Genomic DNA, 112,562 nt, shown 5'->3' with positions numbered 1-112,562 from the left:
CCGCCTGCACGCGGCCTATTTCCGCCCCGGAGGTGTCCATCAGGACCTGCCGCCCGAACTGCTGGATGATATCGAGGCGTGGAGTCACGAATTCCCCGCCGTTCTGGACGACATCGACGGCCTGTTGACCGAAAACCGCATCTTTAAACAGCGCAACGCCGATATTGGCGTTGTGACTGAGGATGACATTCAGAAATACGGCTTCTCGGGCGTGATGGTGCGCGGATCGGGTCTGGCCTGGGATTTGCGCCGCGCGCAGCCCTATGAATGCTATGACGAGTTCGATTTTCAGATCCCCGTCGGCAAGAACGGCGACTGCTATGACCGCTATCTGGTGCGAATGGAAGAGATGCGTCAGTCACTGCTGATCATCCGCCAAGCCATCGCCAAAATCCGCGAATGCCCGGGTGACGTTTTGGCGCGCGGCAAGATCACCCCGCCGAAACGCTCGGACATGAAGACCTCGATGGAAAGCCTGATCCATCACTTCAAACTGTATACCGAAGGCTTCCACGTCCCTGCGGGCGAGGTTTACGCCGCCGTCGAAGCCCCCAAGGGTGAGTTCGGCGTCTATCTGGTCGCCGACGGCACCAACAAACCCTACCGCGCCAAACTGCGCGCGCCGGGCTTCCTGCACCTGCAAGCCATGGATCACGTCGCCGGAGGACACCAACTGGCCGACGTCGCCGCCATCATCGGCACCATGGATGTCGTATTTGGAGAGATTGACCGCTAATGCTCCGCCGTCTTCACCCCGAACAACCCGATGCTTTCGCCTTCACGGCTGCCAACCAGCAATGGGCCGAAGCACAGATCACCAAATACCCCGAAGGTCGTCAGGCCAGCGCGGTTATCCCGTTGCTATGGCGCGCGCAAGAGCAGGAGGGGTGGCTGTCCCGTCCGGCGATCGAATCCGTCGCCGACATGCTGGGCATGGCGTATATTCGCGTTCTTGAGGTCGCCTCGTTCTACTTCATGTTTCAGCTGCAACCTGTTGGATCGGTGGCACATATTCAGGTATGCGGCACAACCTCTTGCATGATCTGCGGGGCCGAGGACTTGATCGCTGTCTGCAAGGACAAGATCGCCGCCAAGCCGCACGTTTTGTCCGCAGATGGTAAGCTGAGTTGGGAAGAGGTGGAATGCCTCGGCTCTTGCACCAACGCGCCGATGGCGCAGATCGGCAAGGACTATTATGAAGACCTGACCGCCGAGAACTTTGGCAAGATCATCGATGATCTGGTGGCGGGCAAGGTTCCGACTCCGGGCCCGCAGAACGGGCGTTATGCGGCGGAACCGTTGAGCGGTTTAAGCAGCTTGACCGAGTATGAGGCGGGCAAGCCTAAATACAATGCGAGTGTCGAACTGGCTTCTGATCTGGGGGACACTGTCAAACGCATCGACGGAACCGAAGTGCCCATCCTGACCCCTTGGCTGGGTAAGGATGGCAAGGCGGCGGCAACCAAAACGGCCCCGAAACCTCCGAAGGAGCGTGCGACGCCGAAACCTGCCGTGAAGCAGGCTGAAGAGGCGAAGGCCAAGGCAGAGACAGTTGGCGAGGAACAACCCGAGACATTGACCGACCCGCGCGGTGGCAAGGCAGATGACCTCAAGCTGCTCAAAGGGGTCGGACCGAAGTTAGAAGAAACGCTGAACGGGCTGGGCTTCTATCACTACGACCAGATCGCAGGCTGGACACCCGAACATGTGGCCTGGGTCGATGCTCGGCTGAAGTTCAAAGGCCGGATCGAACGCGACGGCTGGATTGAACAGGCGAAAAGTCTGGCCTCGGGCCAAGAGACAGAATTTGCCAAACGTGCCAAGGAAGATGGCACATACGAAGACTAAATGACGGTGCCCAGTCGGGCATCAGGGTAAGATGGATAAGGACAAGGAACTGGCCATAGCCCGAAAGGGCCGACATATCGGCATTGTCATTGCGGTGACGATGGTGATTTGGCTTGCCATGAACCTTTTCATCGGTCCCGCGCTGGGTTTGACCGCTCGGTATGCGCTGCTGTTTGATTTCGCCGCACTGGCGGGTTTCATCTATGCGGGCGTCAACATATTTCAACTCTGGCGTATGCGTCAGGACAGCTGAAGGTAACACGCGATGCTGAAGGATCAGGACCGGATCTTTACCAACATCTACGGGATGCATGAGCGCACATTGCGGGGCGCACAGGCGCGCGGGCATTGGGACGGCACGGCTGGCCTGATCGAAAAGGGCCGCGACTGGATCATCCAGACGATGAAGGACTCGGGCCTGCGAGGTCGCGGCGGGGCGGGCTTTCCGACCGGTTTGAAATGGTCGTTCATGCCCAAGGAAAGCGACGGTCGCCCGGCTTACCTGGTTGTGAACGCCGACGAATCCGAACCCGGTACTTGCAAAGACCGAGAGATCATGCGCCATGATCCGCACACGCTGATCGAGGGTTGCCTGATCGCGTCTTTCGCGATGAATGCGCATACTTGCTACATCTATCTGCGCGGCGAATACATTCGTGAGCGTGAGGCCCTGCAGGCAGCGATTGACGAAGCATATGATGCGGGCCTGTTGGGCAAGAACGCGGCAGGCTCGGGCTGGGATTTCGACCTGTTCCTGCATCACGGTGCCGGGGCCTATATCTGCGGCGAGGAAACCGCCCTGATCGAGAGCCTTGAGGGCAAGAAGGGCATGCCCCGGATGAAGCCTCCGTTCCCGGCGGGCGCTGGCCTCTATGGCTGCCCGACGACCGTGAATAATGTGGAATCGATCGCCGTTGTGCCGACGATCCTGCGCCGGGGCGCAGATTGGTTTGCGGGCTTTGGTCGCCAGAACAATGCAGGCACCAAGCTGTTTGCGATCTCGGGCCATGTGAACAACCCCTGCGTCGTCGAAGAGGCGATGTCGATCTCGTTCGAAGAGCTGATCGAGACCCATTGCGGCGGTATTCGCGGCGGCTGGGACAATTTGCTGGCGGTGATTCCGGGCGGCTCGTCAGTTCCGTGTGTGCGCGGCGAGAATATGCGCGACGCAATCATGGATTTTGATTACCTGCGCAACGATCTGGGCTCGGGGCTTGGGACGGCTGCGGTGATCGTGATGGACAAGTCCACTGATATCATCAAGGCGATTTGGCGGCTGTCGAAGTTCTACAAGCACGAAAGCTGTGGCCAGTGTACGCCTTGCCGCGAAGGTACTGGCTGGATGATGCGCGTCATGGACCGTCTGGTGCGCGGCGAGGCCGAGCTGGAAGAGATCGACATGCTGTTCGATGTGACCAAACAGGTCGAAGGTCACACAATCTGCGCCTTGGGCGACGCGGCCGCTTGGCCGATTCAAGGCCTGATCCGCAACTTCCGCGAAGAGATCGAGGATCGCATAAAGGCGCAGAAATCCGGTCGCACCGGCGCGATGGCGGCGGAGTAACTTTTGATGGAGACCTTTGCAGAATACGGTCATGCTGTTGCATCGGTGGTGATTTTCACCCTAGTCGTGCTGTTTATGGCTCCGTTCACAGCCCTGGCAAAGCAGGGCAAAGGACTTGCGCCCGGTGCAACGCCTGAACAGGACTACTCGGATAAGGCGTATCGTCTGAACCGTGCCTATCTGAATGGGACCGAAACACTGCCAGCCTATGTCGCCGTAACGTTTGCCGCTATTCTGATGGGTGCCAATCCATTCTGGGTAAACCTGCTGGCTTCGCTTGCCTTGGTTGCGCGGCTGGTAATGCTGTTTGTCCATATTCGTGGACTTGGTCGCCCAAACAGTGGCTTAAGGTCCGTTCTCTACGTGATTGGCTGGGCTTGCATGGTCGTAATGGGCATCATTGCACTGGTGGCGGCATTCTGATGGTTGCAAGTCGGATGCTTCGGAACAAGACCTTTGGGGCAGGCGTAGTCCGGTCGGTCGCCCTTGGCGCGTTATTTGCGGTCTCGGCCTGTGGACTGATAACCCCATCTTCGGATCAGGTTAGGTTTGATGGCCAGTATTTCCGCACCAAGGTGAAGCCGGTCGACAAGAAAAGGTCACCTACAGAATTCACAGTGGTGGTCAACGGCGTCTCTGCTTCCTTGGACGGGGCCCGTGAGGCAGGGCGCTTTGAAGGAACAAAGTTCTGTATCACCAGTTTTGGGTCATCTCGCATCGACTGGGCTGTTGGTCCGGACACCGAGCCTGAAAAGTTGCGCGTGGTAGACGATAAATTGACCTTTGCAGGGCGGTGTCGCCGTCCATGATGCAGATGCAGACATATCATGCTGGGTTGCGGCAGGCGTTATTGCATAACGTCCAGCCCGCAGGTCGTCTTGGTGGAACCAAGACGAAAGGATATGTCATGCAAGTACTAAAAGCTCTGACGGTTTTCGCAGTATTGGGCATTCCTGCCCTGGCTGAGGCGAAACCGCCTTTGCGCGAAGTCAAAGAGATTGACGACGAACTCTATTACATCGCGATCGCAAACGAGATTTCGGAACTCTGCCCGTCGATCAGCGGGCGCCGTCTGAAGGCGATTGGTGTGATGTGGGACCTTAGGTCCAAAGCGAATAAACTGGGGTATTCGGACACGGAAATCCGGGCCTATGTGGACTCGGACGCCGAAAAGGACCGTATGCGCGCCAAAGGCGAAGCGTATCTGGCCGCCAATGGCGTATCTTACGACAACCCCACTTCCTTTTGCTCGTTGGGCAAGAAGGAAATCGATAGAAACAGCGCCATTGGCGTGTATTTGAGGGCGAACTGAAAGCCATGTCTGACCTCCGCAAAGTGAATATCGATGGGCAGGAAATCGAAGTTGATGGCTCGATGACCCTGATCCAAGCTTGTGAAGAGGCCGGGGTCGAGGTCCCGCGTTTCTGCTACCACGAGCGTCTTTCTATTGCCGGAAACTGCCGGATGTGTCTGGTCGAAGTCGTCGGGGGACCGCCGAAACCGGCGGCGTCCTGCGCGATGCAGGTGCGCGACCTGCGTCCTGGGCCGGAAGGTCAGGCGCCGGTGGTCAAGACGAACTCGCCCATGGTTAAGAAGGCCCGCGAAGGGGTGATGGAGTTCCTGCTGATCAATCACCCGCTGGATTGCCCCATCTGCGATCAGGGTGGCGAATGTGATCTGCAGGATCAGGCGATGGCCTACGGTGTTTCGGGCTCGCGCTTCAAGGAAGCCAAACGCGCGGTTGATGATCTGGATTTGGGGCCATTGGTCGGCACCGCGATGACGCGCTGCATCAGCTGCACGCGCTGTGTGCGCTTCACTACCGAGGTCGCCGGGATCACCCAGATGGGCCAGACCGGGCGCGGTGAAGATGCCGAGATCACCTCGTATCTAAACGAGACTCTGCAATCGAATCTGCAGGGGAACATCATCGATTTGTGCCCGGTTGGGGCGCTGACCTCGAAGCCTTACGCCTTTACCGCCCGTCCGTGGGAATTGACCAAGACCGAAAGCGTCGATGTCATGGATGCTCTGGGCTCGAACATTCGCGTAGACACCAAGGGACGCGAAGTGATGCGGTTCCTTCCGCGCAACCATGATGGCGTGAACGAGGAATGGATCAGCGACAAGACGCGGTTTGTCTGGGATGGGCTGCGTCGCCAGCGTCTTGACAAGCCTTACGTGCGCGAGAATGGCAAATTGCGCCCGGCGACCTGGCCCGAGGCTTTGACCAAAGCTGCCGAAGCGCTGAAAGGAGCCGAGAAACCCGCCGGTATCGTGGGAGATCTGGCCCCGGTTGAGGCTGCGTTTGCCCTGAAACAGATGATCGAGGGGCAGGGCGGTGTTGTCGAATGCCGTACCGACGGTGCTAAGTTGCCTGCGGGCAATCGTGGGGCTTATGCCGGCACCGCCGCGATCGAAGATATCGACTCGGCGGAACGCATTTTGCTGATCGGCACCAACCCGCGCGACGAAGCGCCGGTTCTGAACGCGCGTATTCGCAAAGCGTGGGCGCATGGGGCCGAAGTGGCCCTGGTCGGGCCCGCTGCGGAACTGACGTATCCCTACCATCATATGGGTGACGACCGCGCCGCCCTGCAGGCTGCCGTGGATATGGGCGGTGATGATGAGATCAAGGGCAAGCCGTCACTGGTGATCGTTGGTCAGGGTGCGCTGCAAGAGGCTGACGGGGCCGCCGTTCTGGCCGCAGCGCAAGCCATTGCCGCCAACACCGAAAGCGGCCTGATCGTTCTGCACACCGCAGCATCGCGTGTCGGCGCAATGGACGTGGACGCGACGAACGACAGCGGCATGGACGCAGTCAGCGCTGCAGACGTGATCTACAATCTGGGCGCGGATGAGGTCGAGATTGGTGAGGGTGCCTTTGTCATCTATCAGGGCAGCCACGGAGATCGGGGTGCACACCGTGCCGACGTGATCCTGCCTGGCGCGGCCTACACCGAGGAAAACGGCCTGTTCGTCAACACCGAAGGTCGCCCGCAACTGGCCATGCGTGCTGGCTTTGCGCCCGGTGAGGCCAAGGAAAACTGGGCGATCCTGCGTGCGCTCTCGGCCGAGCTGGGTGCCACATTGCCTTTCGACTCGCTGGCGCAATTGCGCACCACTCTGATCGAGGCGGTTCCACATCTGGCTCGCGTTGATGAGGTGATCGAGAACGAAGCTCAGGTGTTGGATGCAGGTCCACTAGGCAAGGCAACCTTCCGCTATGCCGTCAAGGATTTCTATCTGACCAACCCGATTGCCCGGGCGTCGCAGTTGATGGCCGAGCTCTCGGCGCAGGCGCTGGCTCTTAAAGCCGAGAAGATTGCAGCGGAATGAACCAGAACTGTTTCATATCGCAAGGTAAGGCGACTGCCGGGTGGCAGTACGCCGCGCCTGATTTGTGTGTGAAACTCAAGATTAAGGGTGGCGCAATGGCGACAGATGCTGTTTACACCAACGCGCCGACCCAGCCGCTAAATGCGCAGGCATCTGGCCTTCGTATCGCGCGCGTAAAACGGAATACCCACGGTGTGAGGACCAATGGCTGAATTCTTTAACACCCCAGGCGGAATAGCCATCATCATTCTGGCGCAAGTGCTTGCAGTCGTTGCCTTTGTGATGATCTCTCTGTTGTTCCTCGTCTATGGCGACCGCAAGATTTGGGCGGCGGTCCAGATGCGCCGGGGGCCCAACGTGGTGGGTGTCTATGGCTTGCTGCAATCGGTGGCGGATGCGCTGAAATACGTGGTGAAAGAGGTTGTCATTCCGGCAGGTGCCGACCGCACGGTCTTTATGCTGGCGCCGCTGACATCCTTCGTGCTTGCGATGATCGCCTGGGCGGTGATCCCGTTCAACGATGGCTGGGTTCTGTCCGACCTGAACGTGGCGATCCTTTATGTCTTTGCTGTATCGTCGTTGGAAGTTTATGGCGTGATTATGGGCGGTTGGGCGTCGAACTCAAAGTACCCATTCCTTGGGTCACTGCGGTCTGCCGCGCAGATGATTTCGTACGAGGTCTCGTTGGGCCTGATCATCATCGGCGTGATCATCTCGACCGGGTCGATGAATTTTGGAAACATCGTCGAGGCACAGGACGGTCGGTTTGGCTTCTTTAGCTGGTACTGGCTGCCGCATTTCCCGATGGTGTTCCTGTTCTTCATCTCGGCGTTGGCCGAAACCAACCGACCACCCTTTGACCTGCCCGAGGCGGAATCGGAACTGGTCGCAGGCTATCAGGTCGAGTACTCGGCCACGCCCTTCCTGCTGTTCATGGCAGGGGAATACATCGCCATCTTCCTGATGTGCGCGTTGATCTCTCTGCTGTTCTTTGGTGGCTGGCTGTCGCCAATCCCCGGCCTGCCGGATGGCGTTTTGTGGATGGTCGCCAAGATGGCGTTCTTCTTCTTCCTCTTCGCGATGGTCAAGGCGATCACGCCCCGCTACCGCTACGACCAGCTGATGCGTCTGGGGTGGAAGGTGTTCCTGCCATTCTCGCTGGTATGGGTGGTTTTCGTGGCCTTTGCGGCGAAATTCGACTGGTTCTGGGGTGCGTTCGCCCGTTGGAGCGTAGGAGGCTGATATGACCCAAATCGACTATACCCGCGCCGCTAAGTACTTTCTGCTGCAGGACTTCTGGGTCGGGATGAAACTGGGTCTGAAGTACTTCTTTGCCCCGAAGGCCACCGTGAATTACCCGCATGAAAAGGGACCGCTGTCCCCTCGTTTTCGTGGCGAACACGCCCTGCGCCGTTATCCAAACGGCGAGGAACGCTGCATCGCCTGTAAACTGTGCGAGGCGATCTGCCCGGCCCAGGCCATCACCATCGACGCCGAACCGCGCGAAGACGGCAGCCGCCGCACCACGCGGTATGATATCGACATGACCAAGTGTATCTATTGCGGCTTCTGCCAGGAGGCCTGCCCGGTCGATGCCATCGTCGAAGGTCCGAATTTCGAATTCGCCACGGAAACCCGCGAAGAGCTGTTCTACGACAAGGAAAAACTGCTCGACAACGGTGAACGCTGGGAAGCCGAGATCGCCCGCAATCTGGAAATGGATGCGCCGTACCGATGAATGACACGCCGACAAATCCGTTCGAGCTGATGATGCGTCAGGCTCAGGACATGGCCAAGGCGATGAACCCGGCGATGGAGAACTTCTCGCCCAAAGGGTTCGAGGCGCTTTGGCCGACCATGCCAAAAGAGATCATGGAGATGATGTTCGGCAACACCGTCAACAAGGACGGACTGGACGCCAAAACCCGCCTGTTGCTGACGCTGGCCGGGCTGACCTGTCAGGGCGCGCAGGCCGATACCGCGGTGCGTCAAACCGTGCGTCACGCTCTGGAAGCCGGGGCCAGAAAACAAGAGATCGTGGAAACGATCGGTCAGATGTCGGTGTTTGCTGGCATCCCGGCCATGACCCGTGCGCTGGATCTGGCGCAAGAGGTCATGGACGACAACAAGGATGAGGATCAATGACCGTCTTTGCCTTTTATCTGTTTGCCATTAGCGCCATCACCGGCGGCCTGTTCACGGTGATCAGCCGCCAGCCGGTGCACTCAGTGCTTTGGCTGATACTGTCCTTCCTGTCCTCGGCGGGGCTGTTCGTGCTGCTGGGGGCTGAGTTCGTGGCGATGCTGCTGATCATCGTCTATGTGGGCGCGGTCGCGGTGTTGTTCCTGTTCGTGGTGATGATGCTGGACGTCGACTTTGCCGAGCTTAAGGCCGAGATGGCGCGTTATATGCCGCTGGCATTGCTGATCGGTCTGGTCATCCTGATGCAGTTCGTCATGGCGTTCGGTGCATGGGACAGCGCGCAAGGCGTTGAGGCCAATCTGGCCCAACCGGTTCCGACCGACCGCCACAACACCGAGGCGCTGGGTGTCATCCTTTACGACCAATACTTCCTTCTGTTCCAACTGGCGGGTCTGATCCTGCTGGTGGCTATGATTGGCGCCATCGTACTGACCCTTCGCCACCGTCAGGACATCAAACGTCAGGACATCATCGGCCAAATGATGCGCGACCCGGCCAAGGCGATGGAGCTGAAGGACGTGAAACCGGGGCAGGGGTTGTGACATTGCCGCTGGTACTTCCAATGGAGTACCGGCTGCTAAAAATACTAATTGCGGTGCCTGTTGTACTTGGTTGGATCGGGTATAGGGCCGCGAAAAACAGGAAACGAATGGGACCGAAAGAAAATGATCGGACTTGAACATTACCTGACTGTGGCGGCGACGCTGTTCGTCATCGGCATCTTCGGTCTCTTCCTGAACCGCAAGAACGTCATCATCCTGCTGATGAGCATCGAGTTGATGCTTTTGGCGGTGAATATCAACCTCGTGGCGTTTTCCAGTTTCCTGGGCGATCTGGTCGGACAGGTGTTTACGCTGTTTGTCCTGACAGTTGCGGCCGCCGAGGCGGCGATTGGTCTGGCCATTCTGGTCTGCTTCTTCCGCAACCGTGGCACCATCTCGGTTGAAGACGTCAATATGATGAAGGGCTAAGAGAACTATGGAAACCACCATCCTCTTTGCCCCGCTGGTGGGCGCGTTGATCTGCGGTTTCGGCTGGCGGTTCATTGGTGAGAAAGCCGCCATGTGGACCGCAACGGGCCTGCTGTTTCTGGCCTGTCTGCTGTCGTGGATCGTGTTCTTTGCCTTCGACGGGGTGACGCAACAGATCGAGATTATGCGCTGGATCGAGAGCGGATCGTTGTCGACAAGCTGGGCCATCCGTTTGGACCGTCTGACCGCGATCATGCTGATCGTGGTGACGACGGTTTCGGCGCTCGTGCACCTCTATTCCTTCGGCTACATGGATCACGACCCGCAATGGCGCGAGGGCGAGAGCTATAAGCCGCGTTTCTTCGCCTATCTGTCCTTCTTTACCTTCGCGATGCTGATGCTGGTGACGGCGGACAATCTGGTGCAGATGTTCTTTGGCTGGGAAGGCGTGGGCGTAGCATCCTACTTGCTGATCGGGTTTTATTATCGCAAACCATCGGCCAATGCGGCGGCGATGAAAGCGTTTATCGTGAACCGTGTCGGCGACTTTGGCTTTGCGCTGGGGATTTTCGCGCTGTTCTTGCTGACCGACAGCATCAACTTCTCGGACATTTTCGCCTCGGCGCCCGCCTTGGCCGAAGAGAAGCTGCACTTCCTGTGGGGCGAATGGACCGCTGTTGAGGTCATCTGCGTGCTGCTGTTTATCGGCGCGATGGGGAAATCGGCGCAGTTGATCCTGCACACATGGTTGCCCGACGCGATGGAAGGCCCGACGCCTGTGTCGGCCCTGATCCACGCCGCGACCATGGTGACGGCGGGTGTGTTCCTTGTATGCCGTATGTCGCCGCTCATGGAGTTCGCGCCGGGTGCGACCGGATTCATCACCGTGCTGGGAGCTTCGACCGCGTTTTTTGCGGCGACCGTGGGTCTGGTTCAGACCGACATCAAGCGCGTCATCGCCTATTCGACCTGTTCGCAGCTGGGCTACATGTTTGTGGCCGCAGGTGTCGGCATGTATTCGGCGGCGATGTTCCACCTGTTCACACACGCGTTCTTCAAGGCGCTGTTGTTCCTTGGCGCGGGGTCCGTGATCCACGCCATGCACCACGAACAAGAGATGACTGAATATGGCGGGCTGCGCAAAAAGATCCCCTATACGTTTTGGGCGATGATGATTGGCACACTGGCCATCACAGGTGTGGGCATTCCGCTGACGACCTTCGGTTTCGCTGGCTTCCTGTCGAAGGATGCGATCATCGAGAGCGCCTATGCCGGTGGGTCTTCCTATGGCTTCTGGCTGTTGGTCGTAGCGGCGGCGTTTACGTCCTTCTACAGCTGGCGTCTGATCTTCCTGACCTTCTACGGCACGCCGCGCGGCGACAAACATACGCATGACCATGCGCATGAAAGCCCGATGGTCATGCTGGTGCCGCTGGGCGTTCTCTCGCTGGGCGCGGTCTTTGCGGGCATGATTTGGTACGGCAATTTCTTCGGCCACGCGGACAAGGTCGGCAAGTTCTATGGCATCCCGGTGGCTGAGGCGTCGGAACATGCCGAGGCCGGTGATCACGGCAAAGCCGACGCGCATGGCGATGATAGCCACGCAGATGAAAGCCACGGCGATGACCACGCGGATGACGGTCATGGTGAAAAGGATGCTCATGGCGATCATCACTATGTTTTCGCAGGTGAGCCGGGCGAGGGCGCGCTGTATATGGCGCCGGACAACCATGTGCTGGACGATGCGCATGCGGCGCCTAAGTGGGTCAAGTTTTCACCCTTTGTTGCGATGCTGCTGGGCTTTGCGATGGCCTATTGGTTCTACATCGTGAACCCGTCTCTGCCAGGACGTCTGGCAGCGAACCAGCGGCCGCTGTACCTGTTCCTGCTGAACAAGTGGTACTTTGACGAAATCTACAATGTGATCTTCGTCAAACCCACCGTTGCGCTTGGACGGTTCCTGTGGAAACGCGGCGATGGCAACACCATTGACGGCTTCCTGAACGGGATCGCCATGGGCGTTGTTCCCTTCTTAACCCGCCTCGCAGGCAAGGCGCAGACGGGCTACATCTTTACTTATGCCTTCTGGATGGTCTTGGGGATTGCAGCCCTTGTCACCTGGATGTCGATCGGCGGAGGCGCACACTAATGGATAATATCCTCTCGATCGTTACTTTCATCCCCGCAGTGGCAGCGGCCATTCTGGCCCTGTTCCTGCACGGAGATGACGACGCCGCGCAGCGCAACGCGAAATGGGTCGCGCTGGTGGCGACCACGGTGACGTTCCTTGTCTCGATTGGCATCTATACAGGCTTTGACCCCTCGAACACCGGATTTCAGATGGTGGAAGAGGGTGAGTGGCTGCTGGGCCTGAAATACAAGATGGGCGTGGACGGCATCAGCGTGTTGTTCGTGCTGCTGACCACTTTCATCATGCCGCTGACCATTCTGGCCAGCTGGAATGTGACCGACCGGGTCAAGGAATACATGATCGCCTTCCTGCTGCTGGAAACGCTGATGCTGGGCGTGTTCATGGCACTGGATCTGGTGCTGTTCTACCTGTTCTTCGAGGCTGGTCTGATCCCGATGTTCCTGATCATCGGCATCTGGGGCGGGGCGAACCGCATCTATGCCAGCTTCAAATTCTTCCTCTATACCTTCCTCGGCTCGGTGCTGATGCTGGTGGCGATGGTTGCCATGTACGCGGATGCAGGCACCACGGATATCGAAGCACTGATGAGCCATCAGTTCTCGTCTGAAAGCTTCAGCGTGATGGGTGTCTATATTGTCGGCGGAATGCAGACGCTGATGTTCCTGGCGTTCTTTGCATCTTTCGCGGTGAAAATGCCAATGTGGCCGGTGCATACCTGGTTGCCAGACGCGCACGTGCAGGCCCCGACGGCGGGCTCGGTCGTTCTGGCGGCGATTCTGCTGAAGATGGGCGGCTATGGCTTCCTACGGTTCAGCTTGCCGATGTTCCCAGTGGGCTCGGCGGTGATGACCGATCTGGTGCTGTGGATGTCGGCGATTGCGGTTGTCTACACCTCGCTGGTGGCGCTGGTGCAGGAGGATATGAAAAAGCTGATCGCCTATTCTTCGGTCGCGCATATGGGTTTTGTGACCATGGGGATTTTTGCGGCGAACCAGCAGGGGATTGATGGCGCGATCTTCCAGATGATCAGCCACGGGTTCATCTCGGCGGCGTTGTTCCTGTGTGTCGGCGTGATCTATGACCGGATGCACACCCGTGACATTGACGCATATGGCGGCTTGGTGATCCGGATGCCCGCTTATGCGCTGGTCTTCATGCTGTTCACCATGGCGAATGTCGGTCTGCCTGGCACCTCGGGCTTTATCGGCGAATTCCTGACCTTGATGGGAGCCTTCCAGGTCAACACATGGGTAACGGCGGTGGCTGCGACCGGGGTGATCTTCTCGGCCGGGTATGCGCTGTGGCTATACCGTCGAGTGGTCTTTGGCGATCTGATCAAGGAAAGCCTCAAGGCGATGACGGACATGAGCTCGCGCGAGCGGCTGATCTTTGCACCGCTGATCGTGATGACCATCCTGCTGGGTGTCTATCCGTCGCTGGTAACCGATGTGATCGGCGACTCGACCGCCGCACTGATTTCGAACTATGACACGGCTCTGGCCGCGGCTGAGGCCGTGATCCAGACAGCCGCTTCGCATTAAGGGAGCTTCGGAGATGATCCAAGCTGATCTGACAATCATCCTGCCAGAGATCGTTCTGGCCGTATATGCGATGGCGGCGCTGATCGGGGCTGTCTACACCACAAAAGACGGGCTGGCCCCGGTTCTGGTCTGGGCGACCTCGGGCCTGATGGCGCTGCTGGCGATTTGGATCGCCACCAATGGCGACGGCACCAACGTGGCCTTCAATGGCATGTTCGTCGATGACGGGTTCTCGCGCTTTGCCAAGGTAGCGATCCTGCTATCTGCGGCAGCCGTTCTGTTGATGAGCCAGGATTACATGTCGCGTCGCGGGCTGTTGCGGTTCGAATACCCCTTGCTGGTGGCACTTGCCGCCGTGGGTATGATGATGATGGTCAGCGCCGGTGATCTGATGTCCCTGTATATGGGGTTGGAGCTGCAATCGCTGGCGCTGTACGTCGTGGCCGCTCTGCGCCGCGACAGTGCAAAATCCACCGAGGCTGGTCTGAAGTATTTCGTTCTGGGCGCGCTAAGCTCGGGCTTGTTGCTGTACGGTGCGTCGCTTGTATATGGCTTCACGGGCACCACGCTGTTCTCGGGCATCATCCAGACGGTCCATCACGGAGACGTCTCGGTCGGACTGCTGTTTGGCCTGATCTTCCTGATCTCGGGGCTGGCCTTCAAAGTGTCAGCCGTGCCGTTCCACATGTGGACGCCGGACGTATACGAAGGCTCACCGACACCAATCACCGCTTTCTTCGCTACCGCGCCGAAAGTGGCGGCGATGGCGCTATTTGCGCGGCTGCTGCATGACGCGTTCGGCGGCGTGATCAAGGACTGGCAGCAGGTGATCGTTCTGCTCTCGGTCTTGTCGATGCTGTTGGGTGCAGTGGCTGCGATCGGGCAGCGTGACATCAAGCGACTGATGGCGTTTTCGTCGATTGCGCATATGGGCTATGCGCTGATCGGTCTGGCGGCGGGTACGGAAATGGGCGTCAAGGCGATGCTGATGTATCTGGCGATCTATGTGACCATGAATATCGGCACCTTTGCGTTCATCCTGATGATGGAGCGGGACGGTAAGCCCGTCACGGATATTGACGCGCTGCGGCAGTATTCCAAACGTGACCCGGGCAAGGCGCTTGCGGTTCTGATTCTGATGTTCAGCCTTGCGGGCGTACCGCCGATGCTGGGTTTCTTCGCCAAGTTCGGCGTTTGGCAGGCCGGTGTCAGCGCGGGCCTGACGGGTCTGGTGATCGTGTCGGCCATCGCATCGGTCATCGGTGCGTTCTATTACCTGCGGATCGTGTTCTACATGTATTTCGGCGAAGAAAACGAAGACCCGATTGAAACGCGCTCGACGCCTGTTCTGTGGGTCGCCCTGATGGGGTCGGCTGCTTTGATGCTGGTGGGAATTTTCTACCAATTTGGTGTTGAAGGCGCGGCAGCTGCTGCGGCGGCGACGCTTGTCAATTAACCCTGAAATCACACAAATCAGAGGGGCTCGGTCGTTGGACCGGGCCTTTTTACCATGACGGATTGGCCACAAGGTTACGGTTTGCATGTGTTGCAAACGGTTGACAGTACGTTGAACGAAGCTTCGCGCATCGCACCAACGGCGGCGGGGCCAGTGTGGATCATGGCCTATAACCAAACTGCGGCGCGTGGACGTCGGGGACGTGCATGGGCCAATCCCGTTGGAAACCTGGCTGCCACTTTATTGATGCGACCAAGTGGTAATCCCGAACAAGCAGCGTTGCGGAGCTTTGTTGCAGCCCTCGCTCTGTTTGATGCCTGTGTTGCTGCCTCGGGGCGGTCCGATGGGCTGTCTTTGAAATGGCCAAATGATGTGCTGCTGAACGGCGGAAAACTTGCGGGGATATTGCTGGAGAGTACGGGCCAAGGGCGCGACCTGTCTCACTTGGCGATTGGGATCGGGGTCAATCTGTCTCAGTCCCCACCAACCGACGCGCTGGAGGAGGGTGCGGTCCGACCCGTTTCGCTTTTGTCCGAGACCGGCGCAGACGTCATGCCCGAGGATTTCCTAACAGAGTTGGCCGCCGCGTTTGCTCGCTATGAGACGCAGTTCGTGACCTATGGGTTCGAGCCGATCCGTACGGCATGGTTGGATCGGGCCGCGCGTTTGGGCGAAGTGATTACAGCCAAAACAGCGACGTCCGAAACGATGGGCACTTTTGAAACGGTGGACGCCAGCGGTAACCTTGTTCTAAACACCGCCAAAGGCCGGGTCGCGATCCCAGCCGCCGACGTGTATTTCTGAGAGGAACGCAAATGCTTTTGGCTATTGATTGCGGCAACACAAACACTGTTTTTTCGATCTGGGATGGTAAGCAGTTTCTGTGCACGTTGCGAACCTCGACCCATCATTCCCGCACGGCAGATGCCTATTTCACATGGTATTCGACATTAGTGAAACACTACGGGATCGAGGCGGACATCACCGATGTGGTGATCGCCTCGACCGTGCCGCGCGTGGTGTTCAACCTTCGTATTTTCGCGGACCGGTTCTTTGGTTGCCGCCCGTTGGTCGTTGGCAAACCTGAATGCCTTTTGCCGGTGGCCCCGCGCATTGATGAGGGCACTATTCCTGGACCGGACAGGCTGGCCAATGCGGTTGGGGCCTTCGACAGGCATGGCGGAGACGTTGTGGTGGTCGACTTCGGGACTGCCACCAATTTCGATGTTGTGGCCTCGGATGGTGCCTACGTTGGGGGTATTATTGCGCCGGGTGTGAACCTCAGCCTTGAGGCGCTTCACCAAGGTGCTGCGGCTCTACCGCATATTGATATCACGCGCCCCGACAAAGTCATTGGTACGAATACAGTTGGCTGCATTCAATCCGGCGTGTACTGGGGGTATTCCGGCTTGATCGAGGGACTGATTGCGCGGATCAAGGCCGAGTACGGCCATCCGATGAAGGTTGTCGGAACCGGGGGGCTTGCCCCGCTTTTTGATCAGGCGGATGTAGGGTTTGACGCGATCGAAGATGATCTGACGATGCACGGACTGACCGTGATCCATCGCTATAACAAGGAAAATGGCTCAACATGAGCAGTGAACGACTGATCTATCTGCCGCTGGGCGGTGCAGGTGAAATCGGCATGAACGCCTATGTCTACGGCTATGGAAAGCACGGGCAGGAAAGGTTGATCCTCGTCGATCTTGGCGTGACCTTTCCGGATATGGATACGACGCCGGGTGTCGATCTAATCCATGCCGATATCTCTTGGCTGCAAGAGCGGGCCGACCGGCTGGAAGCGGTTTTTGTGACCCACGCGCATGAGGATCACGTCGGTGCTGTGGCCCATTGCTACGAGGTTTTGGGCGCCCCGGTTTATGCGCGCGCTTTCACCGCTAATATTGCACGCCGGAAAATGGAAGAGCAAGGCCATCCCGAAGATGCGGTTGAAACGGTTTCGCCCTGGCCCGAGCAGGTTCAGGTGGGGCCGTTCTCGGTAGGTTTCCTGCCGGTCTCGCATTCGATCCCGGAAAGTGCGGCGTTGGTAATAGATACGCCAGCGGGACGGATTGTACATTCGGGTGACTTCAAGCTGGACACCAACCCGGTGGTGGGCGAGCCTTTCGACGCCGAGTTGTGGGCCGAGATTGCCAAACCGGGCGTCAAGGCGCTGGTTTGTGACAGCACCAATGTATTCTCGCCCCATGACGGACGATCGGAATCCGAGGTTGGCCCCGAGATCACCAAGCTGGTTGAAAGCGCCGAGGGGATGGTTGTTGCAACCACCTTCGCGTCCAACGTTGCGCGGGTGAAAACCTTGGCTGAGGCTGGGCAGCGGGCCGGACGCTCGGTCGTGTTGCTGGGCCGCGCGATGCGCCGCATGATTGAGGCTGCGACCGAAACGGGTATCCTGTCGGATTTCCCCAAAGTCATCAGTGCAGAAGAGGCGGTGGACGTTCCACGCCAAAACCTGATGTTGATCGTGACTGGCAGCCAAGGCGAACGCCGTGCCGCCAGCGCGCAGCTTGCACGTGGCAAGTATCGCGGTCTGGAACTGAAAGAGGGCGATCTGTTCCTGTTTTCGTCGAAAACCATTCCGGGCAACGAGCGGGGCGTGATCTTCATCATCAACCAGCTTAGCGAAAAAGGTGTGGATGTTGTCGATGACAGCTCGGGTCTGTATCACGTGTCGGGTCATGCCAACCGTCCCGATCTTGAGAGGGTACATGCACTGATCAACCCGCAGATCGTGATCCCAATGCATGGTGAGCATCGCCACCTGCGCGAGCATGCTAAGCTGGCCGAGGCTGGAGGGCGCACCGGAATTCTGGCTGTTAATGGCACGATGTTGGATCTGACCGGCGACGCACCGAAAGTGGTGGACTATGTCGAGACGGGTCGGACTTATCTGGACGGCACTGTCAAGGTCGGCGCGCTGGACGGTGTTGTTCGTGACCGTATCCGCATGGCGCTGAATGGCCACGTGACGGTAACGGTTATTCTGGACGAAGAAGACGAGCCGCTGGGCGAGCCGTGGTGCGACACGATGGGCTTGCCCGAAATGGGATCGTCTCGTGCCGGGTTGGTTGAAGTTCTGGAAGAAGATCTGAACCAATTCCTGATGCGCGCGGATACCAAGACTCTGCGTGATGATGACAAGCTGGAAGAAGCCATGCGCCGCATCGTGCGTCAGACCGCAAAAGCTGAGATTGGTAAAAAACCCGAAGTCACGACTGTTATCAGCCGGATGAAATAAGCCCGACCTCAGTCGGTCAGAGGTATCGGATAGCCTTTGAGTTTCAAGAACAGACTTTCCTCTTCCTGATTCAACAGGAAGGGGACCGAGCTGGGCGGCGCCGGATCCAAAACCCGTGCCGCGATTTCAGCCAGGACGACTTCGGTGATAAAGGGAAGGTCGAACTCGCGCGCGCGGTCGAGTGGGATCCATTGCAGATGCGACAACTCATCCGAGGCGCGGCTGAAATCGTCCAAGTCCCCGCATATCGCCGACGCATCAACAAGAAAGAAACGGGCATCAAACCTGCGCGGGCGACCGGGTGGGGTCACCGCGCGAAAGACGAACTGCAAAGCCTCAGCCGAAGGTCGAAACCCCAGCTCGGCAAATCCGCGCCAATCCGATGGCGCGGGTTCAGGCCAATTACCCGGCTGGCCCAAGACCAGACCTGTTTCTTCCCAAAGCTCGCGAATTGCCGCCGCCGCAAGGGCACCTTGCAACCCAAGTTCCGAGCGTTCACCTAGCCGATCAAAACACACAGGTGGCAACTCGCTTGCCAGCGGTATGTCGGCATCCTCGGGGTCAACAGCTCCGCCGGGAAAGACAAATTTGTTGGGCATAAAAGCGGCCTTGGCCCCCCGTTGACCCATCAGGATCGACGGGGCGGTCTTGCGGTCGCGCAGAACAATAACCGTGGCCGCGTTGCGGATTGCGGTCTTGTCCTGAATCATATGCGGGTCAATTCGTTGGAAACAAGCATTACGCGTTCTCGAACCCGTGCATCCGACGTGCCCACTGATAGGCCACAACGGCCCCTTTTAAGCGAGGTAAAAGGAACAAGGACAACGCGGTGCACCCGATTGCGAAGATCAGAAACATGGTCAGCGGTTCTGGGCGGAATTCGACATACGTTACGTGCAGGGCGGGGGCCAGAAGGTGACCCACAAGTAGGATTGTCAGGTATGCTGGCCCGTCATCGGCGCGATGATGAAACAGTTCTTGCCCGCAATTCGAGCAGCTGTCGTTTACCGTCAGATACCCTTTCAACAGTTTGCCTTCGCCGCATTTTGGGCAACGACCGCGAAAACCTTTGAGCAACGCTGGCTTGGTGGCACGTTCCGCTTCGGGCAGAGTGTTTATCGTTTGATCTGTCATTTCGATACTCGCGGGTTTGAATAAAGCGGATATTGCGCATCTTTTGTGCAACTTAAAAGGGGGGTGCGTCGCTTTGCATCGCTGTTTTTTTCTGGGAATTTTAAAAGTTTCGCGACGGAACCCGGGCGCCGCATCGTTTGAACCCATGTAAGCAGCGGCAAAAGGGCCGCGAAAACAAAGGAAAACGATATGAAAAGCGCCAAATTCATCCCGGTAGTCCTGATCGCGGCTGTGGCCGTCACCGGCACCTCTGTACTGGCCGCAGGGCCGCGTGATCGCGAACCTGTGACTTTCCAGGAACTGGATGCCAACAGCGATGGCCAGGTGACGAAAGAAGAAATGCTGGCCCATCGCAGCAAACGCTTTACTGATGCGGATACGAACGGAGATGGGCAGTTGACCATTGAAGAGATGCAGGCCGCTGGCCAGAAAAGGGTCAATGACCGTGTGACCAAGATGTTCGAGAAGCATGACGCCAATCAGGACGGTTCTCTGAGCCAGGACGAGTTGCCGAAACCGCGCCGCGCTGACAAGATGTTTGATCGTATAGACGCGGATAGTGATGGGTCGATCTCGGAACAGGAATTTGCCGATGCGAAGGACAAGATGGGCCGGCATAACAAAAAGCGGGCAAAGTCGGACACTGACGACAGCTGATGCAGGATGGAGGCTCTGACGTCCTCATCCACTTCCATCCGCAGTCAGTCGCGTGCTGCGGATATGCCCAGCGACGATACGTTGCTGGGCCTTTTCGCACAGGGTGATGCCGCCGCTGCTCGTATTTTGACGGACCGTTTGGGGCCGCGGTGTTTGTCGGTCGCCATGCGCATGCTGGGCAATCGGGCCGAGGCCGAAGATGTTACCCAAGATGCAATGATGCGTCTGTGGAAAGTTGCGCCGGATTGGGTTTCGGGGCAGGCGAAAGTGTCGACGTGGTTGTATCGCGTGACGATGAACCTGTGCGTTGATCACTTGCGCAAGAACAAACCTGACCGGCTTGCTGACGTGCCCGAGCCAGAAGATGGCAGTCCGAGTGTAGCGGACCGTATGCAGGACGAAGCCCGCAAGGATGCGCTTCAGCTGGCACTGGAGCAGCTGCCCGAACGGCAACGTCAGGCAGTTATTTTGCGGCACATAGAAGAGCTGCCAAACCCCGAGATCGCCGGTGTCATGGGGATTTCGGTAGAAGCGGTTGAAAGCCTGACCGCACGTGGCAAGCGGGCCTTGGCCGGGATTCTGGCAGGGCGTCGCGAGGAATTGGGGTATGACGATGACCGAAGATGAAAAAAATCTGGACGAGATGTTTGCGACGGCCCGTGAGAACCGGCCTTTGCTTTCTGATGATCTGACGGTTCGTATCCTGACAGATGCAGAGCAGGTACGTCTAAATCAGATCAAAGCTGCTTACAGGCCCCGACGTTCTTATTGGGCTAGGGTGTTAGATGGTATCGGCGGCTGGCACAGCTTTGGTGGTTTGGTGGCGGCCAGCGCGGCCGGCGTTTGGATCGGCTTTGCTGCGCCCGACTTTTTGCCGGACCCTGCGACCTATATCTACCAGCAAGAAGCCGGGCTTGCTCTGGCCGATTTGGACACTTCATTTCTGGAGGGCGCGGAATGAGCGACAATCCTAAACCAAAACGCAGATGGGTGAAGGTTTTGTTGGCCGTATCTTTGGGGTTCAACCTTCTCGTGGTTGGTGTCGCCGTAGGAACTGTGCTGCGGGTCAAGGGCGGAGATCATGCCAAGGCGCCTCCGGGATTTGGATCGGCGCTGTACCGGGCCTTGCCGAAAGAGGACCGAAAGGCACTGCGTGGGCAACTTTCAGCGCGCCATAAAGCCGGATCGAAGGATCGGGTCCGGAATTTCGAGATCCTCAGTGCTGCTTTGAGGGAAGTCCCTTTTGACCCCGAGACGGTGCAAGATATCTTGTTGCAGCAGTCACAGTCTTTGGCGGAGTTGCAGTCAAACTTGCAAGGTCAATGGCTAGAGCAGGTCACCGACATGACTGACGCGGAACGCGCGCTTTACGCCGACCGCCTTGACGAGGTTGTGCGTCATGGTCCTCATGGCAAGAAGAGGAAGAATTAGTGCCTCAGGCCGCGCATTGCCTGACCCTGACTTGGTTGCGCCCTGCCTTTTTGGCAGCATAAAGCGCCGTATCGGCGGACTTGATCAGGTCATCTAGTGGCTCAGTTTGAAATGGAGTGGGCTGGGTTGTGATTAGACCGATACTGATAGTGACTGGAACGGGTTCTGTATTGTCCGGTAGCGAGAACGGTTTTTGTCTGATGCAATTACACAGTGATCGCGCAACATTGACCGCCCTCGTTTCAGTGGCATGAGGTAGCCCGATCATGAATTCTTCGCCACCAATCCGCGCGACAAAACCATCGGATCCGATTGCACGTTCCATCCGGGTTCCCGCCTCGGTCAGAACGATATCCCCGCCAGCGTGGCCATACTGGTCATTAATGGATTTGAAATGGTCTAGATCAGCCAGCATAACGGCAAAACCCTGACCTAGCTGTAACGACTTGCGCGCGATCTGATCCATAGCCCGCATGGCGTATCGGCGGTTGTGCAGACCGGTCAGAGGATCAATCCAAGATTCCGCAATTCCCCTGTGAAGCGATGCGCGCATCTGATCCATCTGGGTTTTGCGGGCAAGCCTGTTGGTCAGTCGCTGCCTAACCTCCTCAACACAGAAGCCTCCCATGCAAACCGCGTCAGCCCCCCGGTCGAGTGCTTCGGCGGCGAGCGTCGCGTTATTGCGGTCAAGTACCGCGATCAATACTGTGCGACGTGTGGCCGCTCGGGACTTCAGATCCGCCAGAACATTGAGCCCCGCCAGTGTTGTGCCGACTTCTATTACAATTGCGTCTGGGACCGGCCCTGATAAAACGCCCTGCAGGTTCGAAGAAGTGTGCGCAGAGACGTTATGTCTTGTCTGATCCGCAAGCAAATTTCGCCACGCGGCACCCGATCGCGCGGTTCTGGCCAAAACGGCCACGCGCGAAGGTTTGGGTGGCGCGATCAGACTTACTGCGGGCTCGGCGAAACCCAATGGTTGAACGTTTGTAGTTAGCTTCAGATCCTGTGTTTCAGCACGAGCGCGCAACAGGCTGCGGACCTGCGCCAGCAAAAGCGAATCCTTAAAAGGATGCACCAGCACGTCGTCCAGCCCCTCCGAAAGGGCTTTAAGCCGGGCGGCTTTGTCGTTTTGCGCCGCTATCGCAACAACAGGGACATCGGCTAAGTCCGGATCAGCCGCGAGAAGCTGTTTGACATCAGTTGCTGTTCCATCCGGCAGAGTCTGGGCCGTGAGAACCAGATCAGGCCGTGTTCGCCGTAAAAGCCCAGCCAGCCCTTCCAGTTTTTCACCTTGCACGACGTGGTACCATGCTGCGGTCAACTGAACCTTCAGCATGATGCGATTGGTCGAGGTCCCGTCGAGGACAAGGATAGTTCCCTGCACGGACATATCTGTCACCGTTGATTGCATGCGTTGTCAAAGTGTTTATGAGTCTGGTTAACAAACCCTTTCCAAGATCAATTCCGGGGTCTCTTTATGCCAATCTCTGCTCAATCTGCCGAAACGCTGGCGCTGAATGTTCTGGCTTGGCTTGCGGGAAATGAGGAATTGTTGCCTGTTTTTCTTGGGTCAACTGGCGCTTCAGCTCAGGATCTGCGTGATAGAGCTGCAGAGCCGGAGTTCCTTGGCTCGATTCTTGAATTCCTCATGCTTGACGATTCGTGGGTTGTGGAATTCTGTGACGCCAATTCTGTGCCTTATGATCTTCCCGGACAGGCGCGTGCGGTTTTGTCCGGGGCGGCAGACATGCATTGGACTTGATGAAAACACTTCTGGAGCTTGAGATGCCGATAGACGCGCTTCTGTTCGACAAGGACGGAACTCTTTTCGACTTTGCCGATACCTGGGGTGCTTTCGGGCGCAATATGTTGCTGCGCCTGACCGATGGGGATCATGACAGGGCAAGGGTGCTGGGTCGTGTGATTGGCTTCGATCTGGATCGAGTCACATACTCGGAAGACAGCATCGTGATTGCGGGAACAGTCGAAGAAGTGGCCGAGACGTTGGCACCACACTTGGCGGAGATGCCAGGAGACGCCCTGATCGACCTGTTGAACGCAGAATCCGCCTCGGCCCCACAGGCGCAAGCTGTGCCGTTGACCCCATTTCTTGACGGGTTGCGGGAGGCGGGACTTAAGCTGGGTGTTGCAACAAATGACGGCGAAGCGCCAGCGCTGGAGCATTTGGCATCAGCCGGTATTCGGGATCATTTCGATTTTGTTGCTGGTTATGACAGCGGCCATGGGTTCAAGCCGGGTCCGGGCCAGTTGCTGGCCTTTGCCGCGCATGTGAATCTTCCGCCTGAACGCGTCGCTATGGTTGGTGACAGCCTCCATGATCTTCAGGCGGGCCGGGCAGCGGGTATGACGACGATCGGTGTGCTGACGGGCTTGGCTCCGGCTGAAGTTCTGCAGCCAATGGCGGATGTCGTCTTACCAAATATCGGCCACATACCGGAATGGTTGACACGAAACTGATCGCCTAAGCTCCAGAATCGGCGCATCGGACCTCAAAACCGACAAGAGGTGTCGCAGACAGAGCGGCCACATGCCTTGCTTCGAGGCTTGCTTGACAAAAGACAAGCTCGCGGAGGATTCAATGGCAGAGGCGAAAACACGCAAACGTCGCAGTGGCGGGCGGGCAGGAGCAGCCGAACGCAGGGGCAGCGCGGTTATTGACCAGATGCCGTGGAGCCCACCGATCAATATCGACAAGCCGACCGAGCCTCTGGACGAGGCGGGAATTCAAGCGATCCACGAGGGCGCAATGCGCATTCTCGAAGAGATCGGTGTCGAATTCTACAATGAAGAAGCTATCGATATCCTGCGTAAGGCCGGTTGCACCATCGAAGGGGATAACGTCCGTATGGGGCGGGGTTTTGTTATGGAGATGGTGGGCAAGGCACCATCATCTTTCACGATCACGCCGCGCAATCCGGATCGCCGGATCGAAATCGGTGGTCGCAACCTGTTGTTTGGTAATGTGTCATCGCCTCCGAATTATTGGGATATGGAGATCGGTACCAAGGTTCCGGGGAACCGTGAAATGTGCCGTAATCTGCTGAAACTGACTCAGTATTTCAACTGTATTCATTTCGCAGGCGGATACCCGGTCGAGCCCGTTGATATCCACGCAAGTGTCCGGCATCTAGATGTACTCTATGACAAGTTGACCCTCACTGACAAAGCGATGCACGCGTATTCGCTGGGTAAGGAACGTGTCGAAGACGTCATGGAAATGGTGCGGATCGCTGGTGGGCACAGCCACGAAGAATTCGAGGCAGAACCCCGGATGTACACCAACATCAACTCGACCTCGCCGCTAAAACATGACCACCCGATGATCGACGGGTGTTTGAGGCTGGCGCGACGTGGGCAAGCGATTGTTGTAACTCCCTTCACGCTGGCCGGAGCGATGGCCCCGGTAACAATGGCGGGTGCGGTGGCGCAATCGCTGGCCGAGGCTCTGTGTGCGATTGCTCTGTTCCAGTACGTCCGGCCGGGCATACCCTGCGTGATCGGAACGTTCACATCGAATGTAGACATGAAATCCGGTGCGCCCGCGTTTGGAACGCCCGAGTACATGCGTTCGACGCAGATGACCGGGCAAATGGCGCGGTTTTATGGCCTACCCATGCGGTCATCTGGGGTCTGCGCGGCCAACGTACCCGACGGTCAGTCGGTTTGGGAAACCTCGAACTCGCTTTGGGCGGCTGTGCAGTCGGGGACGAATATGGTTTATCACGCGGCCGGGTGGCTGGAAGGGGGGCTGATCGCCAGCCCCGAAAAGTTTATCATGGATTGCGAAATTTTACAGCAAATCCAACGCTATATGCAGCCCGAGATCACGGCGACGGGACCGGATGAGATTGCTTTGGACGCGATCCGTGCGGTCGGGAATGACGGTCATTTCTTTGGCATTCAGCACACTCAGGATCGCTATACCACAGCGTTCTACCAACCGTTTCTGAGTGACTGGAAGAATTATGAAGGCTGGGACGTTGCGGGCGGAATCTGGACCGCCGAACGGGCCCATCACATGTTCAAGGAAATCATTACCAGTTTTGGGCCCCCGGAAATAGATGAGGGCATTCGTGAAGAACTTGCAGACTTTGTCGAGCGTCGTAAAGCCGAAGGGGGCGCTCCGACTGATTTTTAGTGCAAAGCCAATGGCTTCCACTTTGAGACTTGTGCGTGTTTTGCATCTCGGAACTTGCATTTTCGCGTTTTGTTAAGGATTTCTGAGTCACAGTGCATCGGAAACCAAACCGAGGCTTCCCATGCATGGTCTGATAAACCGGGCAGTACAGTCCTTTGTGAGCGCGACATACGGGCAATCTTGCTGGATGCGGGTGACCGATGCCGCGGATCTTGGTTTTACCGAGTTCGAGGCAATGCTGGTTTACGATGACGCGATGACCACGCGGGTTCTGGATGCGCTTTGTGCCGAACTAAAGCGCCCACGAGCAGAGATTCTGGAAGATCTGGGAACCTATTTGGTTTCGCACCCCAATATGGAGGATTTGCGCCGTCTACTCCGATTTGGCGGCGAAACGTATGTAGAGTTCCTGCATTCTTTGGATGATCTTTCGGATCGGGTTAGATTGGCGGTGTCCGATTTGCGGTTGCCTCTTCTGGAGCTGCGAGAGGTCTCTTCGTCAGAGTATCACTTGCACTGCTATTCGGGTTTGCCAGGGTATGCCAGTGTCATGGTTGGGGTATTGCGCGCTGTGGCCGACGACTACGGGGCGCTTGCCTTCCTAACCCATGAAGGACAGCAAGGTGAGGTCGAGGTCATCACGATTGCACTCGTCGAAAGCGCATTTTCCGCCGGGCGGAATTTCGATCTGGGGGCCAGGAAGCCATGATCGAAATCGATGATCTTGCAGGTATGCTTGGGACTTTGTGTCCGATGTTTGTTCTTGTGGATGGTGGGGGTAGAATCGCTCAGGTCGGTCCGACCTTGCAGAAATTGCGTCCAGAGCAGCCAATGCCTGGAAAAGACTTTTTGGAAGTATTCGAGCTTGTTAGACCTCGCAAAGTGTCGACGCTCGCAGCGCTCTTGTCCTTGGCCGGAGCGGAGTTGCACCTGAGAATAAAGGGTGAGCCACACACAGCGCTCAAGGGGTTGATCGCTCCTTTGCCAAACGGGCAGGGGGCGGTGATAAACCTGTCCTTCGGAATTTCTATTTTGGATGCGGTTCGTGACTATGCGCTGACCAGTGCGGATTTCTCAGGAACGGATCTCGCGATCGAGCTACTTTATCTGGTCGAGGCTAAGTCTGCCGCGATGGAGGCGTCGCGATCTTTGAACCTGCGCCTGCAGGGCGCGATGCTGGCGGCCGAGGAACAGGCATACACGGATATGCTGACCGGGTTGAAAAACCGCCGGGCCATGGATGTGTTACTTGGGCATTTGGCTTCTGGTGACGCGCCATTTGCCTTGATGCATCTGGATCTGGATTTCTTCAAGTCAGTGAACGACAGATATGGTCACGCGGCGGGCGATTATGTCCTGCAACAGGCGGCTTGTATTATGGTCGAAGAAACCCGAAACGACCATACTGTCGCAAGGGTTGGTGGCGATGAATTTGTCATCATCTTCAAACACCTGATCGACGAATCTGTTCTGTCCGCAATTGCGTCCCGCCTGATTGACAGGTTGCGACAACCCATGATCTTTGAGGGGGCCGTCTGTCAGATATCAGCTAGTATTGGCACTGCGTTGTCGACGCAGTTTCAGGCGCCGAAAGCAGCCGAGATTTTGAATGCGGCAGATCAGGCCCTCTATGAGGCCAAGCGAATGGGGCGATCTAGGCATTGCCTGTATTCGTCATTTTTGGGTCAGCGCGTACAAACTGCGCAGTCGCAAGCCTCGCCGCACTAAGCTTTCACGACTTAAACTTTTTCGAAAGCCTGTGCCAGAACAGCCGATATGTGGCGTTTTACTCCGGGCAGTTCGCCTATTACAGACATGACCTTCCCTTGAAATCCAGCTTGCTCCAATTCCTGAGGTACATCTTCCAACACATGACCGCCGCGGCACGCGAAGAAAGGCAGGCAAAGCGCGATTTGCCCAGAGTTTGCTGCCGCCTCAGAAATCGAAGGGGCCTCTTCAACGAATCCTACCCGGATGGACTTCAGCGTGATCCTCTCACTCACGAGTTCCGCGAACTGATTGGCGACAGCCGAAGGATTGCGGCTGCGACCCGATCCATGTGCAGCGAGGATCAAGTTGCACTGGTCTGTTGACCATGTGTTTGATTGAATGGTCGATCCAATCGCCTCGGCAGCGATGGCTGGAAGGGCTTTATCAACGCCAAGAGGATCGAGGATGCGCAATTCTCTTCCCCCCAGCCGTTTTGGCAAAGCGCTCGTCACAAACCAACCTTTGGCCATGAACAATGGGTAAATCACCGTGTCGTCAGGTAAGTCGTCCAGGCAATGTTCTAGCCTGCTTGGCGCAGCGAGCGTTGCAGAAGTGACATTCACCCCACCGCACATTTCATTCACCTCGGCCGCATAAGCCGCCAGGGCCGCTTCGGCTGGCTCGGGGTCAGACGGTTGACCGTGGGCGACAATTACAGCGTTTGGCATAGGTGCGATCCTGCTTGGTTCTGCCAAAGGTGGCGTCTGTTTTGGCGAAGTCAATGCGCCTTGCGAACGTATTAACCCAACAACGTAAGCCACAGCCAGACCGTCAGGATCGAGGCCCCGGTGCCGACTAAAACGGAGGAGGCCGCGACCCGTTTGGCGCGGCCATACATGTTCGCGAATATATAGGCGTTAAAGCCGGGTGCCATGGCAGCGTTCAGCACTCCTGAGCGGAACAAGTCTTGCGGCAATCCCACAGTCGAGCCGAACAACCACACAAGGCTGGGGTGCAGCATAAGCGAAACGCCGCAGACATAGGCAATGGTGCGTAAATCACCCTCGGGTCGATATTTGACCAGTACGCCGCCCAAGGCAAACAACGCGCCGGGCAGGGCCGCACGGGTGATCAAGCCAAGAGCGTCATCGACCACTCCGGGCACACCGATCCCGGATAGGTTTACGATAAACCCCAACGCTATCCCCAGGATCAGTGCATTGCGGAACATAGCTGACAAGACCGAGCGCACCATCCGCGTGCCACCGTGGCCGCGACTACGAATGACCTCCATCACTGTGATGCCGATGCCATAGCAAAATGGCGCATGGAAGGCGATGATCGCGTAGTTCCCGGCCAGGTTTTCCGGACCATAAGCGCGCTCGGTAATTGGCAACCCCAGCAGGACCGAGTTCGAGAACAGGCAGCAGAAGCCGATGGCGACGCAATCTTCCCACTCGCGCCGGAAAATCAGGCGCGCACCGAACAGACCTGCGCAGAAACATAGACCCGCAGCGGTGTAGAAACTGAACAGTAGGCGTGGGTCGAAACTGGCGCTGAGGTCCAGATTGGCGATGGCCAGAAATAGCAGGCAGGGGATGGCGAAGCCCTGGGTGAACTTCATCAGCCCGTCGATATGGGCCTCTTTGAAGTAGCCCAACGCGGTGGCTGTGTACCCGGCACCGATCACCAGAAATACTGGCAGGATAACGTCGATCAGGCTTTGCAGCATGGTGCCATCCTGTGGAGTATTACGGCAGGCACCATGGGCTATTTAAAGAGCCTGATGGATCACCATGCCATCATAGGCAGGGGTGATGTGGTCGGCGGTTTCAGCCTCGACCGTGGCGTAGTCCAAATCGATGTGCATATTGGTCAACACCGCGCGCTTGGGCTGGAGCTGTTCGATCCAACCGAGCGTCTTTTCCAGATGCGCGTGAGTTGGATGCGGCGTGCGGCGCAGCGCGTCGATGACCAAACAGTCCAGCCCATGCAGTGCAGGCCATGCGTCGTCATAGATCTCGGCCACGTCAGGCAGATAGACCAGTCCGCCAATCCGAAAGCCCAACGCGTCGATCGAGCCGTGATTAACCTTGAACGGCTGCAACGGGATCGGGCCGCCGGGGCCGTCGATCTCGAACGGGCCACTGATGGTTTTCAGATCAAGGATCGGCGGGTAGGGCGAGCTGTCAGGCTGGATGAACGCATATCCGAACCGCCCGAGCAGGTCGTTCTGAGTGTCGCCATCGGCCCAGACGGGCACACGGGTGCGCATGTTGAACACGATCATACGCAGGTCGTCGATGCCGTGGACGTGGTCGGCATGGCTGTGGGTGTAGACCACCCCGTCCAGCCGCCCAGTACCCGTATCCAGTAACTGACTGCGCATATCCGGTGTAGTGTCGATCAGGACCGAAGTTGTGCCCTCGGGCCCGTCCCGTTCTACCAGCATCGAGCAGCGACGGCGGATGTTCTTTGGGTTCTCGGGATCACACTCGCCCCAGTGCCCGCCCAGCCGAGGCACGCCGCCGGAAGATCCGCAGCCCAAAATGGTGCAGCGCAGCTGGGTCATGCAGCCGCCTTGTAGGTCGCGGCTTTGGTAAACAGCCGCTCGAAGTTCAACTGGGTCTGCGCGGCGAAATCGGCATAGTCCATGCCGAAAACCTCGGCCCCCTTTCGGGCGGTGTGGGCGGTATAGGCGGGCTCGTTGCGTTTGCCGCGAAACGGGGGCGGGGCCAAATAGGGCGCATCGGTTTCAACCAGAACGCGGTCGACCGGGGCGGTGGCGAAGATATCGCGCAGCTCCTGGCTTTTGGGGAAGGCCGCGATGCCGGACATGGACAGGTAAAAACCCAGATCCAGCGCGGCTTTGGCCAGTTCCGCCGACGACGAAAAGCAGTGCATCACACAGGAATAAGGCGCGTTGCGATGTTCCTCGGCCAGAATGCGGGCCATGTCCTCGTCCGCTGCACGGGCGTGGATAATCAGGGGTAGGCCGGTGCGCTGGGCCGCCTCGATATGGACACGCAGAGATTGTTTTTGCACTTCGGCGCTGTCGGCGGTGTAGTGGTAATCCAGCCCGGTTTCACCAATACCAACGAATTTTGGATGCTGCGCCAGAGCGACCAGTTCGCCTACGGTGGCCATCGGCTCATCCGCAGCGCTCATGGGGTGTGTGCCCGCGGCGTAGAAGACGGAGGCGTGGGCGTCGGCTATCGCGCGGACGCTTGGTTCGTTGCGCAGTTTGGTGCAGATCGTGACCATTCGGGTCACGCCCGCGTCAATCGCATTGGCAACGATCTGGTCCAACTGGCCTTCGAAATCGGGGAAGTCCAGATGGCAATGGCTGTCGGTGATTTGGGGGGTGTCGCTCATCTGCTCTGACCGGCGGTTTCCTGTATCTTGAACACCGTATCTAGGACCAGAGCGGCAGGGTCAAGGTTCACCGCCTGACCATGTCGTGCGCGGGCGGTGATTGTTGCAGCCACCTCAGCCCATTTGCGGGCCTGATGGGGGGATTGGGACAGGCGCGACAGGATTTCGGCCTCATGTGGAGCGGCTTCGGGCAGGGGTGCTGCTCCAGTCGCGCCGGTCAGGGCAAGACGGGACAAGGCCACGTCGATCAGGGTCAGCAGCAACTCGAACCGCTCAGCTGCGCCGCGCTGGGCGGCGACCTCGGCCAGTTTCAGGGCGCGTTGACGGTCCATGCGGGGCAAGGTGCCGAGGATGGCGATGAATTCGGCGTAGATTTCGAGCCCGCCGAGGTTGATCAGGCGCACCGCGTCCCCGACAGAGCCAGCGGCGAGGGCGGCCAGATGATCCGGCTGCGCGGGCAATTCGGCCCCGGTCTGCGCCAGTGCGGACTGCATGTCTTCGGCCCTTAACGGGGATAGGCGCAGGGTTCGGCAGCGCGACCGGATTGTTGGTAGAAGGCGTGAGGGCTGGTGCGAGATCAACAGCAGAGTCGTGCGCGCGGGCGGTTCTTCCAGCATTTTCAAAAGGGCGTTGGCTGCACTAACATTCATCTCATCGGCTGAATCCACGATCACCACGCGCCGCCCGCCATCGGCCGAAGACAGGCCGAAGAATTTGCCCAGCTTGCGGATGTCATCCACTACGATTTCGGTCCGCAACCGTCCCTGATCGTTCAATGACCGGGTGATTGCGGCAAGGCCGGGCTCGGCCCCGGCCTGAATGCGGTGGGTGACGGGGTGGTCGGGGTCGATCGCGAGCGTCTCAGGGGGCGGGGGGGCACCGAACAGCCCGTCATCCTCGGCCGGAGGGGTCGCCAGCAGGAACCTTGCGATCTGCCAAGCCAGGGTCGCTTTACCCACCCCGCGGGGTCCGGTCAGCAGCCAACCATGATGCAAGCGGTCCGAGTTATAAGCGTTCAGAAACGCCTGTTCAGCCTCGGACTGCCCGAACAAGGTCGCAGTTTCGCGCGGGTGCGGGGCACCGGGGGCCTGATCCGGGGTGGGGGTGTCGTCGCTCATGGGTCGTCCGTCACAAGGATTGCAGGACGATATCTGTCACATCGCGGGCTACACTGTCCATGTCTCGGTTGCCATCAATCACGCGAAAGCGGTCCGAGAACTCATCGGCCAGCGCCAGAAACCCGGAGCGCATTTTCTGTTGTAATTCCAGTCCGAAATCCTCGAACCGTTCTTCTGTGCCTTGCCGCCCTTTGGCGCGGGACAGGCCGATTTCCGGGTCCATGTCGATCAGGACGGTCAGGTCGGGTTCGCGCCCGATCATCAGCTTGTGCAACTGATCGACCAGAGGGCGCAGATTGCCGCGCGACATGCCCTGATACATGCGGGTGCTGTCGGCGAAGCGGTCGCAAATTACGACCTTTCCAGCCGCCAGCGCTGGTTCAATAGTGCGTTCCATATGGTCGCGGCGGGCGGCGGTGAAGAGCAGCAGCTCGGTCTCGGCTGACCAACGGTCCGGATCACCTTCCAGTACCAGCCGGCGAATTTCCTCGGCCCCGGCTGAACCGCCGGGTTCGCGGGTCAGAACGACGTCGCGACCCAATCCGCGCAAGTGATCGGCCAGCATACGCGCCTGCGAGGACTTGCCCGACCCATCAATGCCTTCAAATGTCAGAAACACGCGGTGCCCTTGTCAAAAAGCGTCCAGAGGGTTGCCGATCACATCGGTCAGAACGATCCCTCCAACGGTCATCATCCGAACCAGAAAACCACCCGCGGCCACATCCTGTACCGCGACCAGAGGGCGCCGAATTTCGGGCAGACCTTCAGGCTTGATGACCAGTTCGGCCAGTTTCTGACCCTTGGCAATCGGAGCGTTGATCGGGCCGTCATAGACGACCTCGGCAGCTACGTTTTCGTCGCCCAGAACCGGCAGCAGGATGTTCAGATCGTCTTCGGGTACAAGGCCAACCGTCTTTTGCGCCCCCATCCAAACCTCTGCCTCGGCTATCGGCGCGTCTTTGTTGGCAATTGTCCTCTCGACAAAATTTCGAAACGACCAGTTAACCACGGCCTCGGCCTCCTCTGCCCGGGCGCCGGTACTGTCCAGGCCGGTGAGCACAAAGATCACCCTGCGATCACCCTGCTTGGCCGAGCCCACAAGTCCATAGCCGGCCTCTTGCGTGTGGCCGGTTTTCAAACCATCCGCACCGATCCCCAGCTTCAACAACGGGTTGCGGTTGCGCTTGTTCGAAGGCGCGCGGCCATCGAATTCAAACTCTTCCTCGGCGAACAGGGGATAATATTCTGAGAAATCTGTGATCAACCGATCGGCCAGTATGGCAAGATCGTGAACCGACATCATGTGCCCGGCTGCAGGCCAGCCGTTCGAGTTGGCAAAAGTGGAATTGTCCATGCCCAACTGTTCCGCGCGCTGTGTCATATACCGAGCGAAACCCGCCTCGGTTCCGTCGGGGCTGAGCGCCTCGGCGATGACAACACAGGCGTCATTGCCGGACAGAACGATGATGCCGCGCAGCAAGTCCTCGACTGACACGCGGTCTTGTGTGTTCAGGAACATCGTCGAGCCGCCATAGCTCATGGCGTGTTCAGACACGGGTAGGGTTTCGTTCAGGGTAAGACGTCCATCCCGCAACGCCTCGAACGCGACATATAGGGTCATGAGCTTCGACATTGAGGCCGGGGGCAAGGGTTGTTCGGCGTCTTTCGACAAAAGCACAGTGCCTGTTGTCTGGTCCATCACATAGGCTGCGCGGGCGGATGTATCAAAGGCGAAGGCGGGCAAAGCGGTCAGCGCCAACCCTATTGCCAGAACGGATGATCGCAAAGTGGACAGCACAGTAACCTCCTGCTTTTCAGTTCTTGACGACGAAAGCGTCGGTAAAGCCCAGATCCTTGACGTCGCGCTGCAAAGCGGTGCGTTCGCCCCGGGTTTTGGCAGGGCCGACAAGAACTCTCCAGACTGATTTCTCGCCGGTTTTTAACTCGCGTACTTCGGTTGTCAGGCCATTGCGGCGAATTTTCCGGGCAGCGCTTTCAGCATTTTCTTCGACGCTGAATGTGCCAACCTGAACATATGGTTTGGATACCGAAGCAGTATCGGATTCTGCCGATGCCGCAGCGGTGGGCGGGGTTGGTTCAGACGCCTCAATCGCCGCCGCAGCCCCTTCAATCGGGTCGAGCGATGTCTGGGTGATTTCGTCAGAAGATTTCTTTTGCCACCATTTCTTCTTGGTGGACGCGTCCGCAGGCGGGGTGACTTCGGGATCAGACAGAGTGGAAGTCGCCACCTCAGGCGCAGCTTCCACGGCAGTCTCGGCAACTTCGGTCGTGGTCTCGGCGGCGGCATCCGCTGCCACAGCGGCAGTGCCCGCAGCAGCAGCGGCGGTTTCCTTTTTCTGCCACCACTTCCGCTTGGGTTTATCTTCGGCCTCGGCGGTTTGATCTTCGGTCGGAGCGTCGCCTGTAACCGGTTCTGCGACCTCGGGTTCCGGAGAGGTTTCGGGTTCTGCTTTTGGCGCAGGCTCGACGGGTTTACGCCGCAGGGCGACGACCTCGACCCGTGTTGGAGAACCGGCGAGAATGCCAAGCTTTACTGCTGCGTCAGACGACAGCTGCAATGCAGGGCCCGGTAAGTTGCGTTCCCGCCGGAACAAAGCGCCTGTGACTGTCTTGTTGTTTGCGGTGTTCTTGATGCGGACGCGCTCTGGCTGGGTGACATCAGGATGTGCGATCCAGATTCCACCAAGAGACGGACGGCCATCCCACAACCCTGCCTCGGTCAATGCAAACACCTCGGGTGCCTCGACATCGTCACGGGGGTTTCCGGTCGCTTCGGGGAAAATCTCTCTTTTTGCTGAGTTCTGCGTGCTGTCCGAAGACGCCTCGGTCGCTTCGTTGCCGGTTTCAAGTGCTTCTTCGCATCCGGCCAGAACCAAAGACATCACGGCCAGAACCGCCAACGCCAGCGGCTTTGCGCGTGTTTCGGTCGCTCGATCCATCGTTTTATCCCTTGCCTGTAAGGGGTCGGTTTCCTGAACCCCACCGCGTTTCGCCGGTTCTGCAACGCCGGTCTGGTACGGTTTGTGGCCCGATCATAGCGTGAGCAAGGTATCAAGGAAAGACCGCTGCGACAGCTTCGGCAAGAATTCCCTATTTGGTCTTGCCACCGGTTTGCGTTCGCCTTAGACCCAGCATCACGCGGGGAGGTGGCAGAGTGGTCGAATGCGGCGGTCTTGAAAACCGTTGAACGTGAGAGCGTTCCCAGGGTTCGAATCCCTGTCTCCCCGCCACTTGCGCACATAGGTTGAAGCGTTGGTCAAACGCGCGCCTAATCGCAATCTGCACACCTTGTAATTAAACCACTCGGATTTCTGATTAACCGCAACATCCAATGCGGCCCGATTTCGCGTGATTATAACTCCGTTGGAAGTTGTGTGGCGATGTAAGGTGTTGGACCAACCGGTCATTCTTCGGTCTTTTCCAGACAGCACAGAGCGGTCGCCTGCATCGGTTATGCTCAGCTTGTCTATGAAAACACTGGACGAACCATTCTTGGTGACCAATGATAGCGCTTACAGTCCATCGGCAGAGATCAGGGTGACGATGTCATTTTTGCTTTGAAGCGCCCGCCGTTCAGAAGCGGGGCCTGATGGATCAAAGTCTGGTTGAATTGACCGCATAGGGCCAGTCAGACGCGGGAGGGACAGCGAACATGACTTGTTCGTTTTGTCTTCGAGGTGAGTTGGGCGATCCTTCGTCCCGGCTATGTCTGGGACAGTTGGGTAATGCAACACGCAAGACAAAGGGCCTGCAAAGGGTCCATGAAACGATATCGCATTTAGGGAGGAAACAAGAATGCGTAATCTGCTTAAGACGAAGTCTCTGATTGTGGCAGGGCTACTGGCTACGACCAGCCTGGCGCAAGCTGAAGAGGTCGAGGTTCTGCATTGGTGGACCTCGGGTGGTGAAGCTGCCGCGCTGAACGTACTTAAGGACGACCTGTCTGGGCAGGGTATCGGATGGACCGATATGCCGGTTGCCGGTGGCGGCGGTGAGCAGGCTATGACCGTTTTGCGCGCCCGTGTCACGGCCGGCAATGCACCGACTGCCGTTCAGGCCCTGGGCTTTGATATTCTGGATTGGGCCAATCAGGGTGCCTTGGCAGACCTGAACGAAGTCGCCGCGAAAGAAGGGTGGGACGATGTGGTCCCGGATGCGCTGAAAGCCTTCGCCAAGAGCGACGGCAAATGGGTTGCGGCCCCGGTGAACGTGCACTCGACCAACTGGGTCTGGGCGAACAAGGCGGTTCTGGATGCAAACGGTATCGCGCAACCCACCAACTGGGATGAGTTCGTTTCGGCGGTCGAGACCCTGAAAGCGGCCGGGGTCACTCCGATCGCGCATGGCGGTCAGGCGTGGCAGGATGCAACCGTGTTTGACGCCATTGCGATGTCCACTTTGGGGCCGGACGGCTATAAGGCCGCCTTTATCGATCTGGACGAGGATACGCTGGGCGGTGACGCCATGAAAGAAGCCTTCGACCGTATGGCCTTTGTCCGCGACAACGTGGATGAGAACTTCTCGGGACGTGACTGGAACCTGGCCACCGCCATGGTCATCAACGGAGAGGCTGGTTTCCAGATGATGGGTGACTGGGCCAAAGGTGAATTCTTAAACGCCGGTAAGGTTCCGGGGCAGGACTTCTTGTGTTTCCGTTTCCCAGGTACGCAAGATCAAGTCACTTTCAATGCCGACCAGTTCATGATGTTCGACCAAGGCGGTTCGGTTTCGGCCGAACAGGCCGCGTTGGCCAGCGCCATTCTGTCGCCGAGCTTCCAGATTGCATTCAACAAGGTGAAGGGTTCCGTCCCGGCCCGGACCGACGTGGATGGCAGCGATCTGGACGCTTGTGGTCAGCAAGGCATGAAAGATCTGGCTGCCGCAGCGTCTTCTGGCAACCTGTTCGGTTCGATGGCGCACGGCCATGCAGCACCTGCATCGGTGAAAAACGCGATCTATGACGTGGTGACCGCGCATTTTAACGGCGAATATGACAGCGAAACCGCTGTGACCGAGCTGGTCGACGCTGTCTCGATCGCCAAGTGATCCACCTGTGATCCTTTCGATAGGGCGGCCTGAAAATCGCCCTGTCGTACCGTGGGTGACAAGCCCCCGGTTCCCCAATACGCCAAGCAGGAGGGCGCGCCATGGCTTCATCGGCCGACGCGGATTTCAAAACTCGTCTGCAGAACTGGATACCCAAGCTGGTCTTGTCGCCGTCGCTGGCGATGATGCTGGTCTTTGTCTACGGGTTCATTCTGTTCTCGGTCTACCTGTCCTTTACCGATAGCCGTATTCTGCCGACATATGGCTGGGTTGGTTGGGAAAACTACGACAAACTGTGGCGGCTAAGTCATTGGGAAATCTCGTTGAAGAACATGGGGATTTTCGCGGGGCTTTATATCGTGATCTGCACCTGTATAGGGCTTGGGCTGGCGATTTTCCTTGATCAGAAAATCCGTGGCGAAGGGTTGCTGCGCCCGATCTACCTGTACCCCATGGCGCTGAGTTTCATTGTCACCGGCACCGCGTGGAAGTGGTTTCTGGACCCCGGTATCGGGCTGGAAAATGTCATGCAAACATGGGGCTGGACCAGTTTCGAGTTTGACTGGATAAAGAACCGCGACTTTGCGATCTATACTGTTGTGCTCGCCGCTGTTTGGCAAACCAGTGGATTTGTTATGGCGATGTTTCTGGCCGGTCTTCGAGGCATCGACAATGAAATCCTGCGCGCGGCGCAGATGGACGGGGCCTCGAACTGGAACCTCTATCGCCGGATCATCATCCCGCAATTGCGCCCAGCATTCCTGTCGGCCTTCGTGATCCTCAGCCACCTTGCGATCAAGACCTTTGATCTTGTGATTGCCCTAACCGGTGGTGGGCCGGGCCGGGCGACCGAACTGCCCGCGACGTTTATGTATTCCTACACTTTCACGCGGAACCAGATGGGCATCGGCGCGGCTTCGGCCACGATCATGCTGATGACAATTGCGGCGATCATGATCCCCTATCTCTATGCCGAATTGCGGGAGAAACGCTGATGTCTCAAGCCTCGCAAGATACCGCAATTCGCACGGGCCGCGTCACCCGCACGCTGATCTATCTGGTGTTGCTGCTGTTTGGTCTGTTCTACCTGCTGCCGCTTTATGTGATGCTGGTGAACTCGGTCAAACCGCTGGAAGAGATCACTGGCGGCGGCATGATGAACCTGCCGCAGGTCTTCACGCTTGAGCCTTGGCTCAAGGCGTGGTCTTCGGCCCAGATCGGGGTCGATCCGACCGGGCTGAAGCCCTATTTCTGGAATTCGATCAAAATGGTGGTACCGGCGGTGATCGTCTCGACCATTTTGGGAGCGCTGAACGGTTATGTGCTGACCAAATGGCGGTTCAAGTACGACACCATCCTGTTCGGACTGATGCTGTTTGCCTGTTTCATCCCGTTTCAGATCGTACTGATACCCATGGCACGGATGCTGGGCCTGATGGGTCTGGCGGGCACCACATGGGGCCTTGCTCTGGTGCATGTGGTTTATGGTATCGGATTTACCACGCTGTATTTCCGCAACTATTACGCCGTTTTCCCGACCGAGCTGATCCGGGCGGCACAAATCGATGGCGCAGGGTTCTTTCAGATCTTCTGGCGCATCCTGCTGCCCAGTTCAGGACCGATCGCCGTGGTGTCGATCATCTGGCAGTTCACAAATATCTGGAATGACTTCCTGTTCGGGGCCTCATTCGCGGATGCCAACAGCCAACCCATGACCGTGGCGCTGAACAATCTGGTGCAGTCATCCACGGGGGTAAAGGAATACAACGTTCATTTCGCAGGGGCCATTTTGGCGGCCCTGCCAACTCTGCTCGTCTATATCGTGGCCGGTCGGTATTTCGTCCGCGGCCTGATGGCGGGTTCGGTGAAAGGATAAGACCTCATGGGTTTTCTAGACATAGACAACGCGACCAAATCCTATGGCGCGGTCGAGGTTTTGCACAAGGTCGATATCTCGGTGCAAGAGGGCGAGTTTCTGGTGCTGGTTGGCCCTTCGGGTTGCGGCAAGTCGACCCTGCTGAACATGATCGCGGGGTTGGAAGAAATCACCAGCGGTGAAATCCGCATTAAGGATCAGGTGATGAACGGCGTCCACCCGTCGAACCGCAACATCGCCATGGTGTTCCAAAGCTATGCTTTGTACCCAAACATGACCGTTGGGCAGAACATCACCTTTGGGCTTGAGATGCACGGCGTGCCCAAGCCCGAACGTGAAAAGGCCATGGCCGAGGTTGCCAAGCTGTTGCAGATTGAGCAGTTGCTGGACCGCAAGCCCGGCCAGTTGTCGGGCGGTCAGCGGCAGCGCGTTGCAATGGGGCGGGCCTTGGTGCGCAACCCTGATGTGTTTCTGTTTGACGAGCCGCTCTCGAACCTCGATGCCAAGCTACGCGTGGACATGCGGACGGAAATCAAGAAGCTGCACCAGAATCTTGGCACGACCATTGTCTACGTGACCCATGACCAGATCGAGGCAATGACGCTGTCCAGCCGCATCGCGGTGATGAACGGCGGCTACGTTCAACAATTGGGTACGCCGCAAGAGATCTACGACACACCCGCCAATATCTTTGTAGCAACCTTTATGGGGTCGCCCGCGATGAACGTGGTACCGGCCAAAGTGGTGGTGCTGAACGGGCGACCCCATGCCGAGGTGGCCGTCCATGACGGGTCCATGACACAGCTACCGTTCAGTCAAGATAACCTGGCCGCGTGGGACGGGCGCGAAATCCTGCTGGGCATTCGCCCTGAAACGATCACTGATATGGATGGCGCGGATCGCAAGTCCTCGAACATTGCTCAGATGGGCAATCGGATTGTTGTGACCGAACCGGCGGGCTCGGACACGTTCGTATCGATGCAGTTGGGAGGGCGGGACGTAATCGCTCGCATGCGGTCGGACGCCGAGGTCGCGCCGGGGCAGGATTTCACTTTTGCAGTGAACATGGAAAAGGCTGTGGCGTTCGATCCCGAAAGTGAGATGCGGATCACGCCGTGATGCCCGAAGGGTATGATTTCATAGTGGTCGGCGGGGGCTCGGCCGGGTCGGTGATAGCGGCGCGTTTGTCCGAAGAAACCTCGGCCACGGTCCTATTGCTTGAAGCTGGATCGTCGGATCGGCACCCGCTTTTTCATCTGCCTGCCGGGTTTGCCAAGATGACCAAGGGCATAGGCAGTTGGGGATGGACCACCGTGCCGCAGAGGCACATGCAGAACAAAGTGTTTCCTTACACCCAAGCCAAGGTGATCGGGGGCGGCTCCTCCATTAACGCGCAGATATACACCCGCGGCGCGGCGCAGGACTATGATGATTGGCGACAAATGGGCTGCGTCGGATGGAGTTACAACGACGTTTTGCCGTATTTCCGCAAGTCCGAAGACAATGACAGTTTCGAGGATGAGTTCCACGGCAAAGGCGGGCCGTTGGGGGTCTCCAGGCCTGTCGCGCCCTTGCCGATCTGTGATGCCTTCATCGAGGCCGCCGGGCAGGTTGGTATTCCCAAAACGTTCGATGTTAATGGTGATCAGCAGGATGGGGCAGGCTATTACCAACTGACCCAGAGGAATGCACGTCGGTCTTCGGCGGCGATGGCGTTTCTTGCTCCGAACCGCAACCGTCAAAACCTAACCATTCGTACTGGCGCGCAAGTTCATCGACTGGTGGTCGAAAATGGACGGGTGGCCGGGATAGAGATGATGGATGGCTCGGTCCTGACCGCGGCGCGCGAGGTGATCCTTTGCTGCGGGGCCATTGGATCACCGCGTCTTCTGCAACTGTCCGGTATAGGCCCCGCCGATCATTTGGAGTCTTTGGGGCTGAAGGTCACACACGATCAACCACAGGTTGGTGCGAACCTGCAGGATCATCTGGATCTATACGCAATCTGCGAGGTCACTGGTCCGCATACGTATGATCGATTTGCCAAGCTGCCCTTTTCGGCTCTGGCTGCGTTGAAATACGTGTTCACGCGAAATGGCCCTGTTGCGTCGAGTCTGTTCGAGACCGGAGGGTTTTGGTATGCCGATTCACAGGCTCGTTCGCCTGACATACAGATGCATCTGGGCCTGGGGACAGGGATTGAGGCCGGGGTTCAGGCGATGCCGAACGGGGGCGTCACGCTCAACGCATGTTTCTTGCGTCCACGATCACGCGGGACAGTGCGTTTGCAAAGTTCGGACCCTATGGCGATGCCCTTGATCGACCCGAACTATCTGGCGGATCCTTATGATCGAGAAATGTCGATCCGTGGGTTAAAGCTGGTGCAACGCATTCTCGCCCAAGACGCTTTGAAGCCCTTTATTCTGGCCGAGCGACTGCCAGGGCCGGATATTCGAACAGATCAGGATTATTTCGACTTTATTTGCGTGCACTCAAAAACATCGCACCATTGTGCCGGGACGTGCCGCATGGGGGTGGATGCCGGTGCGGTTTTGGACCCACGTCTGCGCTTCAATGGGATCGATGGATTGCGGGTTGCGGATGCGTCAATCATGCCCACGGTGAACTCATCGAACACCAATGCCCCTTCAATCATGATCGGTGAGAAAGCTGCCGACATGATCAAACTGGATCACGGTATGTCCCTTTAACCGCTCGCGCAGCTGCGAACACGCGAACTTTTAGTGCATTTTGGAAATGGCTTTCCCGGGCTCGGCTTGGATTAGCCGAACCGGGCAACCGGAGTATTTGGAATGTCTGCCAGTTCAACGGCCTTGTCGATCAGGAACAAAGCTTCCATCTTTGACGAGGCGCGCAATGCGACCACTTCGCCAACATAATACGAGAAATCTCGACCCGAAACACTGCCATGCGAGCCTTTTACGAAGCGATTGGCAAGTTTGTGCTGCAACTCGGCAGCGGAAACACCCGGCTTGCTTTCATGTATCAGTAGGAAAACGCCATTGCCCCAATAGGTGGCAAAATTCCGACCTTCCTGCGAGACAGTCAGTAGTTCATTGCCAGCGGTCGCCATGGCTTCGCGGAATTCCACCGAAGTTGCGGTTCGGAAGATGTCTTCGACCTCAGCCACTTTGACGGCCATCATCTTGGACGCGCGTGAGTGCATTGTCGACAACTGTACGACATAGTTCTCAAACTCGGCCAAGCCGATACAACCGGGCAGGTCACCGAAATAGAGCGGATCGCTAAGGCGGAAATTGGTGTTAATCTCGGAATCGTTGACGGCATACACATCCGCTTCGATCACTTCGATGGCTGCGCGTCGTTCAGCTGCCAGCCTGTAGGCGTCGGAAAGCCGTTGTTTCAGATCGGCAAACTCGAACGGTTTCGTCACGTAGTCTGTGGCGCCGACCTCAAACGCTTCGTCGATGTACTGCTTTTGCACCATAGCAGTGATCATGATGATCGGCGTAAACTGATAGTCAGGAAGATTGCGCGCATGCTCGCAAAGTGTGATGCCGTTCATTTCGGGCATTTGGACGTCAAGCAAAAGACAATCGAAAATCTCGGTCGTTTCCGCAAGGATGTCGAGCGCCTCTTGACCGCTGCGAGCAGTCACTACGTCTTCGTACCCAAAAGCCCCCAGAACGCAAGTCAGAAGCTCCAGGATGCTGGGGTCGTCATCTACGGCAAGTATACGCATAAACAGTCACCAATCTTTGCCACCATACTGACCTTGAGGACTCAAAAAGTGCCGCACAAAGGCCGGAGGGGCGTTGAATATCGCTTACACGCAGGCTGTCCGAGAAAAACGGCAAAAGGATGACGTATGCTGGGCGCGGAAGTGACCGAATATTTTTTTTCGGGTTCAGTCATACTAGCCGCAGAAACTGACATGTTTGGCTCGTTAGGGCCGGTCGCGGCAATCACAGGTTGGGCGGCGAAGTGATGCAGAATGACAGTTTCACAACCACCAGCCCGCGAGAGGTTAAATTTTACGATGGTGTAAGCTCTAAAACTGGCGAATTAAGGAATACAATGATGATTCAAGACGTTGTCTAATCAGGTTGAAACCACGATGAAGTGCATTTTTCGCAAAACCGCATGCTAAATGTGCCAAAAACTCGCCCTGAATGCTCAATGTTTTGTATGGGATGTGAATTCGCCACACAATGACGCGATTACCGGAAAAAACATCATTTAGTTGTAGACGCAGCGATTCATATCTTGTCATAAGTGTGTCTAAAATAAGAGCAAAATATGGACCGACCACTCAGGTATGAACAGGCATACTCAGCGTCCAAGGTATTTCCGGACCTGGAGCCAGCCAATACGGCCCAACCCGTGCCCCAACCGTCGGCACGGCGTAAGCTATTTGCGTTCAAGCGCGACACGCCTGATCGCAAGCGCGAGCTAGGGAATGTCCGTGCGACCGCAATGAGCTTTCGCAACATGCACGAGCACGGCACATTGTTGGCAAAATATCTCGAGACTCGAAAAACGATCTTCATCGATCGCCTGCACTGGAATGTAGGTGAGGCGGATGGGATGGAGTTTGACCAATATGACACACCGGCCTGCCGCTGGGTCGTTCTGCATGAATTCGGCGAGGTTTTGGCAGGCGTTCGCCTTTTGCCGACGAACGCGCGGTGTGGGGCCTACACCTATATGCTGCGGGATGCACAGAAAGGGTTGTTGCGCGATCTTCCGACGGACATTCTGTTTTTCGAGGCACCGGCAAACCCCAAGATCTGGGAAGCCTCCCGGTTTTTTGTCACCGAGAGCGTACCGGCTTCTCGCAGGTTGGCCGTGCAGCAAGAGCTGTTTTTCAGGATGACCGCTACGGCAGAAGAAAACGGCGCGACCCGCATCCTGGGCATCGTTCCTTCAGTTTGGGCACGTTGGTCGCGCAGATTGGGTGTTGGGGCTGCTCCGGTCGGGGCAAAGTTCTCGATAGACGGTACAGTAAGCCAGTCGGTTTTGTTCAATATCCACAGCACGTCTTGACACTGATCCGAGCCCTCGATCGTAGGACCGGTAAAACAACTTGAGCGATTTGTCCGCGACTGGTAGATTATGTCAGGGTTTGATTTGACCCCAAGCTGGGTGATATGCTGCTAAATCGTTAAGATTAAACATAAAAAACTTTTAAGTCTCGGTGCTCGGCGACATTAGATCTGAGAGTTTTCGCCAAAATAACGCCAAGAAAAAACCCAATTTATCCAAGGTTTTTGCGATTTTTGCCGCTGTTTCGTCCTAGTCGTTTTCTATTCTGAGCCTGTTTAACAGGTTGAAAGCGGTTGACTAGTCATGAAGCATACGACTCCGACAAGTGATGAATTCCAGCGCAAATTGGACATGCGCGCGTTGAAGCGGACGCCTCTGAAAGTGCTGGCCGTTGACGACGAACCCGGAATTCTTGAGCTGTTGCAAACAGCTTTGGCCGAGTTTGAAAGCTGTCAGGTCTCTGTTGCCAGTTCCGCCAGCCAAGCGCTGCAGGTTATCAAAGAGGCGGAAACACCGTTCGATTGCCTTCTATTGGACATTCAGATGCCCGGTACCAACGGGATCGAATTGCTGCGGCAGATACGGAACACACCCGGAAACTCGGAAACGCCTGCCATAATGCTGACCGCCATGAGCGACCGAAAACATGTCGAAGACGCTTTTGCTGAAGGTGCGTTTGACTACGTTACCAAACCGTTTGATTTCTTCGAGTTGCGCAGTCGTATGAATGCGGCCCATCTGTTGATGCAGGAAAGGGTCCGCAGCCGGATTTCATCGGTTTCGGTCAAGAACCTGCAAAACGTTCTCGACTACAACCAGCAGTTTAGCTTTGAGGACCCTCTGTCTGTCGACGGTCTGAAACGGTGTCTGCGTTATGTCGAATTCGACAACTATATCGAACAACTGGGCCGCAGTCGTTTGTTTGACTCGTGGGTGACCGCCATCAGGTTGCAAGATGCAGCCTTTCGCTTTGATCTGAACGACTTCGGAGAGTTTCGTCGCATCATCGCAGATCTTGGAAAAAGCATTCAAGCGGGGACAGCCGAGGCCGAAGCTATTTTCTCATACCGTGGCAGCGGCATCTATTTGGTCGTGACGCACGGGCGGTATTGCGCAGCGAAACTGCCAAGTGAAGATCAACTTAATCAGAACTTCGCTCAGATTTTAGCGCAGCGGAACGTATCAGGCGATATCCGCACGGTCATGAGTACACCAATCTCAATGAGGGCGTTGTCTAAATCGGGTGCTCTTGCTGCGTTCGACAAGGCCGTCGCGAAGCTGGAAATGCGCGAAAAGGGCGCTCTGGCCGGGCAGCAGGCGACGCAAGAACAGACGCCACATTCGTCCAACAAGACCAAGCCACGAGGCAGCTTGTTCGAAACGGTGTTGCGAGAGATGTACGGTAGCCAGACTTACCTGAACCGGGGTTGATCCAACAATGTCCTACCTAGACAGGTGAGGCATTCAAAATAAGCGGGCCGCTTGTGCGCATCGTGAAAGTTAAAACCGGTTCTGGCAACGGTTCGTCTGACAGCGAAAACGCGACTTTGCGCAGCACTGAGGCCATGAGAACCATGATTTCCGTCTCGGCGTATTGAGCGCCAATACATATGCGCGGTCCGGCACCAAAAGGTATATATTGCCCTCGGGGTATGGTCCCGCCAAGAAAACGTTCAGGACGATATTGATCAGGTTCGTCCCACAGTTTCTCATTCCGATGTAACGAGTATACGGGGAAGAACAACGCGTCACCGTCTTCGATCTTAACACCGTTTATGTCCAGTTCAGCGCCTGCGTCCCTGGCGAAAAAGGCGGCTGATGGATACAGCCTAAGCGTTTCTTTGATGTGGGCCCTCAGCAGCGGCATGTTTTCCAAATCGGAATACTCCACAGGGCCATCCGGTCGAACCGACATGATCTCGTGTCGGACGCGGTTTTGCATTTCTGGGTGCAGCGCCAGCAGGTAATACCCCCATGCAAGCGCATTGGCCGAAGTTTCGTGTCCCGCGACCACGAAGGTCAGAAGGTTGTCCACTGTCGTCTCAGCATCTTCAAAATCCGACTTTAAAGCCTCAATCATCAGATCCAAAAAGTCTTCAGGCTCATCGCGGCTTTCAGCACGACGCAGGTCGATCACCTGGCGGGCCAGATCGCGCATAGTAGTAACTGGCGCCTTGCTGCTGAGCCATTTCTTGCGCGGTAACCATTTCGGAAGGCCCATTAAGTCAAACAGGGAAAGGTCTGAAATATAATTAAAATATGCGATCAGCCCAACGCGGATCTGCTCGGCGCTGACTTCTTCATTGCCCGAAAAAATGACGCGAGAGATATTGGTCAGTGTTGAGGCAGGCGCAACCTGGGCCACATCGACTGGCCCGGGATGCTCGGCCAATGAATCCGCTACTTCGATCCCTGTTGCGGCAAAATGGCGTGCCAGAACCGGCAAGTTGCGTGCCGCAAATAAGGGCGAGTAGCGATGCCGCTGCTTCCGCCATTTCTCTCCCTCGGACAGGATGAGACCGTTCCCGACAGCTGATCCGATGATGTCCTTGGTGAATTTCGCTTTGGGGAAAGCGCGCCCCTGACCGACCAGCAACTCGGTGATCATTTCGGGTTCGCAGATATAGTGGATATTCAGCGGACCCCGGACGTAAGTTTCGCGCAGCGTTTCTGCGGGAATGACCTCAAGCATGTTGCGCCCTGCCGAGCGGGCGAATTGAAGCAATGTGACCGGCTCTTCGGCAAGCCGTGCCGAAACGGGTGTCACACCCTCGTGATTGGCTTCTATCTTTCCAATAGCGACCACAACCCCACCTCTTTGTTTGTCTCGCTAGCCTGTTCTTGCATTAAGGGGTAAGGGGGTCAAAAAGGCAATAAAATCGTTAATTTATAACGCACAGTGTTGTGTCTTTACCGGCATAGGCCAGCGAAGGTATTCGACAATAATTCGGCCCGATGAAGACTATTGCCAAACTGTGAACGAAATTCCGACCAACTACGTCCTCATTGTGTCGATAAATCTCCTCTAACTGATCAGCAAAAAAGACTTTACGATGACCGCCATCGAAGCACCCCAACTAGACGGGGCACCCCAAGACAGCGACAGCAGGCTGCTACAGAATATCAAAGATTACACTGCCATGAGCTTTGCGCTGCTTTGGCAGCGGCAGGCCATTTTCCTTGCAACTACGATCCTGACAGCGTTTTTCTTCGATCCGCTGAACGCACTGTTTTTCTACGGGACAATATTGATCTGCGAGGCGCAAGACCTTTACCTGGCTAAGCGGGTAGCACGCCTCACGCCTAAGGAACGCCGGTCGATCGCGATGATGGTGGCGTGGATTTTGTTCAATACGATCCTCAGTTCTACCGCTATCTGCCTTTACGCGGTGTCTGTTGCGCTGAAACAACCAACAGGCGGTCACTTCACCCCGCTTTTTTTCTTGTTCGCCGCCGCCCTATTTGCGGCCATGAACAACCATCAATTCGTTTGGGCCATGATTGTGCGCCTCGCCATGTACGGCATCTCGTTCATGGTGATCGTGGTCAAAGACATCTGGATCGAACAGCCCGACCTTTCATCGGACTTGTGGCTGCATTTCTTTACCGTCGTTTTCGTGATGTACTTTCTGATCGATTGCTCGCTGGTGTTTCTCAAACTGTACCAGACCAACTTAGAGCAGCTGGAAAAGCTCAGGGAAGAGCATGAGCGGACCAAAGCGGCTTATATTGCGAAGACTCAGTTTATCTCGACGGTCAGCCATGAGTTGCGTACGCCGTTGACGTCAATCAAGGGTTCTTTGGACCTAATCAAGTCAGGCGCCATGGGTGAGGTGCCAGACAAGATGCAAAACCTTGTAGAGCTGGCGAGTAAGAACAGTGAGCGTTTGGCCTCGTTGATAAACGATGTTTTGGACATCCAGAAAATGGAAGCCGGCGAGATGGTCATCAAAGAGACGCGGATCAACGTGAACTCGCTTGTGGATGAGGCAATCGCTTGCAACCTAGGATTTGCCAGCGCCCATAATGTCGAACTGGTCGAAGAACGTTCGTCCGAACAAGATTTGTTCATCAAAGGTGACGCCTCGCGGTTGATCCAGGTTCTGACCAACATGATCTCGAACGCGGCGAAGTTTTCGTTTGAACGTGGCGTCGTCACTGTAGGGTGCGAGGTCGTCGGATCGCGGGTGCGGGTATACGTGAAAGATCAAGGGATCGGCATCCCCGAGGGTAGTCGCGACAAAGTGTTTGATCGTTTTTCGCAGATTGATTCATCAGATGAACGGCACGCCGGAGGAACCGGCTTGGGGATGAGTATTTCGAAGGAGATTGTTGAGCATTTCGGCGGGACAATTGACTACGAAAGCAAACTAGGTGTCGGCACCGTATTCTTTGTGGAATTCCCGTTGCTGGAGGCCAGCAAGAAAAAGGCACTGTCTGAACAGCGCCTTTCACTGGGAAAGAATGCGCTGGCCGGAGAGTAGGGACAGTTTTCTAAACTCGCCCGGCCATACTCGGATATCACCAGTCCACACGCTCGTAGGCATCGCTTTGAATGCTGGTGATCTCAGCTTCGGGTGAGGTCTGGACGGTCTCTGCCATGACATCGGTTTCGGCGCCATCGTCTGCAGGAGAAGAGTGTGCATCCCACGCCAATACCTCGTCGGTTTCGCTTTGCAGCAGGTTAGACAGATCTTGCCCCTGCTGCATCGTCGCGCCTTCTGTATCGTCAGCGTGCCCGACAACAAGATCAATCTGAGTTTCAGAGGAAATATTTGCGCCATTGAAACCTTTGTCTGAGACAGTGATCTCGGCTTTTATCGTGCCCTCAAACCCTGGCGGAGGCGAAATCTCAAGCATGTCTACGTTCCACCCCTGAAGCTCCACCGAGCCACCATCTGACAGGGCTGCGTCTTCGCCACTAAGTATCATGGTGTTTGGCGGCAAACCTTCCAGCGAAACGGATGCTGTCGGACTCGCGTGGCTAAGGTCTATCCCAAGTTCGAAACTGCCATCTTTCTCTATGGTCGTCCCGGCATCGGCTTGAACGAATTCCCGTCCGTTGGTGTCGGGACCTTCCCATTCCAGTTTCAGACCAGCTCGGCCACGGTTCTCGAAATACCGGACTTCGATGTCATACGTTCCGGTCTCGAGTTCGATCTCACCAGAACGGGTCCGAAACCCATGGCGACCGTCGTTGTCAACTACCTCGACGCCATTGATATATACAGCGACACCGTCGTCCCCTCCGGCAAAAAAGGTGTAGGACCCGCCTTCTTCGATCGAAATTTGTCCTTCAAACTGGGCGCCAAAAGTGTCTTTTGACCCATCTGGCCAGAATGAGCCTTTGGTGGTTTCGAAATTTATTTCTGATATCAGCTCTTGATGGCTGGGGTCTGCGGACCAGTCCACGTCGTCCAAGTTTTTCAGTTTATGGTCGACGTCAAAAAAGCGCGCAGTGAAACCGCCGAATACTTGGGCCGATGGAAGGGTTTGTTGTGCTGCATTAACGTCGAAAGCAAGCGTTTCCACGCCATCATAGCTGGTGTCGCCACCTGTTGGGGTGGAGTGGTGCAATGTTGCCTGCACTGGTCCCGTAAACTCTGCAGGAGGCGTGATCGTAAGAGCTTGCACATTCCAGCCGCTCAGTTCGACGGTGCCGTCAGGGCCTGCAATTACTGATCCGGACTCTGTTTCGATCTGTGTGCCCTCTGGCAAATCACTCAGCGCGAAGTGGGACTCTTCCGTAAAGCCGACGGTGCCGGCGCTGATTTCAAAGGTAATAGGCATTCCCGATACAGTCTGTGCATCCACTAGGTCCGGCGCCGTGACTGGCTGTCGCCCAACAAGACCGGGGCCTTCCCATTCCAGGGTTGGCCCTGCTGCACCGGGTGTGCCGGCATTTCGCACTTCAATTACATGCGTGCCGGGCGCAAGGTCGATTTCGCCTGTTTGCGCAGAGCCATTCGGAATGACAGTCACGCCGTCGACCACCAGTGTCGCTGAATTGTGGTCATCCAGATGGAATGTAAAGAGTCCGCCTTCTTCAACGTCAATATTGCCAGAAACTTCGATGCCGAATGCATCGTTTGACCTGCTGTCCTGGTGAGGGACCTGTCCAAAGTCGGTGGTCGAAACAACTTCTGTACGGAAAGGAGTAGCGTTCCAGTCGACGTCCCCCAGACCGTCTTGGGAGGTGGTTCCAAAAAATTTAACGCTGAAACCGCTGGATATCGAGACGTCGGGCATATCGGCGACGTTCACTTGATAGTTGACGGTTTGGCTCAGCCCTCCTTCGTCAATCACTGTCACATTGACACTGACAGAGGCGGCTTCCTCGAAATCCAACGAAACACCCGGTTTTAGGCGCAGAAGGTTGTCGACGACTTCAAACCGGTCATCCGATACTTCGAACCGGTGAGTGTCCCCCTGATCGGGGTCGTCAAAACTGATTTTCCCGACAATGGCGCCGGTGACATTTTCGGCAACCGTTTGCATGGCCGCCGTCAGGGTGATGTTGTCGATCAAGGCCCCGTAGCTGTCATTCTGACTCTCGGGTTCGCGGAGCTCCAACGTATCCTGCCCTGTCCCGACGACCTGTAGTTGAAACGTCTCCCAATCCGATGACTGGGGATCCAACTCGGCAACGAGGTTTCCGTTCCAATAGACTTCGACCGTATCGGTGCCGCCGGCAAGCCGCTCGCGAAGGTCCAGCCCCAGATCATAAAGCTGGCCGTCCACTGTTTGGATCACTTGCGAAATACTGTCTACGCCGTGACCGTGGTCCAATTCCATCAATTGGTCGCCATCCGAGGCTTTGGTGCCGCCGAACTGGTCCCAGATTTCGATGCCGTGTGAATCCGTCCAAGACCCCGACGGGTCATTGTTAAATCCACGCCACCTTCCTTGATCGAGGTCGAATTCTTCAAAGCTGCCGTTGGAAACCAGATTGTCTGTGTTGATGCTGAGGGTCAGGTTTTCAGGACCTTCATTCACGTTCTCAAAGGAGATGACGAAGTCTTTCGTAGTACTCAGGCCACCAGAATCTGTAGTTGTGATTTGCAGCTCGATCTGGTCAGTCTCCTCGTGGTCGAATTGTACGTCTGGTTTTAGCCGAAGCTCACCATCAACCACCTCAAACCGGTCGTCCGAGACGTGATAAGCATGGTCGTCTTTGATGTCGGGATCCAGCGTCGATAGATTTCCAATCACAGCCCCAGCGGCGTTTTCTGCGACCGAGTGGTTGTCCAGGGTCACATCTTGGGGTGCTTCGTTAATGTCTTGAACGTCGATTGTGAAACTCTCGGTCAGGCTTAGCCCGCCGGTGTCCGTCGCCGTCACGTTGACTTCGACCTGGGCGGCGTCTTCGTAGTCCAATGAAACGCCGGGCTTCAACTGCATATATCCGTCGACCACTTCGAATCTGTCATCGGAAACACTGATGTTGTAGTTATCATCCGCATCGGGGTCGGTAACCGTAAGAGCTCCAATAATTGCGCCTGCCGCGTTTTCCGCGACAGCAACGCCGTCTAACTTGATAGTGTCGGGCGCTTCGTTGACATCCAATACTTCGACGGTGAATCGTTCTGTGAGTGTCAGGCCGCCTAAATCCGTAACGGTGACGTCGACCTCGATCTGGGCTGCCTCTTCGTGATCCAAGGTCACTTCGGGTTTCAGTTGTAGCTGTCCGCCCACAACCTCGAACCGGTCGTCGGACACATGAATTGAATGTTTGTCTGATGTATCAGGATCTACGACCGTCAGTGTTCCCACCACATTTCCGGCGGCGTTCTCACTGACTTCTAGGGCATCCAACAGGATTTCTTCGGGGGCGTTATTTTCATCCTCAGTGGAAGTGACGAAGTTATCAATCGGAGTGCCTGGATCTAAGGGGGCAGGCACGAAGGGAGTTGGTCCTGAATCATACTGGACCGTTTGTTGTGTTTCGTGCGTATTGCTTTGAATTTCGAACCGCGCGGTGTGATCCCCGGTATCAGGCCCAAGTTGCGCTTCGGCCTTTGGTTTCGTATCGGCCGTTGGCCCGGTCGCCAAAGTTTGATCCATGGTTTGTTCTGTTTCGGGTGCGGCATTGCTTTTGTAAGACGCCTGCTTTTGCTCGGAATGAACCCGCCCAGGCTGGTCGCCCGGTGCGCCATCTGGTCTGAGCCGCGTCTCAAGGGAACCTGCCCGGTCTTCACCCGTGTGCAGTGCGGCTCGGGTGGGATCATTCGAAACCTGAGGTGTCCCATGGGAAAACTGCGCCGCGAATTCCTCTTTTTCTTCCGTCTCTGACAGCTGGGATTGCGCGAAACTTGAAATTTCGTGGGGGGATTTGTTCATTGCGCTACCTCGATTCATCTGTCGGTCCGACCGATAGATATCATGAAGGGTGCTACAGAAATGCTTCATAAATATCTGCAATTTAAAGGAAATTATTCACGACGGCATCTGGGTTCTTTACCATTCCTAAAGCGGCGGTCGCGCAACCTTCTGGGACAGGAAAGGGTGATAGTGCATCATGGAACCGCAACCGCTTGCTGGAAATTTGTCCCGATCTGGATTTGGATTGCCAATCTGGGCTGCATCGTTTTCGTTGAATGTTTTGGCGCTTCTGATGCCCTTGTCCATTCTGATGATCTTCGATCGGATTATTCCGTTTCAATCCACCGATACGTTGCGGGTACTAACCGTCGTATTGATCATCAGCGCCGCGGCAGAACTTGTTTTGCGCCAGTGCAGAACAATTATGCTGACCAGCACCGCCGAAGGCGCGGCGATAGGCAACCGTCGGCGTTTTTTGAAACAGGTTCTAAATGCGAACACCCGGTCATTTTCGCAAAATCCTGACAGCACTTATTTTGAACGGTTTGCCGCCATTGATCAGTTGAGGGATTATCAATCAGGGCAAAGCCAGACGCTTTCTATTGATTTACCCTTTACTGTGTTGTTCGCGGTGTTGATCGGGTTGATCGGAGGCTGGCTGTTTCTTGTTCCTCTCGGCGCGTTTTGCATCGTGCTTGGTTTTGCCTTTGTGATGAAGCGCGCTCAGTGGGTGTTGTTCGAACGGCGCAAATCTCTGGACGCCCGAAGATACGCCTTTTTGTTAGAAACTCTGTCCAACGTGCAGACTGTAAAAGCTAACCGGATGGAACCGCAGATGGCGCGCCGGTTTGAAATGCTCGAAGAGCAAACCGTAAATATTAGTAACAAATTAATCCAATTTGCGGGGATTGCACAGAGTTTCGGAGCGATTTTTTCACAAATGATGGTCGCGGCAATGGGGCTTTGGGGGGCCTGCCTCGTCATCCAGAACCATATAGGCATTGCCGAGCTTGCAGCCTGTATGTTGTTGAATGGTCGTATCATCCAGCCTTTGACCAAGTTGATGACATTGTGGGTTCAATCCGAAAATGTCTCGGTTGCACGAGGGCGGTTGAATGACATGGAGGAGTTGGAGGTCAACGAAATACCTTCTGGCCAAGTACCTGAAATACTGGGGCAAATTTCGGTGCGCGAGATGGCTGTCGAGCGCACGGATAGTACAGGCGCATTCATGGCTCCGGTAAGTTTTTTAGTACCACCCTCTGGTTGCGTTTTGTTGGAAGCCGAACAGAGTTGGATGGTTGACTACGTTTTTGATGCGATCTCTGGTCAACGGCTTCCCTCGAACGGAGAGGTCTTGATCGATGGTTTTTCCGGGGCCAAACGTGTCAATCAAAAAGGGCAGGGCGCGACGATCGTGCTTGAGGCGGACCCTGCAATGTTTTCAGGCACTTTACTTGAAAACCTGAGCGCATTTGGGGACGCGCAAGTCGTTGAGAAGGCGAAAAAGTTTGCTGCTGCGTTGGGATTGGAAAAACGCATTCACCGGCTCCCCGCAGGGTACAACACCGTCATGACTGCGCGAACAAGTTTCGAGAAAGATCCAGTCAACCGTCACTTGGTTTCTTTGACACGGGCATTGGCGTTGCAACCCAAAATTTTGCTCATGAATGAGCCGTCTGCGGCTCTGGACACACCAGAACGCCAGGCTTTGGCGGATTGTTTAAGAACCCTTGCGCCGCGGCCGACTATTGTTTTGTCCAGTCCGGACCCGCGCTTACGACAAATGGCAGATCAGGTCGTTCATCTAAAGGCAAAGCTGTCTGACGAGATCACGTCTTGGAGGGATGATGCAGAGCTGGATCGCCAGGACGCGCTGCTTAAACAACGGGGGGCGGCATGACAAGTCTAAGCACGCAAAGCGCAAGGGGACTTCTCCAACGACTTCTGTTGGCGGAAGGGTGGAAAAATGGAAAGGACACTATTGCCGAAGCGTTCCCTCATTTGTCGTCCGAACTGCACCGCGACGACATAATAGAAGCGCTTGGCAACCTGAATATTCCCTTCTCGAGTGTCAGGTGCAGGGAAAGCGAGATAACTGATCAAGAATGTCCCGCGCTTGTCTTTCCCAAGTCCGGCGGGTGTTACATTGCCCTTGGGCGTTCCGCGCGGACGATCAGGGTCAGTGACAGTCAAAACCCCGACCTGCGTCACTATCTTCCAGGTTCAGGCCTTTGCACCGTAATCAAGTTGCAAACCGCGACACCAGGGATATCGGAGAAGAAATTTACATCTGTACGTTCGGCTTTCGCGGGTATGCGCGCGATGCTGCCTTGGTTGTTGGTTACGTCGCTGCTTACAAACGTTTTGGGCCTGCTGACTCCATTGTTGATCATGGCGATCTATGATCGTGTCATTCCGTCGGGATCCATTGATATGTTGGTTTCATTGGCAGTCGGTGTCGCCATAATCGGAATATCGGATTTCGCCTTCCGTCGTGCGCGATCTCGCGCGCTTGCTTACGTCGGATGGCACGGTGAGCATCAGTTGATGATCGCCCTGTTTCAAAAACTGATGTCCCTTCCGCTGAGCCAGCTGCAAAAGTCAGATGTGACGCAGCAATTGGCTCGATTTCGCCAATTCGAATCTTTGAGAGAAGTTTTCACAGGTCAGGTGATGGCAACCGTTCTGGATTTGCCATTTGTGTTGATTTTTCTGACCCTTCTGTTCTCTCTCGCACCCGAAGCCGGATTGTTGTGTCTCGGCATGGTTGTCGTGTTCATTTTGGTCGGTTGTCTTACCATTCCGCGTCAGCGCAACTTGGACCGCGCCGCTGCCGAGGCCGCAGAAGTCGGCCAGTCGTTGGTTCATAATGCGATCGTGCATCAAAAAGTAATTGCAAACCTGGGCTTGCAGGAAAGATGGATGCGACGTTCGACGCCAATGATCGAACTCGCCGAAGCCGCAGCCCGTCGCGCGCGCCAATTTCAGGCGTTTACCCAGTCACTTGCGCAAACTTTGACCGCTTTGACGGTCGTCGGCTCAATCATCCTGAGCGCCCACGGGGCGGTAACTGCCGATCTGAGTTTTGGCGCTTTGATTGCGGCCATAGCCCTGGTTTCCAAGGTGCTGACTCCGGTGCAGACTTTGTATGCCAGCTTCCCTCAGATGTTAAATTCAGTTTCCAGCCGAGCGCAGGCGGACCGGGTCTTGGGATTGCAGGAAGAATTGGAACTGCGTTTGGCCCAATCGCATCGAAAAACACTTCGTGGAGCGATTTCACTGTCCTCGGTTACGTATCGGCCGGACCCGCTGAATGGCCCGATTTTGTCGCAGGCCAGTTTGAATTGCGAACCGGGTGAAATTGTTTTGCTCATGAGTAGTGATGCTACCAGCCGGACTGCGGTTTTGGATCTGATCGACGGGCTGCACACGCCATTGGCCGGTACGATCGAACATGATGGCATCGACATTCGTCAGATAGCGCGGGATGAGCTGCGTAAGTCAGTCACCTACGCCCCTTATGAGAAGTCTCTGTTTTACGGTACGGTCGCGCAGAATTTCCGTCTTGCATGTTCGTCGCTTTCGGATGCCGAAATCGTTGCCGCCCTGGATCATATGGACTTGTTGAATGACAATGGGTTGTTGGCAAAGGGGCTGGAAACGCGCCTGACGGACGTGACACTGGCGCAATTGTCAGATGAAACCGTCAAAGCGCTGACCTTAGCGCGCAGTATCGCGCGCCCGTCTACTGTCTATCTGTTCTCCGAGCCTACAAACGGTCTTTCGGACATGCGCCGTGACGGGTTCAAAAGATGGGTTTGGGAGCAAAGAGGGCGAAAAACGATACTCATTTCCAGCGCGGACCGCTCGTTCCTCAACATTGCAGACCGTTTCGTTTTTCTGAACGGCGATAGGGTCGTTGTAAATGCAACAGGGGATGCAGGGTTAAAGAAAATCCAAGCTGCTCTGAAAACTGCTGAGGGTCGATCATGACACGTAAGGAATACACCAATACCAAGCCGGGACCGATGGCCAGGGCGGTGGAAAGAAGGCGCAAGAAACCTCCTCGTTTTGCGGCTTTTTTGACTTTGGTCTTTTTTTTGATGATCTGTGGCCTCGTGACGGTAGCCGGGCGAACAATGACGCCACAGATCACGCGCGCCCCGGGTACGATCATGCCAATTGGGGACTACCCGCAGATCGAAACTCTACATGGTGGAATCGTAAAGGAGGTCCACGTCCGAAACGGTCAAAGAGTTGAGGCAGGCGATGTACTGGTAGAGTTGGAGCATCCGGATCTGACGCAGGAAGGGGATCTGGCCGCAGAACAGATCGAGGCAATCCAGCGAGATCTGGCAAATGCGATGACCGTACTTGCGATGCTCAACAGGGCTGTTCCTCCAAGCGTGTCCGAGATCAAAGCGCTCGAAGCTCAGGGGCTTGTGACGGCGTCATCCAGATTGCAACTGTTCTTTGAACGTCAGAGAATCCAACAAACATCATTGGAGCAGCAAAAGGAAACGCTGGATATTTTGCGGCAGGCGGCGGACCTTGCCAATAGGCGTGTGGTCAAGAAAGAGGAGCTTCTGGCGAAGTATGCTCAGCTTCAGGCTCAAGGTCTCAAGTCGCTTAGCGATTATCTCGAAGAGGAGGACGAAGTCGACGCGGTACGCTCAGCCGCATCTGCAGCTTCGGTGCGTCTTGCCGAGGCGCAAAGCGCGCTCATCTTGGCAAGTTCGACATTGCAAGAAGAGACACTGTCTTTGCGTGATGACGTTCTCACCCGGATTTCCGAATTAGAGAAGGAACGAGATCGTCTGCGTGTGTCCCAACAGATCGTAGCGGGTAAACTCGCCGGGCTCCGCATCGTTGCGCCAGCGCGTGGAGTTATTCAATCGGTCGCATTTCCCAACCCAGGAGAAGTGATCGCGCCCGGAGAAACCATCTTTGAGATCCTACCAACCAGACAGGCGCTGATAGTCGAGGCACGTATTCCGAATGCCGAGGTCGGGCATGTCAACGCCGACGATCCGGTGTCGATCAGCGTGGACACATTCGACGTGCGCCGTTTTGGCAAAGTCGAGGGGCAATTGAACTCGATTTACCCCTTGCCATTGACGGATGAAAAAACGGGCGAAACCTATTTCCGCGCATCTTTGGCGTTGGCGCAGGCGTCGGTCGGAACTGGGTCTTTCGCTCGACCACTGCAGGCCGGGATGACCGTGGTTGCCGAAATGAAAACCGGAGAACAGACGTTGCTGGCCTATCTTCTTAAGCCGGTCCAGACGACATTGGATCGCGCATTCAAGGAAAGATAGCCGGCTGACGTCGAAATGGGGCCGTAAGACTGCCGCGATCCATCTCTGCGGCGGGCGAGGCGCAGCGGTCTTGCACTGCGGTCACAAAACCCATCATGTTCGAATTTAGGGAATATGAGGCGGGAGCTCCTGAATGGCTGATACCATGCTGCAAGAAACGCGGGTTTTGGTCGTCGTCGCGCCCAGTTTCAACATCGCGACAACAATGGGTTTTATCGATCCGCTGAGGGCTGCGAATTACCTCGACGGCGCGGGTCATTTCAAATGGGAATTTGCGTCCGAAGCCGGAGGATCCTGCACGTCCAGCAACGGGGCCTCAATCTGGACACGCGCCTTGAGCGAGGTCGCTGCGTCCGAAGTGGACATCGTTGTCGTATCGGCCAGCTGGGCCCCGGAAAAGCATGCGACGGATCGCACCGAAAAGGCGCTTAGGAATTGGGCGCGACGAGGCGCGAGTATGATCGCGCTGGATACTGGAGCATTCATTCTTGCCCAGGCAGGGTTGCTACGGGGGCGTAAGGCGACAGTGCATTACGAACATATCGACGCGTTCCAAGAGCTTTTCCCCGACGTGGAAGTTGTCGAGAACTTGTTTGTTTTGGACGGCAACCGGATCACATGCTGTGGTGGCGGGGCTTCGGTCGATCTGGGGTTGCAAGTGTTACAGGGTCTGCATGGAAGCGCGCTTGCCAATGCGGCGGCCCGGTACGTGTTCCACGACACACTACGCGGCCCGGCCAACAGGCAGCAACCTGACGGCGCCGAGCCGCTGGGGGCAACGGTTCCAGCGAAACTGCGTCTAGCAATTCAGGCTATGGAGGCCAATTTGGAAGACCCATTGCCTGTGCCCGAAATATGCAAAGTCGTCGGTGTCTCGCATCGGCAACTCGATCGCTTGTTCGCGGTTCATGTCGGAAAGACACCAGCCTTGTATTACCGGGATATCCGTCTTGATCGGGCGCGGGGCCTTGTGACGCAGACGCGCCTTCCCTTGGCCGAGATTGCCATTGCATCAGGCTTTGCCAGCCAGGTGCATTTCAGCAGGTCATACAAAGACAGGTTTGGCTTGCCACCCAGCGTGGATAGGGTCGAAGGCAGGGTGCCATTTGAATTTCGTGCTTGGCCAATGCACAGAAATCCCAAGGACCGAGATGGCTAAAAAAATAAAAAATATGGCAAAAAAAGTTAAGGAAAAAGTGTTTTTTCCACGGATCATGAGCCTGATGACCCAATTGGCGGGCCAATTTACGGTCCGATTTCGCGGAGAGAACGATGAGCGAGCTACCCTCAAAAGCGCAATTTGATACGATTTGTGAAGGCTTTAGCCCCGATCCGTTCAACTCAAGCTCGCTCAAAGCTGACGCCTATGTGGATCCTCGTTGGTACCAGGCAGATGTGGCAGCGATTCTTGCGAAGACATGGCAATGGGTGTGTCATGTCGAAAAGCTGCGTCGACCGGGATCTTATTTGACGACTGAGATTGCAGGCCGACCGATTGCGGTGGTTCGGGATCGTCAGGGGGTATTGCGTGCGTTTTATAACGTCTGCAAACACCGGGCGCATCACTTGTTAACCGGCGAAGGCGAAACGACGCGCATCATGTGCCCATATCATGCATGGGTCTATAAACTGGACGGTCAGCTTGTTCGGGCGCCCGAGACCGAAAGCCTGACAGGTTTCGATACTGCGGATATCTGCCTGGACCAAGTTGGAGTGGAAGAGTTCGCCGGTTTTATCTTTGTGAACCTCGACCCCGGGGCGCGCCCGTTATCCGAGGTCTCTGGCGATCTGCAGACTGAAATCCGCCATTGGGCGCCCGATATCGATAATCTGACTTTTGGTCATCGACTGACCTATGACATCAAGTCGAACTGGAAGAATGTCGTCGACAACTTTCTTGAGTGTTATCATTGTCCGACTGCACACAAAGATTTCTGTGACCTGGTCGACATGGACACCTACAAGGTCACGACCTACGGGATCTATTCCAGCCATATGGCAGAGGCGGGCAAGGGCGCAAACTCGGCCTATGACGTGTCCAACGCGACCGTTCGTACGCATGCGGTCTGGTGGTTGTGGCCCACGACCTGCCTGATGCGCTATCCAGGAAGATCGTCGATGATTGTCTTGAACGTTATCCCGGTAGGCCCTGATCGCACGCTGGAAACCTATGACTTCTTTTTGGAAACTCCTGAGCCTGACGATATGGAGCTTGAAGCGATCCGCTATCTTGACGAAGTACTGCAGCGCGAAGACATAGATATTGTTGAAAGTGTGCAGCGCGGCATGAATACCCCGGCTTTCTCGCAGGGGCGGATCGTTCACGACCCTAGCGGATCGGGCAAGTCCGAGCATGCGGTTCACCATTTTCATGGTCTTGTGCTGGACGCCTATGAAAAGGTTGCGCCGTGAGGCGGCCCAATATCGTCGTCATCATGGCCGATCAGCTAGCACCGCATTTTTGCGGCGCTTATGGCCATCCGACGGTGAAGACACCTCATATTGATGCGTTGGCGGCTCGGGGGATGCGGTTCGATGCGGCGTATTGCAATTCTCCGCTGTGCGCGCCGTCGCGGTTCGCATTTATGTCGGGACAACTGATCAGCCGGATTGCAGCCTATGACAATGCCAGCGAGTTCAAAGCTTCGGTCCCCACCTTTGCGCATTACCTAAAGGCGCTGGGATATCGGACTTGCCTGTCCGGTAAAATGCACTTTGTCGGCCCCGACCAGAAACACGGGTTCGAGGATCGGGTGACGACCGATATCTATCCGGCTGATTTCGCCTGGACCCCGGATTGGGAGGCTCCGGATGAACGGATCGACAAATGGTACCACAACATGCAAACCGTCAAAGAAAGCGGCGTGGCCATCGCAACCTTCCAGACAGACTATGATGACGAGGTCGAATTTGCAGCTCGTCGATGGCTGATTGATCGGGGCAGGGATCGGGCCGCGGGGAATGCCGCGCCGTTTTGCATGGTCGCAAGTTTCATCCACCCGCACGATCCCTATGTGGCAAAACCCGAATGGTGGAACTTGTACTCGGACCGGGACGTTCCGATGCCGGATTACACGCTGACACCAGAGGAGCAGGATCCGTACTCACGCCGCGTGATGGACGGGATCGAAGCAAGCTATGTGCCGTTGAGTGATGAGGAAGTTCGTCGTGCACGCCGCGCGTATCTGGCAAATGTCAGCTATTTCGACAGTAAAGTCGGTGCCATCATCAAGGCGCTGGAAGATATCGGAGAACGCGGCAACACAATCGTCATCGTGACCGCAGACCACGGTGACATGCTGGGCGAGCGCGGGCTTTGGTACAAGATGAACTTCTTTGAACACTCGGCACGGGTGCCGCTGATCATGGCTGGGCCAGAGATCGCTTGCGGGGCGGCCGCGAGAGCGTGCTCGCTGGTGGATCTGTTGCCGACCTTCATTGATATTGCCGGTGGAACAGATGCCATTCTGGGCGAACCGATTGATGGCCGATCGTTGATGCCTCTGGCGCAGGGGCAGGTCGACACGGTGGATGAGGCCATCGGCGAATACTGCGCCGAGATGACGCCCTATCCTGTATTCATGATCCGTCGGGGGGTGCTCAAGTACATTCATTGTGACCCCGATCCGCCGCAGTTGTATGATTTGGAACAGGATCCTGGTGAACGGACGAACGTCTCGAATGACCCTGCCTACATCAAACTAGCCAGGGCTTTTGCGGCCGAGGTCGCCCATCGCTGGGACAGCGAGGCGTTGCGTAAGGATGTGATCGCGACCCAGAAATCGCGACGTGCCCTACACGCCGCAATGGAGGCCGGTGCCGGCGAAGCGTGGGACTATACGCCTCGGCGCGACGCGACGCAGGAATACGTCCGTAATCATATGGATTGGACTGCGGCCGCCGCAAGATATCGGTACCCGCCCCGAAAGGAGAACAGTGAATGATGCTGAAAGGCAAAACCGCTTTGGTTACCGGTGGACGCGGGGGAATCGGACGCGCCATCGTTTCGCGTTTCCTGCGCGAAGGGGCCCACGTTTACGCTGCGGATCTTTCACCCGAGGGGTCGCTGGCGGAACATAATGAAGATGGCAGCATCTTCGTAAAACTCGACGTCACGCAAGAGGCTGACGCGGTCGCGGCGATGCACAAGGTCGGGGCAGAATCTGGACAGTTGGACATTCTGGTCAACGCGGCAGGGATTGAGATTGAAAAGACGATCGAGGAAACGACACTGGAAGAATGGAACCTGTCGTTTGCGGTTAATGTCACCGGGACATTTTTGACATCGAAACACGCGCTGCCACTGATGCGTAAGGCAGCACAGGGAACCACGGCGTCTATCATCAACTTCGGCAGCTATGACGGCTTTATCGCCGACCCCGGTCTGGCTGCTTATTGTGCGACCAAAGGAGCGGTTCATGCGTTGACTAGGGCCATGGCCTGTGATCACGGCCCTGAAGGCATTCGCGTGAACGCGATTTGCCCGGGCTATGTCGACACTCCGATGTTGCAGAGTTTTTTCTCGGGTGACGGTTCAGGCGGAGGTGGCAAGTCGATCGACCAGTTGCAGCAGGCGGTTCGCGACGTCCACCCGATGCGGACCTACGGCACACCTGATGATATCGCAAACCTCGTGAATTGGCTGGCCTCGGACGAGGCGCGTTACGCCAGCGGACAGCTTTGGGTCTTGGACGGGGGCTTGAGCGCTCAGGTCCAGCAGATGAAGCTATGACAGCCCCTGATCTTAGGGACGAACAGGGCATGCCGTCGACAAGCGGGGTTGCGGCAGGGATAGACGCCGCCTCGCAAAACAGTTCAGGAGAATAGTGATGCGTTTGGCTGGTAAAAGAGCGCTGGTGACAGGCGGTAGGCAGGGTATCGGGCGAGGAATCGTCGAGGCGTTTGTACGCGAAGGCGCAGCTGTCACCACGTGTGGTCGCGGTTCCCGTCCGACAGATCTTGGCAAGAACGTGATTTGGTACACGCTGGACGTAACCGATGCTGCTGCGGTTGCGGAACTGGCCTTCACAACCGACGGTACGGATATTCTGGTCAATAACGCCGGTGTGCAGGTGGAAAAGACCGTAGCGGACAGTACGGACGCGGATTGGGAGGCGGTCATAGGGACAAATTGCCGGGGCGTGTTCAATCTCTGCCGCGCTTACATCCCTCGCATGCCCGAGGGCGGTTCGATTATCAATATTGGTTCTATTTCTGGCCATGTCGCTGATCCGTCTATGGCGCTGTACAATGCGTCCAAGGCATTTGTGCATGGGTTGACACGGTCCATTGCTGTGGATCACGGCCCGCGCATTCGCTGTAACGCGATTTGCCCGGGATGGATCGAGACAGGAATGCTCGACGCCGGTTTCGACTTGGCTAGCGACCCGGATGCCGCGCGAATAGATGCGCTGGCCCGGCACGCGATGCGCCGTTTTGGCAAACCCGAAGATATCGCATCCATGGCCCTTTGGCTGGCCTCGGACGAGGCCGGGTTCGCAACAGGGCAATTGTTCACAGTGGACGGCGGCATGACCGCTGCCTCCCCACTCAATCCGGGGCTGTTTTGATGGATGTTAAACAGACGGCTTGTCTTGGCGGTGGCGTCATCGGTGCCAGTTGGGCGGCGCTTTTTCTGGCCTCTGGCCGCTCGGTCGCGATGTATGATCCCGCCCCGGATGTCGAAAGCAAGGTACGCGCCTATATCGAAGAGGCGTGGCCGACGCTGGCCGCGCTTGGCTTGACCGAAACCGGCGGGCCTGACGCGATCACCTTTTGCACAGACCCGGCAGCAGCCGTTGAAGGCGCAGATTTTATTCAGGAAAACGTCCCCGAAAGGCTAGAGGTCAAACACGCGACCTTTGCCAGTATTGAACCTTCGCTTTCAGCGCATGCAATCGTTGCCAGCTCTGCGTCCGGTTTGACGTTAAGCCAGATGCAATCTGGCTGGAGAGATCCCTCTCGGTTTGTTTTGGGGCATCCGTTCAATCCTCCGCACTTGATCCCCTTGGTCGAGGTACTGGGAAATGACAGGACGACATCGGGAGTGGTCGAAACCGCCCAGCGGTTTTACGAGAGTTTGGGTAAGACCACCATTCGCCTGAACAAGGAAGTCCCGGGTCACGTCGCCAATCGCCTGCAGGCGGCTTTGTGGCGCGAGGCTATCCATCTTGTGATATCGGGCGTCGCGTCGGTCGAGGATGTGGACAAAGCTGTTTGGGCCGGGCCGGGCCTGCGATGGGCGGCGATGGGGCCGACAATGCTGTTCAACCTTGGCGCAGGCGATGGTGGGTTGGACGCGTTTTGCGATCATTTTTCCCAGACCTTCAACGGGTGGTGGGATGATCTGGGTCAGGTCTATTTGACAGATGATGTAAGGCACCAGCTGACCGCAGGGATCAAAGCGCAAACACAGGGAATGCCGCCTGCGGCCCTGTCGCGAGAACGCGATGCACTGATCGTGGCGCTGCAAAAGTCGGTTTCGGATGTGCGCCGAAATCAGGCTTAACGGCAGGCACGCCCACCGGCTTTTTGCCTACGTAAGAACAGATTTCCCAGATATGCGCGCCCTCCGGAACATCGCCCAATCCGGTGTAGTATTGAAATATTTGAAATTCTGGTGTGTTCCGCCTAGCATTGATGACATGTGGCCCTCGGGTGTTTGCTTTACCCGTGTCAGGTCTTCGTAGTGTGAATGAGTTTTCTAGTTTGCGGTGACTGAAATGAATCTATTTTCCAGCCGTCGGCGGGTCCTTGCGATGCTTCTTTCTGCGGTTGCGGTGGTGCCAGTCGCGCGGATCGGCTTGATGAAACTTAAAGACAATCCCCTTCCACAGGTGCCAGAGCCGCGACTGACTCTGGTCGACGGATGGCTGCTGGATGAAAGTGACCCCGGCGCAGGAGAAGCGTCGTGATCCTTGATGCGCGTTCCGAAATTCCAAACCTCGACGGGACGTATGATTGCTGTGTCATAGGTTCGGGGCCGGCGGGTTTGTCGCTGGCATTAAAAATGGCCGAGGCGGGCAAACGGGTGCTTGTACTAGAGGCCGGTGACAGGGACATCGAGTCAGAGTCGCAAGACCTTTACGAAGGTCAGGATCTGGGCGTTGAGTACGGATCTCTTTCTGCCACGCGCATGCGGGCCTTGGGTGGGTCGACGTCTGCATGGTATGGCCGTTGCCCTATGCTTGATCCCTTTGACTTTTTGCCTCGTGAAGATGTGCCACTGAGTGGTTGGCCTATCGGCTTTGATGACCTGCAGCCTTATCAGGCGGGCGCAGAACGTATGTTGGGCACGGGTAAATTCGGCCCTCGACTTCGCAAACCAGCAGACGAAACCGGACAAATCGACATCGTCGAGCAAAGGTTCAGTTCGGATCGCGAGTTTTATGACGTGCGTGATGACGAAGCAGCCCGCTTTGGAACCAAATACTTGTCGGATCTGGAGACTTCGGAGAACATTGATCTGGTCCTGAATGCCAACGTCGTGGGCTTCACAGTTGATGGCGACAGCGGCAACGTCACTCAAGCACATGTTCGAAACTATGCTGAAGGTGAAGGAAAAGTTCAGGCAGACACCTTCGTGCTGGCGATGGGTGGCGTTGAAAACAGCCGTATGTTGCTGCATTTGAATGCGCAGGAAAACAACCGGTTTGGCAATCAGAATGACATGGTCGGTCGCTGTTTCATGGAGCACCCGATTGTCGTGTTTGGTGCCTACTTTATCACCAAGCGCCTATACTCTCATTCAGCGTCATGGGAGTTCGAACGCCTTCTGCGTCGCTCGGTTCCGGAACTGATGTTAAGTCCCAGCCAAGAGACAATGATGGCAAATGGCTGGTTGAATTCCAGCGTCAGGCTGGAGCGTCTGAAACAGCGTCCGATTGCCAAAGCGCTGGTAGGGGATTCTGAATTCATCAAGGGGCTGACCTACGATCAGGACTATTTCTTTACGGGTGATTGTTTCGTGACGGGCGAACAACAGCCCAATATGGACAGCCGTATCGTTTTGACCGAACAACGTGATCGCTTTGGGCTGAATGTTGTTGGGCTTGATCTGCAATTCACTGACAAAGACATCGAAACTATGCGCGGTTCGGCAGGTGAGGCGGCTAAGTTCCTGATCCGCAATGGACTGGGGCGGATGCGGATGGTGCCTGAGCTTTGGGACTTAGCGCCAGTTGAAGAGATCGGGCTGGGCTATTCAAACCATCACATGGGCGGGGCGCGGATGTCTGCGACGGCTGAAACCGGAGTAGTGGACTCTGATTGCAAAGTGCATGGAGCCACTAATCTCTACGTCGCGGGTTCTGGTGTATTTCCGACATGTGGACAGGCGAACCCCACTTTCACCATTGTGCAATTATCGCTGCGTCTGGCCGACCATTTGATCGCACGGAGTTAACGGGCACTGTTTTCAGCGGTGCAACGGCCATTTTCGGGTTGCTCAGATCGGTTGTGCGTTGTCTCTGTATGACAACAAATGGGGGCGGGAAATCCAATGGCAAATCAAGCGTCCGGTCGGGCGGTCTTTTTGACAGGCAGCCTCATGCGGCATGTGACACGCATGTCCTTGACCACAAGTATTGGCTTGATGGCCATTTTCGCGGTCGATTTTGTGGATATGGTTTTCATCGCGATGCTCGGGAATGATGCTTTGGCTGCGGCGGTGGGATATGCGGGAACGCTGTTGTTCTTCACCAATTCCGTAAACGTGGGCCTGTCCATCGCGGCCGGGGCGCTTGTCGCTCGCGAACTTGGTGGCGGGCGGGGCGATCGTGCCCGCCATTACGCCACCAGCGTCGCCATGCTGGGGGTCGTGTTCGGGATTCTGGTATCCGGAATTGTCCTGTTCAATCTCAGCTTTTTCCTCTCACTGCTGGGGGCAGAGGGCGAGGTCCTACGGCTGGCTGCACGCTATGTTTCGATAATTCTGCCAACGATGTGGGTCATGGCTTTGGCAATGGCGGGTATGGCTGTTCTGCGTGCCCATGGAGATGCGCGTCGTTCCATGATGGCGACGATTTATGGCGGAGTAGCAAATGCCGTGCTGGATCCGATTCTGATCTTTGCTGTCGGGTTGGGACTGGACGGTGCGGCTATTGCGTCGGTGATCGCCCGTCTCTGTATGTTGGTTTTTGCGCTTGGGCCGGCGATCAGGGTACACCGCGCTTTTGCGCGGCCTTCGATGCGGCAAGTCGCCCAGGATTTCCAGGCGGTGCGTGGTATCGCCGTTCCTGCGGTGCTGACCAATATCGCAACACCGGTGGGCAACGCCATTGTCATACGCGAAGTCGCTCAATTCGGAACAGATGCCGTGGCGGGCATGGCAATCATCGCGCGGCTGATGCCGGTTGCGTTTTCAGTCGTGTTTGCGTTGTCGGGGGCCATTGGTCCAATCGTCGGTCAGAATTTTGGGGCCGGGCAGTACGATCGCGTCAAGGAAACTTTTCTGGCAGGGGTGAAATTTACCGGCGTCTACGTCCTGTTGATGGCCGCAGTTTTGTTCGTGCTGCGCGCGCCCATCGCCGATCTGTTTCAAGCGCAAGAAGAGACGCGGTCTTTGATCTACTTGTTTTGTGGGCCGTTGGCGCTGGCGTCGTTTTTCAACGGCGTGATCTTTGTCTCCAATGCCAGCTTTAACAATCTGGGGCACCCCATTTATTCCACTTGGGTGAATTGGGGACGGCATACACTGGGGACGTGGCCGTTTGCAGTCGCGGGCGCATATGTTGCCGGAGCACCGGGAGTGTTGTTGGGCCAAGCCTTTGGTGGGGTCATATTCGCTTTGGTCTGTTGGGTGCTTGTGCGCCGCGTTGTGTCCGGCCTGAAAGCGCCACAGCGGGTTGATCCTTTTGCAGGGCAGAACCGCCTGCAGGCCCTGTTTGGCCGCCGGGGGTGGTAGCCCCCGGATCAGTTGCCAGCGTTGCGGGCCTCAAGACGCTCCAGATTGACGACCGTGGACAGCATAAGCCGGTCGTGGCTCCAGTCTTCGGTCTGCTGGACAGAAGCAGCGCCCAAGCCCAGAACGGCAGCGAATGTCAGCGTTAGGACAAGGAAAACGACCGGTGCCGTCGATTGCACCGACGGGGCCTCGGTCAAGGCCAATACACGTTGGCGCAGGACTCGCTTGGCTTTTCCACCGGTCACAAGCGCGACGTTCAGAACACGCGGGCTGCCGCGGCTGATCGTTTTGGCGCAGTAGTCCAGCAGGCAGTTCGTATAGTCGCGCGCGTCGATACCCCTGCGGGAGACCACCGACTGGTCACAAGCCAGTTCGCGCAAGCGGTCGAATTGATATTTCAGCGCAATATAGGCTGGATTCCAGAACAGCAGGGGGCGAAGCAGTTCAAAACCCAATTCCCATTCCACATCGCCGGCGCGCACGTGCTGCAGCTCATGCGCAAGGGCAAATCGCAGCTCGCGCGGGGTGTCCAGCAGGTGGCTGGGCAAAACGACATGACGGCGGAACAGGCCGCGAACCGCAAAGGGCACGGTAATCCGGTCCGACAGACGAATGTCTACTTTGGCCGAGCGACGCCAAAGAAAGCTGTTTTGAATAGTTTGGCGGATTGCTATCCCATCGCGGACGGCCCGCAATAGATAGACAACCGCCATAACCGCCAAAAGGGACAGAGCAGCAGACGCCAAGGGATGGGTGCCCGAGAGCAATATTTCGACCCAGCGTTCACGCGTGTTCAGAAGCGCTTCGAACTGGGTTGCAGGCATTGCGATTTCTCCGCGCAAGTAGGCCGCTACGGCGATGTCGCCTATTGCGACTGTCCCGTTAGACGACGTTTGCGCCGCAAGCGCGCCTATACCCACAGCCAACACTGGGCTGATCAAAACGCACAGGCACAACGCTTTGAGCGCCCTCAACTGCGCAACAAATCCATATTGCATCGGAGTTTTGGTCAGAGCCACCCGGGCGGCCATCCAAATCAGGGCAGCAAGACCCAGCACGATGTTTAACTCCAGATATACGTCGAGAACCGGTTTAACCGCTGTCATTTTGCAGTCTCCTCTCTACCAGTGCCCGAATATCCTCCAGATCGGCTTCGCTCAGGCCCGCATCGTCAACCAGACGCGCCACCAGCGAGGCAGGCGTGTCATCGAACAATGTACGCGAAAGGTTCTGCAACGACCGTGCCTGATACTTGTCCTTCTCCAGCAGCGGCGTATAGATCAGCGTCTTGCCGTCCTTGCGGCTTTCGACAAAGCCTTTCTCGTCGAGAATCCGCAGGATGGTTGCGCCAGAGGTATAGGCCAGATTGCGTTCTGGTGGCAGACGATCAAGCACGTCGCGGACCGAGCCCTGACCAAGTGCCCAGAGCTCATTCATGAACTCCAGCTCTACCTCGGTCAGAAGGTTTGTTGTCTTTTTCTTTCGCATCGGTCTTTCGTGTCGCATTTTTTAGTATGCCTGACAGACAAGCATCCTTTCGCTGTTTCGCAAAGCTCAAACTTTCCAGAAGACGAAAATACCCCAGCCGATGGACAGGAATAGCGGTGTCCAGACGGGTTGCCCAACGATCCCAAGCCAGGCGAGGAAGATATAGGCCGATCCCAGCAGGGTGATGAACAGCCGGTCGCCTAGGGTGGTCGTCAGGCCCAGCACGCCGCGCCGTTCGATCCCGTCGCGGAACTTGAACCCTTCGAGCACGCCAATCAGGGCGATGGCCGAAAATATGCCGACGAACAGCGCCAGCGTTGCGGGCGTCCAGGCCATCCAGAAATCGGGCCACAAGGGATCGGTCCAGGAAAACCCTTTTTCCTCTTGCTGGCCGACACTGCCCCAGCCCGCCTGTTGGGCCGCCGCCATCGACGGCAGGAAGGGGAGGGTGAGAAGTAGTTTACGCATATCGAACCTCACACACGGCCCATCGCGAACCCACGCGCGATGTAGTTGCGGACAAACCAGATGACGATGGCACCGGGTATGATGGTGAGCGTACCGGCCGCAGCCAGAAGGCCCAATTCGTACCCTGCGCTGGAGGCGGTACGGGTCATCACGGCGGCGATGGGTTTCGCCTCGACCGCTGTGAGCGTTTTAGCCAGCAGCATTTCCACCCACGAGAACATGAAGCAGAAGAACGCCGCGACACCCACGCCCGCTTTGATGTTGGGCAGGAAGATCGTCACGAAGAAGCGCGGGAAGGAATAGCCGTCGACATAGGCCGTCTCGTCCAGTTCCTTTGGGATGCCGCGCATGAAGCCTTCCAGAATCCACACCGCCAGCGGGACGTTGAACAGCGTATGCGCCAGCGCCACGGCCAGATGGGTGTCAAACAGCCCGATCGACGAATAAAGCTGGAAAAACGGCAGAGCGAACACCGCCGCCGGGGCCATCCGGTTGGTCAGCAGCCAAAAGAAAAGCTGCTTGTCGCCGAGAAACCGATAACGCGAGAACGCATAGGCCGCAGGCAGGGCCACACAGACCGACAGCACCGTGTTCAGCGTCACATAGAAGATCGAGTTGATATAGCCCCAATACCACGTCGGATCGGTGAAGATGGTAATGTAATTCTCCAGCGTAAAAGTCTGGGGAAAAAGGGAAAAGCCCGACAGGATCTCGTTCGTGGTCTTGAAGGACATCGCGACCAGCCAATAGATCGGCAGCATCAGGAACGCGACATAGAGAATCGGGATGATGGAGCGCTTTTTCATTCTGCGTCATCCTTTGTCATCAGAGTGTAGAAGACCCACGACACAAGCAGCGTGATGGCGAAATAGATCAGGCTCATTGCCGCCGCAGGGCCAAGGTCGAACTGTCCCAGCGCGATCTTCACAAGGTCGATCGACAGCAAGGTGGTTGAGTTGCCGGGGCCACCGCCGGTCAGAACGAAGGGCTCGGTATAGATGTTGAAACTGTCCATGAACCGCAGCAGAACGGCGATGGTCAGGACGGTTTTCATCTTCGGCAGCTGGATGTAGCGGAACACCGACCACGGGCTGGCTCCGTCGATCTTGGCCGCTTGATAATAGGCATCTGGGATCGACACGAGGCCGGCATAGCACAGCAGGACGACCAGCGAGGTCCAGTGCCAGACATCCATGACAATGACCGTGATCCAGGCCGACAGGGGCTGTTGCGTCATGTCATAGTTGATGCCCAGAACGTCATTCAGGAAGTACCCCATCAGACCGATTTTCGGCAGGGTGAAGATGTTCCACATCGAGCCCACCACGTTCCATGGGATCAGCATAGGCAGGGCCATCAGCACCAGACAGACTGGCACCCAGAACCCTTTGCGGGGCATCGAAAGGGCCACGATAATGCCCAGAGGCACCTCGATCAGCAGGATCAGGAAGGTAAAGAGGAACTGCCGACCGAGGGCCGCTTGGAACCGATCTGAGCGCAGGATTTGTTCGAACCAGCCCAGTCCTTCCCAGAAGAACTGGTTGTTGCCAAAGGTTTCCTGCACCGAGTAGTTGACCACCGTCATCATCGGCACCAGCGCGTTGAACGCGACCAGCGCCAGCACCGGCAGGACAAAGAACCACGCTTTTTGGTTTTCCGTTCTCATCAGCTGCGCTCCTCGGTTGCGATCCAGCCGTCACGGTAGACGCGGGATTGTTCAGGTTTGAATTGTAGGAAGACCTGTGATCCGGGCTCGGGCACACTGTGTTCGGTCACGGCTTTCAGGGCGGTATTTCCGACCATGGCGCTGACCACGTAATGGCGACCAATATCCGAGACCTTGGTCACATGCGCCGGGATGCCAGTATCTCCAAAGCCCACATATTCCGGGCGGATGCCAAGATCGGTGCGACCTCCGTCGCCGTGGGTGGGGCCTTCCAGCATCACCTCATGACCCTCGAACACTGCGCGGTCGCCTTTGGCTTCGCAGGGCAGGACATTCATGCCGGGTGAGCCGATGAAGTGGCCCACAAATGTGTGCTGAGGCCGCTCGAACAATTCGACTGGCGTACCGATCTGCACCACTTCACCTTCTTGCATGACAACGACTTCGTCGGCGAAGGTCAGGGCCTCGGTCTGGTCGTGGGTCACGTAGATCATCGTGGCTTTGACCCGCTGGTGCAGCTCTTTCAGCTTGGACCGCAGTTTCCATTTCAGATGGGGGTCGATCACGGTCAGGGGTTCATCAAACATCACCGCGTTCACGTCGTCGCGCACCAGCCCGCGCCCCATTGATATTTTCTGCTTGTTGTCCGGGCTGAGGCCGCTGGCGCGGGTGCTCAGCATATCCGTGACGTCCAACATCTCGGCGATCTCATCGACGCGGCGTTTGATCGTTGCCGGGTCAACCCCCCGGTTTTTCAGCGGAAAAGCCAGGTTTTCGCCCACAGTCATCGTGTCGTAGATCACCGGGAACTGGAACACCTGCGCAATGTTGCGCTGATCGGGGGGCAAGGCGGTCACGTCCCGATCATCGAACAGGATTTGTCCTTCGGACGGGGTCAGAAGGCCCGAGATGATGTTCAGCAAGGTGGACTTGCCGCAGCCCGACGGCCCCAGCAGCGCATAGGCTCCGCCATCGCGCCATGTGACGTCGATTTCCTTCAGCGCATAATCTTCGGGGCCTTTCGGCGAGGGCATATAGCTGTGTCGCAGGTTCGAAAGTTTGATCTGTGCCATGTCAGGCCACCCTTTTGCCGTCTTGGCCGAAATACCGGCAATGGGCCGGGTTCATGTAGAAACTGTGATCTTCGCCAACTTGGTAGGGATGCACCCCCGCCGCCAGCGAAACCCAATCATCCGATCCATGGCGGAAATGCGCGCTGGAATCTGATCCCGACAGCTCGGTCACAATGACCCGGCCCGTCAGTTCAACATCCGCATCCGATGTGCGGAACGGCGTCACCCGGTGCGGGCGCACGGCGACCATGTAGTCTCCATCGGCCATGTCCGAGACGGCCCAGCCTCCGCCACCTGCCAGTTGCGCTTGAGCGCCGGACACGGTGATGTGGGCCACGTTGATCGGCGGGTCCGAGAACACACGCGCGGCGGCGATGTTTTCAGGATTGCGATAGATATCTGCTGTGGGGCCGAACTGCGTCACGCGGCCATCCTCCATCAGGGCGGTGTAGCCACCCAGCAGCAGCGCCTCTTCTGGTTCCGAGGTCGCATAAACCACCACGGCCCCGCGCCCCGCGAACAAATCGGGCAGTTGCTCGCGCAGTTCTTCGCGCAGTTTGTAGTCGAGGTTTGCCAGCGGCTCGTCCAGAAACACCGCGCGGCTTTCCTTGGCAATCGCGCGGGCGAGAGCTGTACGCTGTTGCTGACCACCCGACAGCTCATGCGGGCGGCGGTGCAGCATGGGGCGCAACTGCAGCAGGTCGGCGGCCTCTTCCACGCGGCCTTCGATCTCAGATTGCGCCATGCCCGCCACGCGCAGGGGCGAGGCGATATTGTCAAAAACAGTCATATGCGGGTAGTTCACAAAGAACTGGTGCACCAGGCTGATCTGTCGCTTTTGCGTGTTCAGCCGGGTCACGTCCTGCCCATCCATCAGCACTTTGCCCGAGGCCATCGGATCCAGCCCGGCCATCATCTTGATCAGAGAGGTCTTGCCCGATCCCGTAGCGCCCAGCAGCACATTGAAATGGCCTGTCTGCAGCTTCAGGTTGGTAGGCTTGATATGAATAACGTTGCCAACCCGCTTGGTGGCGTCTTGAAGTTCGATCATGTCCGTGGGTTCCGGTCCTTCAGTGCGGCGCACTGGTCGTGGGGTGGGGATGCCGCGCACGGCACCCCCGGTTGCATTGGCTTAGTTGGCCTGCCAGCGCGCAACCAGCTCGTCATAGTTGACGGTCTGGCCCTGCGGCTTTTCGTTGTCCAACTTGGCCTTGGGCGAACCGGCTTTTTCCAGCCAGAAGGCAGGATCCTGGGGATCGTTCAGGCGGGGGCCACAGCCGCCATAGACGTTGGCTGCCTCATCCGCGGCCTGCATCCGGGCCATGGTGATGTCCATTTCCTCGGCCAGGCGATCCATCGCCTCTTGCGGGGTGAAGGCGCCCGAGTTCACGTCACCTATCTGCTGCCACCAGATCTGGGCCAGCTTCGGATAGTCCGGAACATTGATGCCGGTCGGCGACCATGCCACACGATCGGGCGAGCGGTAGAACTCGACCAGACCACCCAGCTTGGGTGCGCGTTCGGTGAAGGACTCGTGGTTGACCGAGCTGTCGCGGATGAAGGTCAGACCCACGTGGGACTTCTTCACATCGACAGTCTTGGACGTCACGAACTGGGCATAAAGCCACGCGGCCTGGGCACGATCTGAGGGGGTCGATTTGAGGAACGTCCACGAGCCCACGTCTTGGTAACCAACCTTCTGACCTTCTTCCCAGTAGGGGCCATGCGGGCTGGGCGCCATCCGCCACAGCGGAGTGCCTTCGTCATCCACGGTGTTGTTGCCTTCGGACTTCGGCTTGACCATGTCCGCAGTAAAGGCGGTGTACCAGAAGATCTGCTGGGCCACGTTGCCTTGGCTGAGCGCCGGCAGCGACTGGTAGAAGTCATAAGACGCCGAACCCGGGGGCGCATAGTTCCGCAGCCACTCATCCCATTTGCGGATCGCATAGACCGCAGCCGGACCGTTTGCAGCACCACCGCGCGACACAGACGCGCCAACGGGGTTACAGGTGCCCGCTTCCATGCGGATGCCCCATTCGTCGACAGGAACACCGTTCGGCTCGCCCACGTCACCGGCACCGGCCATCGACAGCCAAGCGTCGGTCATACGCCAGCCCAGGTCCGGCGCGCGCTTGCCGTAATCCATGTGGCCATAGATTGCGACACCGTCGATTTCTTTCACGTCATTGGTGAAGAACTCGGCGATGTCCTCATAGGCTGACCAGTTGACAGGAACACCAAGGTCATAGCCATACTTCTCTTTAAATGCGGCCTTGTTGGCCTCATCATCGAACCAGTCCTTGCGGAACCAATAGAGGTTCGCGAACTGCTGGTCGGGCAACTGATACAGGTTTCCGTCCGGGCCAGTGGTGAACTGAATGCCCATGAAGTCATCCAGATCCAGCGTCGGCGATGTGGTCGCCGCCCAGTCACCTGCCATCTGTTCGGTCAGGTTATAGGCCAGTTGAAGGCGCGAGTGCGTACCGATCAGGTCACTGTCGTTGACATAGCCGTCATACAGGTTCCGGCCCGTCTGCATCTGGGTCTGAACAGCTTGAACCACTTCGCCTTCGCCCAGGATCTGGTGGTTGACCTTGATGCCGGTGATTTCCTCGAATGCCTTGGTCAGAACCTCGGATTCATACGAATGCGTGGGGATGCCTTCGGACAGAACGTTGATTTCCATCCCGGCATAGGGTTGTGCAGCTTCGATGAACCACTTCATCTCGCCCATCTGTTCGTCTTTCGACAGGGTCGATGGCTGGAATTCGTCGTCGATCCAACGTGTTGCTGCGGCTTCGTCGGCCCAAGCAGAGCCGTGGCCCGCAATGACGGCCGCCGCCGCCACTGCGCAAAGTAGATGTCTCCGCATCTGTCTCCTCCCAAAGATTATGTGATCCGGTGCGGACCGGATAGCGCTCAGCATCAGCGATTTTTTGCATATGTGTCAAACTAAATTTTTAGTAAATGAGATTGGTCACCTTACAGCCTTAAAAACATGCGCTTTTTGATGATGAGGGCCTTTGACGGACGGATTCGCGCGTCTTGTCGGGTAACTCATTCGTTGATCGGCATCTATCCTTGCCAAGTTGTTGATTCTTAGTAAGCTGCTTCCACGTACAAGCCCCGAAGCGGTGCGCGCCCGGGCGACAAATTTTATTTTTATGACTGAGGATGTTTCATGTCCCAAAGTCTTTTGAAGTACACACGCGTTCTGGAAATTGTCGGCGACACGATCAAGGTTCGGGTGCCGCTGGACGGGTCGGCTGACGCCGCTGTGCGGTTCAACGATCTGGCGGTGATCGAAACCATCGACGGACACAAAACGCTGGCGCAGGCGATTTTCATCGACCGGGATGTGGTGACGCTGCAGGTGTTCTCGGGCACCAAGGGTATCTCGACCGAGGCGACAGCCACTTTTCTGGGTCATCCGATGCAGACGCCGTACTCGGCGAATATTCTGGGCCGTGTTTTTGACGGGGCAGGGGTGGCAATCGACGGTGGGCCGGACCTTTCGTCCGAGCCGCGGATCGAGATTGGCGGGCCGACGGTGAATCCCTCGGAACGTGCAGTGCCCAACAAGATGATCCGCACCGATGTCCCGATGATCGACGTGTTCAACACGTTGGTGGAAAGCCAGAAAATCCCGATCTTTTCGGTCTCGGGCGAGCCGTTCAATGCCTTTCTCAGCCGGATCGGCATTCAGGCGGATGCTGATATCGTTGTCTTTGGTGGGCTAGGGCTGATCTTTGACGACTATCACACGTTCCGGACGTCGTTCGAGGATGCGGGCGTGTTCTCGCGCACGGTGATGTTCGTCAATCAAGCGATGGACCCGCTGGTGGAACGGCTACTGGTGCCGGATATGGCGCTGGCGGTGGCCGAGAAATTCGCGGTCGAGGAAGGCAAGCGGGTGCTGGTTCTGCTGACCGACATGACCGCCTATGCCGATGCGATGAAAGAGGTGGGCATCAGCCAGGAACGCGTGCCTTCGCAGCGGGGATATATGGGTGATCTCTATTCCCAGCTGGCGCGGCGGTATGAGAAGGCGTGCGATTACGCCAAGGGCGGTTCGGTCACGGTGCTGACCGTGACGACAATGCCGGGCAATGATGTGACCCACCCGGTGCCGGACAACACGGGCTATATCACCGAGGGGCAGTTTTACCTGCATTCGGGGGTGATTGACCCGTTCGGCAGTCTCTCGCGCCTCAAGCAGAACGTGATCGGAAAAACCACGCGTGAAGATCACGGGCAGATCATGAACACGATGATCCGGTTTTACTCCGAAAGCCGCGATGCAGCGCAGAAACAGGCGATGGCCTTTGATCTGTCGGATTACGATCATCAGTTGCTGAAATTCGGCGCGCTGTTCCGGGCGCGGTTCATGGATATCAACGTTTCGATCCCGCTTGAGGACGCGCTGGATCTGGGGTGGCAGACGCTGGCCGAGTGTTTCCAACCCGAGCAGTTGCTGATGAAGCAGGCCTTGGTCGACAAGTATTTCCCAAAGGATACCGATGGCGCGGTTGCAGCTGAATAAATCGTCGCTGGCCCGCCAGCAGACCCAGCTGAAAAGCTATGAGCGGTTCCTGCCGTCGCTGGACCTCAAACGCCAGCAATTGATGGCGGAACGTGCCAAAGCCCGCGAAGATGTCCAACGCCTTCAGCAAGAGGTGCATGATCTGGCGCAGCAGGTCGGGGAAAAGCTGCCGATGCTTGCGCAGCAGGGGGTTGATCTGGACGGGCTGGTCGAGTTGAAGGACTACCAGTTGAAAGAGGTCAACGTGGTCGGCGTCAAGATGCCCGATCTGGACCGGATCGAGGTTGCGGTGCGGCCCTATTCGTTGCTGGCGAAACCCCATTGGGTCGATGCCGCCGCCAGCCTGTTGCACGACATGATCGAGGCACGGCTGCGTGTGAAGGTCGCCGAGGAACGGGTGCGCATCTTCGATAAGGCCGTGGCCACGATTACGCAGCGGGTGAACCTGTTCGAAAAGGTTCTGATCCCGCGCGCTAAGGCCAATATCAAGAAGATCCGCATCTATCTGAGCGATGAACAGATGCAATCGGTTGTGCGTTCGAAAATCTCCAAGCGCAAACATGCGCAGGAGGCGCTGACATGAGCGTTGCACGGCTGAAGAAACTGTCCCTCGTCGGACCTGCCGCGCAAAAGGGCGACACGCTGGAGGCGCTGCAAGAGCTGGGTTGTATGCATGTACTGCCGCTGGCGCCTCCGCCCGCCGAGCCTGAAAAGATCAGCGAACGAGGCGCGCATGACGCCTATAAGGCGCTGCGCTTTTTGACCGACGTGGCCGACCCGCGCCGCCAGATACAGCGCGATCCGGCCTTCGACATGGACCAGTTCGTGCGCGACGTGCTTGACCTGATGCAGCGCACCCGAGAGGCAACAGATCGGCGGGATTTTCTGGCGCACCGGATCGCGCAGGTGCGACCATGGGGTGATCTGGATTTTCCACCCAATGATGTGCTGGCGGGCAATCGGCTGTGGTTCTACCAACTGCCGGTGAAACACCGCGAGGCGTTGTCCGAGGTCAAACTGCCCTGGGCCATTCTGGAACAGGATCACCGCTATATCTATGCCGTGCTGATCGCGCCCGAGGATCCGGGTGATGATATTCTGCCGGTGCCGCGCACTCATACCGGGTCGCTGCCGATCCATGAGCTTGAGGCGCAGCTGGAAGAGGCCGAGATTGCGATCGAGGCGCTGGAGGCCGAACGCATCGCCCAAACCCGGTACCTGACGCTGATGCGCCGCAACCTGTCGGCGGCGGAAAGCGCGGCGGAACTGGCCCACGCCACGCAGAAGGTCCGCGACGAGGGCACGATGTTCGCCCTGCAGGGCTGGGTGCCCGAAGATCGTGTGGATGCGGTGCTGGAGATGGCGCAGGCCAAAGACGCCGCTGTTCTGATCGAGGAACCGGGGCCGGATGATGCCCCTCCGACGTTACTGGAGCAGCCCGAAAACCGCAGCGCGGCTGTCGATCTGGCGCTGTTTTACCAGATACCGGGCTACAAGGATTGGGATCCAAGCATCATTGTTGCGGCCTCATTTGCGATCTTCTTTGCAATGATCGTGGCGGATGCGGGTTATGGCGCGGTGATCCTGCTGGGTCTGCTGGCCTTTTGGAAAAAGATGGACAAGACCCCGGCGCAGCGGTCGTGGCGGCTCTATGGTGTGATCATCGCGGGTGCGACGGTGATTTATGGGGTCATGGTCGGCAGCTATTTTGGTGCGTCCCCTGCGGAGGGGTCGATCTGGGCGCGGCTCAAGATATTGGATCTGAACAACTTCAACGCGATGATGATGATCTCGATCGTGGTGGGGGTGTTCCATCTGGTGCTGGCCAACGCACTGGCCGCGCGCGCGGCGTGGGGACGGCGCAGGGCGATTGCCAATCTGGGCTGGATCGGGGTGCTGATCGGCGGGTTTGTTCTGTGGTTGGCCTACATGAACGACGGCGCGACCCTGCCCGGAACCGTCCTGATGGTTGCCGGTTTTCTGACCATTCTGCTGTTCACCAGCGAGCGACAGATCACCACACCCACCGACTGGCTGTGGCGTCTGATCGAAGGGCTGCAGGGGCTGGCGGGTGCGATGGGAGCCTTTGGCGATGTGCTCAGCTATATGCGCCTGTTCGCGCTTGGTCTGGCCTCGGCCTCGCTGGCGATCACGTTCAACGATCTGGCGGTTTCGGTGATGCAGGCGCTGAAAGGGCCGGGCATCCTGTTCGGCCTGCTGATCCTGATCGCCGGGCATCTCCTCAATTTCGCCCTCGCGATGATGAGTGGCGTCGTCCACGGGTTACGTCTGAATTACATCGAATTCTTTAAATGGGGTCTGCCGGATGAAGGCATCGTCTTTCGCCCGTTCGCCCGCAAGGAGGTTCAGGAATGAATGAGCTTGTATTGACATTGGGTTGGCTGGGAATCTACGCGCCCATGGCTTTGGGTGCGGCGTCCAGCGCCATTGGTTGTGCCATTGCGGGGCAGGCCAGTATCGGCGCGATGACCGAGACCGAGGGCGGCTATGGCCGGTTCATCGGCGTTTCGGCTTTTCCGTCGACCATGGTGATTTATGGCATTGTGATCATGTTTACGCTGAACCGCGATGTGACACCGGAAAACGCGGGCGGGCTGTTCGGCATCGGTATCCTGTCGGGGATTGCGCTGATGTATTGCGGCATCTGGCAGGGCCGGGCCTGTGCGGCGGCGATCAATGCCACCAAGGAGAAACCGGAAATCTTCGGCCTGTCGCTGGCTCCGGCGGCGATCATCGAAGGCTTTGGCGTCTTCGCCTTTGTCTTTGCGTTGGTCATTAGCGCGGGGATCAGCTGATGGCACAGGACGGGATGATCTCGCACGGGGTCGATGCGCTGATCGACAAGCTGCGCAGCGATGGTGTGGCGGCGGGGCAGGCGGATGCGGAAAAGCTGCGCAACGATGCCAAGGCCGAGGCGGCCAAGATACTCGCCGATGCCAAGCGCGAAGCGGATGAGTATCAGAAAAAGGCCCGTACCGAATCCGACAATTACCGCGCCGCCGGGGAAGAGGCGCTGAACACCGCCATGCGTGATGCGGTGTTGACCATGAAGGCGGGTCTGACCGATCGGTTCCGCGAAGATGTCGAACGCCTTGTCACCAAGGAAATGGCCGACCCCGAGATGCTGAAACAGATGATCCTCGAAGTCGTCGGGCGCGCGGCGGAGGGGGCCAAGCTGGACGGTAAGGTGCAGGTGATCCTGCCTGCTAAAGTGGCCACGCAAGAGGATATCAAACAAAACGCTGACGATATCCAGTCGGGCAAGCTGACGAAATATGTGCTGGGCCTGACCGCCGACATGCTGCGCGAACAGGTGGAATTGCACGCTGCAGACAGCACGCAGGACGGTATCCGGGTGCGCGCCGAGGATCAGGGCGTGGTGCTGGACCTGACTGACAAGGCCGTGGCCTCGTTGTTGATGGAGCATCTGCAGCCCCGGTTCCGTGCCGTGCTGGAAGGGGTGATCCGCTAACATGTCGGACCCCGACGCCTATATCGCGCTAATCAGCAGCCTTCCCGGCTCAGAGCGGTTGTTTATCGCCAAACAGCCCCCAATCTCGCGCTTACGGCTAAACCGGCGGCTGCGCGCGTTGACGCCTGAGGATGCGCAGGTGCTGCGGGTGTTGGAGCACGCCCTGAACTGGGGCGATTACGATATGGACGTGACAGACGTGCAGGCCATCGAGCGGTGCAAGGCCGCGCTGGGCGATATCCCGCAGCCGACGCTGCAGAAGCTGTTTCTGGAGCGGATGGATTTGCGCACCGCCGTAGCCGCATTGCGCCTTCGCAAACAGGGTGGCAGCTCGCCCGCCGGAACCTTCGGCATGGGCCGCTGGGCCCGCCACATCCCGGCAAACTGGAGTGATCCGACCTTTAAGCTTGAGAGCTCGATGCCGTGGCTCAAGGAAGCGCAGCAACTGCTGGAGGCCGAGGACCCGCTGGGTCTGGAGAGGCTTCTGCTTTCGGTTAGCCATAAGCAGCTGAAACGCCACGCCGCCCGCCATCTGTTCGATTTCGAGGCCGTAGCGATTTACGTTCTGATCTGGAATATTTTCGACCGCTGGGCGCAAAGCAATGCGCAGGATGCGGCAACGCGATTTGAAAAACTGGCACAACAGGCAATGGCCGACGTCGCCGATATCGACTTTGAGGGAGCCTACGCATGACCGCCCCAACCCCCGTCACCCAAACCGCCACTGCCCGCGTCGTCTCGGTGCAAGAGGGGCTGGTGCAAATTCAGGCCAACGCAGATGCCTCGGGCGCGCCGGGGCAATTGGTCAAGAACGAGGTGGTCTTCATCCTGCCCACGCGCCCCGGCCCCGGTGGCCGTCAGGAGCGTTTGAAAGCCGAAGTGCTGCGCGTGCGGAGCGACACGGCGGATGTGCAGGTCTATGAAAGCACCGATGGCGTGGCTGTCGGTGACCCGGTGGAACAATCGGGCCAGTTGTTGTCGGTTGAACTGGGGCCGGGTCTGCTGGGTCAGGTGTTTGACGGGCTGCAATCGCCGCTGCCGAAACTGGCGGCGGATTTTGGCACTTTCCTGCCACGCGGCGCAGATGTGGCCCCGCTGGATACGCTGGCGAAATGGTCGTTTACGCCCTCGGTCAAGGTGGGCGACACGGTGACGGCGGGCGACAGTATCGGCACTGTGCCCGAGGGGCGGTTCGAGCATAAGATCATGCTGCCGTTCAACTGGGTGGGCGACTATAAGGTCGTCTGGGTCCAGAAAGGCGCGGCCACGATCCACGACATCGTGGCCCGGCTTGAGGATGAGCAGGGCGGCGAACACACGCTGACCCTGTCGCAGAAATGGCCTGTCCGGCGGGCGCTACCGGAAGGCATCCTGAAACGCGCCTTGTCGGAACGTCTGTACCCGACCGAACCGGTTCTGACCTCGCAACGCCTGATCGACACGTTCTTTCCCATCGCGCGCGGAGGGACGGCCTGTATTCCCGGCCCGTTCGGTGCAGGTAAGACGGTCTTGCAGAACCTGATCGCGCGGAACTCAAAGGTCGATATCGTGATCGTCGTGGCCTGCGGCGAGCGCGCGGGCGAGGTGGTGGAAACCATCGCGGAATTCCCCAAGATGACCGACCCGACCTCGGGCGGCAGCCTGATGGACCGGACGATCATCATCTGCAACACTTCGTCCATGCCGGTTGCTGCGCGCGAGGCATCGATCTTCACCGGCATCACGTTGGGCGAATATTATCGCCAGATGGGCTATGACGTGCTGCTGATTGCCGATAGCACCAGCCGCTGGGCGCAGGCCATGCGCGAGACCTCGGGCAAGCTTGAGGAAATTCCGGGTGAGGAGGGCTTCCCCGCCTACCTGGAAAGCTCGATCAAGGGGCTGTACGAGCGCGCGGGTGCGATGAAGACCAATGACGGCGCGTTGGGCAGCCTGACGCTGATTGGCACTGTGTCCCCCGCCGGCGGCAATTTTGACGAGCCAGTCACGCAGTCGACCTTGTCCACGGTCAAGTGTTTCCTCGGCCTGTCATCCGAGCGTGCCTACAAGCGATTCTACCCGGCGGTGGACCCTATGCTCAGCTGGTCGCGCTATCTGGATCAGCTATCGGACTGGTATGACAAGAACGCCGAAGCCGGTTGGACCGGCAAGGTCCGCGATCTGCTGGCGCTTATCGAAAAGGGCGAACAGGTCGACCAGATGATGCAGGTGACGGGCGAAGAGGGCGTCACGATCGAAGACTTCGTCACCCAGCAAAAGGGGCTGTTCGTGGATATGGTCTATCTGCAGCAGGACGCATTCGATCAGGTGGACGCGACCGTCCCGCTGGAGCGACAGAAGATGACCTTCAAGCTTGTCTATGGCGTGACCCAGTCCACCGCAGAATTCAAAGATAAGGCCGAGGTGCGGCAGGTTTTCACGCAGCTGACAGGGTTGATGAAAAACTTCCACTATGCAGCGGAAAACACGCCAGAATTCAAATCCACGTGGGGGCAGATCGAAGACCTGTGCCGCGAGAAATTCGGAGTGTAAGGAAATGGTAGCCCGTAGGGGAATCGAACCCCTCTTTCCAGGTTGAAAACCTGGCGTCCTAACCGATAGACGAACGGGCCATTTAGGCAAAACAAGCACAAGTGGTAGCCCGTAGGGGAATCGAACCCCTCTTTCCAGGTTGAAAACCTGGCGTCCTAACCGATAGACGAACGGGCCACGCTGGCTTGTGGAGGGCCTTTTACGGTTTACCTACCACCCCCGCAAGCCGAAAAATGCAGGGAGGGACAAGTTTTTTGCTGGGGCCGGGGACGGGCTCAATTTGCATCGGCGGCATCTTCCAGCCGAAGCTGCACGGATTGCCGTCCGCCCCATGTATTGACCTCGAGCCGACCGGCGAAATGGAACCGCGCGCCGCCGTGATTGGACAGCTTTTCGCCCATTGGTCCATCGAACGCACCGAAGGCTATGGCGTCCAGACCGCCGCCCACGCCATCGGACAAGGACAGTTTCAAATGAGATTCGCCCACGCGTTTGGCAAAACGCACCTGTAGATCGGGCAGGGCATAGCGTGGGGCAGGGGCGCTGGCCCCGAACGGTCCTGCTTTTTCGATCTGTTCGATCAGGTCCACTGTGGCCGCACCCGGCATCAATGTGCCGTCGAGTTTCAGATCCGCCGGGCCGCCTTCGCCCGCGCCTTGTTTGGCCAGCAGTTCCGAAAGCCGGGTCATGGCCGGTTCCAGCTGATCGCGCATCACTGTCAGCCCGGCGGCCATCTTGTGCCCGCCACCTTTGATCAGCAGCCCCTCAGCCGCCAGCCGTTGAATCGAGGCCCCCAGATCAACACCGCTCACAGACCGGCCCGAGCCTTTACCCTCATCTCCATCAAAACCGATGACGATGGCGGGGCGGTTCGCAGCCTCCTTCAGGCGCGAGGCAACGATGCCCACGACGCCGGGATGCCAGCCCTCACCGGCGGCCCAGACCAAAGGCGCGTCCAGCCCGCGCTCCTCGGCCTGTTCGATCGCGGCCGCGCGCACGGCGTTTTCGATATCGCGGCGCTCGGTGTTCAACTCATCCAGCCGTTGCGACAGGGCCTCGGCCTCGTGCATGGAATCGGTGCTGAGCAATCGCGCACCTAGATCGGCCTGACCGATCCGCCCCCCGGCATTCACGCGGGGGCCCAGCAGGAACCCTAGATGATAACTGTTCGGCGCCGAATCCATCCGCGCCACGTCCGACAGGGCCACCAGACCGGGCCGCTGCCGCTGGGCCATCACCTTCAACCCCTGACGCACCAGTGCGCGGTTCGCCCCGATCAGAGGAGCGACATCTGCCACGGTCGCCAGCGCCACCAAATCCAGCAGCGAGATCAAGTCCGGTCCCTTAACCCCGGCCTCACGCAGTTGCCGCCCGGCCTCGACCAGCATCAAGAACACCACGCCAGCCGCACACAGATAGCCCAGATCGCCGCTTTCATCCTGCCGGTTCGGGTTCACCACGGCCACGCATTCGGGCAGGGTCTCACCCCCCAAATGGTGATCCAAAACGATCACATCCGCATCCTTGGCTGCCGCGATCGGTTCATGGCTCAGCGTGCCGCAATCGACACAGATAATCAGATCGTGCTGCGCCGCCAACTCCTGCATTGCGGGCACATTGGGGCCATAGCCCTCATCAATTCGGTCGGGCACGTACAGCGTCGCCTGCAACCCCATCTGACGCAACCAGACCAACAGCAACGCAGCTGAGCTTCCGCCGTCCACATCATAGTCCGCAAAAACAGCAATTCTCTGTTTGGCGCGCACCGCCGTCAGAAACCGGGTTGCTGCAACCTCCATATCCTTCATGTCTCGCGGATCGGGCAGCAGCTCCTTAAGCTTGGGGTCCAGGAAACCGGGGGCCTCCATCGCGGGAACGCCACGGCGCGCCAGTACCTGACAGACCGCGCGCGGCAGGCCTGCCTGTTGCACCAGCATCTCGGTCGCTCGTTCCACATCCGCCGAGGGGCCGACCCACCGCCGCCCGGACAAAGACTGTTCAACCCCAAGAAAGCTCATGACCCGCCCCTGATATGCCAAGGCCGGATACCTTTCGGACCCGGCCCTTCTTCTCGTTCAAAATACGACCGCCGGAGGCCGCGGCGCAAGCCGCTAGTTGTCGTGAGACCACAGCGGGGTGCGGTAGGACATGCGCCGAACCGATCCGGTCTTAGACCGCATCAGCAGGGTGGTGGTTTCCAGCCAACCCGGCTCGCGCTTGATGCGCGGCAACAGCGACCCACCGGTCACGCCGGTTGCGGCGAAGATCACGTCGGCTGTCACCATCTCATCGCGTTCGTAGATACGGTCCAGATCGGTGATGCCCGCCTTGGCCGCGCGGCCGCGTTCGTCATCGTTGCGGAACAGCAGGCGGCCAAAGATCTGACCACCCATACATTTCAACGCGGCCGCCGCCAGCACACCTTCAGGTGCGCCGCCTTGGCCCATATACATGTCGATGCCGGTCTCTTCACTTTCGGCGCAATGCATCACACCGGCCACATCCCCATCGGTAATCAGGCGGATCGAGGCGCCGGTCTCGCGTACTTCGGCGATCATCGCCTCGTGCCGGGGGCGTTCCAGAATGCAAACTGTAATGTCGGCAGGCGCGCAGCCCTTGGCCTTGGCCAGAGCCTCGACCCGTTCGCGCGGGCTCATGTCCAGATTGACGACGCCTTCGGGATAGCCCGGACCAACGGCCAGCTTGTCCATGTAAACGTCGGGCGCATGCAGCATCGAGCCGCGCGGACCCATGGCGATCACGGTCAGGGCGTTGGGCATGTCCTTGGCGGTCAGGGTGGTGCCTTCCAGCGGGTCCAGCGCAATGTCCACGCCGGGGCCATTACCGGTACCGACCTCTTCGCCGATATAAAGCATCGGCGCTTCGTCCCGCTCGCCTTCACCGATGACCACGACGCCTGCGATATCCAACAGGTTCAACTGTTCGCGCATAGCATTGACCGCCGCCTGATCGGCCGCCTTCTCGTCACCGCGTCCAACCAGCGAGGCAGAGGCCAGAGCAGCCTGTTCCGCAACCCGCGCCAGGCCCAGCGACAGCAGTCGGTCGTTGAAATCAATCTTGGCAGCACTCATTTTCACTATCCTCAGGTCAGTATAGGCGTTTTCTTGGGCATAGCCTGCGGCCTAGGCAGGCCGCAAGGGTCAAACCTCTTCTATGCGCAGCGCGACCGGTTCGCCCGAGACCACATCGGTGTCGCGGAACCCGTCCAATGCCACGTCTAAAGTGGCCCGTGTTGTTTTATGCGTGACGATCAGGACCGGGGCTGTGCTGTCCGAGTGGCCATATTGGCGCATTCGGTCGATCGACACACCGGCATCGCCCAGAATGGCAGCCACTTTCGCCAGCGCGCCGGGTTTATCGAACAGCGCAAGACGCAGGTAATAAGGGGCAGGCAGGCCGGTGATCGCCGGTGCCGCATCCTGCAACGAGCTCGCGGGCCGGCCAAAGGTCGGGATTTGCAACCCGCGCGCCAGATCGCAGACATCGCCCATCACGGCACTGGCCGTGGGGCCTTCGCCCGCGCCGGGGCCGCGCAGAACGACTTGATCAACTGCGTCGCCCTCGATCACCACCATGTTGGTGCCGCCTTCCAGTTGCCCCAGCGCCGAGCCGCTGGGCACAAGGCAGGGCTGCATCCGCTGCACCAGCCCACGCGCGGTTTTCTGTGCGACGCCCAGCAGTTTGATGCGATAGCCCATGTCGTTGGCCTGGTGGATGTCATCGAGGCTGATTTGCTGAATGCCCTCAATCTCGATTCCGTCGAAATTGGGTTTGGTGCCGAAGGCAATTGACGATAGCAGCGCCAGTTTATGCGCTGCATCGATGCCGCCCACATCCAGATTGGGATCAGCTTCGAGATACCCCAACTCAGCGCATTCTTCGAATAGGGCGTTATAGCCCAGCTCCTGCGATTGCATCCGGGTCAGAATATAGTTGCAGGTGCCGTTCATCACGCCCATGACGCGGGTGATTTCATTGCCCGCAAGACCTTCGGTCAGGGATTTGATCACCGGGATACCGCCTGCAACGGCGGCCTCGAACCGGATCACGCGGCCTGCGGCCTCGGCCGTTTCAGCCAGCTCTTGCCCGTGGATCGCCAGCAGGGCCTTGTTTGCGGTTACGACATCTTTGCCACTGGCCAGCGCCACCTCGACCGAGGCTTTGGCGGGACCGTTTTCACCGCCCATAAGCTCGACATAGACGTCGATATCGTCCCGTTGTGCCAAGGCTACAGGGTCGGTTTCCCAAGCATAGCCCGACAGGTTCACGCCGCGATCCTTGGACGCGTCGCGCGCTGACACGGCGATGATTTCGATTGGGCGACCAGTGCGCGCTTGCAGCAAATCCGCATGTTGCCGGACGATCTTGACGACACCCACGCCGACCGTTCCCAAGCCCGCAATTCCAAGCCGCAGCGCCTGTGTCATCCCGTGGGTTCCTTTCGCTCGAATTTATCGCCTTTTGGGCCTTGCCCATTCCCGGGTGCCTTACCGGGTTCGGCGCATGGGCGCAATGCGTTGCAGGCCGGCCTGAACCGGGAAATGCAGGCGGTCAGTTAATTTCTTCGCTTTGTAGCTTGTCTGCCTTTTTCTGCAGCGCTTCTCGTCGGGCAGACAGGTCTTCTTCGACCTCAGCGGCCTCGCTCACTGGGTCGATCGGGGGGCCAAGATTCTCTTTCAGAGGGATCAGTTTTGGATACCGTGTGGTTTTCAGGCTTTCAGGCTCGCTGCCTTCAAGTTCAGGAAAGTCGACGCAGCTGGCGCAAAGACTCAAAACAATCAGCAATGGCAGGGGTTTCATGCCGAACCCTTTCGATGGCGGTTCTGCCTGTGATGCACCTTTTGAATAGTGCATTCAAGCGGGGTTCTATCTGAACGGACGTTCAGATACATTTGCAATATGGCACGGACACAAGGTTCTCATTCCGATATCACTGGCCCCCGTATTCGCAAGGCGGCCCTATCGTTGTTCGCGCGCCACGGCTACGCGGCGGTTTCCATGCGCCAGATCGCTGCCGAGGTCGGGGTGCAGGCTGGCGCGCTTTACAACTACACGCCGGACAAGCAGAGCTTGCTGTATCGCCTGATGAACGATCACATGCAGGAGCTGCTTTCTACATACGCCAAATTGACACCTGCGGACTCGCCAGTCGAAGCCTTGCGGCAGTTCGTGGGCTTTCACATTCGATTTCACATGGAGCGCCCGGACGAAGTCTTTATCGCCTATATGGAACTGCGCAACCTAAGCCCCGAAAACTTCACGGAAATTGAAGCGGTGCGGCGCAAATATGAAGACTCGTTAGAGGCCATTTTGAAAGCCGGACAACAGCAAGGGCTGTTTACTGTTGCCGATACCAAAATTGCCACACTTGCGGTTATCGCCATGTTGAATGGCGTGATGACTTGGTATCGCGCGGGGGGGCGTTTGTCGCTGGACGCCGTCGAGCAAATCTACTGGGACATGGTTCAGAGATCGGTGACAGCTTGATCAATGCGTTGGGCGGATAAATGTGCCGTTCCGCAATTCTCGAAACGCCTGTTCCAGTTCAGCGCGGGTGTTCATCACAATAGGGCCGTGCCACGCGACGGGTTCATCAATCGGCGCGCCCGAGATCAACAGGAACCTGACGCCACCGGGACCGGCCTGAACCGTGACCTCATCGCCCGTTCCGAACCGAACCAGAGTTCGATCCCCCGACATGTCACGAATGTTGACCTCTTGCCCTGCAACCTCTTTCTCTAGCAGTACCCCCGTCGGTTGCGAGGCGTCTGCGAAGGCGGCCTGGCCTTGAAAAACATAGGCAAAGGCACGGCGATACGTGTCAATGCGGAATGTCTTTTTCACGCCGGCCGGGATCGAGATATCCAGATATTGCGGATCTGCAGCGATGCCGTCGACTGGGCCGGTCTTGCCCCAGAACTCGCCGACGATGACTCGGACAGTTGTGCCGTCGTCATCGGTTATTTCCGGAATGTCCCTGCCTTGAACATCCTGATATCGCGGTGCTGTCATCTTTTGACTGGACGGCAGGTTACCCCAAAGCTGGAACCCGTGCATTTGACCGGTCGCGTTTCCTTTTGGCATCTCTTGATGCAAGATGCCGGACCCGGCCGTCATCCATTGAACGTCTCCGGCACCCAACGTGCCAGTATTGCCTAGCGAATCTGCATGTTCGACCGTGCCGGACAGCACATAAGTTATCGTCTCGATGCCTCGATGAGGGTGCCAAGGGAACCCCGCCATATAGTCTTGCGGGCGTTCGTTTCGGAAATCGTCAAACAGCAGGAACGGGTCCAGCTCGGACGGATCCTGAAATCCGAATGCACGATGCAGCTTGACCCCTGCGCCTTCCATTGTCGGGACAGCATTCCTGGTTTCCAAAGTGGGTCTAAGGGACATGAGGGCCTCCTGCTTGCTTGGGCCATACTTAGCCGTTGGATGACATGCGTCAATTTGCGGAAAGGCACCGACTATGTGCAAAAAATTGCAGGTCGCGCCCCTCTGTCTTTCAGCGGGGAAAGGCGCTAAACCCTGACCACATCGAACGGGGAGAGAAGATGCAGGAAGAAGTACTGGCTCGGATCAAGGCTTCGACACCACGGCGGTGGCTGGGTGTCGGAATGTTGACGGTTGTAGGAGCGATGGTTCTGTATGTGGCCATGGCAACGCCGCCCGAGCCTGCGTGGTTTGTGTTTTTGCTGGTCGTTGGCGCTGCAGCATTCTGGCTGGCGCATCGAATGTGGTATGCCACGAGCGACAGCATCGAATTGACCGATACAGTGGTTCGAACCGGGGCAGGGCGTGTGATCGCCCGGGTTCAGGATATCGAAGCCGTAGATCGCGGAGTGTTTGCGTTCAAACCGTCAAACGGTTTCTTGATCCGCACGCGGACCAAGGATGCAAATGCCTGGGCCCCGGGGCTATGGTGGCGCCTCGGTTATCGGGTGGGCATCGGCGGCATGACAGCCGCCGCTGAGACCAAGTTTATGTCGGAAATGCTGTCGGTTAAGCTTGCGAACAGGACTGAGGACCAAGGTTCTGAGCAATCTCATTCGTAAATCGTGGGCGAGTAAACACGAAATTGCGGAAAGTGTGATCTTCGGAAACCCACGATCCGACCACCCAGTTCGACCCGAAAATAGGCTGATACCTATTGGAGGTCTCGACAATGATCAGCGTGTCCTGATCGGGCATCGGGGGCAGGTTATCCCGCATGTTACCGATGTTGTCGTTAGTCCAGGCCTCACAATAGCCGCGGATGGCTGACCATCTCACGTAGTGCCGATCATCTTCGGCATCGTAGACAATCAGCGAAATACGCAGTTGAATATCGTTTCGGCTGTTGACCATTCGATCCAAAAGCTCATGCATGGAGTCGACGTAGGTGTCGGTCACAGTCCCGGTTTCACGCGAGATGAGGTCGCCGACCGTGTAAGCAGCCTTTAGGTTAGCCGCGCTTTGCCGGAAACCATCGAAGAAGGCAAAGGCGCCCGTGATTGTCCAAACCAGCATTGGGAAAATCAGGATTGCTTCGACAGTTAGTATACCGCTTTCATCCCGTTTGACCGAGCGAAAGAGATTTCTGAGTCTATGGATAATAGTCATAGTCTTACGAAGGCTCCTGAACGAAGGCTGTGGTCGCCGTTAGTGCGATCTGTCCGGTGTCATCTACCAGCGCCCGCCCCATGGCCGAAGTCGGAAACAGAGGATCAACCCTGGCGCACGCGCGCAGAATCATAAGCTCATTCGACAAACCGTTTTGGAAGGTACGAACAGGGCGTACTTCTTCAGTGTTGTCGGTGCAGTCTACGGTTTCGGGCAGATTGACACCGGCGAACGCGCTCTGCTGGATCATTTCCAGTCGCAAATTTCGCGAGCAGTTACGGACTAGCAGCGTGTTCTCACAGATCGAGTCCTTGATTGTATCGTGGTCCGGGTTTGTTCCGGTTCCCAGTCGAATCTCGCGAACTGTTATGTCCACCGCGCGTTCCAGCATTGATTGCTGGACCGTAACCACCGCGTATTCCATTGCGCTGAGGATAAAGAACATGAAAACCGGGAAAATGAGGACAAATTCCACAACGACGTTGCCGTCCTCAGATGCCTTGAGTTTTCCTAGATATGTTCGAAGATTTTGGATCATTGGGTCAGCCTCAGCTTCTTGATCGACGATGCGATTGACGCAAATGCGTCTTGCAACGAGATACCTTCGGGGTCATCGAACTCGTCCACTTCGTAGACGTGGCTGTCCGAACTTGCACAGTTCTTGATGGTCGTCAGGCCCGCATTGGGTGCTTCGAACGCAATTCCATAGATGATCACGCCATTATTCTTTGCAGCGCCGCAAATGCTGGTTGTGCGTGAATTCTTGGTTGTTGGTCCGACACTTATTCGAGGGTTCTGGAACCAGTTGAACACGTGATTGCTCTGCCAGAAGTAGTTGTTGGTCGCGTTCCAGTACAACGAGGCCTGATTGAACAGCTGAGGGAAAGTCATGCGCGTCGCTGTTCCCGTCTCATTGTTAAAAGAGTTCTCGTTCGGAGGGTTGCCGTAAGGATAGTCGGCAGTAATGAATCCTCCGCCGAACTGCGCGCCGTTTTCGATGCTTTGTTGCATCCACACGTAGCGGTCCGGGTTGCGCCTGAACCGAATGCTATATTCCCCTGTGGACCCATCGTCGCGGACGTATTCCGGGTTGAACCAAATGTCCGACAAGCCTGAGCGGTACTGGTCTTTCAGCATATATTGAGTGGTGTTTTGTCCGTCGGTCATGACGATCGCGACCTTTAGCACCTCGGAGTCATAGGCTTCAGGCCGTTCTTTAAACTTATCCGGAACGATGTTCTCTCTGGCCAGTTCTCCGACAACGTTCTGGAATTTGGGGTCCAGCATGCCGACACCCCATTTCATGCCCACGTCGATCGAAGTGTTGCCGTTGGCCGTAAGCGCATCGATGCGGTTGTGCAGAACATCGATATCGTCGGTCACAGCGGTAATGTCACTGCCTGCGCGGACAGGACAAACAGGGAAGCGGGGGAATTGCTCTGCGTTGTTGGTGTATTGGAAGGGGTCGAACGGAGCGGTTCGGTCATAGGAAATCGTGGGATCCAATGCCGAACTACCAAACTGGGCCGAAGTAAAGTTGATACAGTGAGAAAAATCATGCTCGGACGATACATTGCTGAAATGCTTCAGTATGTCGTCACCCGCGCTGACCTGGGTTGCGTAAGGAATGATGGACATCGAAATTTGGCTTTCGCCGGGCTTGTCCAGCATCAGGGTCACGAACTCTTTGGCGGCAGAGCGCAAGACCTCGATTTTCGTTCTTCCCGCTTCCGCAGACGCGCGGTTCATCGATCCGGACATGTCGAGTACGAGCGAGATTTCGACTGATCCAATCGATTCCTCCGCTGTACTTGCCGCTTGTGCAGTCAAGGTCTTGTGACCCGAAAAGCGCATGAAGTTGGTGTTCACGATCGTTTCTGCAGTTGCAGACACGGTCCGGGATCCAAATCCTTCCTGCACGTTGACCGATTTCAGTTTGTCACTGAGGCCGGCTTTGTCCAAGTATGACTCGACCACCTGTCGCGGCGGGAGCGTTTGGTCAAGGTCGGCGGCGGCAAGAACAGCGCGATCCAAGGTAGATTGCAACGTCGCACGGTCGCGTTCAAAATTCATGACGTCGACCCCAATACCTGTGGTCGCAAAAATCACCAGCACGCCAAGCAGTACGAAAATGGTGAACGACCCGTCTTCTTCGCGCTGGAAGGCCTCGGGCGTTGGTAGTTTTTTAAAGCGTTTAGTAATGCCGCTTTTGAAACCGCGGTTAATCATATTGCCGTCCTCACTGAACAGTCATCCACTACTGCTAAGGAAAAGTTAACGTTGAGAAATTAACGCTCAAACGTGGCGGGAATTGGGCGAAACCGCCTTGGATCAGGCCCATTTCTTGTCAAACCGGGAATAATATGATCCGCGCTCAGGTTCTGTTGTCTTCTGGTCGACAATGCACGCGCGCGTGATCGCATTCAGCGACTCAGTTTTTCGAAATTTATTTTTGCTTAAATATTGATCGTTTATCCAATGGGTGCGACAAAACGACAGAACGCAAGTCGTTCGTTGGCACGGAGGTATAGATGACGGCCACAAAAGAACCCAGCTTTCGCGAAAGTGTTGACCTGATGTTCAACAGGGCGGCGTCCCTGATGGATCTGCCTCCGGGGCTGGAAGAGAAGATCAGGGTTTGCAACGCCACTTACACGGTGCGGTTCGGTGTTCGCCTGCGCGGTGATATTCATACGTTCACCGGCTACCGGTCTGTTCATTCCGAACACATGGAGCCCGTTAAAGGTGGCATCCGCTACGCTTTGGCCGTCAATCAGGATGAAGTTGAGGCGCTGGCAGCGCTGATGACCTACAAATGTGCGCTGGTTGAAACACCTTTTGGCGGCTCGAAAGGCGGGCTGTGTATCGACCCGCGACAGTATGAGGATCATGAGCTGGAGCAGATCACGCGCCGGTTTGCGTACGAACTGGCCAAGCGGGATCTGATCAACCCGTCCCAGAACGTTCCAGCCCCCGACATGGGGACCGGCGAGCGTGAGATGGCGTGGATGGCCGACCAATATGCCCGGATGAACACGACGGACATCAATGCGCGGGCCTGTGTGACCGGCAAGCCGTTGAATGCGGGTGGTATCGCCGGGCGGGTCGAGGCGACGGGGCGCGGCGTGCAATACGCGTTACGAGAGTTCTTTCGCCATCCTGAAGACATTCAGAAAGCCGGGCTTACTGGGAAGTTGGACGGCAAACGCGTGATCGTCCAGGGCTTGGGCAATGTGGGCTATCATGCCGCAAAATTCCTCAGCGAAGAGGATGGCGCGATTGTCACCGGCATCATCGAATGGGATGGCGCGCTGTATAATCCGGAAGGGATCGACGTTGAATCCGTTCGGCAGTGGATCGTCAAACATGGTGGCGTCAAGGATTACCCGGACGCGACACATTCCGCCGAGGGGGCGGTGGTGTTGGAAGAGGACTGCGATATCCTCATCCCGGCGGCGCTGGAAGGCGTGATCAATCTGTCAAATGCCGAACGCATAAAGGCCCCGCTGATCATCGAGGCTGCGAACGGTCCTGTGACGGCGGGTGCGGATGAAATATTGCGCAAAAAGGGTACGGTGATCATTCCTGACATGTATGCTAATGCCGGCGGTGTGACGGTGTCGTATTTCGAGTGGGTCAAAAACCTGAGCCATATCCGCTTTGGCCGGATGCAGCGCCGTCAGGAAGAAGCCCGGCATGAGCTGATCGTCAGCGAGTTGGAGCGTCTGGATCGGTATCTGGGCGATGCGTGGTCGATGTCACCGGATTTCAAGGCCAAGTACTTGAAAGGTGCGGATGAGCTTGAGCTGGTGCGTTCGGGCCTCGACGACACGATGCGGATTGCGTATCAGTCCATGCGTGAGGTTTGGCATAGCCGCGATGATGTCGAAGACCTGCGCACAGCCGCTTATATCGTGGCGATCGACCGGGTCTCGAAAAGCTATCGGGCCAAAGGACTTTGAGGAAAATGCAAGGGCGGAAATTGGTCGCCCCTGCGCAACACGAAGGCGCGAGGTTCAAAACGGCAATGGCCGGTTGGCTTTGCGGCGGATAAGCTGCTGCGACAGAAACGAATCCCGGAGACCCTCATGTTGCGTATCGCCATAGCGGCCATTGTTCTGGCTACTCCTCTGGCCGCTCAAGAAACCAAGGAACAGAGCTGCAAATTCCAGTCAGACGTCGTGGCTGCCGTCCAGCAGGCAAGGCTGGACCGGGTAAAGGAACGGGACGTGGCACAGGCGGTGGCAGAGTCAGGGCCGACATGGCCCGAGAACTACAACGCGGCGATTCCCCTGATCACTCCGTGGGTCTATGAGCAAAAGATGCGCGATGTGAGAAAAAAAGACCTCGGCGCTGCTTGGCTGGAGCTGTGCCTGCAGCAGTAATCCACATCCATTGCATTTCGCTGTGGATAAGCGCGGGCCATCCCCTTGGCCTGCGTTTTCATTTCTGGCAGGTTTGTCCCCATGTCTTTGCCCCCCGGATTTCTTGACGAATTGCGCACGCGCCTCAGCCTGTCTCAGGTCGTCGGTCGCAAGGTCATGTGGGATCCGCGCAAGTCCAATCAGGGCAAAGGTGACATGTGGGCACCGTGCCCATTTCACCATGAAAAGACCGCCTCGTTCCATGTGGATGACCAAAAGGGGTTCTATTATTGCTTCGGCTGCCACGCCAAAGGCGACGCGATCAGTTTCGTGAAAGAGACCGAGAATGTCTCGTTTATCGAAGCGGTCGAGATTCTGGCGCGCGAAGCAGGGATGCCGATGCCGCAGCGCGATCCCAAGGCGCAGGAAAAGCAGGACCGCCGCGCGCAACTGGCCGAGGTGATGGAGCAGGCAGTGCAGTTCTTCCGCCTGCAGCTCAAAACCGGGGCAGGGAGTGCCGCACGCGATTACCTGACCCGTCGAGGATTGGACGCGCAGGCGCTGGACCGGTGGGAGATCGGATTTGCCCCCGATGGGTGGCAGGCCCTATGGGATCATTTAACTGGTAAGAATGTGGCGGAAGATCTGATCCTCGGGGCGGGTCTAGCCAAGCCGTCGAACAAGGGTAAAAAGCCCTATGACACGTTCCGCAACCGGATCATGTTCCCGATCCGCGACCCGCGCGGGCGCTGTATTGCGTTTGGCGGCCGGGCGATGGGCCCGAATGACAATGCGAAATACCTGAACTCACCCGAGACCGAGTTGTTCGATAAGGGCCGCAGCCTCTATAACCACGGCCCCGCGCGGCAAGCGGCAGGGAAGGGGCAGCCGCTGATCGTGGCCGAAGGCTATATGGATGTGATCGCGCTGGCCGAGGCCGGTTTTGGCGCTTCGGTGGCGCCGCTGGGTACCGCGATTACCGAGCACCAGTTGCAACTGCTTTGGCGGATTTCCAATGAGCCGATCATCGCGTTGGACGGCGACACGGCGGGCTTGCGCGCCGCGATGCGCGCGGTTGACTTGGCCTTGCCACTGCTTGAGGCCGGGAAATCCTTACGGTTTGCGTTGATGCCCGAGGGCAAAGACCCCGATGACCTGTTACGCGCCGAGGGGCCGGGGGCCGTGCAAACGGTCTTGGAAGGCGCGATCCCCATGGTCAAACTGCTGTGGCAGCGCGAGACCGAAGGCAAAGTCTTCGACAGTCCCGAGCGCAAAGCGGCGCTGGACAAGGCGCTGCGCGACAAGATCAAGCTGATCCGTGACCCTTCGATCCGCTCGCATTATGGGCAAGAGATTAAGGATCTGCGCTGGCAACTGTTCCGCCCGCAGCGTCAGCCTCAGAACCGATCGTGGCAGCTGCGCGGTAAATGGCAACCTAAGCCGACGGCGACACCAGGCGCGCGAGCGTCATTCTTGGCGTCGTCCGAAGGTGCGGAAATCCAACTGCGCGAGGCAGCGATTTTGGCAATTGCGGCGTTGAACCCGCAAGTGGTTGTGCAGTTTGAAATTCAGTTGGAAGAGATGGAGTGCCGTGACCCTGACCACGCCGCCCTGCGTCACGCCATTCTGCGCCATGCGATTGACGACCCCGAGAACCTGAAAGACCACATAGCCGAAACTTTGGGGCCCGAAGCCCTTGAAAACCTGCTGGCCCTTCGCCATGTCGCAGTGATCCCTTGCGTGCATAAACCGGGCGATGTCGAAAAGGCCGAAATGACGCTGGCCGAGGAACTCGCAAAGATCAAAGCTCTCAGGGGGTTGGACGCAGAGATTGCCGAAGCGGAGGAGGAGCTGTCGGATCTGGCAGATGAGGCGTTGACATATCGGCTGGCTCAGGCGGCCGAAGAGCGTAACCGCACAAGCCGTAGCCAGAATGAAGACAGGGCGATTTTCGACGTGGCCGACAATGGCGCGCGAATCAATCGTGACGAGAAAGACGCGTTTGAGGCAATCATGTCCGGGATCAATTTTGAGCGGAAACGCCGGTAAACTGGTGTTTTCGTAAGGCACTGGAAAAGAAAAACGGGTAAACGGGTAGCCGAATCACTTCTACGCGCTAATGATTCGGTTCAATCGAATCACCCATCCCTGCAGGAGCATTGAATGGCCGCCAAAGACACGACCGAAGATCGCAAATCCGACGAGCAGGAACAGGAAATCTCGCTGGACATGAGCCAGGCACAGGTCAAGAAGATGATCGCTGAGGCCCGCGAGAAAGGGTACATCACCTACGACCAGCTTAATCAGGTTCTGCCGCCGGATCAGGTCAGCTCGGAACAGATCGAAGACGTGATGTCGATGCTTTCCGAGATGGGCATCAACATCATCGAAGATGAAGAAGCCGAAGAAGAAGAAAACAAAGGCTCGACCGAACTGACCACGACAGAAAGCAACCGCGAGGTTGCGCTGGCCGGGGCGGGGACCGAAAAGCTGGATCGCACCGACGACCCTGTGCGCATGTACCTGCGCGAGATGGGCAGCGTCGAACTGCTGAGCCGCGAGGGCGAGATTGCCATCGCCAAGCGGATCGAGGCTGGTCGGAACACCATGATTGCCGGGCTGTGCGAAAGCCCGCTGACGTTCCAGGCGATCACCATCTGGCATGACGAATTGCTGTCCGAAGACATTCTGCTGCGCGACGTCATTGATCTGGAGGCCACCTTTGGCAACCAGATGGACGAAGACGGAGATGTCGAGGAACCGGTAGTCGATACCTCGAACGTGCAGGCCGCCAAGCCTGAGAAAGAGGATAAAGGCCCCGAGCTGGATGCTGACGGCAACCCGTTGAACAACGACGACGATGATGACGACGATGATCAGGCCAATATGTCTCTCGCCGCGATGGAAGCCGCGCTGAAGGATCAGGTTCTGACCACGCTAGAACGCATCTCGACCGACTTCTCGATGCTGTCGGAAATGCAGGACAGCCGGATTTCGGCCACACTGAACGAAGACGGCTCCTTCAGCGAGCAGGACGAGGCAACATACCAAAAGTTGCGCGCCGAGATTGTTGAACTGGTGAACGGGCTGCACCTGCATAACAACCGGATCGAAGCGCTGATCGACCAGCTTTACGGTATCAATCGCCGTGTGATGTCGCTGGACAGCTCAATGGTGAAGCTGGCGGATCAGGCACGCATCAACCGTCGGGAATTCATTGACGCCTATCGCGGGCGCGAGCTGGACCCGAACTGGTTGTCGGATATGGCGGAAAAGCCGGGCCGGGGCTGGCAGATGTTCATCGAACGCTCGACCGCAAAGGTCGAGGAACTGCGCAATGATATGGCTCAGGTCGGTCAGTATGTCGGCTTGGACATCCCCGAATTCCGCCGCATCGTGCAGCAGGTTCAGAAGGGCGAGAAAGAGGCGCGGCAGGCCAAGAAGGAAATGGTCGAAGCCAACCTGCGTCTGGTGATCTCGATCGCCAAAAAATATACGAACCGTGGCCTGCAATTCCTTGATCTTATTCAGGAAGGCAACATCGGCCTGATGAAAGCGGTGGACAAATTTGAATACCGCCGCGGCTACAAATTCTCGACCTATGCGACATGGTGGATTCGTCAGGCGATCACGCGAAGCATCGCGGATCAGGCGCGCACGATCCGTATTCCGGTCCATATGATCGAAACGATCAACAAGCTGGTGCGGACCGGCCGCCAGATGCTGCACGAAATCGGCCGCGAGCCGACACCGGAAGAACTGGCCGAAAAGCTGCAAATGCCGCTGGAGAAGGTTCGCAAGGTGATGAAAATCGCCAAAGAACCGATCTCTTTGGAAACGCCAATTGGCGACGAGGAAGACAGCCAGCTGGGCGATTTCATCGAGGACAAGAATGCCGTGCTGCCGCTGGACAGCGCCATTCAAGAAAACCTCAAGGAAACGACCACACGGGTTCTGGCCTCGCTCACCCCGCGCGAGGAACGGGTTCTGCGGATGCGGTTTGGCATCGGCATGAACACCGACCACACGTTGGAGGAGGTTGGCCAGCAGTTCAGCGTGACCCGCGAACGTATTCGCCAGATTGAGGCGAAGGCGCTAAGGAAGCTGAAACACCCAAGCCGGTCGCGCAAGTTGCGGTCATTCTTGGATCAATAGACAAATAGGCGCCTCATCTGAGGCGCTTATTTTTTGCGCGGGTGGTGAAAGTGGCCGGCCCAAAATTCAAATTGGCAGAAAGTCACAAGTGTCATCTGGCTTGGTCGCCTATTTCCGTTTTGTCCACTCATGGGACAGGCCGGGGAGAGGCGACGGTGCCGATGACCCCCGGTCTCAGGCCCCGGAAGTAAAGTCCAGCCTGCTGCGGAATGTGCTGGGTGCCTGACCTGTCCAACGTTTGAACGCTGTCGAGAACGCTGGTTGATCAGCGTATCCAAGTGAAAATGCGATCTCTGACAAGGGCATGCCGTTTGTGATAAATGTTTGCGCCAGATCGCAACGCAGGTCATCGACAATCTCGCGATAACTGGTTCCTTCGTATTTAAGACGACGTGCAAAGGTGCGCGCGCTGAGGCCAAGGTTGGCGGCAGCGTCATCCGCCTGAATGATCGCTCCGGGCAGAGAGCGGGTGATCAAGCCTTCAACCCGAGCACGTAGTTTTTGCTTGGGCTGTCGGTGTTCTGCGATGACTCGGTCTCCGTATTCCAACAAATGCGCGCGCAGCTTGGGGTCATAAGTTGGGACAGGTAGATCAAGCGATGATAGTGCCAGCACGATTTCAATTCGTTCCGCCCCAAAGATGACTGGAAAACCCGCAAGCTTTTGGTACGCGGTCCGATTGCCTCCTGTTTCATGTTGAAAACGTATTTCCATTGGGAAGAAATCAATCTGAGTCAGGTTTCGCATCCGTGCCAGACCTGCAAATACTAAAAACTCTGTGCGTCTGTGGTATCGAGCAAAGCTGGCATCTTTCCATTCAGCCTCGATCGACGCGAAATTCCCTGCGACGCGCAAACTGAACATCAGAGCCGGGTCAATGATCCCGTGAAAACGCGAGGTATTTTCTAGAACTTGTTTCAAATCTCGCGAGTATTTGCTGATGTATGCGGTAAGGCTTGAGGAAGATCGGTATTCTAGCCCGGCCGCTGCGGCAAAAGTCGGGTCCTCAAGAATATCGCAGGCATATCTGGCAAAGAGGGCTTCTGTGTGGGCGCTACAAGTGCCCGCAGAAACCGTGATGTCATCGCGCTGTATGTTACATTTTTCCAATACTCGATCTGTGACAGCAGGATTCTGTGTCTTGTGATCAAGCATGCGCGTCAAAAGCTGAATACGTGAGATATCGACGTCCATGCTGTATCTTATCGCGATATCTGTTTGTTTGCACCCTTGCTGAGAGGTGTGGGACGCATCCGCCGTGACATAAATCCGTAAAACGTTGGCAAAAAGTCACATGCGCTTTGGGCGGCAAACCCGTATTTCTGTCACGTTGCCGGGTCAGCGCCTTTTTGGGGATGGGGCCAGAGCCCAGACGATAATTCGAGCAGGCATACTGTGGCTCCCCGGCACGCCCATTCCTGCTGTTGCCTGTGTCGCATTGTGGCGTCGTGTTTGCGGTGTCACTTTGGGGGAAATTACGGCAAAGGCGATTTTAAGATGCACGACATTGCATTGGACGAATTGGTTAAGAGCCAAGATTTTATTGTGTTTGATGGCGAATGCGTGCTGTGCACGGGCTTTTTTCGTTTCATGCTGAAACGGGATAGGGCGCAAAGGTTCAAGTTTGTAACTGCGCAATCCGAGTTGGGGCGAAATCTCTATTCAGATCTTAAATTACCGACACAGGATTTTGAAACGAACCTCGTCGTGTTGAACGGTCAAGTTTATCAACGGTTGGATGCATTTGCTGCAGCCATGCAGGCTCTGCCGGGGATGTGGTCCGTCGTGTCCCTGTGCAAATATCTGCCTGGGGTGGTTAAGGACCCGATATACCACGTTTTGGCGCGCAACAGATATGCCGTGTTTGGTCGGGCTGATACCTGCTTGGTTCCGGACAAAGATCTAATGTCGCGCTTTCTTCCCAAAGGGTACTAGATGCAACCTGATCCGTTTTGGCAAGCGTTGCCGGCGCAGTCAGTTTTGCCCGACGCCTTGCGGCACCTGCACGGCAGTCAGGGATTCTATTCGGGTTTCTGTGATATTGAGCGTGGCCGCGGCCTGTTAGTGCGTATGGCTTTGTGGCTTGGAAGCTTCCCCACTGGTGGCCGCAATGTTCCTGTCTCTTTATCGGTAACAAAACGGGACAGGGCATGGATATGGGTCAGGAATTTCAACGGCCAGACGACCTGGTCGCGGATCGGCTACAGGTCAGGCTACGTACTCGAGCGGATGGGCCCATTGACCTTGTGGCTGAAACCCGTGCTTTTCGATGGGCAGTTGTCCATTCGTCTTCACCGGTTACGCTTGTGGGGAATCCCGTGCCCAAAGCTCATATTACCCAGGTCTAATACGTTTGAGTGGCAGGATGACGAAGGGCGCTTTCGGTTTGATGTGTCCGCTCGGATGCCTGTTTTGGGGTTGCTGATCCGATATCACGGAAGGCTAACGGCTGATCACGCAAAACAGGACGTGGGCTGAATTGATCGTGAACCCGCTTTGCCGTTGAGCGGGTTATACTATTTCCAGTCTTACCTCGTAACAGGAAAGAGTATGATTATGAAACAGGTTATGACTTACGCTGCGCTTGCCGCAGTTGTTCTGACTACACCGCTTTCGGCCGCTGGCTTTGCGCGATTTGGGTTTCAGACGGTCTCGGTCAATGCCAACGTCTACGAAGTGATCCCGCGTGGGCGCAACGATGTTGATGGGTATTGGTGTGCCGCTGCCGATTATGCCCGGAGGACTTTGGGCGCAGGTTGGAAACAGCCGATCTACGTAGTGCGCGGTTATGGACCCAGCGAAGCAACTGGACGCCGGACCGCTGTACAGTTTTCCGTCAGTCCTCCGCCTGGTGTTGATTTGAACGTCAAGTCAATCAACGTCGGCTTTGTTGCTGGTCAAAGCAGATCGGTTCAGAGTGCGAACGCACTGTGCTATCGTCGGCAAATCTTTGACGACTAAGCGAGAATGAGCACCTGTTGCAGACCGAGTTTATTATTTCGACACGCGGACCGGGGTTATATGAATTCACCCCGGACGTAGGTAACTGGCTAAACTCGGTCGAACGCGACGGGCTGCTGACGTTGTTTGTGCGCCATACGTCCTGTTCTCTGGTGATACAAGAGAACGCAGATCCCGAGGTGCAAACTGACCTGAGTGCTTTCTTTGAGAGGCTGGTTCCGCCCTCGGATCATCCATCGATGTCCTATTTACGGCACACTTATGAAGGCCCAGATGACATGCCAGCACACATAAAGGCTGCCTTACTGCCGGTATCATTGACGATCCCAGTGGCAAGTGGCCGTCCGGCTCTGGGCACTTGGCAAGGGATCTATTTGTTTGAACATCGTTCAGCGCCCCACTATCGAAAGGTCGCTGCGCATTTCGCGTGACCCCTTTATCTTGCGGTGAAAAATTCCGACTACCCAAATCCTAGAGGCTGCCCTATAGTTGTGGATAAGTAAGCCATAGTGCTTACAATTAGAGGCGGAATTAGGGACGAGGAGACGGCGGATGCGCTGCCCGTTTTGCGGAAATATTGACACTCAGGTGAAAGATTCACGCCCCGCAGAGGATCACGTCGCGATCCGCAGGCGCCGGTTCTGTCCTGCGTGTGGCGGACGTTTCACAACCTATGAACGGGTGCAACTGCGCGATCTGGTTGTGATCAAAACCAATGGCAAACGGGAAGACTTTGACCGCGACAAACTGGAACGGTCTATCCGTATCTCAATGCAGAAACGTCCAATCGACCCCGAACGTATTGATCAGATGATCTCGGGGATTGTGCGCCGCCTGGAAAGCATGGGTGAGACCGATATCCCGTCGAACAAAATTGGCGAGATCGTCATGGAAGCGTTGGCGCGCATTGACACGGTTGCTTATGTGCGCTTTGCAAGCGTGTACAAGAATTTCCAGGCGGCCGATGATTTCGAGGAGTTTGTCCACGAACTGCGCCCGCCGCAGCCTTCGTCTGACGAGTGAACGACACAGATAAACGATACATGGCGTTGGCCCTGTCTTTGGGGCAACGCGGTCAAGGCACGTGCTGGCCAAACCCCTCGGTGGGTTGTGTTATCGTGCGCGATGGTCGGATTATTGGGCGAGGTTGGACCCAACCCGGCGGACGACCGCATGCGGAAACCGTTGCGTTGGCACAGGCTGGTGAAACGGCCAAAGGCGCGACGGCCTATGTCTCGCTGGAGCCTTGCGCACATCATGGGAAAACTCCTCCTTGCACGGATGCGCTGATCGCAGCGGGGATTGCGCGCGTGGTTTCGCCGGTCGAGGACAGTGATCCGCGTGTTGCAGGGCAGGGCTTCGCCAAATTGCGCGAAGCTGGCATCGAAGTCACGACAGGTGTTTTGGCCTCGCAGGCCGAACGTGACCACGCAGGTTTTTTCTTGCGGATGGAGCAGGGGCGCCCGTTCATAACCCTTAAATTGGCGAGCAGTTTCGATGGCCGGATCGCGACGGCCAGTGGTCACAGCCAGTGGATCACCGGTCCGCAGGCGCGGCGAGAAGTCCACGCGATGCGCGCGCGTCACGACGCGGTTATGGTTGGCGCAGGTACTGCGCGGGCCGATGACCCTGCACTGACCGTCCGTGATCTTGGTGTGGCGCAGCAACCTGTCCGTATCGTTGTCTCGCGCCATCTTGATATCCCATTGATGAGCCAACTCGCCCGATCCGCTAAGCAAGTCCCGGTTTGGCTGTGCCACGGCCATGCCCCCGATGCCGAGCGGGCCCGGGCATGGGAGGGGCTAGGGGCCACATTGATCCCTTGCGTATTGCAAGATCACCAGATTGATGCTGCGGATATGTTGCAACAACTGGGGCAGGCGGGGCTGACACGTGTTTTCTGCGAAGGCGGCTCGGCGTTGGCGGCGTCTTTGTTGGCGCAGGATCTGGTTGACGAACTGGTCGGATTTAGCGCGGGTCTGACCATCGGTGCAGAAGGTTTGCCAGGGATCGGAGCATTGGGACTGGAGACGCTGGAAGCAGCCCCCCGGTTTGAATTGATGGAAACGCGCGCCGTTGGCCCCGACGTCATGCATCGCTGGCGGCGGTCACTGCGCTAGCGTCGCCATAGATGAGCATGTGTCGCAAAGGCGCCCTGCAGCTTAGATAGCAATCGTAACATCGGCGGACCTTTGATTCCTTCACGGTCGGTCAGGCGCTGCAGCGCGACCTCGACTGGGCAGGGGTTGCCTGTGATCGGGTCCAGATACCGCGGGTAGTCGATCAACGCGGCATGGACCAAACCCAACACCGTGGGATGTGCGCCACGCCGAGCCGGGACGGTGCCGAGGTCCTGCGTCAACCCCCAACCCGCATAGAAGGGGGCGCCGACAGTGGTCACAGGCAGGTTGCGGATCAGCGCCTCGAACCCCAGTAAAGACGTCATTGTCCAGACTTCATTGACCTGCGGCAATAGCTGGGCCGGATCCGTATCGCGTATGGTGACATCAGCGAGGCCGTCGGCATCTATCGCACCGTCTCGTAGACTGGCCTCGACATCTGGGTGGGGCTTATAGATCAAAACAGCGTCCGGGTTCTTGTCCCGTACCATCTGTAACAGTTCAAGGTTGGTACGGATCGTTCCGGTCCCTAACAGGATCGAGGCGTCGTCCTCTACTTGTCCGGGTACAAGAATGCGATGCCCCTTGGGCAAGTCCGGTACTTGGCCGCCGATATTGTATTTGCTGATCTGCCCCGAGGTGATTTTCTCAACCAGCCTGTCTGCGCGCAGTTCCTGATCCGGGCGCAGAATTTCCCGTCGGGCGATAAGCTGTTCAAGCCGATTAGATCGCGTCGGGTCGTAATATATACCCAGATCATCGGTGACCAGCGAAACGGGCGGAACCAAGGCAGCGCCCAAACCACGGGACCGCAGGAAACCATCCTCGATCCTAACAACACTCTCTTGCCCTTCGGCTCGGCTGGCCCAAACCATATGTGGTTTTTCGGAAGACGGAGGAGGGCTTTTGGTAAAGCGAATTTTGGTCTCGCGCCCGAACATCCTTTGAAGATGACCACGTTTCCACAAACGCATCCCCGAGGCGGTCCAGCCTGCGTGGTCCTGACGCCATGCGCGTGTCTGCGCCTCTAACGTATCCAGAACCATTTCCAATTCGCAAAGTTGATCCCGATAGGGGTCATACCAAGTAGGATAAAGGATCATGGCGGCCGCAAAAAGCTGGGCTGGTGTCAGGCTGCGCTGACGGCGGGGCAGGTATTCTTCGTCCTGCGTTAGGCCCCAGCCAGCATAGAAGGGTTGACCAAAGACGCGGGGCTTGTGGCCTGCCAAAATGGCCTCGAACCCGAATTGCGAAGACAGGGTGTAGACGCCCACTGCACCTTCAAGCAAGTCCCACGGGCTGATCGGGTTTTCAAACAAAGCGACACGACCTGATTGGTCCAGGTCAGAGAAATACCCACTGCGATGGCCACTAATGGTTTCGGGGTGGGTTTTGATCAACACGCGCGCGCCTGGGTGCTCTTCTTGCGCCATGACCAACATTTCGCGGAACCGGGCCGCGTCGCCTTTGCTGGCAGTAACCGATGCATCGTCTTGGGCCTGATCGACAACCAACACATACCCCGGCGCCGGCAGAGACTTAGTGACTTCAAACCCCGAATACTTGCTGAGATGCAGTTCCTTCATCCGCGCAATCGCACCGCGCGCCCGGTTCAGCAGGGCCGTATCATCCAAAGGGTGCGTCGCCATCAAAGTCTCAAGATCGGATGGGCGCGTAGGATCGAAGTGTAGACCGGACCGGTCCAGCAATAGGCCTAGCGGCGGTTCGCCATCCCGACCAGGGTGCAAAGATCGCAGAAAAGCATCTTCGACACGCAAGACAGGGGATTTGTGTTTTTCTGCGATATTCAAGCCGCGGTGGGCGGTTGGACTGTTGCCCCATATGGCAACGGTGTCTCCGTCTTTGGGTAGACCCAGCCGAATGTCGTAGCCCGCAAGCTTGAGAATGTGACGAATACGGCGATTGGTCAGGAAACCGCCATTGTAGACACGCAGGCGGGTACGCTGTTCCTCGGCCATCGCCGCAGCCGACATCACCCGCCTGTCAGGGTCGTGACGTTGGCCAGCGGTGTAAGCCCGCCCGCGATCAGCGATATCGACTTGCTCCACTGCGCATAGGGCGCTTCGGTGACGTAGATCGTGTCGTCGTCGCGGATGACGAAATCACGGGCTACGAACAGGCCGTTTGGTGCAGTAAGGTTAAGCAGGTAAATCACCCGCTGTTCGCCCTGTAAGTCCGAGCGTCCCATGACCGAACGGGCAATGTCCTGTCGTTCGTTCCGCAGCACGAAGATGCCGGTAGGGTCCGAGGACAGGGACTGTAGCCCTCCGACTTGGGCCAAAGCTTCGAGTGCAGTCAAATCTTGACTGTCGAACGCAACACGTGACTGTCCGGTAGCCCCTAGGGCGACGTAAGACCGACTGTCGGCCTCGACCAATATGCGGTCACCGGCGCGTAGTGCGATATCCAGCTTTGGATTGGTGAACAGGTCATTGTACCAGACCGTTCCCCGTTGATTGCCCCGAATAACGGTAACAAGCGCGATGTCAGACCCGACTGAAACGCCTCCGGCTTGGGACAGCATGCCAGCCAGAGTGCGGGTCGGACTTTCGATAGGATATATACCTGGCGAGCCAATCTCGCCGTTCAGCGTAACGGTTGAACCGTTTCCGGCTGTCCGCCGGACCTCGACCTGTGGATCTGGTGTTTGGTCTTGCAGTTTGCTTGTGATCAGTTGGCGCAGCTGTTCGGGGGTATTCCCAGAGGCCCTGACACGACCGGCATAAGGAACAAAGATAAACCCTTCACTGTCCACTTGAATTTGATCCAGCGTCGTCGCGCCGCCGATATCTGAAGAAAGCAGCCCGTCATCGACGTTCTCCCAAACCGACAGGCTCAGGGAGTCACCGGGGCGCACTGTATCGGCGGCCAGGTTTGGCGCGCTGAGGAAAGACTGCGAAAACCCGAATTGGGGAACAGCGGACGTGACCTCGGTAATACGATCATCCACTTCGACTATGAATGCATTGCCACCATTCTGAACTGAGCCAGCCAAAATTTCATTCTTGCTCGGGCCAGATTTGGGAAGCTGACACCCGGCCAAAAAGCCAAAAACGGCAACAAGGAAAAGTCCCCGTGCCCATTGGAGCGGAAAGCACTGCACTGCCGAATATCCTCAGTCTTCTTTTGTTTGTCTTAAGTTAGCTTGTCATTGCGTTGACTTCCAGCATCAAGCCGTTTGTTTCCTTCAACGATCTTCAACTGTGGCGTCTGCGCCGCGTTACCCGACAGCAGTGTCTCATAGGGGTCGCATTGGGCAAGCAACATATCCGTTACACGCCGCAGCAACTGCCGCCGACCGCGTCTGGAGTAAAACCCTCCGGGCACCTGGCAGGTTTTAAGCAGGAACTGGCGATAAGCCTGATACGCGGCCGTGTCAGGAGGGGTGGGGTTGCCAAAAAACTGGGCAAATGTCTGTCCCGAGATGAACTCGGGCTTGTTGTAGACGGACCGCCCGAAACTGCGCAGCGGAATTCCGCGCCACAAAACTTGCTGTCCGGCGGTCGAGTTGATGGTGACAGCGGAATTCGCCTCGTTCAACAGCCGCGCAAGCTTTCCACCCGGCACATAGTGGACACGGTCGCCGACACCATGGGCGTTGGCGATTTGACGGGTTCTGCGGTTCAGGGGTTCTCGGTGGTTTTCAAGCGGATGTTCTTTGATGACAAGCTGGTGGTGACGCGGTGCCCCATCAGCAAAGCCCTTGATGGCCTGTTCCAGAAATTCTGACATGTTGGAATAGTCGGAATGCGATTGAACCGAGCTGTCATGCCCCAATTGCAGCAGCACAAGATGATATGGCATACCGCTGCTGCGAGCGCGAAACGTCGCCCAGCGTCGTTGCAATCGGTGAAAGGGCATCAGCATAAGTCGTTTGAAATAAAGCGTAAATTCCTTGGAAACTGGCAGCTCTCTGTGTCGCTGGAAGTTGCGATACCTCTGATTGAGGAACAACAAAAACCAATGATATAGCGCACCATAAAAGATGTGCTGCCGCATGTCGCCCCAATGCGAAGGCGGTGGGGGATCCTGAGTGTCTGAGCGTTCGAGGGCTTGTTCCATCTGCGGGATCGTAAGCGACATCAGGCGAGAGTTCCCGTTCGATCCCATGCGTTCATAAGTAACCCACCACGGACGCAGATAACCTTCTTCGAACACATGCACGGTTATGTTTCGTTCGCTGGCAATCTTGATTGCTTGGGCATGTATTGGGCGTGCGTCGCCGTATAAGACGAGGTCGGTCACACCAAGCGTCTCAGTCAGCCTGCGGAAACTTTCAGGCCATTGCTCAGGACGGTCGGTAAAGGGAATATAGCTTGCACGGTCGAACCAGAACGCGCGGTCACCGGCATTGAAGCCCACACGCCGAACCTCGGCACCTGTTTTGCGCAGCACGCGTGCGAGTGCATTGAAAAACGGTCCGTGCGGTCCCTGTAGAAACAGGAAAACACGGCGCTCAGAGCCTTTTGTGAGTGGTGGCATTGGTGCTGCTCTTGCTCGTTGGTGCGAAATTTATGCCTTTTTGTGCTGCGTCCGGCAAGGCGGGCCTTGCCCGGAACCGCCGATACGCTTACCTCGGCAAGTAGACTGGATGGAATATTAGGAACCGAAGGGTAAAGGAAATGTTCACAGGTATCGTCACCGATGTTGGCACCATTGCCGAACTTGACCAACAGGGCGACCTGCGGGCGCGGATCAAGACCGCCTATAAGACATCCGGCATCGATATAGGTGCCTCAATCGCAAGCGATGGGGTGTGCCTGACCGTCATCGCCTTGGGGGACGACTGGTATGATGTTCAGATCAGTGCCGAGACGGTATCCAAGACGAACCTGTCCAACTGGTCGGTCGGCAAACATGTCAATCTGGAACGCGCCCTTAAAGTCGGGGATGAGTTGGGCGGTCATATCGTGTCTGGGCACGTGGACGGAGTCGCCGAGGTCGTTGCTATCGAGGATGAAGGCGACAGTACCCGTGTGACCTTGCGCGCGCCCAAGGACCTTGCGCGCTTTATCGCACCCAAGGGTTCGGTTGCGCTGAACGGGACGTCTCTGACCGTCAACGATGTGGACGGCAGTGACTTTGGTATCAACTTCATCCCTCATACCAAAGAGGTGACGACATGGGGCGATGTTGCGATTGGAGACAAAGTCAACCTCGAGATCGACACCCTGGCCCGCTACGTTGCCCGCCTGGCCGAAATGTCCTGAGTTAAACGCCGCGTTCTGACCGGTTCGGGACGTTTGCAGACTGGCCTTTGCGCGCGGGGTGGTCTATCCACCCGTGCAAACATGCTCTGCGAAAGGCTGCCCAATGAGCTTTGAAACCCCCGGACCCGTCGAAGCGCAACTGCGCGACGCGATCAGCCCGATTGAAGAGATCATCGAAGAGGCGCGCAAAGGCCGGATGTATATTCTGGTCGATCACGAAGACCGTGAGAATGAAGGCGATCTGGTCATCGCCGCCGAGTTTGCGGATGCCGAGGCGATCAACTTCATGGCCACCCATGGGCGCGGCCTGATCTGCCTGCCGATGACCGCGGAACGGGTGGATGCGCTGGGCCTGCCGATGATGGCGGTGAACAATTCCTCGCGTCATGAAACCGCGTTCACCGTGTCGATCGAGGCACGCGAAGGTGTGTCGACCGGGATTTCCGCCGCTGACCGCGCCCTGACTGTTGCGACGGCCATCAATGAACAAAACACGATGGCGGCCATTGCCACCCCGGGCCATGTCTTCCCCTTACGCGCTAAGCGGGGCGGGGTGCTGGTGCGCGCGGGCCATACCGAAGCTGCGGTTGATATCTCGCGCTTGGCCGGGCTGAACCCTTCAGGCGTGATCTGCGAGATCATGAAGCCCGACGGCACAATGGCGCGTCTGCCCGATCTGGTGGAATTCGCCCAAACCCATGACATGAAAATCGGTACGATCAGCGACCTGATCACCTATCGATCCCGCAATGACAATCTGGTGGTCGAGACGTCGCGTGAAACCGTCAATTCGGAATATGGTGGCGAATGGGAGATGCGGCTGTTCACTGACCAGCTTCATGGCATCGAACATGTGGTCATGATCAAAGGCGACATCACCACGCCCGAACCCGTTCTGACCCGCACCCATGCTTTACACGAAGCGCCGGATATCTTGGGCCTCGGGCCTAAATCTTCGCGCGAACTGCCGCGTGCGATGGAGAAGATCGCCGAAGAGGGGCGCGGCGTCGTCTGTCTGTTCCGCCAACCGCGCAACTCGCTTTATGCGGTCGAGGATGAAGGCCCTCGGACCATCAAACAAACAGGACTGGGGTCTCAGATCCTGTCCAAATTGGGAATTCACGAGCTGGTGCTGCTGACCGACTCGCCCGAAACCGTATATCTGGGACTCGACGCGTTTGGCCTGTCCATCGTCGGCACCCGTTCCATCCTCAAGGAAGACTGATCGTGGCTGAACAAGACAAACACGGCGTCCTGCCGACTCCGACGTTCGACAAGCCGGTGAAACTGCTGCTGGTGGTGGCACCGTTCTATCGTGCCATTGCCGACAATATGGTTGCCGGTGCCAAGGGCGAGATCGAGGCTGCGGGCGGCACTTGTGACGTGGTCGAGGTTCCCGGCGCGTTGGAGATACCCACCGCCATCGCCATGGCTGACCGGCAGTGCAACTATGATGGCTATGTCGCGCTGGGCTGCGTTATTCGCGGCGAGACCACGCATTATGAAACGGTGTGCAACGATTCCAGTCGCGCCATTCAGTTGATGGGCCTACAGGGCCTGCTGATTGGTAACGGCATCCTGACCGTCGAGAACGACGAACAGGCCGAGGTGCGCGCCAACCCAGAAAAGATGAATAAAGGGGGTGGGGCAGCCGCTGCGGCCTTGCATCTGATCGCGCTCAGCCGTAAGTGGGGCTCTTCCAAAAAGGGCGTGGGCTTCAAGCCACCGTCCGAGTCCATCCTAGTGGCGGGCGACAGCAACGGACCCACGACAGCATGACCCAGACAGACGCGCCTAAACCGGCAAACCAGAAACGCCTGATGAAATCCGCCGCTCGGCTTTACGCCGTTCAGGCGCTGTTCCAGATGGAGCAGTCAGGCCAGACGACCGAAGCAGTCGTGAACGAGTTTCTGGATCACCGGTTCGGTGCCGTCTATGAGGGCGAAGAAATGCTGGACGGCGATATCCGCCTGTTCGGCAAGCTGGTTGAGGATGCAGTTAACTATCAGGCCCCGATCGATCAGATGACAGACCGCGCTTTGGTGGCCAAATGGCCCATCGGGCGCATCGACCCGACCTTGCGCGCTGCGTTCCGCGCCGCAGGCGCCGAACTAACCCAAAGCGACACGCCGCCCAAGGTGGTCATCACCGAATTCGTCGACGTGGCCCGCGCCTTCTTCCCAGAAGGAAAAGAGCCGAAATTCGTCAACGCTGTACTGGACCACATGGCGCGCGAAGCCCAGCCCGAGGCGTTCTGACGCCTTTACTAGGTGCTCTGGCAGACTAAGCTTCTTGCAGAACAAGGAGTGCCGCAATGCCCAAGCTCATCCGTCTTTATATCACTCAGGTTATCTGGGGCTTCGTAATCTCAGCCGTGTTTGTCGGCGTGCTGTTGGCGGTGAACGTGGCCAATCTGCGCGGGCTGATCTGGGGTTCGGACGTTGGGCTAGTGGCGTTGGTCATGATCTGGTTCATGAACGGGATTGTCTTTGCAGGCGTCCAGTTTGCTTACAAGATCATGAGCATGGCCGAAAAGCCGGGTGGCCCACGGCGCGGCTCGCCGGTCGTAAATCTGTTCAAACCGGTTCCGGTCAAGCAGGATTCCAGCGCAGAGCGCTGAAATTAAAGGAAAATTGCGGCGGGACCACCAGTCAACCGTGCGGTGTGATTCCCGAGGACCTGTATGTACAGGTGGGCGCCAGGTAATCAGGCCAGGACCTGAACAGAGCCAGCCCCCTCGGAATTGCTTAAGGCCACCAGAATGCTACCAGTCACAAGAAGGGCAGAACCCGCCAAGCGCTTAGTTAGGGCGTCTTACGGGCTGGCACAAGGGGTTAAGCGTCAACAGTCTCGTGCAGGGCCTTGCGCATCTTGCCGAAATGCTCGTCCCACCCGTTATCCAGGGCCAGGATCAGGCCGAAAGCCTCTGCGCCTTGTGGCAGGCCTTCGTGCTCCAAAGACAATCGCGTGCCGCCGTCTATGGGTTCTAACGTCCATTTGACTACGCTGACAGCGTCCCCCATCGGTTTCACCGTGAAGGTATATTCAAGATATTGCGGCTTGCGCGCCTCACGCACCTCTCCCCAGATCAACAGATCGCCGCTTGTGGTCCCGAACATCTCAAGCCTTTGTCCTGCGGCCAGTGGGCGTTCGGGCTTGTGAAACCATTCGGCAAGATGTTCCGGTTCGGTCAGATAGGCCCAGACAGTGTCCGGTTCGGCGCACAGGAAGATGGTCTTTTGCAAAACTGCTTTGGTCATGTCTCTTTCCTTTCAATGGCTTCTTTCAAGTTACGCAGGCGCTCCTCCCAGAACTGATCAAAGAAGCTCAACCAATCCAGAACAGGGGCCATTCCCTTGGGTTCAAGACGGTTGATGCGTTCTCTCCCCCGAGCTTCGACCTGGA

At 57.2% G+C, this 112,562-nt stretch carries 108 protein-coding genes and 3 tRNA genes (2 of these 111 running past the window's edge); 73 read left to right on the top strand and 38 right to left on the bottom strand.

All coding sequences use genetic code 11. From position 1 onward, the window contains the following. The 19 genes from AC2FNR_RS07395 to AC2FNR_RS07305 form a co-directional block, all read left to right on the top strand. On the top strand, positions 1–736 hold the 3' portion of the coding sequence (locus tag AC2FNR_RS07395; RefSeq protein WP_170752168.1) for an NADH-quinone oxidoreductase subunit D. It extends 488 nt beyond the left edge of the window; 736 of the gene's 1,224 nt are visible here — the last part of the coding sequence; its start codon lies beyond the left edge, outside the window; the stop codon is at positions 734–736. Beyond that, on the top strand, positions 736–1,848 hold the full coding sequence (gene nuoE, locus AC2FNR_RS07390; protein WP_496848547.1) for an NADH-quinone oxidoreductase subunit NuoE: 1,113 nt from the start codon (positions 736–738) through the stop codon (positions 1,846–1,848). The genes AC2FNR_RS07395 and nuoE overlap by 1 nt, the downstream gene beginning before the upstream one ends. Before the next feature lie 31 nt (positions 1,849–1,879). Next, on the top strand, positions 1,880–2,101 hold the full coding sequence (locus AC2FNR_RS07385; protein ID WP_170752163.1) for a DUF5337 domain-containing protein: 222 nt from the start codon (positions 1,880–1,882) through the stop codon (positions 2,099–2,101). Between the two features lie 12 nt (positions 2,102–2,113). Beyond that, positions 2,114–3,412 carry an NADH-quinone oxidoreductase subunit NuoF gene (nuoF, locus tag AC2FNR_RS07380; RefSeq protein WP_170352617.1) on the top strand — a complete coding sequence of 433 codons (1,299 nt, stop codon included), beginning with the start codon at positions 2,114–2,116 and terminating at the stop codon, positions 3,410–3,412. A 6-nt stretch (positions 3,413–3,418) separates the two neighbouring features. Then, on the top strand, positions 3,419–3,835 hold the full coding sequence (locus AC2FNR_RS07375) for an MAPEG family protein (RefSeq protein WP_496848546.1): 417 nt from the start codon (positions 3,419–3,421) through the stop codon (positions 3,833–3,835). Continuing rightward, positions 3,835–4,221: a hypothetical protein gene (locus tag AC2FNR_RS07370; protein ID WP_496848545.1), complete on the top strand. Its 387-nt coding sequence runs from the start codon at positions 3,835–3,837 to the stop codon at positions 4,219–4,221. The genes AC2FNR_RS07375 and AC2FNR_RS07370 overlap by 1 nt, the downstream gene beginning before the upstream one ends. Before the next feature lie 98 nt (positions 4,222–4,319). Next, positions 4,320–4,724 (top strand): DUF5333 domain-containing protein, encoded by a 405-nt coding sequence (locus AC2FNR_RS07365; protein WP_496848544.1) that lies wholly within the window; start codon positions 4,320–4,322, stop codon positions 4,722–4,724. A 5-nt stretch (positions 4,725–4,729) separates the two neighbouring features. Continuing rightward, the gene (gene nuoG, locus AC2FNR_RS07360) at positions 4,730–6,751 is read left to right on the top strand and encodes an NADH-quinone oxidoreductase subunit NuoG (RefSeq protein ID WP_496848543.1); all 2,022 of its coding nucleotides are present in this window, start codon (positions 4,730–4,732) and stop codon (positions 6,749–6,751) included. A 204-nt stretch (positions 6,752–6,955) separates the two neighbouring features. Next, on the top strand, positions 6,956–7,993 hold the full coding sequence (gene nuoH / locus AC2FNR_RS07355; RefSeq protein WP_170352620.1) for an NADH-quinone oxidoreductase subunit NuoH: 1,038 nt from the start codon (positions 6,956–6,958) through the stop codon (positions 7,991–7,993). 1 nt (position 7,994) lies between these two features. After that, complete coding sequence (gene nuoI, locus AC2FNR_RS07350) at positions 7,995–8,489, top strand: NADH-quinone oxidoreductase subunit NuoI (RefSeq protein ID WP_039524264.1); 495 nt, start codon at positions 7,995–7,997, stop codon at positions 8,487–8,489. Next, complete coding sequence (locus AC2FNR_RS07345) at positions 8,486–8,896, top strand: carboxymuconolactone decarboxylase family protein (protein WP_170752155.1); 411 nt, start codon at positions 8,486–8,488, stop codon at positions 8,894–8,896. Before nuoI ends, AC2FNR_RS07345 begins: the two co-directional genes overlap by 4 nt. Beyond that, positions 8,893–9,495 (top strand): NADH-quinone oxidoreductase subunit J, encoded by a 603-nt coding sequence (locus tag AC2FNR_RS07340; protein WP_170752153.1) that lies wholly within the window; start codon positions 8,893–8,895, stop codon positions 9,493–9,495. The genes AC2FNR_RS07345 and AC2FNR_RS07340 overlap by 4 nt, the downstream gene beginning before the upstream one ends. 123 nt (positions 9,496–9,618) lie before the next feature. Further along, on the top strand, positions 9,619–9,924 hold the full coding sequence (nuoK, locus tag AC2FNR_RS07335; protein WP_496848542.1) for an NADH-quinone oxidoreductase subunit NuoK: 306 nt from the start codon (positions 9,619–9,621) through the stop codon (positions 9,922–9,924). Between the two features lie 7 nt (positions 9,925–9,931). Continuing rightward, positions 9,932–12,073: an NADH-quinone oxidoreductase subunit L gene (gene nuoL, locus AC2FNR_RS07330; RefSeq protein ID WP_496848541.1), complete on the top strand. Its 2,142-nt coding sequence runs from the start codon at positions 9,932–9,934 to the stop codon at positions 12,071–12,073. After that, a complete protein-coding gene (locus tag AC2FNR_RS07325; protein ID WP_170352624.1) occupies positions 12,073–13,617 on the top strand; it encodes an NADH-quinone oxidoreductase subunit M in 1,545 nt (514 codons plus the stop codon). The genes nuoL and AC2FNR_RS07325 overlap by 1 nt, the downstream gene beginning before the upstream one ends. 13 nt (positions 13,618–13,630) lie before the next feature. Then, positions 13,631–15,073, top strand: a complete 1,443-nt coding sequence (gene nuoN, locus AC2FNR_RS07320; protein WP_480869305.1) for an NADH-quinone oxidoreductase subunit NuoN — start codon at positions 13,631–13,633, stop codon at positions 15,071–15,073. A 54-nt stretch (positions 15,074–15,127) separates the two neighbouring features. Continuing rightward, positions 15,128–15,877, top strand: a complete 750-nt coding sequence (locus tag AC2FNR_RS07315) for a biotin--[acetyl-CoA-carboxylase] ligase (protein WP_496848540.1) — start codon at positions 15,128–15,130, stop codon at positions 15,875–15,877. 11 nt (positions 15,878–15,888) lie between these two features. Beyond that, positions 15,889–16,668, top strand: coding sequence for a type III pantothenate kinase (locus AC2FNR_RS07310; RefSeq protein WP_170352627.1), 780 nt, complete (start codon positions 15,889–15,891; stop codon positions 16,666–16,668). Further along, entirely contained in the window at positions 16,665–18,332 is a 1,668-nt protein-coding gene (locus tag AC2FNR_RS07305) for a ribonuclease J (protein WP_496848539.1), read from the top strand. The genes AC2FNR_RS07310 and AC2FNR_RS07305 overlap by 4 nt, the downstream gene beginning before the upstream one ends. Before the next feature lie 8 nt (positions 18,333–18,340). Here the strand turns inward: AC2FNR_RS07305 and AC2FNR_RS07300 are convergent, their stop codons facing one another. Together AC2FNR_RS07300 and AC2FNR_RS07295 are read right to left on the bottom strand one after the other, a co-directional pair. After that, complete coding sequence (locus AC2FNR_RS07300; RefSeq protein WP_170752132.1) at positions 18,341–19,042, bottom strand: NUDIX hydrolase; 702 nt, start codon at positions 19,040–19,042, stop codon at positions 18,341–18,343. Between the two features lie 28 nt (positions 19,043–19,070). Continuing rightward, complete coding sequence (locus AC2FNR_RS07295) at positions 19,071–19,466, bottom strand: DUF983 domain-containing protein (RefSeq protein ID WP_170352630.1); 396 nt, start codon at positions 19,464–19,466, stop codon at positions 19,071–19,073. A 189-nt stretch (positions 19,467–19,655) separates the two neighbouring features. Between AC2FNR_RS07295 and AC2FNR_RS07290 the strand changes: the two genes are divergently transcribed. From AC2FNR_RS07290 to AC2FNR_RS07275, 4 genes are read left to right on the top strand one after another with little or no spacing between them, the layout of a single operon-like run. Continuing rightward, complete coding sequence (locus AC2FNR_RS07290; protein WP_496848538.1) at positions 19,656–20,123, top strand: EF-hand domain-containing protein; 468 nt, start codon at positions 19,656–19,658, stop codon at positions 20,121–20,123. Positions 20,124–20,129: 6 nt separating this feature from the next. Next, positions 20,130–20,750, top strand: a complete 621-nt coding sequence (locus AC2FNR_RS07285) for an RNA polymerase sigma factor (RefSeq protein ID WP_170752127.1) — start codon at positions 20,130–20,132, stop codon at positions 20,748–20,750. Then, complete coding sequence (locus tag AC2FNR_RS07280; protein ID WP_496848537.1) at positions 20,731–21,084, top strand: hypothetical protein; 354 nt, start codon at positions 20,731–20,733, stop codon at positions 21,082–21,084. The genes AC2FNR_RS07285 and AC2FNR_RS07280 overlap by 20 nt, the downstream gene beginning before the upstream one ends. Then, positions 21,081–21,554, top strand: a complete 474-nt coding sequence (locus AC2FNR_RS07275; protein ID WP_496848536.1) for a periplasmic heavy metal sensor — start codon at positions 21,081–21,083, stop codon at positions 21,552–21,554. Before AC2FNR_RS07280 ends, AC2FNR_RS07275 begins: the two co-directional genes overlap by 4 nt. Positions 21,555–21,558: 4 nt before the next feature. On the opposite strand, the gene AC2FNR_RS07270 is transcribed toward AC2FNR_RS07275, so the two are convergent. Next, a complete protein-coding gene (locus tag AC2FNR_RS07270) occupies positions 21,559–22,947 on the bottom strand; it encodes a diguanylate cyclase (protein ID WP_170752254.1) in 1,389 nt (462 codons plus the stop codon). An 87-nt stretch (positions 22,948–23,034) separates the two neighbouring features. Here AC2FNR_RS07270 and AC2FNR_RS07265 point away from each other — a divergent pair, with 87 nt between their 5' ends. The 5 genes from AC2FNR_RS07265 to AC2FNR_RS07245 all read left to right on the top strand — a co-directional run bounded on the left by AC2FNR_RS07265 (position 23,035) and on the right by AC2FNR_RS07245 (position 27,444). Next, complete coding sequence (locus tag AC2FNR_RS07265) at positions 23,035–23,319, top strand: DUF3572 domain-containing protein (RefSeq protein WP_480869291.1); 285 nt, start codon at positions 23,035–23,037, stop codon at positions 23,317–23,319. A 23-nt stretch (positions 23,320–23,342) separates the two neighbouring features. After that, on the top strand, positions 23,343–24,035 hold the full coding sequence (locus tag AC2FNR_RS07260) for an HAD family hydrolase (protein WP_496848569.1): 693 nt from the start codon (positions 23,343–23,345) through the stop codon (positions 24,033–24,035). A 121-nt stretch (positions 24,036–24,156) separates the two neighbouring features. Further along, complete coding sequence (locus AC2FNR_RS07255; protein WP_496848535.1) at positions 24,157–25,716, top strand: trimethylamine methyltransferase family protein; 1,560 nt, start codon at positions 24,157–24,159, stop codon at positions 25,714–25,716. 121 nt (positions 25,717–25,837) lie between these two features. Then, positions 25,838–26,425: a heme NO-binding domain-containing protein gene (locus AC2FNR_RS07250; protein ID WP_496848534.1), complete on the top strand. Its 588-nt coding sequence runs from the start codon at positions 25,838–25,840 to the stop codon at positions 26,423–26,425. Further along, the gene (locus AC2FNR_RS07245) at positions 26,422–27,444 is read left to right on the top strand and encodes a GGDEF domain-containing protein (protein WP_496848533.1); all 1,023 of its coding nucleotides are present in this window, start codon (positions 26,422–26,424) and stop codon (positions 27,442–27,444) included. Before AC2FNR_RS07250 ends, AC2FNR_RS07245 begins: the two co-directional genes overlap by 4 nt. A gap of 11 nt (positions 27,445–27,455) precedes the next feature. On the opposite strand, the gene AC2FNR_RS07240 is transcribed toward AC2FNR_RS07245, so the two are convergent. The 8 genes from AC2FNR_RS07240 to AC2FNR_RS07205 all read right to left on the bottom strand — a co-directional run bounded on the left by AC2FNR_RS07240 (position 27,456) and on the right by AC2FNR_RS07205 (position 34,879). After that, a complete protein-coding gene (locus tag AC2FNR_RS07240; RefSeq protein WP_496848532.1) occupies positions 27,456–28,154 on the bottom strand; it encodes a CbiX/SirB N-terminal domain-containing protein in 699 nt (232 codons plus the stop codon). A 71-nt stretch (positions 28,155–28,225) separates the two neighbouring features. After that, positions 28,226–29,158, bottom strand: coding sequence for an AEC family transporter (locus tag AC2FNR_RS07235; protein ID WP_353393371.1), 933 nt, complete (start codon positions 29,156–29,158; stop codon positions 28,226–28,228). Between the two features lie 42 nt (positions 29,159–29,200). Next, positions 29,201–29,998, bottom strand: a complete 798-nt coding sequence (locus AC2FNR_RS07230; RefSeq protein ID WP_353393369.1) for an MBL fold metallo-hydrolase — start codon at positions 29,996–29,998, stop codon at positions 29,201–29,203. Continuing rightward, entirely contained in the window at positions 29,995–30,801 is an 807-nt protein-coding gene (locus tag AC2FNR_RS07225; protein ID WP_353393367.1) for a TatD family hydrolase, read from the bottom strand. Before AC2FNR_RS07225 ends, AC2FNR_RS07230 begins: the two co-directional genes overlap by 4 nt. Next, entirely contained in the window at positions 30,798–31,919 is a 1,122-nt protein-coding gene (locus AC2FNR_RS07220) for a DNA polymerase III subunit delta' (protein ID WP_496848531.1), read from the bottom strand. The genes AC2FNR_RS07225 and AC2FNR_RS07220 overlap by 4 nt, the downstream gene beginning before the upstream one ends. A gap of 10 nt (positions 31,920–31,929) precedes the next feature. Continuing rightward, the gene (gene tmk, locus AC2FNR_RS07215) at positions 31,930–32,538 is read right to left on the bottom strand and encodes a dTMP kinase (protein ID WP_480869276.1); all 609 of its coding nucleotides are present in this window, start codon (positions 32,536–32,538) and stop codon (positions 31,930–31,932) included. 12 nt (positions 32,539–32,550) lie between these two features. Then, on the bottom strand, positions 32,551–33,717 hold the full coding sequence (locus AC2FNR_RS07210) for a D-alanyl-D-alanine carboxypeptidase family protein (RefSeq protein ID WP_496848530.1): 1,167 nt from the start codon (positions 33,715–33,717) through the stop codon (positions 32,551–32,553). A 16-nt stretch (positions 33,718–33,733) separates the two neighbouring features. Continuing rightward, on the bottom strand, positions 33,734–34,879 hold the full coding sequence (locus AC2FNR_RS07205) for an SPOR domain-containing protein (RefSeq protein ID WP_496848529.1): 1,146 nt from the start codon (positions 34,877–34,879) through the stop codon (positions 33,734–33,736). A 201-nt stretch (positions 34,880–35,080) separates the two neighbouring features. On the opposite strand from AC2FNR_RS07205, the gene AC2FNR_RS07200 reads away from it, so the two are divergent. The 6 genes from AC2FNR_RS07200 (at position 35,081) to AC2FNR_RS07175 (ending at position 41,573) form a co-directional block, all read left to right on the top strand. Next, positions 35,081–35,170 (top strand) — tRNA-Ser (locus AC2FNR_RS07200). A gap of 565 nt (positions 35,171–35,735) precedes the next feature. Beyond that, complete coding sequence (locus AC2FNR_RS07195; RefSeq protein WP_170750475.1) at positions 35,736–36,986, top strand: ABC transporter substrate-binding protein; 1,251 nt, start codon at positions 35,736–35,738, stop codon at positions 36,984–36,986. A gap of 101 nt (positions 36,987–37,087) precedes the next feature. Continuing rightward, positions 37,088–37,981 carry a carbohydrate ABC transporter permease gene (locus AC2FNR_RS07190; RefSeq protein WP_170750476.1) on the top strand — a complete coding sequence of 298 codons (894 nt, stop codon included), beginning with the start codon at positions 37,088–37,090 and terminating at the stop codon, positions 37,979–37,981. After that, entirely contained in the window at positions 37,981–38,862 is an 882-nt protein-coding gene (locus tag AC2FNR_RS07185) for a carbohydrate ABC transporter permease (RefSeq protein ID WP_353393358.1), read from the top strand. The genes AC2FNR_RS07190 and AC2FNR_RS07185 overlap by 1 nt, the downstream gene beginning before the upstream one ends. 6 nt (positions 38,863–38,868) lie before the next feature. Further along, on the top strand, positions 38,869–39,981 hold the full coding sequence (locus AC2FNR_RS07180) for an ABC transporter ATP-binding protein (protein ID WP_170352692.1): 1,113 nt from the start codon (positions 38,869–38,871) through the stop codon (positions 39,979–39,981). After that, complete coding sequence (locus AC2FNR_RS07175) at positions 39,981–41,573, top strand: GMC family oxidoreductase (protein WP_496848528.1); 1,593 nt, start codon at positions 39,981–39,983, stop codon at positions 41,571–41,573. Before AC2FNR_RS07180 ends, AC2FNR_RS07175 begins: the two co-directional genes overlap by 1 nt. Before the next feature lie 71 nt (positions 41,574–41,644). On the opposite strand, the gene AC2FNR_RS07170 is transcribed toward AC2FNR_RS07175, so the two are convergent. Further along, positions 41,645–42,586, bottom strand: a complete 942-nt coding sequence (locus AC2FNR_RS07170) for a response regulator (protein WP_496848527.1) — start codon at positions 42,584–42,586, stop codon at positions 41,645–41,647. 557 nt (positions 42,587–43,143) lie between these two features. Here AC2FNR_RS07170 and AC2FNR_RS07165 point away from each other — a divergent pair. Together AC2FNR_RS07165 and AC2FNR_RS07160 are read left to right on the top strand one after the other, a co-directional pair. Beyond that, positions 43,144–43,890 carry an acyl-homoserine-lactone synthase gene (locus AC2FNR_RS07165; RefSeq protein ID WP_234899400.1) on the top strand — a complete coding sequence of 249 codons (747 nt, stop codon included), beginning with the start codon at positions 43,144–43,146 and terminating at the stop codon, positions 43,888–43,890. A 303-nt stretch (positions 43,891–44,193) separates the two neighbouring features. Continuing rightward, the gene (locus AC2FNR_RS07160; protein WP_496848526.1) at positions 44,194–45,321 is read left to right on the top strand and encodes a response regulator; all 1,128 of its coding nucleotides are present in this window, start codon (positions 44,194–44,196) and stop codon (positions 45,319–45,321) included. Between the two features lie 16 nt (positions 45,322–45,337). Here AC2FNR_RS07160 and AC2FNR_RS07155 read toward each other — a convergent pair whose 3' ends face one another. After that, positions 45,338–46,696, bottom strand: coding sequence for a cytochrome P450 (locus AC2FNR_RS07155; protein ID WP_480867186.1), 1,359 nt, complete (start codon positions 46,694–46,696; stop codon positions 45,338–45,340). 247 nt (positions 46,697–46,943) lie between these two features. Between AC2FNR_RS07155 and AC2FNR_RS07150 the strand changes: the two genes are divergently transcribed. Then, a complete protein-coding gene (locus AC2FNR_RS07150; RefSeq protein WP_496848525.1) occupies positions 46,944–48,374 on the top strand; it encodes a sensor histidine kinase in 1,431 nt (476 codons plus the stop codon). Positions 48,375–48,411: 37 nt separating this feature from the next. Here the strand turns inward: AC2FNR_RS07150 and AC2FNR_RS07145 are convergent, their stop codons facing one another. Beyond that, positions 48,412–52,230, bottom strand: a complete 3,819-nt coding sequence (locus AC2FNR_RS07145) for a PA14 domain-containing protein (protein WP_496848524.1) — start codon at positions 52,228–52,230, stop codon at positions 48,412–48,414. Between the two features lie 178 nt (positions 52,231–52,408). On the opposite strand from AC2FNR_RS07145, the gene AC2FNR_RS07140 reads away from it, so the two are divergent. The 12 genes from AC2FNR_RS07140 (at position 52,409) to AC2FNR_RS07085 (ending at position 67,437) form a co-directional block, all read left to right on the top strand. Further along, positions 52,409–54,115, top strand: a complete 1,707-nt coding sequence (locus tag AC2FNR_RS07140; RefSeq protein WP_496848523.1) for an ABC transporter transmembrane domain-containing protein — start codon at positions 52,409–52,411, stop codon at positions 54,113–54,115. A 422-nt stretch (positions 54,116–54,537) separates the two neighbouring features. After that, the gene (locus tag AC2FNR_RS07135) at positions 54,538–56,208 is read left to right on the top strand and encodes an ABC transporter transmembrane domain-containing protein (protein WP_496848522.1); all 1,671 of its coding nucleotides are present in this window, start codon (positions 54,538–54,540) and stop codon (positions 56,206–56,208) included. Beyond that, on the top strand, positions 56,205–57,533 hold the full coding sequence (locus tag AC2FNR_RS07130) for an HlyD family type I secretion periplasmic adaptor subunit (RefSeq protein WP_496848521.1): 1,329 nt from the start codon (positions 56,205–56,207) through the stop codon (positions 57,531–57,533). Before AC2FNR_RS07135 ends, AC2FNR_RS07130 begins: the two co-directional genes overlap by 4 nt. 133 nt (positions 57,534–57,666) lie before the next feature. After that, positions 57,667–58,692 (top strand): GlxA family transcriptional regulator, encoded by a 1,026-nt coding sequence (locus AC2FNR_RS07125; RefSeq protein ID WP_480867195.1) that lies wholly within the window; start codon positions 57,667–57,669, stop codon positions 58,690–58,692. 113 nt (positions 58,693–58,805) lie between these two features. Beyond that, positions 58,806–59,945, top strand: coding sequence for an aromatic ring-hydroxylating oxygenase subunit alpha (locus AC2FNR_RS07120; protein ID WP_170724210.1), 1,140 nt, complete (start codon positions 58,806–58,808; stop codon positions 59,943–59,945). After that, the gene (gene betC / locus AC2FNR_RS07115) at positions 59,942–61,477 is read left to right on the top strand and encodes a choline-sulfatase (protein WP_496848520.1); all 1,536 of its coding nucleotides are present in this window, start codon (positions 59,942–59,944) and stop codon (positions 61,475–61,477) included. The genes AC2FNR_RS07120 and betC overlap by 4 nt, the downstream gene beginning before the upstream one ends. Next, positions 61,474–62,265 (top strand): SDR family NAD(P)-dependent oxidoreductase, encoded by a 792-nt coding sequence (locus AC2FNR_RS07110; RefSeq protein ID WP_353393328.1) that lies wholly within the window; start codon positions 61,474–61,476, stop codon positions 62,263–62,265. The genes betC and AC2FNR_RS07110 overlap by 4 nt, the downstream gene beginning before the upstream one ends. 97 nt (positions 62,266–62,362) lie before the next feature. After that, positions 62,363–63,103 carry an SDR family NAD(P)-dependent oxidoreductase gene (locus tag AC2FNR_RS07105; RefSeq protein ID WP_496848519.1) on the top strand — a complete coding sequence of 247 codons (741 nt, stop codon included), beginning with the start codon at positions 62,363–62,365 and terminating at the stop codon, positions 63,101–63,103. Beyond that, the gene (locus AC2FNR_RS07100; protein WP_496848518.1) at positions 63,103–64,041 is read left to right on the top strand and encodes a 3-hydroxyacyl-CoA dehydrogenase NAD-binding domain-containing protein; all 939 of its coding nucleotides are present in this window, start codon (positions 63,103–63,105) and stop codon (positions 64,039–64,041) included. Before AC2FNR_RS07105 ends, AC2FNR_RS07100 begins: the two co-directional genes overlap by 1 nt. 214 nt (positions 64,042–64,255) lie before the next feature. Then, on the top strand, positions 64,256–64,447 hold the full coding sequence (locus AC2FNR_RS07095; RefSeq protein WP_170352707.1) for a hypothetical protein: 192 nt from the start codon (positions 64,256–64,258) through the stop codon (positions 64,445–64,447). After that, entirely contained in the window at positions 64,444–65,937 is a 1,494-nt protein-coding gene (locus AC2FNR_RS07090) for a GMC oxidoreductase (protein WP_170750508.1), read from the top strand. The genes AC2FNR_RS07095 and AC2FNR_RS07090 overlap by 4 nt, the downstream gene beginning before the upstream one ends. A gap of 162 nt (positions 65,938–66,099) precedes the next feature. Beyond that, entirely contained in the window at positions 66,100–67,437 is a 1,338-nt protein-coding gene (locus AC2FNR_RS07085; RefSeq protein ID WP_496848517.1) for an MATE family efflux transporter, read from the top strand. Between the two features lie 8 nt (positions 67,438–67,445). On the opposite strand, the gene AC2FNR_RS07080 is transcribed toward AC2FNR_RS07085, so the two are convergent. From AC2FNR_RS07080 to AC2FNR_RS07045, 8 genes are all read right to left on the bottom strand, one after another. Continuing rightward, a complete protein-coding gene (locus AC2FNR_RS07080; protein ID WP_496848516.1) occupies positions 67,446–68,543 on the bottom strand; it encodes a M56 family metallopeptidase in 1,098 nt (365 codons plus the stop codon). Further along, complete coding sequence (locus tag AC2FNR_RS07075) at positions 68,530–68,925, bottom strand: BlaI/MecI/CopY family transcriptional regulator (RefSeq protein WP_170352711.1); 396 nt, start codon at positions 68,923–68,925, stop codon at positions 68,530–68,532. The genes AC2FNR_RS07080 and AC2FNR_RS07075 overlap by 14 nt, the downstream gene beginning before the upstream one ends. A gap of 66 nt (positions 68,926–68,991) precedes the next feature. Further along, positions 68,992–69,393: a DUF2160 domain-containing protein gene (locus AC2FNR_RS07070; protein WP_170352712.1), complete on the bottom strand. Its 402-nt coding sequence runs from the start codon at positions 69,391–69,393 to the stop codon at positions 68,992–68,994. 8 nt (positions 69,394–69,401) lie between these two features. Further along, on the bottom strand, positions 69,402–70,199 hold the full coding sequence (locus tag AC2FNR_RS07065) for a carbohydrate ABC transporter permease (RefSeq protein ID WP_496848515.1): 798 nt from the start codon (positions 70,197–70,199) through the stop codon (positions 69,402–69,404). Next, positions 70,196–71,059, bottom strand: coding sequence for a carbohydrate ABC transporter permease (locus AC2FNR_RS07060; protein WP_170724206.1), 864 nt, complete (start codon positions 71,057–71,059; stop codon positions 70,196–70,198). The genes AC2FNR_RS07065 and AC2FNR_RS07060 overlap by 4 nt, the downstream gene beginning before the upstream one ends. Further along, on the bottom strand, positions 71,059–72,132 hold the full coding sequence (locus AC2FNR_RS07055; RefSeq protein WP_496848514.1) for an ABC transporter ATP-binding protein: 1,074 nt from the start codon (positions 72,130–72,132) through the stop codon (positions 71,059–71,061). The genes AC2FNR_RS07060 and AC2FNR_RS07055 overlap by 1 nt, the downstream gene beginning before the upstream one ends. A gap of 1 nt (position 72,133) precedes the next feature. Continuing rightward, on the bottom strand, positions 72,134–73,183 hold the full coding sequence (locus AC2FNR_RS07050; protein ID WP_480867210.1) for an ABC transporter ATP-binding protein: 1,050 nt from the start codon (positions 73,181–73,183) through the stop codon (positions 72,134–72,136). A gap of 81 nt (positions 73,184–73,264) precedes the next feature. Beyond that, positions 73,265–75,004, bottom strand: a complete 1,740-nt coding sequence (locus AC2FNR_RS07045; protein WP_496848513.1) for an ABC transporter substrate-binding protein — start codon at positions 75,002–75,004, stop codon at positions 73,265–73,267. A 309-nt stretch (positions 75,005–75,313) separates the two neighbouring features. Here AC2FNR_RS07045 and AC2FNR_RS07040 point away from each other — a divergent pair, with 309 nt between their 5' ends. Genes AC2FNR_RS07040 through AC2FNR_RS07010 form a run of 7 tightly spaced genes read left to right on the top strand, consistent with a single transcriptional unit; the run spans position 75,314 to position 82,700 of the window. Further along, positions 75,314–76,675, top strand: a complete 1,362-nt coding sequence (locus tag AC2FNR_RS07040) for a V-type ATP synthase subunit B (RefSeq protein WP_170527375.1) — start codon at positions 75,314–75,316, stop codon at positions 76,673–76,675. Further along, positions 76,653–77,258, top strand: coding sequence for a V-type ATP synthase subunit D (locus AC2FNR_RS07035; protein ID WP_496848512.1), 606 nt, complete (start codon positions 76,653–76,655; stop codon positions 77,256–77,258). The genes AC2FNR_RS07040 and AC2FNR_RS07035 overlap by 23 nt, the downstream gene beginning before the upstream one ends. Further along, entirely contained in the window at positions 77,255–79,051 is a 1,797-nt protein-coding gene (locus AC2FNR_RS07030; protein ID WP_496848511.1) for a V-type ATP synthase subunit I, read from the top strand. The genes AC2FNR_RS07035 and AC2FNR_RS07030 overlap by 4 nt, the downstream gene beginning before the upstream one ends. Next, complete coding sequence (locus AC2FNR_RS07025; RefSeq protein ID WP_170352721.1) at positions 79,048–79,491, top strand: ATP synthase subunit C; 444 nt, start codon at positions 79,048–79,050, stop codon at positions 79,489–79,491. The genes AC2FNR_RS07030 and AC2FNR_RS07025 overlap by 4 nt, the downstream gene beginning before the upstream one ends. Continuing rightward, positions 79,491–80,168 carry a hypothetical protein gene (locus AC2FNR_RS07020; RefSeq protein WP_496848510.1) on the top strand — a complete coding sequence of 226 codons (678 nt, stop codon included), beginning with the start codon at positions 79,491–79,493 and terminating at the stop codon, positions 80,166–80,168. Before AC2FNR_RS07025 ends, AC2FNR_RS07020 begins: the two co-directional genes overlap by 1 nt. Position 80,169: 1 nt before the next feature. Beyond that, positions 80,170–80,862: a hypothetical protein gene (locus AC2FNR_RS07015; protein ID WP_480867220.1), complete on the top strand. Its 693-nt coding sequence runs from the start codon at positions 80,170–80,172 to the stop codon at positions 80,860–80,862. After that, complete coding sequence (locus AC2FNR_RS07010) at positions 80,859–82,700, top strand: V-type ATP synthase subunit A (protein ID WP_496848509.1); 1,842 nt, start codon at positions 80,859–80,861, stop codon at positions 82,698–82,700. The genes AC2FNR_RS07015 and AC2FNR_RS07010 overlap by 4 nt, the downstream gene beginning before the upstream one ends. A gap of 5 nt (positions 82,701–82,705) precedes the next feature. Here the strand turns inward: AC2FNR_RS07010 and AC2FNR_RS07005 are convergent. From AC2FNR_RS07005 to AC2FNR_RS06980, 6 genes are all read right to left on the bottom strand, one after another. Beyond that, positions 82,706–82,780, bottom strand: a tRNA-Glu gene (locus AC2FNR_RS07005). 22 nt (positions 82,781–82,802) lie between these two features. After that, positions 82,803–82,877 (bottom strand) — tRNA-Glu (locus AC2FNR_RS07000). Between the two features lie 98 nt (positions 82,878–82,975). Beyond that, the gene (gene recJ / locus AC2FNR_RS06995; protein ID WP_496848508.1) at positions 82,976–84,718 is read right to left on the bottom strand and encodes a single-stranded-DNA-specific exonuclease RecJ; all 1,743 of its coding nucleotides are present in this window, start codon (positions 84,716–84,718) and stop codon (positions 82,976–82,978) included. A 93-nt stretch (positions 84,719–84,811) separates the two neighbouring features. After that, the gene (glpX, locus tag AC2FNR_RS06990) at positions 84,812–85,792 is read right to left on the bottom strand and encodes a class II fructose-bisphosphatase (protein ID WP_170352726.1); all 981 of its coding nucleotides are present in this window, start codon (positions 85,790–85,792) and stop codon (positions 84,812–84,814) included. 69 nt (positions 85,793–85,861) lie between these two features. Continuing rightward, a complete protein-coding gene (locus AC2FNR_RS06985) occupies positions 85,862–87,148 on the bottom strand; it encodes a homoserine dehydrogenase (protein WP_496848507.1) in 1,287 nt (428 codons plus the stop codon). 124 nt (positions 87,149–87,272) lie between these two features. Then, positions 87,273–87,521, bottom strand: coding sequence for a hypothetical protein (locus tag AC2FNR_RS06980; RefSeq protein ID WP_496848506.1), 249 nt, complete (start codon positions 87,519–87,521; stop codon positions 87,273–87,275). 99 nt (positions 87,522–87,620) lie between these two features. On the opposite strand from AC2FNR_RS06980, the gene AC2FNR_RS06975 reads away from it, so the two are divergent. Beyond that, on the top strand, positions 87,621–88,208 hold the full coding sequence (locus AC2FNR_RS06975; protein WP_496848505.1) for a TetR/AcrR family transcriptional regulator: 588 nt from the start codon (positions 87,621–87,623) through the stop codon (positions 88,206–88,208). Here the strand turns inward: AC2FNR_RS06975 and AC2FNR_RS06970 are convergent, their stop codons facing one another. Then, positions 88,209–89,120, bottom strand: coding sequence for a pirin family protein (locus AC2FNR_RS06970; protein WP_170750534.1), 912 nt, complete (start codon positions 89,118–89,120; stop codon positions 88,209–88,211). Between the two features lie 158 nt (positions 89,121–89,278). Between AC2FNR_RS06970 and AC2FNR_RS06965 the strand changes: the two genes are divergently transcribed. Next, positions 89,279–89,779, top strand: coding sequence for a hypothetical protein (locus AC2FNR_RS06965; RefSeq protein WP_496848504.1), 501 nt, complete (start codon positions 89,279–89,281; stop codon positions 89,777–89,779). Here the strand turns inward: AC2FNR_RS06965 and AC2FNR_RS06960 are convergent. Genes AC2FNR_RS06960 through AC2FNR_RS06950 form a run of 3 tightly spaced genes read right to left on the bottom strand, consistent with a single transcriptional unit; the run spans position 89,727 to position 92,555 of the window. Next, complete coding sequence (locus tag AC2FNR_RS06960) at positions 89,727–90,326, bottom strand: TadE/TadG family type IV pilus assembly protein (RefSeq protein WP_170352731.1); 600 nt, start codon at positions 90,324–90,326, stop codon at positions 89,727–89,729. The genes AC2FNR_RS06965 and AC2FNR_RS06960 overlap by 53 nt on opposite strands. A gap of 4 nt (positions 90,327–90,330) precedes the next feature. Continuing rightward, complete coding sequence (locus tag AC2FNR_RS06955; protein ID WP_170352732.1) at positions 90,331–90,864, bottom strand: TadE/TadG family type IV pilus assembly protein; 534 nt, start codon at positions 90,862–90,864, stop codon at positions 90,331–90,333. After that, the gene (locus AC2FNR_RS06950) at positions 90,861–92,555 is read right to left on the bottom strand and encodes a pilus assembly protein TadG-related protein (protein WP_496848503.1); all 1,695 of its coding nucleotides are present in this window, start codon (positions 92,553–92,555) and stop codon (positions 90,861–90,863) included. The genes AC2FNR_RS06955 and AC2FNR_RS06950 overlap by 4 nt, the downstream gene beginning before the upstream one ends. Before the next feature lie 302 nt (positions 92,556–92,857). Here AC2FNR_RS06950 and AC2FNR_RS06945 point away from each other — a divergent pair, with 302 nt between their 5' ends. The 4 genes from AC2FNR_RS06945 to rpoD all read left to right on the top strand — a co-directional run bounded on the left by AC2FNR_RS06945 (position 92,858) and on the right by rpoD (position 98,845). After that, positions 92,858–94,288, top strand: a complete 1,431-nt coding sequence (locus AC2FNR_RS06945; protein WP_170352734.1) for a Glu/Leu/Phe/Val family dehydrogenase — start codon at positions 92,858–92,860, stop codon at positions 94,286–94,288. A 126-nt stretch (positions 94,289–94,414) separates the two neighbouring features. Beyond that, entirely contained in the window at positions 94,415–94,711 is a 297-nt protein-coding gene (locus AC2FNR_RS06940; protein WP_170352735.1) for a hypothetical protein, read from the top strand. Between the two features lie 81 nt (positions 94,712–94,792). Continuing rightward, positions 94,793–96,739 carry a DNA primase gene (gene dnaG, locus AC2FNR_RS06935; protein WP_496848502.1) on the top strand — a complete coding sequence of 649 codons (1,947 nt, stop codon included), beginning with the start codon at positions 94,793–94,795 and terminating at the stop codon, positions 96,737–96,739. 114 nt (positions 96,740–96,853) lie between these two features. Further along, the gene (gene rpoD / locus AC2FNR_RS06930) at positions 96,854–98,845 is read left to right on the top strand and encodes an RNA polymerase sigma factor RpoD (protein WP_496848501.1); all 1,992 of its coding nucleotides are present in this window, start codon (positions 96,854–96,856) and stop codon (positions 98,843–98,845) included. A gap of 174 nt (positions 98,846–99,019) precedes the next feature. On the opposite strand, the gene AC2FNR_RS06925 is transcribed toward rpoD, so the two are convergent. Further along, positions 99,020–100,039 carry an AraC family transcriptional regulator gene (locus AC2FNR_RS06925; protein WP_496848500.1) on the bottom strand — a complete coding sequence of 340 codons (1,020 nt, stop codon included), beginning with the start codon at positions 100,037–100,039 and terminating at the stop codon, positions 99,020–99,022. Between the two features lie 303 nt (positions 100,040–100,342). On the opposite strand from AC2FNR_RS06925, the gene AC2FNR_RS06920 reads away from it, so the two are divergent. The 6 genes from AC2FNR_RS06920 (at position 100,343) to ribD (ending at position 103,926) form a co-directional block, all read left to right on the top strand. Further along, positions 100,343–100,780, top strand: coding sequence for a thiol-disulfide oxidoreductase DCC family protein (locus AC2FNR_RS06920; protein WP_496848499.1), 438 nt, complete (start codon positions 100,343–100,345; stop codon positions 100,778–100,780). After that, positions 100,781–101,323: a DUF4166 domain-containing protein gene (locus AC2FNR_RS06915; protein ID WP_496848498.1), complete on the top strand. Its 543-nt coding sequence runs from the start codon at positions 100,781–100,783 to the stop codon at positions 101,321–101,323. A 78-nt stretch (positions 101,324–101,401) separates the two neighbouring features. Beyond that, entirely contained in the window at positions 101,402–101,806 is a 405-nt protein-coding gene (locus AC2FNR_RS06910; protein WP_170352741.1) for a hypothetical protein, read from the top strand. Positions 101,807–101,823: 17 nt separating this feature from the next. Beyond that, entirely contained in the window at positions 101,824–102,237 is a 414-nt protein-coding gene (locus AC2FNR_RS06905) for a secondary thiamine-phosphate synthase enzyme YjbQ (RefSeq protein WP_496848497.1), read from the top strand. Positions 102,238–102,358: 121 nt separating this feature from the next. After that, the gene (gene nrdR / locus AC2FNR_RS06900) at positions 102,359–102,829 is read left to right on the top strand and encodes a transcriptional regulator NrdR (protein ID WP_170352743.1); all 471 of its coding nucleotides are present in this window, start codon (positions 102,359–102,361) and stop codon (positions 102,827–102,829) included. Continuing rightward, complete coding sequence (gene ribD / locus AC2FNR_RS06895) at positions 102,826–103,926, top strand: bifunctional diaminohydroxyphosphoribosylaminopyrimidine deaminase/5-amino-6-(5-phosphoribosylamino)uracil reductase RibD (RefSeq protein ID WP_496848496.1); 1,101 nt, start codon at positions 102,826–102,828, stop codon at positions 103,924–103,926. The genes nrdR and ribD overlap by 4 nt, the downstream gene beginning before the upstream one ends. Here the strand turns inward: ribD and AC2FNR_RS06890 are convergent. The 3 genes from AC2FNR_RS06890 to AC2FNR_RS06880 are packed head-to-tail and all read right to left on the bottom strand — an operon-like array spanning position 103,923 to position 108,429. Next, on the bottom strand, positions 103,923–105,920 hold the full coding sequence (locus tag AC2FNR_RS06890; RefSeq protein ID WP_496848568.1) for a capsule polysaccharide biogenesis protein: 1,998 nt from the start codon (positions 105,918–105,920) through the stop codon (positions 103,923–103,925). The genes ribD and AC2FNR_RS06890 overlap by 4 nt on opposite strands. Beyond that, a complete protein-coding gene (locus AC2FNR_RS06885) occupies positions 105,920–107,050 on the bottom strand; it encodes a polysaccharide biosynthesis/export family protein (RefSeq protein ID WP_496848495.1) in 1,131 nt (376 codons plus the stop codon). The genes AC2FNR_RS06890 and AC2FNR_RS06885 overlap by 1 nt, the downstream gene beginning before the upstream one ends. A 32-nt stretch (positions 107,051–107,082) precedes the next feature. Beyond that, positions 107,083–108,429, bottom strand: coding sequence for a capsule polysaccharide biogenesis protein (locus AC2FNR_RS06880; protein WP_496848494.1), 1,347 nt, complete (start codon positions 108,427–108,429; stop codon positions 107,083–107,085). A 140-nt stretch (positions 108,430–108,569) separates the two neighbouring features. Between AC2FNR_RS06880 and AC2FNR_RS06875 the strand changes: the two genes are divergently transcribed. The 5 genes from AC2FNR_RS06875 (at position 108,570) to AC2FNR_RS06855 (ending at position 111,777) form a co-directional block, all read left to right on the top strand. Further along, entirely contained in the window at positions 108,570–109,157 is a 588-nt protein-coding gene (locus tag AC2FNR_RS06875; protein WP_170352746.1) for a riboflavin synthase, read from the top strand. Between the two features lie 103 nt (positions 109,158–109,260). Beyond that, positions 109,261–110,382, top strand: a complete 1,122-nt coding sequence (gene ribB, locus AC2FNR_RS06870) for a 3,4-dihydroxy-2-butanone-4-phosphate synthase (protein ID WP_170352747.1) — start codon at positions 109,261–109,263, stop codon at positions 110,380–110,382. Between the two features lie 2 nt (positions 110,383–110,384). Then, the gene (locus AC2FNR_RS06865) at positions 110,385–110,936 is read left to right on the top strand and encodes a 6,7-dimethyl-8-ribityllumazine synthase (protein ID WP_496848493.1); all 552 of its coding nucleotides are present in this window, start codon (positions 110,385–110,387) and stop codon (positions 110,934–110,936) included. Next, positions 110,933–111,415: a transcription antitermination factor NusB gene (gene nusB / locus AC2FNR_RS06860; RefSeq protein WP_496848492.1), complete on the top strand. Its 483-nt coding sequence runs from the start codon at positions 110,933–110,935 to the stop codon at positions 111,413–111,415. The genes AC2FNR_RS06865 and nusB overlap by 4 nt, the downstream gene beginning before the upstream one ends. Before the next feature lie 56 nt (positions 111,416–111,471). After that, the gene (locus AC2FNR_RS06855; protein ID WP_170750560.1) at positions 111,472–111,777 is read left to right on the top strand and encodes a hypothetical protein; all 306 of its coding nucleotides are present in this window, start codon (positions 111,472–111,474) and stop codon (positions 111,775–111,777) included. A gap of 214 nt (positions 111,778–111,991) precedes the next feature. Here the strand turns inward: AC2FNR_RS06855 and AC2FNR_RS06850 are convergent, their stop codons facing one another. Together AC2FNR_RS06850 and AC2FNR_RS06845 are read right to left on the bottom strand one after the other, a co-directional pair. Further along, a complete protein-coding gene (locus tag AC2FNR_RS06850; protein ID WP_496848491.1) occupies positions 111,992–112,417 on the bottom strand; it encodes an SRPBCC family protein in 426 nt (141 codons plus the stop codon). Beyond that, positions 112,414–112,562: the end of an ArsR/SmtB family transcription factor gene (locus AC2FNR_RS06845; protein WP_496848490.1), read on the bottom strand. The gene runs 172 nt beyond the window's last position; the window shows 149 of its 321 coding nt (coding positions 173–321); its start codon lies beyond the right edge, outside the window; its stop codon occupies positions 112,414–112,416. The genes AC2FNR_RS06850 and AC2FNR_RS06845 overlap by 4 nt, the downstream gene beginning before the upstream one ends.

It is taken from the genome of Ruegeria sp. SATB045, from assembly GCF_059613525.1.
Note: the sequence above shows the minus strand (reverse complement) of the source record. Positions and strands in the feature narration are given on the sequence as shown.

Coding starts and splice junctions, on each gene's coding strand:
- nuoH (WP_170352620.1), top strand. CDS start 6,956: ATGGCTGAATTCTTTAACACCCCAGGCGGAATAGCCATCATCATTCTG.
- AC2FNR_RS07250 (WP_496848534.1), top strand. CDS start 25,838: ATGCATGGTCTGATAAACCGGGCAGTACAGTCCTTTGTGAGCGCGACA.
- AC2FNR_RS07245 (WP_496848533.1), top strand. CDS start 26,422: ATGATCGAAATCGATGATCTTGCAGGTATGCTTGGGACTTTGTGTCCG.
- AC2FNR_RS07040 (WP_170527375.1), top strand. CDS start 75,314: ATGTCCCAAAGTCTTTTGAAGTACACACGCGTTCTGGAAATTGTCGGC.
- AC2FNR_RS07190 (WP_170750476.1), top strand. CDS start 37,088: ATGGCTTCATCGGCCGACGCGGATTTCAAAACTCGTCTGCAGAACTGG.
- nuoL (WP_496848541.1), top strand. CDS start 9,932: ATGGAAACCACCATCCTCTTTGCCCCGCTGGTGGGCGCGTTGATCTGC.
- AC2FNR_RS07050 (WP_480867210.1), bottom strand. CDS start 73,183: ATGATCGAACTTCAAGACGCCACCAAGCGGGTTGGCAACGTTATTCAT.
- AC2FNR_RS07125 (WP_480867195.1), top strand. CDS start 57,667: ATGGCTGATACCATGCTGCAAGAAACGCGGGTTTTGGTCGTCGTCGCG.
- AC2FNR_RS07275 (WP_496848536.1), top strand. CDS start 21,081: ATGAGCGACAATCCTAAACCAAAACGCAGATGGGTGAAGGTTTTGTTG.
- rpoD (WP_496848501.1), top strand. CDS start 96,854: ATGGCCGCCAAAGACACGACCGAAGATCGCAAATCCGACGAGCAGGAA.
- AC2FNR_RS07025 (WP_170352721.1), top strand. CDS start 79,048: ATGAATGAGCTTGTATTGACATTGGGTTGGCTGGGAATCTACGCGCCC.
- AC2FNR_RS07100 (WP_496848518.1), top strand. CDS start 63,103: ATGGATGTTAAACAGACGGCTTGTCTTGGCGGTGGCGTCATCGGTGCC.
- AC2FNR_RS07110 (WP_353393328.1), top strand. CDS start 61,474: ATGATGCTGAAAGGCAAAACCGCTTTGGTTACCGGTGGACGCGGGGGA.
- AC2FNR_RS07225 (WP_353393367.1), bottom strand. CDS start 30,801: ATGAGCGACACCCCCCAAATCACCGACAGCCATTGCCATCTGGACTTC.
- nuoN (WP_480869305.1), top strand. CDS start 13,631: ATGATCCAAGCTGATCTGACAATCATCCTGCCAGAGATCGTTCTGGCC.
- AC2FNR_RS07235 (WP_353393371.1), bottom strand. CDS start 29,158: ATGCTGCAAAGCCTGATCGACGTTATCCTGCCAGTATTTCTGGTGATC.
- AC2FNR_RS06980 (WP_496848506.1), bottom strand. CDS start 87,521: ATGAAACCCCTGCCATTGCTGATTGTTTTGAGTCTTTGCGCCAGCTGC.
- AC2FNR_RS06965 (WP_496848504.1), top strand. CDS start 89,279: ATGCAGGAAGAAGTACTGGCTCGGATCAAGGCTTCGACACCACGGCGG.
- AC2FNR_RS07365 (WP_496848544.1), top strand. CDS start 4,320: ATGCAAGTACTAAAAGCTCTGACGGTTTTCGCAGTATTGGGCATTCCT.
- AC2FNR_RS07285 (WP_170752127.1), top strand. CDS start 20,130: ATGGAGGCTCTGACGTCCTCATCCACTTCCATCCGCAGTCAGTCGCGT.
- AC2FNR_RS07270 (WP_170752254.1), bottom strand. CDS start 22,947: ATGTCCGTGCAGGGAACTATCCTTGTCCTCGACGGGACCTCGACCAAT.
- AC2FNR_RS07375 (WP_496848546.1), top strand. CDS start 3,419: ATGGAGACCTTTGCAGAATACGGTCATGCTGTTGCATCGGTGGTGATT.
- AC2FNR_RS07315 (WP_496848540.1), top strand. CDS start 15,128: ATGACGGATTGGCCACAAGGTTACGGTTTGCATGTGTTGCAAACGGTT.
- AC2FNR_RS07230 (WP_353393369.1), bottom strand. CDS start 29,998: ATGACCCAGCTGCGCTGCACCATTTTGGGCTGCGGATCTTCCGGCGGC.
- AC2FNR_RS07385 (WP_170752163.1), top strand. CDS start 1,880: ATGGATAAGGACAAGGAACTGGCCATAGCCCGAAAGGGCCGACATATC.
- AC2FNR_RS07345 (WP_170752155.1), top strand. CDS start 8,486: ATGAATGACACGCCGACAAATCCGTTCGAGCTGATGATGCGTCAGGCT.
- AC2FNR_RS07060 (WP_170724206.1), bottom strand. CDS start 71,059: ATGAGAACGGAAAACCAAAAAGCGTGGTTCTTTGTCCTGCCGGTGCTG.
- AC2FNR_RS07310 (WP_170352627.1), top strand. CDS start 15,889: ATGCTTTTGGCTATTGATTGCGGCAACACAAACACTGTTTTTTCGATC.
- AC2FNR_RS06850 (WP_496848491.1), bottom strand. CDS start 112,417: ATGACCAAAGCAGTTTTGCAAAAGACCATCTTCCTGTGCGCCGAACCG.
- AC2FNR_RS06880 (WP_496848494.1), bottom strand. CDS start 108,429: ATGCCACCACTCACAAAAGGCTCTGAGCGCCGTGTTTTCCTGTTTCTA.
- AC2FNR_RS07015 (WP_480867220.1), top strand. CDS start 80,170: ATGTCGGACCCCGACGCCTATATCGCGCTAATCAGCAGCCTTCCCGGC.
- dnaG (WP_496848502.1), top strand. CDS start 94,793: ATGTCTTTGCCCCCCGGATTTCTTGACGAATTGCGCACGCGCCTCAGC.
- AC2FNR_RS07085 (WP_496848517.1), top strand. CDS start 66,100: ATGTCCTTGACCACAAGTATTGGCTTGATGGCCATTTTCGCGGTCGAT.
- AC2FNR_RS07135 (WP_496848522.1), top strand. CDS start 54,538: ATGCTGCCTTGGTTGTTGGTTACGTCGCTGCTTACAAACGTTTTGGGC.
- AC2FNR_RS07095 (WP_170352707.1), top strand. CDS start 64,256: ATGAATCTATTTTCCAGCCGTCGGCGGGTCCTTGCGATGCTTCTTTCT.
- AC2FNR_RS06975 (WP_496848505.1), top strand. CDS start 87,621: ATGGCACGGACACAAGGTTCTCATTCCGATATCACTGGCCCCCGTATT.
- AC2FNR_RS06920 (WP_496848499.1), top strand. CDS start 100,343: ATGCACGACATTGCATTGGACGAATTGGTTAAGAGCCAAGATTTTATT.
- AC2FNR_RS07165 (WP_234899400.1), top strand. CDS start 43,144: ATGGACCGACCACTCAGGTATGAACAGGCATACTCAGCGTCCAAGGTA.
- AC2FNR_RS06985 (WP_496848507.1), bottom strand. CDS start 87,148: ATGACACAGGCGCTGCGGCTTGGAATTGCGGGCTTGGGAACGGTCGGC.
- AC2FNR_RS07180 (WP_170352692.1), top strand. CDS start 38,869: ATGGGTTTTCTAGACATAGACAACGCGACCAAATCCTATGGCGCGGTC.
- AC2FNR_RS07065 (WP_496848515.1), bottom strand. CDS start 70,199: ATGAAAAAGCGCTCCATCATCCCGATTCTCTATGTCGCGTTCCTGATG.
- nuoK (WP_496848542.1), top strand. CDS start 9,619: ATGATCGGACTTGAACATTACCTGACTGTGGCGGCGACGCTGTTCGTC.
- AC2FNR_RS06960 (WP_170352731.1), bottom strand. CDS start 90,326: ATGACTATTATCCATAGACTCAGAAATCTCTTTCGCTCGGTCAAACGG.
- AC2FNR_RS07255 (WP_496848535.1), top strand. CDS start 24,157: ATGGCAGAGGCGAAAACACGCAAACGTCGCAGTGGCGGGCGGGCAGGA.
- AC2FNR_RS06915 (WP_496848498.1), top strand. CDS start 100,781: ATGCAACCTGATCCGTTTTGGCAAGCGTTGCCGGCGCAGTCAGTTTTG.
- AC2FNR_RS06940 (WP_170352735.1), top strand. CDS start 94,415: ATGTTGCGTATCGCCATAGCGGCCATTGTTCTGGCTACTCCTCTGGCC.
- AC2FNR_RS06890 (WP_496848568.1), bottom strand. CDS start 105,920: ATGTCGGCTGCGGCGATGGCCGAGGAACAGCGTACCCGCCTGCGTGTC.
- AC2FNR_RS07370 (WP_496848545.1), top strand. CDS start 3,835: ATGGTTGCAAGTCGGATGCTTCGGAACAAGACCTTTGGGGCAGGCGTA.
- AC2FNR_RS07075 (WP_170352711.1), bottom strand. CDS start 68,925: ATGCGAAAGAAAAAGACAACAAACCTTCTGACCGAGGTAGAGCTGGAG.
- AC2FNR_RS06950 (WP_496848503.1), bottom strand. CDS start 92,555: ATGATTAACCGCGGTTTCAAAAGCGGCATTACTAAACGCTTTAAAAAA.
- AC2FNR_RS07045 (WP_496848513.1), bottom strand. CDS start 75,004: ATGCGGAGACATCTACTTTGCGCAGTGGCGGCGGCGGCCGTCATTGCG.
- nusB (WP_496848492.1), top strand. CDS start 110,933: ATGACCCAGACAGACGCGCCTAAACCGGCAAACCAGAAACGCCTGATG.
- AC2FNR_RS07105 (WP_496848519.1), top strand. CDS start 62,363: ATGCGTTTGGCTGGTAAAAGAGCGCTGGTGACAGGCGGTAGGCAGGGT.
- AC2FNR_RS07240 (WP_496848532.1), bottom strand. CDS start 28,154: ATGCCAAACGCTGTAATTGTCGCCCACGGTCAACCGTCTGACCCCGAG.
- AC2FNR_RS07010 (WP_496848509.1), top strand. CDS start 80,859: ATGACCGCCCCAACCCCCGTCACCCAAACCGCCACTGCCCGCGTCGTC.
- AC2FNR_RS07020 (WP_496848510.1), top strand. CDS start 79,491: ATGGCACAGGACGGGATGATCTCGCACGGGGTCGATGCGCTGATCGAC.
- nrdR (WP_170352743.1), top strand. CDS start 102,359: ATGCGCTGCCCGTTTTGCGGAAATATTGACACTCAGGTGAAAGATTCA.
- recJ (WP_496848508.1), bottom strand. CDS start 84,718: ATGAGCTTTCTTGGGGTTGAACAGTCTTTGTCCGGGCGGCGGTGGGTC.
- AC2FNR_RS06945 (WP_170352734.1), top strand. CDS start 92,858: ATGACGGCCACAAAAGAACCCAGCTTTCGCGAAAGTGTTGACCTGATG.
- AC2FNR_RS06955 (WP_170352732.1), bottom strand. CDS start 90,864: ATGATCCAAAATCTTCGAACATATCTAGGAAAACTCAAGGCATCTGAG.
- AC2FNR_RS06910 (WP_170352741.1), top strand. CDS start 101,402: ATGAAACAGGTTATGACTTACGCTGCGCTTGCCGCAGTTGTTCTGACT.
- ribB (WP_170352747.1), top strand. CDS start 109,261: ATGAGCTTTGAAACCCCCGGACCCGTCGAAGCGCAACTGCGCGACGCG.
- glpX (WP_170352726.1), bottom strand. CDS start 85,792: ATGAGTGCTGCCAAGATTGATTTCAACGACCGACTGCTGTCGCTGGGC.
- AC2FNR_RS06875 (WP_170352746.1), top strand. CDS start 108,570: ATGTTCACAGGTATCGTCACCGATGTTGGCACCATTGCCGAACTTGAC.
- AC2FNR_RS07145 (WP_496848524.1), bottom strand. CDS start 52,230: ATGAACAAATCCCCCCACGAAATTTCAAGTTTCGCGCAATCCCAGCTG.
- AC2FNR_RS07160 (WP_496848526.1), top strand. CDS start 44,194: ATGAAGCATACGACTCCGACAAGTGATGAATTCCAGCGCAAATTGGAC.
- AC2FNR_RS07305 (WP_496848539.1), top strand. CDS start 16,665: ATGAGCAGTGAACGACTGATCTATCTGCCGCTGGGCGGTGCAGGTGAA.
- AC2FNR_RS07265 (WP_480869291.1), top strand. CDS start 23,035: ATGCCAATCTCTGCTCAATCTGCCGAAACGCTGGCGCTGAATGTTCTG.
- AC2FNR_RS07030 (WP_496848511.1), top strand. CDS start 77,255: ATGAGCGTTGCACGGCTGAAGAAACTGTCCCTCGTCGGACCTGCCGCG.
- nuoE (WP_496848547.1), top strand. CDS start 736: ATGCTCCGCCGTCTTCACCCCGAACAACCCGATGCTTTCGCCTTCACG.
- AC2FNR_RS07195 (WP_170750475.1), top strand. CDS start 35,736: ATGCGTAATCTGCTTAAGACGAAGTCTCTGATTGTGGCAGGGCTACTG.
- AC2FNR_RS07120 (WP_170724210.1), top strand. CDS start 58,806: ATGAGCGAGCTACCCTCAAAAGCGCAATTTGATACGATTTGTGAAGGC.
- AC2FNR_RS07175 (WP_496848528.1), top strand. CDS start 39,981: ATGCCCGAAGGGTATGATTTCATAGTGGTCGGCGGGGGCTCGGCCGGG.
- AC2FNR_RS07290 (WP_496848538.1), top strand. CDS start 19,656: ATGAAAAGCGCCAAATTCATCCCGGTAGTCCTGATCGCGGCTGTGGCC.
- AC2FNR_RS07280 (WP_496848537.1), top strand. CDS start 20,731: ATGACGATGACCGAAGATGAAAAAAATCTGGACGAGATGTTTGCGACG.
- nuoF (WP_170352617.1), top strand. CDS start 2,114: ATGCTGAAGGATCAGGACCGGATCTTTACCAACATCTACGGGATGCAT.
- AC2FNR_RS06855 (WP_170750560.1), top strand. CDS start 111,472: ATGCCCAAGCTCATCCGTCTTTATATCACTCAGGTTATCTGGGGCTTC.
- AC2FNR_RS07035 (WP_496848512.1), top strand. CDS start 76,653: ATGGCGCGGTTGCAGCTGAATAAATCGTCGCTGGCCCGCCAGCAGACC.
- AC2FNR_RS07220 (WP_496848531.1), bottom strand. CDS start 31,919: ATGAGCGACGACACCCCCACCCCGGATCAGGCCCCCGGTGCCCCGCAC.
- AC2FNR_RS07340 (WP_170752153.1), top strand. CDS start 8,893: ATGACCGTCTTTGCCTTTTATCTGTTTGCCATTAGCGCCATCACCGGC.
- AC2FNR_RS07325 (WP_170352624.1), top strand. CDS start 12,073: ATGGATAATATCCTCTCGATCGTTACTTTCATCCCCGCAGTGGCAGCG.
- AC2FNR_RS07300 (WP_170752132.1), bottom strand. CDS start 19,042: ATGATTCAGGACAAGACCGCAATCCGCAACGCGGCCACGGTTATTGTT.
- AC2FNR_RS07185 (WP_353393358.1), top strand. CDS start 37,981: ATGTCTCAAGCCTCGCAAGATACCGCAATTCGCACGGGCCGCGTCACC.
- AC2FNR_RS07295 (WP_170352630.1), bottom strand. CDS start 19,466: ATGACAGATCAAACGATAAACACTCTGCCCGAAGCGGAACGTGCCACC.
- AC2FNR_RS07170 (WP_496848527.1), bottom strand. CDS start 42,586: ATGCGTATACTTGCCGTAGATGACGACCCCAGCATCCTGGAGCTTCTG.
- AC2FNR_RS07205 (WP_496848529.1), bottom strand. CDS start 34,879: ATGGATCGAGCGACCGAAACACGCGCAAAGCCGCTGGCGTTGGCGGTT.
- AC2FNR_RS07080 (WP_496848516.1), bottom strand. CDS start 68,543: ATGACAGCGGTTAAACCGGTTCTCGACGTATATCTGGAGTTAAACATC.
- AC2FNR_RS07130 (WP_496848521.1), top strand. CDS start 56,205: ATGACACGTAAGGAATACACCAATACCAAGCCGGGACCGATGGCCAGG.
- AC2FNR_RS07140 (WP_496848523.1), top strand. CDS start 52,409: ATGGAACCGCAACCGCTTGCTGGAAATTTGTCCCGATCTGGATTTGGA.
- AC2FNR_RS06925 (WP_496848500.1), bottom strand. CDS start 100,039: ATGGACGTCGATATCTCACGTATTCAGCTTTTGACGCGCATGCTTGAT.
- AC2FNR_RS06970 (WP_170750534.1), bottom strand. CDS start 89,120: ATGTCCCTTAGACCCACTTTGGAAACCAGGAATGCTGTCCCGACAATG.
- nuoI (WP_039524264.1), top strand. CDS start 7,995: ATGACCCAAATCGACTATACCCGCGCCGCTAAGTACTTTCTGCTGCAG.
- AC2FNR_RS07055 (WP_496848514.1), bottom strand. CDS start 72,132: ATGGCACAGATCAAACTTTCGAACCTGCGACACAGCTATATGCCCTCG.
- AC2FNR_RS07260 (WP_496848569.1), top strand. CDS start 23,343: ATGCCGATAGACGCGCTTCTGTTCGACAAGGACGGAACTCTTTTCGAC.
- nuoG (WP_496848543.1), top strand. CDS start 4,730: ATGTCTGACCTCCGCAAAGTGAATATCGATGGGCAGGAAATCGAAGTT.
- AC2FNR_RS07150 (WP_496848525.1), top strand. CDS start 46,944: ATGACCGCCATCGAAGCACCCCAACTAGACGGGGCACCCCAAGACAGC.
- AC2FNR_RS07070 (WP_170352712.1), bottom strand. CDS start 69,393: ATGCGTAAACTACTTCTCACCCTCCCCTTCCTGCCGTCGATGGCGGCG.